General features: G+C 66.8%; 102 protein-coding genes, 1 tRNA gene, 5 pseudogenes and 1 riboswitch (2 of these 109 cut by a window edge). Of the genes and pseudogenes, 50 read left to right on the top strand and 58 right to left on the bottom strand.

The window, feature by feature from the left end; translation table 11 throughout:
* The 3 genes and pseudogenes from HND92_RS06610 to HND92_RS06600 all read left to right on the top strand — a co-directional run.
* A pseudogene (locus tag HND92_RS06610) lies at positions 1-332 on the top strand (sensor histidine kinase); its annotated part reaches 328 nt to the left of the window's first position; the annotation flags it as partial.
* Positions 292-1,122 (top strand): LytTR family DNA-binding domain-containing protein, encoded by an 831-nt coding sequence (locus tag HND92_RS06605; protein ID WP_172206574.1) that lies wholly within the window; start codon positions 292-294, stop codon positions 1,120-1,122. The pseudogene HND92_RS06610 and the gene HND92_RS06605, both read left to right, overlap by 41 nt.
* A gap of 59 nt (positions 1,123-1,181) precedes the next feature.
* Complete coding sequence (locus tag HND92_RS06600) at positions 1,182-2,444, top strand: MFS transporter (protein WP_172206573.1); 1,263 nt, start codon at positions 1,182-1,184, stop codon at positions 2,442-2,444.
* 87 nt (positions 2,445-2,531) lie between these two features.
* Here the strand turns inward: HND92_RS06600 and HND92_RS06595 are convergent, their stop codons facing one another.
* The 3 genes from HND92_RS06595 to HND92_RS06585 all read right to left on the bottom strand — a co-directional run bounded on the left by HND92_RS06595 (position 2,532) and on the right by HND92_RS06585 (position 7,507).
* Positions 2,532-3,776 carry an FAD-dependent monooxygenase gene (locus tag HND92_RS06595; protein ID WP_172206572.1) on the bottom strand — a complete coding sequence of 415 codons (1,245 nt, stop codon included), beginning with the start codon at positions 3,774-3,776 and terminating at the stop codon, positions 2,532-2,534.
* A gap of 126 nt (positions 3,777-3,902) precedes the next feature.
* Positions 3,903-6,821: an aconitate hydratase gene (locus HND92_RS06590; protein WP_172206571.1), complete on the bottom strand. Its 2,919-nt coding sequence runs from the start codon at positions 6,819-6,821 to the stop codon at positions 3,903-3,905.
* A gap of 389 nt (positions 6,822-7,210) precedes the next feature.
* On the bottom strand, positions 7,211-7,507 hold the full coding sequence (locus HND92_RS06585; RefSeq protein ID WP_011804577.1) for an H-NS histone family protein: 297 nt from the start codon (positions 7,505-7,507) through the stop codon (positions 7,211-7,213).
* 339 nt (positions 7,508-7,846) lie between these two features.
* Between HND92_RS06585 and HND92_RS06580 the strand changes: the two genes are divergently transcribed.
* Positions 7,847-8,692 (top strand): symmetrical bis(5'-nucleosyl)-tetraphosphatase, encoded by an 846-nt coding sequence (locus tag HND92_RS06580; RefSeq protein ID WP_172206570.1) that lies wholly within the window; start codon positions 7,847-7,849, stop codon positions 8,690-8,692.
* Positions 8,693-8,798: 106 nt separating this feature from the next.
* On the opposite strand, the gene HND92_RS06575 is transcribed toward HND92_RS06580, so the two are convergent.
* Together HND92_RS06575 and HND92_RS06570 are read right to left on the bottom strand one after the other, a co-directional pair.
* Positions 8,799-9,887 (bottom strand): FAD:protein FMN transferase, encoded by a 1,089-nt coding sequence (locus tag HND92_RS06575; RefSeq protein WP_172206569.1) that lies wholly within the window; start codon positions 9,885-9,887, stop codon positions 8,799-8,801.
* 18 nt (positions 9,888-9,905) lie between these two features.
* Positions 9,906-10,346: a cytochrome c5 family protein gene (locus HND92_RS06570; RefSeq protein ID WP_172206568.1), complete on the bottom strand. Its 441-nt coding sequence runs from the start codon at positions 10,344-10,346 to the stop codon at positions 9,906-9,908.
* 320 nt (positions 10,347-10,666) lie between these two features.
* Here HND92_RS06570 and HND92_RS06565 point away from each other — a divergent pair, with 320 nt between their 5' ends.
* The 8 genes from HND92_RS06565 (at position 10,667) to HND92_RS06530 (ending at position 19,834) form a co-directional block, all read left to right on the top strand.
* Positions 10,667-10,927, top strand: coding sequence for a hypothetical protein (locus tag HND92_RS06565; RefSeq protein ID WP_234305558.1), 261 nt, complete (start codon positions 10,667-10,669; stop codon positions 10,925-10,927).
* 11 nt (positions 10,928-10,938) lie between these two features.
* Positions 10,939-12,876, top strand: coding sequence for a TAT-dependent nitrous-oxide reductase (nosZ, locus tag HND92_RS06560; protein WP_047350834.1), 1,938 nt, complete (start codon positions 10,939-10,941; stop codon positions 12,874-12,876).
* A gap of 101 nt (positions 12,877-12,977) precedes the next feature.
* Complete coding sequence (locus tag HND92_RS06555) at positions 12,978-15,599, top strand: NosR/NirI family protein (RefSeq protein WP_172206567.1); 2,622 nt, start codon at positions 12,978-12,980, stop codon at positions 15,597-15,599.
* Positions 15,596-16,867 (top strand): nitrous oxide reductase family maturation protein NosD, encoded by a 1,272-nt coding sequence (locus tag HND92_RS06550; protein ID WP_172206566.1) that lies wholly within the window; start codon positions 15,596-15,598, stop codon positions 16,865-16,867. The genes HND92_RS06555 and HND92_RS06550 overlap by 4 nt, the downstream gene beginning before the upstream one ends.
* A complete protein-coding gene (locus HND92_RS06545) occupies positions 16,842-17,774 on the top strand; it encodes an ABC transporter ATP-binding protein (RefSeq protein WP_172206565.1) in 933 nt (310 codons plus the stop codon). Before HND92_RS06550 ends, HND92_RS06545 begins: the two co-directional genes overlap by 26 nt.
* A 20-nt stretch (positions 17,775-17,794) precedes the next feature.
* Positions 17,795-18,610: an ABC transporter permease gene (locus HND92_RS06540; protein WP_172206564.1), complete on the top strand. Its 816-nt coding sequence runs from the start codon at positions 17,795-17,797 to the stop codon at positions 18,608-18,610.
* Positions 18,607-19,155, top strand: a complete 549-nt coding sequence (locus HND92_RS06535) for a nitrous oxide reductase accessory protein NosL (protein ID WP_011804567.1) — start codon at positions 18,607-18,609, stop codon at positions 19,153-19,155. The genes HND92_RS06540 and HND92_RS06535 overlap by 4 nt, the downstream gene beginning before the upstream one ends.
* Before the next feature lie 64 nt (positions 19,156-19,219).
* The gene (locus tag HND92_RS06530) at positions 19,220-19,834 is read left to right on the top strand and encodes a nitrous oxide reductase accessory protein NosL (protein WP_047350833.1); all 615 of its coding nucleotides are present in this window, start codon (positions 19,220-19,222) and stop codon (positions 19,832-19,834) included.
* 93 nt (positions 19,835-19,927) lie between these two features.
* On the opposite strand, the gene HND92_RS06525 is transcribed toward HND92_RS06530, so the two are convergent.
* The 7 genes from HND92_RS06525 to HND92_RS06495 form a co-directional block, all read right to left on the bottom strand.
* Positions 19,928-21,382, bottom strand: coding sequence for a DEAD/DEAH box helicase (locus tag HND92_RS06525; RefSeq protein WP_172206563.1), 1,455 nt, complete (start codon positions 21,380-21,382; stop codon positions 19,928-19,930).
* 115 nt (positions 21,383-21,497) lie between these two features.
* The gene (locus HND92_RS06520) at positions 21,498-22,361 is read right to left on the bottom strand and encodes a neutral zinc metallopeptidase (RefSeq protein ID WP_047350812.1); all 864 of its coding nucleotides are present in this window, start codon (positions 22,359-22,361) and stop codon (positions 21,498-21,500) included.
* Between the two features lie 79 nt (positions 22,362-22,440).
* Positions 22,441-22,689, bottom strand: a complete 249-nt coding sequence (locus tag HND92_RS06515) for a hypothetical protein (protein ID WP_172206562.1) — start codon at positions 22,687-22,689, stop codon at positions 22,441-22,443.
* 153 nt (positions 22,690-22,842) lie between these two features.
* Complete coding sequence (dcd, locus tag HND92_RS06510; protein ID WP_011804563.1) at positions 22,843-23,409, bottom strand: dCTP deaminase; 567 nt, start codon at positions 23,407-23,409, stop codon at positions 22,843-22,845.
* 90 nt (positions 23,410-23,499) lie between these two features.
* Positions 23,500-24,783 (bottom strand): guanine deaminase, encoded by a 1,284-nt coding sequence (guaD, locus tag HND92_RS06505; protein ID WP_172206561.1) that lies wholly within the window; start codon positions 24,781-24,783, stop codon positions 23,500-23,502.
* A gap of 33 nt (positions 24,784-24,816) precedes the next feature.
* Positions 24,817-26,022 (bottom strand): urate hydroxylase PuuD, encoded by a 1,206-nt coding sequence (locus HND92_RS06500; protein WP_172206560.1) that lies wholly within the window; start codon positions 26,020-26,022, stop codon positions 24,817-24,819.
* Between the two features lie 188 nt (positions 26,023-26,210).
* Positions 26,211-26,903: a GntR family transcriptional regulator gene (locus tag HND92_RS06495; protein WP_041835929.1), complete on the bottom strand. Its 693-nt coding sequence runs from the start codon at positions 26,901-26,903 to the stop codon at positions 26,211-26,213.
* Positions 26,904-27,020: 117 nt separating this feature from the next.
* Here HND92_RS06495 and HND92_RS06490 point away from each other — a divergent pair, with 117 nt between their 5' ends.
* Positions 27,021-28,478 carry an aldehyde dehydrogenase family protein gene (locus tag HND92_RS06490; RefSeq protein WP_172206559.1) on the top strand — a complete coding sequence of 486 codons (1,458 nt, stop codon included), beginning with the start codon at positions 27,021-27,023 and terminating at the stop codon, positions 28,476-28,478.
* A gap of 61 nt (positions 28,479-28,539) precedes the next feature.
* Here the strand turns inward: HND92_RS06490 and xdhC are convergent, their stop codons facing one another.
* Positions 28,540-29,376: a xanthine dehydrogenase accessory protein XdhC gene (gene xdhC, locus HND92_RS06485; RefSeq protein WP_172206558.1), complete on the bottom strand. Its 837-nt coding sequence runs from the start codon at positions 29,374-29,376 to the stop codon at positions 28,540-28,542.
* 160 nt (positions 29,377-29,536) lie between these two features.
* Between xdhC and HND92_RS06480 the strand changes: the two genes are divergently transcribed.
* Positions 29,537-30,010 (top strand): hypothetical protein, encoded by a 474-nt coding sequence (locus HND92_RS06480; protein WP_015912752.1) that lies wholly within the window; start codon positions 29,537-29,539, stop codon positions 30,008-30,010.
* 185 nt (positions 30,011-30,195) lie between these two features.
* Here HND92_RS06480 and uraH read toward each other — a convergent pair whose 3' ends face one another.
* From uraH to HND92_RS06460, 4 genes are all read right to left on the bottom strand, one after another.
* A complete protein-coding gene (uraH, locus tag HND92_RS06475) occupies positions 30,196-30,546 on the bottom strand; it encodes a hydroxyisourate hydrolase (RefSeq protein ID WP_047350806.1) in 351 nt (116 codons plus the stop codon).
* Positions 30,547-30,869: 323 nt separating this feature from the next.
* Entirely contained in the window at positions 30,870-32,192 is a 1,323-nt protein-coding gene (locus tag HND92_RS06470) for a glycerate kinase (RefSeq protein WP_172206557.1), read from the bottom strand.
* A 53-nt stretch (positions 32,193-32,245) separates the two neighbouring features.
* Positions 32,246-33,223, bottom strand: coding sequence for a tripartite tricarboxylate transporter substrate binding protein (locus HND92_RS06465; protein WP_135148766.1), 978 nt, complete (start codon positions 33,221-33,223; stop codon positions 32,246-32,248).
* A gap of 59 nt (positions 33,224-33,282) precedes the next feature.
* Positions 33,283-34,380, bottom strand: a complete 1,098-nt coding sequence (locus tag HND92_RS06460; RefSeq protein ID WP_011804553.1) for a tartrate dehydrogenase — start codon at positions 34,378-34,380, stop codon at positions 33,283-33,285.
* A 122-nt stretch (positions 34,381-34,502) separates the two neighbouring features.
* Between HND92_RS06460 and HND92_RS06455 the strand changes: the two are divergent.
* Positions 34,503-35,201: pseudogene (locus tag HND92_RS06455) on the top strand (LysR family transcriptional regulator); the annotation flags it as partial.
* 211 nt (positions 35,202-35,412) lie between these two features.
* Here the strand turns inward: HND92_RS06455 and HND92_RS06450 are convergent.
* Positions 35,413-36,531, bottom strand: coding sequence for an IS630 family transposase (locus HND92_RS06450; RefSeq protein ID WP_231403305.1), 1,119 nt, complete (start codon positions 36,529-36,531; stop codon positions 35,413-35,415).
* A gap of 107 nt (positions 36,532-36,638) precedes the next feature.
* Here HND92_RS06450 and HND92_RS06445 point away from each other — a divergent pair.
* The 9 genes and pseudogenes from HND92_RS06445 to HND92_RS06405 form a co-directional block, all read left to right on the top strand.
* Positions 36,639-36,851: pseudogene (locus HND92_RS06445) on the top strand (LysR substrate-binding domain-containing protein); the annotation flags it as partial.
* A gap of 52 nt (positions 36,852-36,903) precedes the next feature.
* On the top strand, positions 36,904-37,581 hold the full coding sequence (locus tag HND92_RS06440; protein ID WP_011804551.1) for a GntR family transcriptional regulator: 678 nt from the start codon (positions 36,904-36,906) through the stop codon (positions 37,579-37,581).
* Positions 37,578-38,537, top strand: coding sequence for an allantoinase PuuE (gene puuE, locus HND92_RS06435; protein WP_172206556.1), 960 nt, complete (start codon positions 37,578-37,580; stop codon positions 38,535-38,537). The genes HND92_RS06440 and puuE overlap by 4 nt, the downstream gene beginning before the upstream one ends.
* A 70-nt stretch (positions 38,538-38,607) precedes the next feature.
* Positions 38,608-40,377: a 2-oxo-4-hydroxy-4-carboxy-5-ureidoimidazoline decarboxylase gene (gene uraD, locus HND92_RS06430; RefSeq protein WP_172206555.1), complete on the top strand. Its 1,770-nt coding sequence runs from the start codon at positions 38,608-38,610 to the stop codon at positions 40,375-40,377.
* Between the two features lie 7 nt (positions 40,378-40,384).
* A complete protein-coding gene (locus tag HND92_RS06425) occupies positions 40,385-41,674 on the top strand; it encodes a M20/M25/M40 family metallo-hydrolase (RefSeq protein ID WP_011804547.1) in 1,290 nt (429 codons plus the stop codon).
* A gap of 304 nt (positions 41,675-41,978) precedes the next feature.
* Positions 41,979-43,466, top strand: coding sequence for a nucleobase:cation symporter-2 family protein (locus tag HND92_RS06420; RefSeq protein ID WP_015912744.1), 1,488 nt, complete (start codon positions 41,979-41,981; stop codon positions 43,464-43,466).
* Between the two features lie 188 nt (positions 43,467-43,654).
* On the top strand, positions 43,655-45,964 hold the full coding sequence (locus tag HND92_RS06415; RefSeq protein ID WP_172206554.1) for an NADP-dependent malic enzyme: 2,310 nt from the start codon (positions 43,655-43,657) through the stop codon (positions 45,962-45,964).
* Between the two features lie 96 nt (positions 45,965-46,060).
* Positions 46,061-46,537, top strand: a complete 477-nt coding sequence (locus HND92_RS06410; protein WP_172206553.1) for a MarR family winged helix-turn-helix transcriptional regulator — start codon at positions 46,061-46,063, stop codon at positions 46,535-46,537.
* A gap of 4 nt (positions 46,538-46,541) precedes the next feature.
* Entirely contained in the window at positions 46,542-47,681 is a 1,140-nt protein-coding gene (locus tag HND92_RS06405; protein ID WP_172206552.1) for an FUSC family protein, read from the top strand.
* 74 nt (positions 47,682-47,755) lie between these two features.
* Here HND92_RS06405 and HND92_RS06400 read toward each other — a convergent pair whose 3' ends face one another.
* Complete coding sequence (locus HND92_RS06400; RefSeq protein ID WP_172206551.1) at positions 47,756-48,991, bottom strand: MFS transporter; 1,236 nt, start codon at positions 48,989-48,991, stop codon at positions 47,756-47,758.
* 143 nt (positions 48,992-49,134) lie between these two features.
* Here HND92_RS06400 and HND92_RS06395 point away from each other — a divergent pair, with 143 nt between their 5' ends.
* Positions 49,135-49,860 (top strand): haloacid dehalogenase type II, encoded by a 726-nt coding sequence (locus HND92_RS06395; RefSeq protein WP_172206550.1) that lies wholly within the window; start codon positions 49,135-49,137, stop codon positions 49,858-49,860.
* 103 nt (positions 49,861-49,963) lie between these two features.
* Here HND92_RS06395 and HND92_RS06390 read toward each other — a convergent pair.
* A pseudogene (locus HND92_RS06390) lies at positions 49,964-50,191 on the bottom strand (YceI family protein); the annotation flags it as partial.
* 75 nt (positions 50,192-50,266) lie between these two features.
* On the opposite strand from HND92_RS06390, the gene HND92_RS06385 reads away from it, so the two are divergent.
* The 3 genes from HND92_RS06385 to HND92_RS06375 all read left to right on the top strand — a co-directional run bounded on the left by HND92_RS06385 (position 50,267) and on the right by HND92_RS06375 (position 51,602).
* A complete protein-coding gene (locus tag HND92_RS06385) occupies positions 50,267-50,953 on the top strand; it encodes a DUF3334 family protein (RefSeq protein ID WP_011804539.1) in 687 nt (228 codons plus the stop codon).
* A gap of 167 nt (positions 50,954-51,120) precedes the next feature.
* On the top strand, positions 51,121-51,447 hold the full coding sequence (locus tag HND92_RS06380) for a hypothetical protein (protein ID WP_047350795.1): 327 nt from the start codon (positions 51,121-51,123) through the stop codon (positions 51,445-51,447).
* 67 nt (positions 51,448-51,514) lie between these two features.
* Positions 51,515-51,602, top strand: a tRNA-Ser gene (locus HND92_RS06375).
* A 284-nt stretch (positions 51,603-51,886) separates the two neighbouring features.
* Here HND92_RS06375 and HND92_RS06370 read toward each other — a convergent pair.
* The 10 genes from HND92_RS06370 to HND92_RS06325 form a co-directional block, all read right to left on the bottom strand.
* Positions 51,887-52,147 carry an MAPEG family protein gene (locus HND92_RS06370; RefSeq protein ID WP_172206549.1) on the bottom strand — a complete coding sequence of 87 codons (261 nt, stop codon included), beginning with the start codon at positions 52,145-52,147 and terminating at the stop codon, positions 51,887-51,889.
* 170 nt (positions 52,148-52,317) lie between these two features.
* On the bottom strand, positions 52,318-52,848 hold the full coding sequence (locus HND92_RS06365; RefSeq protein WP_172206548.1) for a methylated-DNA--[protein]-cysteine S-methyltransferase: 531 nt from the start codon (positions 52,846-52,848) through the stop codon (positions 52,318-52,320).
* A 15-nt stretch (positions 52,849-52,863) separates the two neighbouring features.
* Positions 52,864-53,433, bottom strand: a complete 570-nt coding sequence (cobO, locus tag HND92_RS06360; RefSeq protein WP_011804537.1) for a cob(I)yrinic acid a,c-diamide adenosyltransferase — start codon at positions 53,431-53,433, stop codon at positions 52,864-52,866.
* The gene (locus HND92_RS06355) at positions 53,423-53,722 is read right to left on the bottom strand and encodes a hypothetical protein (protein WP_172206547.1); all 300 of its coding nucleotides are present in this window, start codon (positions 53,720-53,722) and stop codon (positions 53,423-53,425) included. The genes cobO and HND92_RS06355 overlap by 11 nt, the downstream gene beginning before the upstream one ends.
* A gap of 73 nt (positions 53,723-53,795) precedes the next feature.
* Positions 53,796-54,578 carry an ABC transporter ATP-binding protein gene (locus HND92_RS06350; protein ID WP_015912729.1) on the bottom strand — a complete coding sequence of 261 codons (783 nt, stop codon included), beginning with the start codon at positions 54,576-54,578 and terminating at the stop codon, positions 53,796-53,798.
* Positions 54,575-55,609 carry an iron ABC transporter permease gene (locus HND92_RS06345; RefSeq protein ID WP_172209182.1) on the bottom strand — a complete coding sequence of 345 codons (1,035 nt, stop codon included), beginning with the start codon at positions 55,607-55,609 and terminating at the stop codon, positions 54,575-54,577. Before HND92_RS06345 ends, HND92_RS06350 begins: the two co-directional genes overlap by 4 nt.
* A gap of 44 nt (positions 55,610-55,653) precedes the next feature.
* Positions 55,654-56,544: an ABC transporter substrate-binding protein gene (locus HND92_RS06340; protein WP_172206546.1), complete on the bottom strand. Its 891-nt coding sequence runs from the start codon at positions 56,542-56,544 to the stop codon at positions 55,654-55,656.
* A complete protein-coding gene (locus HND92_RS06335; RefSeq protein WP_172206545.1) occupies positions 56,541-57,140 on the bottom strand; it encodes a bifunctional adenosylcobinamide kinase/adenosylcobinamide-phosphate guanylyltransferase in 600 nt (199 codons plus the stop codon). Before HND92_RS06335 ends, HND92_RS06340 begins: the two co-directional genes overlap by 4 nt.
* Positions 57,137-58,495 (bottom strand): cobyrinate a,c-diamide synthase, encoded by a 1,359-nt coding sequence (locus HND92_RS06330; protein WP_172206544.1) that lies wholly within the window; start codon positions 58,493-58,495, stop codon positions 57,137-57,139. The genes HND92_RS06335 and HND92_RS06330 overlap by 4 nt, the downstream gene beginning before the upstream one ends.
* A gap of 22 nt (positions 58,496-58,517) precedes the next feature.
* On the bottom strand, positions 58,518-60,398 hold the full coding sequence (locus tag HND92_RS06325) for a TonB-dependent receptor domain-containing protein (protein WP_172206543.1): 1,881 nt from the start codon (positions 60,396-60,398) through the stop codon (positions 58,518-58,520).
* 79 nt (positions 60,399-60,477) lie between these two features.
* Positions 60,478-60,722, bottom strand: a riboswitch (cobalamin riboswitch).
* 34 nt (positions 60,723-60,756) lie between these two features.
* Between HND92_RS06325 and HND92_RS06320 the strand changes: the two genes are divergently transcribed.
* Both HND92_RS06320 and HND92_RS06315 read left to right on the top strand, forming a co-directional pair.
* Positions 60,757-60,996 (top strand): hypothetical protein, encoded by a 240-nt coding sequence (locus HND92_RS06320; protein WP_015912724.1) that lies wholly within the window; start codon positions 60,757-60,759, stop codon positions 60,994-60,996.
* On the top strand, positions 60,993-61,337 hold the full coding sequence (locus tag HND92_RS06315; protein ID WP_172206542.1) for a cell division protein ZapA: 345 nt from the start codon (positions 60,993-60,995) through the stop codon (positions 61,335-61,337). The genes HND92_RS06320 and HND92_RS06315 overlap by 4 nt, the downstream gene beginning before the upstream one ends.
* Before the next feature lie 640 nt (positions 61,338-61,977).
* Here the strand turns inward: HND92_RS06315 and HND92_RS06310 are convergent.
* Positions 61,978-62,697 (bottom strand): sulfite exporter TauE/SafE family protein, encoded by a 720-nt coding sequence (locus HND92_RS06310; RefSeq protein WP_172206541.1) that lies wholly within the window; start codon positions 62,695-62,697, stop codon positions 61,978-61,980.
* Between the two features lie 3 nt (positions 62,698-62,700).
* Positions 62,701-64,083, bottom strand: a complete 1,383-nt coding sequence (gene hemN, locus HND92_RS06305) for an oxygen-independent coproporphyrinogen III oxidase (RefSeq protein WP_172206540.1) — start codon at positions 64,081-64,083, stop codon at positions 62,701-62,703.
* Positions 64,084-64,254: 171 nt separating this feature from the next.
* Between hemN and fnr the strand changes: the two genes are divergently transcribed.
* Positions 64,255-64,998, top strand: a complete 744-nt coding sequence (gene fnr / locus HND92_RS06300) for a fumarate/nitrate reduction transcriptional regulator Fnr (RefSeq protein WP_011804526.1) — start codon at positions 64,255-64,257, stop codon at positions 64,996-64,998.
* A 41-nt stretch (positions 64,999-65,039) separates the two neighbouring features.
* Here the strand turns inward: fnr and HND92_RS06295 are convergent, their stop codons facing one another.
* The 9 genes from HND92_RS06295 to HND92_RS06255 all read right to left on the bottom strand — a co-directional run bounded on the left by HND92_RS06295 (position 65,040) and on the right by HND92_RS06255 (position 73,068).
* Positions 65,040-65,327 carry a hypothetical protein gene (locus HND92_RS06295; RefSeq protein WP_015912721.1) on the bottom strand — a complete coding sequence of 96 codons (288 nt, stop codon included), beginning with the start codon at positions 65,325-65,327 and terminating at the stop codon, positions 65,040-65,042.
* Between the two features lie 76 nt (positions 65,328-65,403).
* On the bottom strand, positions 65,404-65,682 hold the full coding sequence (locus tag HND92_RS06290; RefSeq protein ID WP_011804524.1) for a FixH family protein: 279 nt from the start codon (positions 65,680-65,682) through the stop codon (positions 65,404-65,406).
* 61 nt (positions 65,683-65,743) lie between these two features.
* The gene (gene ccoG / locus HND92_RS06285; RefSeq protein ID WP_172206539.1) at positions 65,744-67,186 is read right to left on the bottom strand and encodes a cytochrome c oxidase accessory protein CcoG; all 1,443 of its coding nucleotides are present in this window, start codon (positions 67,184-67,186) and stop codon (positions 65,744-65,746) included.
* A gap of 84 nt (positions 67,187-67,270) precedes the next feature.
* Positions 67,271-68,185: a cytochrome-c oxidase, cbb3-type subunit III gene (gene ccoP / locus HND92_RS06280; protein WP_172206538.1), complete on the bottom strand. Its 915-nt coding sequence runs from the start codon at positions 68,183-68,185 to the stop codon at positions 67,271-67,273.
* Positions 68,186-68,214: 29 nt separating this feature from the next.
* Positions 68,215-68,352 carry a cbb3-type cytochrome c oxidase subunit 3 gene (locus HND92_RS06275; RefSeq protein WP_011804521.1) on the bottom strand — a complete coding sequence of 46 codons (138 nt, stop codon included), beginning with the start codon at positions 68,350-68,352 and terminating at the stop codon, positions 68,215-68,217.
* A 14-nt stretch (positions 68,353-68,366) separates the two neighbouring features.
* Positions 68,367-68,999: a cytochrome-c oxidase, cbb3-type subunit II gene (gene ccoO / locus HND92_RS06270; protein ID WP_011804520.1), complete on the bottom strand. Its 633-nt coding sequence runs from the start codon at positions 68,997-68,999 to the stop codon at positions 68,367-68,369.
* 19 nt (positions 69,000-69,018) lie between these two features.
* Positions 69,019-70,458: a cytochrome-c oxidase, cbb3-type subunit I gene (ccoN, locus tag HND92_RS06265; RefSeq protein WP_011804519.1), complete on the bottom strand. Its 1,440-nt coding sequence runs from the start codon at positions 70,456-70,458 to the stop codon at positions 69,019-69,021.
* Between the two features lie 65 nt (positions 70,459-70,523).
* Positions 70,524-70,661 carry a cbb3-type cytochrome oxidase assembly protein CcoS gene (ccoS, locus tag HND92_RS06260; RefSeq protein ID WP_011804518.1) on the bottom strand — a complete coding sequence of 46 codons (138 nt, stop codon included), beginning with the start codon at positions 70,659-70,661 and terminating at the stop codon, positions 70,524-70,526.
* Position 70,662: 1 nt separating this feature from the next.
* On the bottom strand, positions 70,663-73,068 hold the full coding sequence (locus tag HND92_RS06255) for a cation-translocating P-type ATPase (protein ID WP_172206537.1): 2,406 nt from the start codon (positions 73,066-73,068) through the stop codon (positions 70,663-70,665).
* Positions 73,069-73,176: 108 nt separating this feature from the next.
* On the opposite strand from HND92_RS06255, the gene HND92_RS06250 reads away from it, so the two are divergent.
* Positions 73,177-73,620, top strand: a complete 444-nt coding sequence (locus HND92_RS06250) for a universal stress protein (RefSeq protein WP_172206536.1) — start codon at positions 73,177-73,179, stop codon at positions 73,618-73,620.
* A 105-nt stretch (positions 73,621-73,725) separates the two neighbouring features.
* On the opposite strand, the gene HND92_RS06245 is transcribed toward HND92_RS06250, so the two are convergent.
* From HND92_RS06245 to lgt, 6 genes are all read right to left on the bottom strand, one after another.
* Positions 73,726-75,285, bottom strand: coding sequence for a malonyl-CoA synthase (locus tag HND92_RS06245; protein ID WP_172206535.1), 1,560 nt, complete (start codon positions 75,283-75,285; stop codon positions 73,726-73,728).
* A 21-nt stretch (positions 75,286-75,306) separates the two neighbouring features.
* Positions 75,307-76,134 carry an enoyl-CoA hydratase/isomerase family protein gene (locus HND92_RS06240; RefSeq protein WP_172206533.1) on the bottom strand — a complete coding sequence of 276 codons (828 nt, stop codon included), beginning with the start codon at positions 76,132-76,134 and terminating at the stop codon, positions 75,307-75,309.
* Positions 76,135-76,201: 67 nt separating this feature from the next.
* Positions 76,202-77,236, bottom strand: coding sequence for a tripartite tricarboxylate transporter substrate binding protein (locus HND92_RS06235; protein WP_011804513.1), 1,035 nt, complete (start codon positions 77,234-77,236; stop codon positions 76,202-76,204).
* Between the two features lie 146 nt (positions 77,237-77,382).
* Positions 77,383-78,843, bottom strand: coding sequence for a malonyl-CoA decarboxylase (locus HND92_RS06230; protein ID WP_011804512.1), 1,461 nt, complete (start codon positions 78,841-78,843; stop codon positions 77,383-77,385).
* Positions 78,840-79,511 (bottom strand): GntR family transcriptional regulator, encoded by a 672-nt coding sequence (locus HND92_RS06225; RefSeq protein ID WP_011804511.1) that lies wholly within the window; start codon positions 79,509-79,511, stop codon positions 78,840-78,842. The genes HND92_RS06230 and HND92_RS06225 overlap by 4 nt, the downstream gene beginning before the upstream one ends.
* Before the next feature lie 235 nt (positions 79,512-79,746).
* Positions 79,747-80,571 (bottom strand): prolipoprotein diacylglyceryl transferase, encoded by an 825-nt coding sequence (gene lgt, locus HND92_RS06220; protein WP_172206531.1) that lies wholly within the window; start codon positions 80,569-80,571, stop codon positions 79,747-79,749.
* 181 nt (positions 80,572-80,752) lie between these two features.
* Between lgt and bfr the strand changes: the two genes are divergently transcribed.
* Positions 80,753-81,235 carry a bacterioferritin gene (gene bfr, locus HND92_RS06215; protein ID WP_172206529.1) on the top strand — a complete coding sequence of 161 codons (483 nt, stop codon included), beginning with the start codon at positions 80,753-80,755 and terminating at the stop codon, positions 81,233-81,235.
* Between the two features lie 13 nt (positions 81,236-81,248).
* Here the strand turns inward: bfr and HND92_RS06210 are convergent, their stop codons facing one another.
* Positions 81,249-81,677 carry a PaaI family thioesterase gene (locus tag HND92_RS06210; protein ID WP_015912712.1) on the bottom strand — a complete coding sequence of 143 codons (429 nt, stop codon included), beginning with the start codon at positions 81,675-81,677 and terminating at the stop codon, positions 81,249-81,251.
* A 154-nt stretch (positions 81,678-81,831) separates the two neighbouring features.
* Positions 81,832-83,688: a dihydroxy-acid dehydratase gene (gene ilvD, locus HND92_RS06205; RefSeq protein ID WP_172206527.1), complete on the bottom strand. Its 1,857-nt coding sequence runs from the start codon at positions 83,686-83,688 to the stop codon at positions 81,832-81,834.
* Between the two features lie 229 nt (positions 83,689-83,917).
* Here ilvD (HND92_RS06205) and ilvD (HND92_RS06200) point away from each other — a divergent pair, with 229 nt between their 5' ends.
* Positions 83,918-85,612 carry a dihydroxy-acid dehydratase gene (ilvD, locus tag HND92_RS06200; RefSeq protein WP_172206525.1) on the top strand — a complete coding sequence of 565 codons (1,695 nt, stop codon included), beginning with the start codon at positions 83,918-83,920 and terminating at the stop codon, positions 85,610-85,612.
* Positions 85,613-85,744: 132 nt separating this feature from the next.
* Here ilvD (HND92_RS06200) and HND92_RS06195 read toward each other — a convergent pair whose 3' ends face one another.
* Positions 85,745-85,987, bottom strand: a complete 243-nt coding sequence (locus HND92_RS06195) for a TIGR04438 family Trp-rich protein (RefSeq protein ID WP_011804505.1) — start codon at positions 85,985-85,987, stop codon at positions 85,745-85,747.
* A 108-nt stretch (positions 85,988-86,095) separates the two neighbouring features.
* Between HND92_RS06195 and HND92_RS06190 the strand changes: the two genes are divergently transcribed.
* Positions 86,096-86,401, top strand: coding sequence for a c-type cytochrome (locus HND92_RS06190; RefSeq protein ID WP_011804504.1), 306 nt, complete (start codon positions 86,096-86,098; stop codon positions 86,399-86,401).
* An 87-nt stretch (positions 86,402-86,488) separates the two neighbouring features.
* Here HND92_RS06190 and HND92_RS06185 read toward each other — a convergent pair whose 3' ends face one another.
* Both HND92_RS06185 and acs read right to left on the bottom strand, forming a co-directional pair.
* Positions 86,489-86,998 carry a hypothetical protein gene (locus tag HND92_RS06185; RefSeq protein WP_011804503.1) on the bottom strand — a complete coding sequence of 170 codons (510 nt, stop codon included), beginning with the start codon at positions 86,996-86,998 and terminating at the stop codon, positions 86,489-86,491.
* A 350-nt stretch (positions 86,999-87,348) separates the two neighbouring features.
* Entirely contained in the window at positions 87,349-89,346 is a 1,998-nt protein-coding gene (acs, locus tag HND92_RS06180; RefSeq protein ID WP_015912709.1) for an acetate--CoA ligase, read from the bottom strand.
* Positions 89,347-89,551: 205 nt separating this feature from the next.
* On the opposite strand from acs, the gene HND92_RS06175 reads away from it, so the two are divergent.
* The 8 genes and pseudogenes from HND92_RS06175 to HND92_RS06140 all read left to right on the top strand — a co-directional run bounded on the left by HND92_RS06175 (position 89,552) and on the right by HND92_RS06140 (position 98,140).
* Positions 89,552-90,163 (top strand): TIGR00645 family protein, encoded by a 612-nt coding sequence (locus tag HND92_RS06175; RefSeq protein ID WP_172206523.1) that lies wholly within the window; start codon positions 89,552-89,554, stop codon positions 90,161-90,163.
* A 656-nt stretch (positions 90,164-90,819) separates the two neighbouring features.
* Positions 90,820-92,109: a glycine betaine/L-proline ABC transporter ATP-binding protein ProV gene (gene proV / locus HND92_RS06170; protein WP_015912707.1), complete on the top strand. Its 1,290-nt coding sequence runs from the start codon at positions 90,820-90,822 to the stop codon at positions 92,107-92,109.
* A 24-nt stretch (positions 92,110-92,133) separates the two neighbouring features.
* The gene (gene proW, locus HND92_RS06165; protein ID WP_172206521.1) at positions 92,134-93,375 is read left to right on the top strand and encodes a glycine betaine/L-proline ABC transporter permease ProW; all 1,242 of its coding nucleotides are present in this window, start codon (positions 92,134-92,136) and stop codon (positions 93,373-93,375) included.
* Positions 93,372-93,653 (top strand): hypothetical protein, encoded by a 282-nt coding sequence (locus HND92_RS06160; RefSeq protein WP_371814866.1) that lies wholly within the window; start codon positions 93,372-93,374, stop codon positions 93,651-93,653. The genes proW and HND92_RS06160 overlap by 4 nt, the downstream gene beginning before the upstream one ends.
* Before the next feature lie 208 nt (positions 93,654-93,861).
* A pseudogene (proX, locus tag HND92_RS06155) lies at positions 93,862-94,719 on the top strand (glycine betaine/L-proline ABC transporter substrate-binding protein ProX); the annotation flags it as partial.
* A gap of 242 nt (positions 94,720-94,961) precedes the next feature.
* Positions 94,962-96,449 (top strand): ATP-binding protein, encoded by a 1,488-nt coding sequence (locus HND92_RS06150; protein WP_172206519.1) that lies wholly within the window; start codon positions 94,962-94,964, stop codon positions 96,447-96,449.
* Positions 96,446-97,174 carry a response regulator gene (locus HND92_RS06145; RefSeq protein WP_011804495.1) on the top strand — a complete coding sequence of 243 codons (729 nt, stop codon included), beginning with the start codon at positions 96,446-96,448 and terminating at the stop codon, positions 97,172-97,174. Before HND92_RS06150 ends, HND92_RS06145 begins: the two co-directional genes overlap by 4 nt.
* Before the next feature lie 189 nt (positions 97,175-97,363).
* Entirely contained in the window at positions 97,364-98,140 is a 777-nt protein-coding gene (locus tag HND92_RS06140) for a Crp/Fnr family transcriptional regulator (protein WP_011804494.1), read from the top strand.
* 44 nt (positions 98,141-98,184) lie between these two features.
* Here the strand turns inward: HND92_RS06140 and fumC are convergent, their stop codons facing one another.
* A complete protein-coding gene (gene fumC, locus HND92_RS06135) occupies positions 98,185-99,576 on the bottom strand; it encodes a class II fumarate hydratase (RefSeq protein ID WP_172206517.1) in 1,392 nt (463 codons plus the stop codon).
* 214 nt (positions 99,577-99,790) lie between these two features.
* Between fumC and HND92_RS06130 the strand changes: the two genes are divergently transcribed.
* Together HND92_RS06130 and HND92_RS06125 are read left to right on the top strand one after the other, a co-directional pair.
* Positions 99,791-101,350 carry a fumarate hydratase gene (locus tag HND92_RS06130; RefSeq protein WP_015912701.1) on the top strand — a complete coding sequence of 520 codons (1,560 nt, stop codon included), beginning with the start codon at positions 99,791-99,793 and terminating at the stop codon, positions 101,348-101,350.
* Between the two features lie 143 nt (positions 101,351-101,493).
* Positions 101,494-102,522 carry a YcjF family protein gene (locus HND92_RS06125; protein ID WP_172206515.1) on the top strand — a complete coding sequence of 343 codons (1,029 nt, stop codon included), beginning with the start codon at positions 101,494-101,496 and terminating at the stop codon, positions 102,520-102,522.
* 86 nt (positions 102,523-102,608) lie between these two features.
* Here HND92_RS06125 and HND92_RS06120 read toward each other — a convergent pair whose 3' ends face one another.
* Both HND92_RS06120 and pmbA read right to left on the bottom strand, forming a co-directional pair.
* Positions 102,609-103,529 (bottom strand): EamA family transporter, encoded by a 921-nt coding sequence (locus tag HND92_RS06120; RefSeq protein ID WP_172206505.1) that lies wholly within the window; start codon positions 103,527-103,529, stop codon positions 102,609-102,611.
* Positions 103,530-103,554: 25 nt separating this feature from the next.
* The gene (gene pmbA, locus HND92_RS06115) at positions 103,555-104,964 is read right to left on the bottom strand and encodes a metalloprotease PmbA (RefSeq protein ID WP_172206503.1); all 1,410 of its coding nucleotides are present in this window, start codon (positions 104,962-104,964) and stop codon (positions 103,555-103,557) included.
* A 95-nt stretch (positions 104,965-105,059) separates the two neighbouring features.
* Here pmbA and yjgA point away from each other — a divergent pair, with 95 nt between their 5' ends.
* The 4 genes from yjgA to HND92_RS06095 are packed head-to-tail and all read left to right on the top strand — an operon-like array spanning position 105,060 to position 109,156.
* Positions 105,060-105,722, top strand: coding sequence for a ribosome biogenesis factor YjgA (yjgA, locus tag HND92_RS06110; protein ID WP_172206501.1), 663 nt, complete (start codon positions 105,060-105,062; stop codon positions 105,720-105,722).
* Positions 105,715-106,323: a molybdopterin adenylyltransferase gene (mog, locus tag HND92_RS06105; RefSeq protein WP_011804487.1), complete on the top strand. Its 609-nt coding sequence runs from the start codon at positions 105,715-105,717 to the stop codon at positions 106,321-106,323. Before yjgA ends, mog begins: the two co-directional genes overlap by 8 nt.
* A 28-nt stretch (positions 106,324-106,351) precedes the next feature.
* The gene (locus HND92_RS06100; protein WP_172206499.1) at positions 106,352-107,998 is read left to right on the top strand and encodes a SulP family inorganic anion transporter; all 1,647 of its coding nucleotides are present in this window, start codon (positions 106,352-106,354) and stop codon (positions 107,996-107,998) included.
* Between the two features lie 57 nt (positions 107,999-108,055).
* Complete coding sequence (locus HND92_RS06095) at positions 108,056-109,156, top strand: NAD(P)-dependent alcohol dehydrogenase (RefSeq protein WP_011804485.1); 1,101 nt, start codon at positions 108,056-108,058, stop codon at positions 109,154-109,156.
* 64 nt (positions 109,157-109,220) lie between these two features.
* Here the strand turns inward: HND92_RS06095 and HND92_RS06090 are convergent, their stop codons facing one another.
* From HND92_RS06090 to HND92_RS06080, 3 genes are read right to left on the bottom strand one after another with little or no spacing between them, the layout of a single operon-like run.
* Positions 109,221-109,931: a nitroreductase gene (locus tag HND92_RS06090; RefSeq protein WP_172206497.1), complete on the bottom strand. Its 711-nt coding sequence runs from the start codon at positions 109,929-109,931 to the stop codon at positions 109,221-109,223.
* A gap of 8 nt (positions 109,932-109,939) precedes the next feature.
* Positions 109,940-110,731: a serine O-acetyltransferase gene (gene cysE / locus HND92_RS06085; protein WP_047349618.1), complete on the bottom strand. Its 792-nt coding sequence runs from the start codon at positions 110,729-110,731 to the stop codon at positions 109,940-109,942.
* Between the two features lie 33 nt (positions 110,732-110,764).
* Entirely contained in the window at positions 110,765-111,559 is a 795-nt protein-coding gene (locus HND92_RS06080) for an RNA methyltransferase (protein WP_011804482.1), read from the bottom strand.
* A gap of 170 nt (positions 111,560-111,729) precedes the next feature.
* Between HND92_RS06080 and HND92_RS06075 the strand changes: the two genes are divergently transcribed.
* Positions 111,730-111,832 carry the beginning of an inositol monophosphatase family protein gene (locus tag HND92_RS06075; protein WP_015912691.1) on the top strand. It continues 866 nt past the right edge of the window, so the window shows 103 of its 969 coding nt (coding positions 1-103); its start codon is at positions 111,730-111,732; the stop codon falls past the right edge of the window.

Raw genomic sequence — 111,832 nt, 5'->3', positions numbered from 1 at the left:
CCATCCGCCACGGCCTGGAGCCACAGGTGCAGGGTGGCCACATCCACGTACAGGCCGCGCTGCTGCAGGGCGGCACCCCGGCGGCGCGCGTGCAGCTGGCCGTGCGTGACACCGGCGCGGGCCTGCGCGACACACCACCCGCGGGCACCGCGGGCACGACCACCGCGCGCTTTGGCCTGCAGCAGGTGCGCGAGAGCCTCGCCACCCTGTACGGCGACGCTGGCACTCTCGAATTGATAGCTGCTAGCGCCCAGGGCACGGCCTGCATCATCACTTTTCCCTTGAAGCACCATGCACTCGACGTTCCCCCGAGCCCTGATTGCCGAGGATGAGCCGCTGCTGGCCGCTGCCCTGCGCCACGAGCTGCAGCAGGCCTGGCCCGCCCTGGAGATCGCAGCGAGCGTGGGCGACGGCCTGAGCGCCGTGCGTGAGGCGCTGGCACTGCGCCCCGACGTGCTGCTGCTGGACATCCGCATGCCCGGCCAGAGCGGCCTGGAGGCGGCAGCAGAGCTGGCCGATGCCTGGCCCGATTCCGCAGCCTTTCCCGCGCTGGTCTTCGTCACCGCCTACGACCAATACGCCGTACAGGCCTTTGAAGCCCAGGCGGTGGGCTACCTCCTCAAACCCGTGCAGCCCGCGCGGCTGCGCCAGACGGTGCAGCGGCTGCAGCAACTGCTGGCACAGCGCGGCGCCCCTGGCGCGCTGCCGGCGCTGGAGCAAGCGCTGACCCAGTTGCGCGCTTTGGCGCAGGCCCCAGGGCTGGGCGGATCGGTGCGGCCCCCAGCGGGTGGCGGCGCGCCACTGCGCATGATCCAGGCCAGCAGCGGCACGCAGATCCACCTCGTACCTGTGCAGGAGGTCGTGTACTTTGAGGCGGCCGACAAGTACGTGCGTGTGCTCACCGCCGAGCGTGAATACCTGATCCGCACGCCACTCAAGGAACTGGCCGGGCAGCTCGATCCGGCCGACTTCTGGCAGGTGCACCGGGGCACGCTGGTGCGTGCCGCCGCCATCGCCAGTGCCGTGCGCGACGAAGCGGGCCGGATGCATCTGCAGTTGCGGGGCCGGCCTGAGCGGCTGGCGGTGAGCCGACTGTATGCGCCGCTGTTCAAGGCCATGTAAGCGCGGGCCGGTGCGCACGCGCCTGCACGCGCGCCGCGTCCGGTGTAGCCTCGGGCCCCATGCCCAACGCCCCCTCCGCCGCGCCGCTTCCACCCGCCCCCATCGCCATGGCGCCGCGCGCCGCCCTGCTGATGCTGGTGGCGCTGACCTCGGGCTTCGCGTTGAGCTCGGCCTTTCGCACCGTGGCCGCCATCATGGCCGCGCCGCTGCAGGCGGACTTCGGGCTGTCGCCGCAAGCGCTGGGGGTATTCGCGGGCGCCTTCCATTTCGCCTTTGGCGCCATGCAGCTCTTCATGGGCATCGGCATCGACCTGTATGGCGTGCGCCGCACGATCCTGGCGGCGTTTCCGCTGTGTATCGCGGGGGCGCTGCTGTCGGCGCTGGCGCCGGGCTACGGCGCGCTGCTGCTGGGCCAGGCGCTGATCGGCGTGGGCTGCGCGCCGGCCTTCCTGGTGTGCACGGTGTTCATTGCACGGCATTTCGCGCCGCAGCGCTTCGCGGCGATGTCGGGCATGGCGATGGCGCTGGGTACGCTGGGCATGCTGTTCACCGGCACGCCTCTGGCCTGGCTGGTGCAGCAGTGGTCCTGGCGCGCGGGCTTCGTGGTGCTGGCGGCGCTGGCGCTGGCGGCTTGGCTGTGGATCTGGCGCAGCGTGCATGAGCCCGTCGCCGCGCCGGCGCAGCAGGAGGCCCCGCGCGAGTCCGTGCGCGAGGCGGTGCTGCGCTTCGCCGCGCTGTTCGCCGTGCCGCACACCTGGGGCATCGTGGTGCTGGGCGCGGTGACCTATGCGGCGCTCATCTCCCTGCGCGGCCTGTGGCTGGGGCCCATGCTGATCGAGCGCCACGGTTTCTCGCTGGTGCAAAGCGGCAACGTGGCGCTGGCCCTGTCGGTGGTGGCGCTGTGCGGGCCGATGCTGTTCGGCCGCATCGACCCCGGCCCCGCCCGGCGCCGCCGCTGGATCGTGACCTGCACCCTGGCCATGGCGGTCCTGTTCGCGGCCATGGTGCTGCCGCACTCCGCCCTGCTGGACGTCGCCTGCATGCTGGCCGTGGGGCTGCTGTCAGGCTTCATCGTGCTGCAGTACGCGGACGTGCGCGCGGCCTACCCGGCGGCGCTCACCGGGCGGGCCATGGCGGTGTTCACCATGGCCATGTTCCTGGGTGTGGCGGCCATGCAGTGGCTCACGGGGCTGGTGGCGTCCCTTGCCAAGCGCGGGGGGACGGACCCTTACCTGGCAGTGATGGCCAGCATCGCCGTGCTGCTCGCGTTGGCGGCGCTGGCGTTTCGGCTGCTGCCGCATCCGCCGCAGGGTGAAAGATAGCAGTCAAATCTGCCGTTATCGCTTACAGGATAAGCGCAAATAGCTATCAATTAAATAGCGTCACATGCCAACTGCCCCAGCGCACTTTCACAGCGAGCTGGCGCTGGAGCCGTCGCCCCGGTAGAGCCAGGGCACGTCCAGCAGCCGCTCTCCCAGCAGCCGCAACGCCGTGTCGCGCCCCCAGCGCACGAGGCCCGTGGCATGGAAGATGCGCCCGTTGCGCCGCGAGCGCTCCTGCACGCGCGCGTTGCGCTGCCAGCGGTTGAGCGCGTAACGGCGCAGGCGCAGCGGCACTTCCAGGTCGTGCATGGCCAGGGCGCGCTGCAGCTCGGCTGCGTCCTCGATGGCCATGCCGGCGCCTTGCGCCAGGTAGGGCCGCATGGGGTGCGCCGCGTCGCCCAGCAACGCCACCACCCCCTGCGCCATCTCTTGCGGGCCGGCGACGGGCGGGCGGTCCAGCAGCGGCCACAGGCGCCAGCCACTGCCCGCCTGGGGCACGGCGCGAATCAAGTCCTGCAGCGGCGTGCAGGTGCGGGCCAGCGCGGCCTCCAGATCGGCCGCGTTGGCGCCATGGTCCCAGGAATCGAGGTCGGCCGGCGGCTGCCCGTGGCGGATGGCCACCACGTTCAGCAATTCGCCACGGCGCAGCGGGTAGTGCACCACATGCAGACGCGGCCCCAGCCAGGCGGTCACCTGCTGGCTGCGCAGCGCCTGGGGCAGCGCGTCCTGGCGCACCACGGCGCGGTAGGCCAGGTGGCCGGAGACTCGCGTGGGCGTCTCACCCAGTAAACGCATGCGCGTGCCGCTGCGCAGGCCGTCGGCGCCGATGAGCGCATCGCCTTCGATCAGCAGATCTTGCGCACCGCCCTCGCTGGCGCTTGCCGGGCCGTGGCGCGTTACGCGCACGGTGACCACGCCACCGTCTTGCGCATGGTGCACGATGGAATGGCCCAGGTTCAGGTGCACACCAGTGCGCTCGCGCAATGCATCGAGCAGCAGGCCGTGCAGGTCCGCACGGTGGATGGTGGCGTAGGCGGCGCCGTAGCGCTCGATGGCGGTGTTGCCCAGGCGCAGCGCCGCCAACTCAGCGCCGGTGAGCGCACTGCGCACCTGCAGACGCTCGGGGAAGGCGGCCACGGCCTGCAGCGCGCTCTGCAGGCCCCAGGCCTGCAGCCGGCGCACCACGTTCGGGCCGATCTGCACGCCGGCGCCCACCTCGGTGAACTCCGCGGCACGCTCGAAGAGGCGCACTTCCCACCCGGCACGCGAGCTACCCAGGGCGGCAGCCAATCCTCCAATGCCACCGCCTGCGATCAAGACTTGTTTCTGCATGGACCGATTGTCCGCCCACCGGCAGCCACCCTGCTATCAGCGGCGCACCAGGCATGGCGCAAGCCCGCGGCGCGCAGACCAGATCGCACCGCCTGGGGCCGCAGCATCGCCTCCTAAGAGATGGAATCACGCGCTCAGCAACTGCCGCAGTACATACGGCAGGATGCCGCCCGCACGGTAATAGTCCACCTCGATGGGTGTATCGATGCGCAGGGTGACGGCCACTTCCTGGCAGGAACCATCCGCACGGCGGATGACCAGGCGCGCCTCGCTTTGCGGTGTGAGCGCGGGGTCTGGAATCACGTCGATCACCTCGTCGCCTTGCAGGCCCAGGCTCTGCCACGAGTCGTTGTCGCGCAGCTGCAGCGGCAGCACCCCCATGCCCACGAGGTTGGAACGGTGGATGCGCTCGAAGCTGCGCGCCACCACCGCCTTGATGCCCAGCAACTGGGTGCCCTTGGCCGCCCAGTCCCGGCTGGAGCCGGTGCCGTATTCCTCCCCCGCGAAGATCACCGTGGGCGTCTTGTTGGCGATGTAGTGCATCGCGGCGTCGAAGATGAACATCTTCTGGCCCTGCATCGGCCCCTCGCCCTGAAAGAGGGTGACGCCCCCCTCCTCGCGCGAGCCGTCGGCCAGCGGCGGGATCATGAGGTTTTTGATGCGCACGTTGGCAAAGGTGCCACGCATCATCACTTCGTGGTTGCCGCGGCGCGCGCCGTAGCTGTTGAAGTCGGGCTTGGCCACCCCGTGCTGCAGCAGCCACTGGCCGGCGGGAGAGGTTTCCTTGATGGAGCCTGCGGGAGAGATGTGGTCCGTGGTAATGGAGTCACCGAACAGCGCCATGATGCGGGCACCCATCACGGATTCCGAGGTTTTTTGGCCTGCAGCGCCCTGTTTACCATCGCTGGCAGCTACTGAATCGAGAGCAAAATCCGCAAAGAATGGCGGCTCCGCGATGTAGGTGCTGCTGGGCCACACATAGACGTCTCCGTCCACCCCGCGGATCTTGTTCCACAGGGCTCCGGGGTCGGTCTTGACCTTGGCGTAGTTCTCCTTGAAGGCCTTGCCGTTCATGGCGTACTTCATGAGCGCATGGATCTCGTCGCTGCTGGGCCAGATGTCGCCCAAGTACACGTCGCGCCCGCCCTTGCCCTTGCCGACCGGTTCGGTCATGAGGTCCTTGAGCACCGTGCCCGCGATCGCATAGGCCACCACCAGCGGCGGGCTGGCCAGGAAGTTGGCTTTGAGGTTGGGGTGGATGCGCGCCTCGAAATTGCGGTTGCCCGACAACACCGCGGCACACACCAGGTCATTGCTGGTGATGACCTCATTGAGCTCGGGCGCCAAATCGCCCGCATTGCCGATGCAGGTCGTGCAGCCATATCCCACCAGGGCAAAGCCCAGCTTTTCCAGATAGGGCAGCAGCCCGGTCTGCGTGAGGTATTCGGTCACGATGCGCGAGCCCGGCGCCAGCGAGGTCTTGATGTGCGGCGCGACCCGCAACCCTGCCTCCACCGCTTTCTTGGCCAGCAGGCCCGCAGCCAGCAGTACGCTGGGGTTGGAGGTGTTGGTACAGCTGGTGATCGCCGCGATCAGCACGTCGCCGTTGCCGATGGTCGGGTCCGCCCCCTTGGCGGGCAAATGGATCGCCGCGTCTTCGTGCTGCACCTCCAGGCGCGGCTTGTTCTGCTCCATCTCGACCAGGAAACGCGGCGCCCCTTCGGGTGCGGGTTTTTCGCTGGGGGCCCCCTCGGTCACGGGCGCCATGCGCCGGTGGATATGGTGGCGCGTGTGCAGCAGCTCAGCGGGTTGGTTGAAACCCGACTCGGCCACCGGTTTGCTGAACAGCTCGGCAAACTGGCGGCACACGTTGCCCAGTTCGATGCGGTCCTGCGGGCGCTTGGGGCCGGCCAGGCTGGGGGTGACATCCCCCAGATCCAGACGCACCACCTGCGAGTAGTCGATCTCCCCCGCGCGCGGCACACCGAACAGGCCCTGTGCGCGAAAGTACGCTTCGAACGCATCGATCTCCGCCTTGGTGCGCCCCGTGCCGCGGAAGTAGTCGATGGTCTTCTCGTCCACCGGGAAGAAACCCATGGTGGCCCCATATTCCGGTGCCATGTTGCCGATGGTGGCGCGGTCGGGCAGCGCCAGGGTCCGCGTGCCTTCTCCAAAGAACTCCACAAACTTGCCCACCACCTTCTCACGGCGCAGGATCTCGGTCACGGTGAGCACGAGGTCGGTGGCGGTGACACCCTCGCGCAGTTGGCCCGAGAGTTCGAAGCCCACCACGTCGGGCGTGAGGAAGTACACCGGCTGGCCCAGCATGGCGGCCTCGGCCTCGATGCCGCCCACGCCCCAGCCCACGACACCGATGCCGTTGATCATGGTGGTGTGGCTGTCGGTGCCCACCAGCGTGTCGGGGTAGTACACGCCGTCGTTGCCCTTGTGCACGCCGGGTGCGAGGTATTCCAGGTTCACCTGGTGCACGATGCCAAAGCCCGGAGGCACCACACCAAAAGTGCTGAAGGCCTGCATGCCCCACTTCATGAACTCATAGCGCTCGCGGTTGCGCTGGAATTCCAGCTTCATGTTCAGGTCGAGGGCCTTCTTCGTGCCGTAGTAGTCCACCATGATGGAGTGGTCCACAACCAGGTCTACAGGCACCAGCGGTTCGATCTTGCGGGGGTTGTGGCCCAGGCGCTGGGCCACGCTGCGCATCGCGGCCAAATCGACCAGCAGCGGCACGCCCGTGAAATCCTGCAGCACGACGCGCGACACCACGAACGGAATCTCGTCCTTGCGCGGCGCATTGGGCGCCCAGCGCGCCAACTGCTCCACATGCTCTGCAGTGATGCGGCGGCCATCGCAATTGCGCAGTACGGATTCCAGCACGATGCGCAGGGACACGGGCAGCCGGTTCACCCCCGGAAACTGGCGCGCCAGCGCAGGCAGCGAATAGAACTTGCCGCTCTTTCCCGCTGCCGTGGCAAACGTAGCGAGCGTGGAAGCAAAAGCGTGACCGGGGTTGCGGGAGGCTGCCATACAAGAACTCCTGTGGGTAACGACAGCGCCCATTTTGGCAGCGCCGCACTGCAGAGCCAACGCATCGCGAAATACCTTGACCCCACGCTGGGGCAATCGGGTTTAAATGAATACGCGTCCTGCGGTCGCCGCGCGGCCAGAAAGCACCGGTACACCGCTCCTGCACCGTGTCCGTTAATCGGTGCATGGGTCACTTTGCCGAGTGTCCGACATCAGCGGGGTCCTTTGACGCGTCCACCATATTGCCGCGCACCGCGCCACAAATACTGCACCCCTCATAAGCGACAAAACCCGCCAAGGCCACGCCCCAGCGGGTTCTTCAAATCATACGCAAAACAGCGGTTAGGTCGGCCCGGAGAATTGCGCCGAGCCGCGCCGCCACGTGGTGTTCAAATAGCGAACTTCTCGCGGTCTTCGTTTTGAATCCATTTCGGTGCCTTGCCGCGGCCCGTCCAGGTCTGGCCCGTGGCGGGGTCGCGGTATTTGGGCGCGACCTTGGTTCCACTGGTTGCAGAAACGCGGCCCGTGCGGCCTGCAGGGAACACGTCCTGCTGCGTCAGGCCATATTCCGCCACCAGTTCACGCACCTGCGAGATAGCAGCCGTCAATTCACGGCGTCGCGCCTCGGTGATTTGCTGCTCAAGGGCTTCACGCTGTTTCAACAGTTCTTTGTAGCTGACGGTCATGGAGGTATGGAGCGTTAAGGATTAATGGGCACGCGGATTATAAAGTCCCAAACCCAATCCCGTTACAAGTTCATGGCAATTGGCCGCATAAAAAAGCAACGAACAACCCCAGCCCAGATCACTACCTCTCATGGACACCCTCAAGGAACCTTTTCTCGCGCAGGTGCACAAATGCATCCGTATCATTGCTTGCACCAAAATGGTGATTTGATTCAACTAGTTACTAACGCTTCTGGTTTGCGCAGCACTTTGCCAGCGTCGCGTAGCCCTTCAAATAACCACCGATTCCACCCAGTTGGCGCGCACAATCGCCGCTTCTCCTGACTCTGTTCTAAGAATATGGCTCTATATTGTGTGGGCGACATCCAGGGTTGCGACGACGCCTTTGAACGCCTGCTCGCCACCATTGGTTTCTCGCCCAGCCGGGACACGTTGTACGTGCTGGGTGATCTGGTGAACCGCGGCCCGCACTCCTCCGCGGTGCTGCGCCGATGCATCACCCTCGGAGACAGCGTGCGGCCCCTACTGGGCAACCATGATTTGCACCTGCTCGCTGCCGCCTACGGCACGCGCCGACCGTCGCGGCGCGACACGCTGCAGGACATCCTGCTGGCGCCGGATCGGGACGAGATGCTCGAATGGCTGAGGCACCAGCCGCTGGCGCGGCGTGTGCACCATGGCGGCGGCGACCTGCTGATGGTGCATGCCGGCGTGTTGCCACAATGGACGGCAGAGGAGACGTTGGCATATGCCGGCGAAGTCGAAGCCGTCCTGCAAAGCCGGGAGTTCGCCGGTTTTCTGCAGCAGATGTACGGGAATTCTCCCGACCTGTGGAGCCCGGAACTTCAGGGAACGGACCGCCTGCGCGTGATCGTGAATGCGCTCACGCGCATGCGCTTTTGCTCACCCGAGGGCCGTATGGATTTCGAGAGCACCGAAAGCGCCTCCGAGGCGCCTCCAGGGCTGGTGCCGTGGTTTGACGCACCCGGACGTCGCACGCTGAACACACTGATCGCCTTTGGCCACTGGTCCACGTTGGGCTGGCTGGATCGGGCGGACGTCCTCGGGCTGGACACCGGGTGCGTGTGGGGCGGCTGTCTGAGCGCGGTGCGTTTCGGCACGACACTGGCCGACCGCGAGCGCTGCCACGTGGAATGCCCGCAGGCGCAAATGCCCGGCGCCTAGGCATGCTATCAACAATATAGCTTGGAGCGCTTGCTGTTCCGTCAGTTGAGCCGCAAATCGCCAAAAGCTTTCTTCGTGGCGCCGCTGGCCCGCGAAGAAAGCGTTTTCATCCTGCGCGCGCCGGCACTGGCCGCAGCGCGGCGAGCATTCCAGGGGAGCTCCAGCGCGTGCCATCAGCGCTCGCCACGAGGGCTTCGACATGTGCGTGGTCCGCATGCCATGCAGGTGCGGCCGCAGCCCCTTGCACCATCAGCGCCGTGCCCCAGCCGTTGACGTCTTCAACACGCTCGGCCAGGAGCGCCACGCCAGGCACACCTTCCGCGGGCCAACCCGTGCGGGGGTTGAGCACATGGTGCAGGCGGCGTCCTGCACGCAGGAAGCCCCGCTCGTAGTCGCCGGACGATGCCACCACGCCGCGCCCTTGCAGTTCCAGTACGCCCAGCAGCTGCGCCGGAGCGGAGGGATTGCGCACGCCCACACGCCAGGGACGGTCGTGCTGCCGGCCCATGACCAGGACATCGCCACCGCCGTTGACCAGCGCATCCGTGACGCCAGCGCGCTCCAGCACTTGCAAGCCCGCCTGCAAAATAGGTAGCTTCGCCACGCCGCCCAGATCCAACCCCATGCCCGGCCGCGCAAGGTAGGCCGTTCCTGCGCGCTCGTCCAGCACGAGGTGGCGCGCGTTCACCAAACGCAGCGCCTGAGCGATCTCCTCAGGTGCCGGCGCGGCTTCGTGGCCGGGCTCAAAATGCCAGCCCCGCAGTGCACCGACGGTGGGATCAAAGGCGCCAGCACTTTCTTGGTGCAGGCGACGCGCCGTGCGCAGCACCTGCATCACTTCCGGGGCCACGTGCACGGCATGCCGGCCGGCGGCCGCGCCGAGCCGCGCCACGTCGCTGCCCTCCCGGTAACGGCTCATGAGCGCCTCCAGGCGCTCCATTTCCGCGAATGCGTGCAGCATCGCCTGCTGCACAGCGCCGGCATCGCGGCCATTGCCAACGGCAGCCGCGATGTCCACGCGTGTGCCCATGAGGGTACGGCTCGCGCGCACCAGGGGCTGCGCGCCCTCCACCATGCCAGCCAAAGCCTGGCGCGGGTGGAGGTACGCCAGCGCGCCCAGCAACGGCAGCGCAAGGGCGAAGCGCCGCCGCGTCCACCGGTTGCCTACCGCCGGCATGCACCGATCTGAATTCATCGCGAGCCCCTCCGGTCCTTACATCGACTGGTCAGCCATGAAATCCACGGCGGCCTTTACTTCGTCATCGCTCAGCGAAGCCGCGCCGCCGCGCGCGGGCATCATGCCCTTGCTGCCGGTGAAGCCTTCGATGGCGTGCTTGTAGAGCGTGTCCTTGCCCTGGGCAATACGCGGCGCCCAATCGGCCTTATCGCCAGGCTTGGGAGCCCCTGCAACGCCGGCCGCATGGCACATCGCGCAGGTTTTGCCGAACACGCTCTTACCGACGGTGTTCTCAGCCGTTGCGGGGGCGGCGGCAGGTGCTTGAGCGGCTGGCTCGGGAGCGGGGGTAGGCGCGGGAGCCGGTGCTTGCGCAGCGGGTGCAGGAGCAGGTGCGGGCGCCGGAGCTTCGTTTTTGCCACAGGCGGCGAGCAGCAGGGTTGCGGCGGCCAGTGCCATCGTGAGAGATGTTTTTTTCATGAAAGCCTTTCTTGTTGACGTCCAAAACCAAAAGGGCATCTTAGCCTGCGCCCCATGCAACGAGCCTGCCCTTCAATGGGTCGTCAGTTTGGTAGTTTCCAGAATCATTCATTTGATGTAAATCAACATCGAAAGAAACATTCAAAGTGAACATTTAGGCACTGTCACCACAGAGGTGGCTTCCAACACGCGCCGTTAGAGCCCATACTTCCGCCATGGATAAACTCCGCTCCCTGAACCTCCTACGCTGGTGGGCAGTGGCGTGGTTCGTCCTTGGTTTTGGGGCGGCACTCGCCTCCCCCCTCATTCAGCCGCGCACCATGGAACTGGTCTGTTCCAGTGCCAGCGGCGCCACCTTGGTGGTTCACCATGCCGGTAGCAATGCCGTGCTCGACACCCTGGGCATGGACTGCTCGCTGTGCCTGCCCAGCATGGAACCGCCGCAGCCCGCCGTACTGACCGTGCCGGGCTGGCCCATCACCCATTCCGTACCCCTGCCACCGCCTCGTGTGGTGGCCGTTGCCCCCACGGCCGCGCCACCACCTGCGCGCGCGCCCCCATTTTCCGCTTGCACTACCTGAAAGAGGACATCATGAGCGACAAGAGAGAGAGCCTGAACCCTGAAACCGTTGGCATGGGACGCCGCCGGTTCATCAATACCGCTGCTTTGGCGGGACTGACCGTGGGCGTTGCCGCGTGCAACGACAAGCCCGCGGCCGCCCCTGCAGCATCCGGCACCCCTGCGCCGGCACCCGCCCCCGCTGCCGCCCACGCCGGCGCCAACGTGCACCTCAAGCCCGGTGAGCTCGATACCTACTACGGTCTTTGGAGCGGCGGCCACAACGGCGACGTTCGCGTGCTGGGCCTGCCCTCCGGTCGTGAACTTCTGCGCATTCCCTGCTTCGTGCCTGACGCACTCGTGGGCTGGGGCATCACCAATGAATCCAAGGCCGTGATGGGCACCAAGCCCGACGGCAGCCTGCGCTACACCGTGGCGGACACCCACCACTTGCACGGCTCGTACAAGGACGGCAACTACGACGGCCGTTACGCCTGGGTCAACGACAAGATCAACAGCCGCATCGCGCGCATCCGCCTGGACTACTTCATCTGCGACAAGATCACCGAGCTGCCCAACGTGCAGGGCTTCCACGGCATCTTCCCCGACAAGCGCGATCCGGTCGATCCCAACATCAACTACACCACGCGCGTGTTCTGCGGCGCTGAATTCGGCATTCCCCTGCCCAACGACGGCAAGGATGTGAACGCCACCGAGAAGTACCGCTCGATGTTCACCTGCGTGGATGCCGAGACCATGGAAGTGCGCTGGCAGGTCCTGATCGACGGCAACTGCGACCTGACGGCCACGTCGTTCGACGGCAAGCTGGCAGCGACCAACCAGTACAACACCGAGAACGGTGTGCACTACGAAGACATGATGTCGGCCGAGCGCGACGCCTGCCTGTTCTTCAACATTGCCCGCATCGAAGAAGCCGTGAAGGCCGGCAAGTTCAAGACCTACGGCACGTCCAAGGTGCCCGTGGTGGACGGCACCCGCGAAGCCAACAAGGATGCCAAGACCGCCCTCACCGCCTATGTGAGCGTTCCCAAGAACCCGCACGGCGTGAACGCCAGCCCCGACCAGAAGTACTTCATCTGCGCCGGCAAGCTGTCGCCCACGGCCACCGTGATCGAGCTGGCCAAGGTGCTGGACTGGTTTGACGGCAAGAGCGAGAAGCTCGACGACGCCATCGTCGCCGAGGTGGAAATCGGCCTGGGCCCGCTGCACACCGCCTTCGACGGCCGCGGCAACGCCTACACCACGCTGTTCCTGGACAGCCAGATCGTCAAGTGGAACATCGACAAGGCCATCGCCTTCCACAAGGGTGACAAGAACGCCACCTACGTCGTGGACCGCCTGGACGTGCACTACCAGCCTGGGCACATCAATGCCACGCACTCCGAGACCGTGGCCGCTGACGGCAAGTTCCTCGCCGTGGGTTGCAAGTTCTCCAAGGACCGTTTCCTGCCGGTGGGCCCCTTCCACCCCGAGAACGAACAGTTGATCGACATCTCGGGCGACAAGATGGTGCTGCTGGCCGACCACCCGGTGCGCGGCGAGCCCCACGACTTCATCATCTTCAAGCGTGACATCGTGAAGCCCAAGCAGGTCTACGACCTGGACGAGTTCCCGCTGGCCGTCAAGGACGCCAAGGAATCCGGCGTCTTCCGCAACGGCAAGAAGGTCACGGTGAAGCTCACGTCGCAGGCCCCTGCCTTCAGCCTGCGTGAATTCACCGTCAAGAAGGGCGATGAAGTCACGCTGATCCTCACGAACCTCGACAAGATCGAAGATTTGACGCACGGCTTCGCGGTGCCCAAGTACAACATCCAGTTCGTGATCAACCCGTTGGAGACGAAGTCGGTGACCTTCATCGCCGACAAGCCCGGTGTGTTCTGGGCTTACTGCTCCACGTTCTGCCATGCGCTGCACCTGGAAATGCGCACGCGCATGATCGTCGAAGCCTGATGACGCGCAACCCTCCTGGGCCTGGCCTGGGAGGGTTGTAAGTCAAATTGGCTTCTTTCGCAGACGCAGCAAGCGGCGCCTGCTATTAGTTGGATAGTGCAATGTTTTCCCTAGGTTCACGGTTAGCCGCTTTCTGTCTTGCTCTGGTCCTCGCCGCCCCGCTTTGGGTGCCGCGGGCGCACGCAGGAGCCTACGAGGCGGAACTGCCTGCGAACCTGGCCACCACGCCCGACATGTGCGCGCTGCTGCCGTGCACCGAAGTATTTCCGGGCGCTACGCATTTTTCGCCGCGCAAGGGCCAGCCGCCCTATGTCGAGGCGTATGACAACGACTCGGCCCAGAAGAAGCTTCTGGGCTACGTCATGCTGTCGACCGACATCACCGACACGCCCGCCTACTCGGGCAAGCCGGTGGTCACGCTCATCGGTATGGACACGCAGGGCCGCTTCGTCGGCATGAAGGTGCTCAAGCACTCCGAGCCCATCCTGCTGCTGGGCATCCCGGAGTCGGCACTCATCAATTTCAACAACCAGTACATTGGCAAGTCGGTCACCGACACCATCGAAGTCGGCCCTTCCCGCCCCGATGAGAACGTCATCGGCGTCGACGCCATCTCCGGAGCCACCGTCACCGTGGTGGCTCAGAACCAGGTGGTCATGGCCTCGGGCTCGGCCGTGGCACGCCAGACCGGCATCATTGCTCCCACGGTGCGCGAGCAGCCTCGCTTTGTCACCACCGGACAAACCTACGATTGGGCCCAACTCGTCAAGATGGGCGCGGTGCAGCAATTGCTGGTCAAGCCCGAACAGGTGGGCCTGCCGCGCGGCCCCGAGCCCTTCATCGAAATGTGGTTCGGTGACCTGAACCAGCCCGACGTAGGCCGCAGCCTGCTGGGCAAGAACAGCTTCGAAAGCCTGCGTTCGCGCCTCAAGGAAGGCGAGAGCGCCATGTTCGTCATCAAGACCGGCGGGCAGGAGTCCTTCAAGGGATCAGGTTTCGTCCGCGGCGGCATTTTTGACCGTGTGCAGGTCAAGCAAGGTGCCGACTCCTTCACCTTCCGCGACCTGGACTCCCTCAACCTGTACGGCCTGGAGGCCGCCGGCGCACCCCGCTACACCGAGTCGTCCATCTTCATCATCCGCTCGCAGGCCTTTTCTGCGGCCTATCCGTGGAAATTCGCCTTCCTGGGTAACCGGGTCGATCGGGCCACAGGCCATCGCAGCTTTGCCGTCTTCGAGTCCAAGTACTGGTTGCCGGCAGATCTGCTCGAAGGCGGCCGCCCCAAGGTGCAAGAACCCGATGCCCCCTGGGTACGCATCTGGAAATCGCAGGCCCTGCCCATCAGCCTGTTCGCCCTGCTGCTGATCGCAGTCACCGTGGTGTACGCCTTCCGCGAAAGGCTCACCCGCCTGTCCACGCACAAGAACAAGTGGCCGGTCAATGGCTTCAAGTACACCTTCTGGGCCATCAGCATCTTCTGGATCGGCTTTGGCTACATGGCCCAGCCGTCCATCACCCAGGTGCTGACCTGGTTCCACTCCGTCCTGTTCCAGTGGACCTGGTCGCTGTTCCTGTCCGATCCGTTCATCTTCCTGTTCTGGATCTTCATCATCGTGACCGTCTTCCTGTTCGGGCGCGGGCTGTTCTGCGGCTGGATGTGTCCGTTCGGCTCGCTGCAGGAGGCGATCTTCAAGATCGCCAAGGCCCTCGGGCTGAAGCGCTTCCAGACACAGCTGCCGCAAAAGTGGCATGACCGGCTCAAGTGGATCAAGTACGCCGTCTTCTTCGTCCTGCTGGCGGTGTCGATGTTCTCCATGGGTCTGGCCGAGAAGCTGGCCGAGGTCGAACCCTTCAAGACCACGTTCCTGGTCGGCGTGATGAACCGGGCATGGCCCTATGGCCTGTTCGTCGCCGCCATCCTCGGCGTGTCGATCTTCATCGAGCGCCCCTACTGCAAGTACATCTGCCCGCTGGGCGCCTCGCTGGCCATGCCCAGCACCTTCCGCTGGTTCGGGTTGAAGCGCAAGCAGGACTGCAACAGCTGCAAGGCCTGCGCGGTAGGTTGCGGAGCACAGGCCATCGACGCCGACGGGCGCATCGACCACCGGGAATGCCTGCATTGCCTGGATTGCATGATCCTGTACACCGACACCAAGGGCTGCCCGCCTCTGGCCAAGGAGCGCAAGCGCCGCGAGAAGGACGGCTTGGAGATGACGCCTATCGGCAAGAATGGCTACTTCATCCCCATCTACCCCGCCACCGTGCAGGACCAGATATCGGCCAAGGCCGCCCAGGGCCCCGATCCGCGCATGCCCACCGAACCCACGCTGCCCGCGCACAAGCGCAACGTAGGCTTCATGAGCTGGCTACTGCTGGAACTGCGCGACCATCTCTGGCCCTGGAGCGCCGAAGGCTGGCGCAGCCAGCGCGCGCTGCAGATCGCCGGGCTGTCGCTGGCGGTGGCGGCCACCATCGCCTGGATCATGGCGGCGATGGGCCACCTCTCGTCGGGCGCCATCATCGGCTGGTGGTTCGGCTGGAGCGTGTACGAAGTGCTGATTCGCCTGTCGGGCCGCCGTTACGTCAAGGACGGCCCATGGTGGCGCGACAATTACCGCGTTGCAGGTGTAATGGACATGATGAGCTACGTAGGATTCAAGAACCTGATGATCGGTGCTGCGCTGTTCCTGGTGCTGCAGGCGCTGGGACTGTTCACCCCATGAAGGGCGGTGTCACCCACTTAATGCTGGCCTTGGCGATGACCCTCGCCGGGGCCTGCCAGGCGGCCACCCTCCATGTGCGAGCGGGCGACGATCTGACCGCCGTCGTGCGCAAAGCCAAGGCAGGCGATGTGCTGGAGATTGCACGGGGCACGTACCGCGCCAATCTGGTGATCGACAAGCCCCTCACGTTGCGCGGCGTGGACCGCCCCACCATCAGCGGCGGCAACCAGGGCGACACCATCCGCGTCACCGCACCGGACGTGGTGATCGAGGGCCTGATCGTGCGCGACTCGGGTGACGACCTCAAGGATCAGAACGCCGGCATCTACCTCTACCCTGGCGCCCACCGTGCCGTCGTACGCCGCTGCGACCTCACCTACAACCTGTTCGGCCTGTGGATCGAGAAGGCCAATGACGTGCTCATCGAGCACAACGTCATCACCGGCAAACGTGAATACTCCTCGCCGCAGCGTGGCAACGGCGTGCAGCTGTACAACACCAAAGGCGCAAAGATCCTGAACAACAACATCAGCTTCGTGCGCGACGCGCTCTACGTGGACGTCTCGCACCATGCGCTGTTCAAGGGCAATCGGCTGCATCACAGCCGCTACGGCACGCACTACATGAACTCCTACTACAACCTGTGGGAGGACAACGACACCTACTACAACCGTGGCGGCTTGGCCCTGATGGAAGTGCGCGAGCAGACCGTGCGCAACAACCGCGCCTGGGGCAACTCCGACCACGGCATCATGCTGCGCACGCTGCAGGATTCGGTGATCGAAGGCAACGTCGTGGCCGGCAACAGCCGGGGCTTCTTCATCTACGACGTGGAGTACATCAAGCTCAACAACAACCTGGTGGTGGACAACACCGTCGGCGTGCACCTGGCCGCGGGCTCGAAGAACAACGAAGTCGAAGGCAACGACTTCATCTCCAACCGCGAGCAGGTACGCTACGTGGGTGCGCGCGACGAGCGCTGGGGCGCCAAGAGCGGCAACCACTGGAGCAACTACCTGGGCTGGGACCGCGATGGCGACGGTGTCGGCGATGTGCCCTACGAGGCCAACGACATGGTGGACCGCCTGACCTGGCGCCACCCTAGCGTCAAGCTGCTGCTGGCCAGCCCGGCCGTGCAGGCCCTGCGCCTGGTGGGCCGGCAGTTCCCTGTGCTGCGCGTGCCATCGGTCGTGGACCCGAAGCCGCGCATGCAGCCCAGCAATCAACAATGGAGTGAATGGCGTGGCAAGCATTTCCCCGGCCAGTGACAACGTGGCCATCTCGCTGCGCGGCGTCAGCAAGCACTACGGCGCGCTGCACGCCGTGGACGGTGTGGACCTGGACATCCCCAAGGGCGAGATCTTCGGCCTGATCGGGCACAACGGCGCAGGCAAGAGCACGCTGTTCAAGATGATGCTGGGCCTGGTGAAGCCCACGCAGGGCACGCTTTGGATCGCAGGCGCCCAGGTGGGTGGGCGGGGATTCCGCGCCGCCCGCCGCCAACTGGGCTACCTGCCCGAGAACGTGGTGCTCTACGACAACCTGGACGGGTTGGAGACGCTGCGCTTTTTCGCGCGGCTGAAATCCGCCCCGCTGGCGCAGTGCGCGGACATTCTGGAGCGCGTGGGTCTGGCACACGCCGGCAAGCGCCCGGTGCGCGAGTATTCCAAGGGCATGCGCCAGCGCCTGGGCTTCGCGCAGGCATTGCTGGGCAGCCCGCGCGTGTTGTTCCTGGACGAACCCACCAACGGCCTGGACCCGCAGGCGATCCGCGACTTCTACGCCACGCTGCGGGGCCTGCAGGCCGAGGGCGTGACCATGGTCATCACCTCGCACATCCTCGCCGAACTGCAAGAACGCGTGGACCGGCTCGCCATTCTCTCGGCCGGCCGCATCCAGGCGCTGGGCAGCGTGCAGCAGCTGCGCGAGCAAACCCGCATGCCGCTGTCGTTCGAACTGGACATCGCACCCGCCGACCGGCCCGCCGCCGCACAGGCGCTGGAACAAGCGACGGGCATCGTCCCCGAGCACATGCCCGAAGGCTTGCGCCTGCACTGCCCGCGCGAGCAGAAGATGGCCGTGCTGGCAGCCCTCGCGCCACTGGGTGCGCGCGTGCGCGACCTCAAGCTGCTGGAGCCCTCGCTCGAAGACGTGTTCTTCGGCTTCGCCGACTGACACCCTGCCCACGACGCCCCATGGAACTGACCCAGATCTTCACCATCGCCGCCAAGGAATTCCGCGATCGCATGCGCAATCGCTGGGTGCTTGCGGTGGCCCTCGTCTTCACCGTGTTCTCACTCGTCATCGCCTACTTCGGCGGCGCGCAGCAGGGCACGGTGGGCTTTCGCTCCATCGAGTTCACCATCGCCAGCCTCGTCAGCCTGGTCATCTACCTCATCCCGCTGATTGCGCTGTTGCTGGGGTTCGATGCCATCGTGGGCGAGCGCGAGCGCGGCTCGCTTGATCTGCTGCTGGCCCTGCCCATTACCCGGCTGGATTTGCTGCTGGGCAAATACCTGGGCTTGGCGGCTGCGCTGGCGCTCTCCACCCTGGCGGGCTTCGGGCTGGTGGCGGTGCTGCTGTGGCGCCACATGAGCGCCAATGCCCTGTTCCACTACGGCGGCTTCATGATCAGCTCGGTATTGCTGGGCCTCGCATTCCTGAGCCTGGCAGTGATGCTATCGGTGCTGGCTCGCGACCGCACGCGCGCCTCGGGCCTGGCCATCGCTACCTGGTTCTTCTTCGTGCTGGTGTTCGATTTGCTGCTGCTGGGCCTGCTGGTGGCCACGGGCGGGCAGTTCGCGGGCGATGCGTTCGCCTGGCTGCTGCTGCTGAACCCGGCCGACGTGTTCCGTATCCTCAACGTGTTCTCGCTCGAAGACGTGCGCACGCTCTACGGGCTCGCCAGCGTCGTTCCCTCGTCGCTGGGTAGCCCCGCAATCATGGGTGGCGTGATGCTGGCGTGGATCGCCCTGCCGCTCGCCATCGCCAACTGGAGATTCAAGCCATGACCTGTTCCTGCATCACCCGTCGCCGTGCACTGGGCATGGCCGCCTTCACGGCGCTGGCCACCAGCAGCCTGCTGGCTGGCTGCGGCGACAAGGCAGCCGAACAGCAGTCCCTTGCGCCCGTGGAGATCGACCGTTCCACAAGTTGCGAGCTCGACGGCATGCTGCTTGCAGACTACCCCGGCCCCAAGGCGCAGATCCACTACGCGGGCCAGGAAAAGCCCTCCTTCTTCTGCGACACCATCGAACTGTTCAACACCCTGCTCGCCGGCGAACAAGTGCGTGCAGTGCGCGCCGTGTACGTGCAGGACATGGGCAAGGCCGACTGGAACGAACCCAAGGGCCACTGGATCGACGCCAAGACCGCCGTCTACGTGCTGGGCAGCAAGCGGCATGGCTCCATGGGCCCCACCATCGCCAGCTTCGCGCAGGAGGCCGATGCAGCCAAGTTCGCCGGTGAACATGGCGGCAAGGTGCTGCGCTTTGCGGACATCAAGCTCGACATGGTGGACCTGAGCGGCGGTGCGCTGCACGACACCCGCATGTAACAGCCCTTGCACCATGTCTGCATCCACGCTGAGTCCTCCGCCGCACCAGCCACGCCGCAGGCGCATGCTGGTTGCGGGCACGCTGGCGTTTGCAGCCGCGGCGGGCGGGCTCTGGGGCGTTCCGGGCCTGCGCAGCGCGCTGCGGCCCCAGCCGGCTCCCGCTCTGGAGCCGGACGTGTGCATCGTCGCACCCCCAACGCCGTACGACCCCGCGTCGGGCCTGCCGCCCACAGCAGCGCGCCCCATTCCGGTGGATGCGCGCTGTCCCGTGTGTGGCATGTTCCCCGCCCGTTCGCCCGACTGGGCGGCGCAGGTCATCTTTCGCAATGGCGACGCACAGTTTTTCGACTCGCCCCTGTCGCTGTTCATGTACCTGCAGGACGTGGCCCGCTACAGCCCCGGCCGCAGTGCACGGGACATCATGGCGCACTACGTCACCGACACCACGCGGCCAGCGGCCGCGGGCGGCGCCCGCTGGACGGACGCGCTGTCTGCCTATTACGTGCACGGCTCGTCGGCGCGGGGGCCGATGCGCGCCGGCAATCTGCCCGCGTTCTCGACACGGGAGGCCGCACAGGCCTTTGCCGCACAGCGCGGCGGCACAGTGCTCGCCTTTGGCGCCGTGGATGCCCCCCTGATCGCGCAGTTGGCGGGCCCTGGCGGGCACAATCACCCCTAGCATTAGCTATTAAAAACATAGCTACCAGCGCTTATTCCGAAAGCGCCAGGGGCATTTTTTATCGAAAAGGCCGCTGAACGGCGGCCTGTGTTTTCAGTGGGTTGATGGCTCGGCCGTAGAGGCCTGCGGCGCCTTGAACAAGGCGGGTAATTTGCGCTTGGGCTTGATGTTGGCGGAGATGCCGCCACGCGCGGGCGATGCCTTGGGGGCCACCTCCCAACTCGCCGACGCACCGGCCGAGGTGCCGGCCTCGTAGGGCTTGTCGAAGAACGGATCGCGAGACGCTGCAGGCGCAGAGCGGTACGCGCTGCGCTCGCGGCTGCGGGGGGCGGCTGGAGCGCCCTCGCCCGAATCGTCACCGCCCCAGGCGCGGCGGCCGTCGTTGTAGCGGCCCCGCGGACGATCTTCCTGCAATTCCAGCGGTTCCAGCTCGATCTTCTTCTTGATGAGCTTCTCGATATCCGCCACCAGGCGGGTATCGCTGCTGGCCACCAGCGTGACGGCCAGACCCGATGCGCCGGCGCGGCCCGTACGGCCGATACGGTGCACATAGTCCTCTGCATTGAAGGGCACGTCGTAGTTGAACACCGCGGGCACGTCCTTGATGTCCAGGCCCCGCGCCGCCACGTCGGTGCAGACCAGCAGGTCCACCTCGCCGCTCTTGAAGGCTTCCAGCGCCTTCAGTCGCTCGTCCTGGCTCTTGTCGCCATGCAACGCGGCGGTCTTGAGACCGTCGCGCTCCAGGCTGCGGGCCAGGCGCGCGCAGCCCAGCTTGCTGTTCACGAAGATGAAGGCCTGCTTGAGGCCGCGCTCGTTCAGCACATGGCGGATGGCGCGGCGCTTGTCGTCGCCGTCTACCGCGAAGAAGCGCTGCTCCACGGTGGAGGCGGTCTCGTTGGGGCGCGCGACCTCGATGGTGATCGGGTCCTGCAGATAGCTGCCGGCCAGGCGCTTGATCTCGGGCGAGAAGGTGGCGGAGAACAGCAGCGTGGTGCGCTGCTTGGGCAGGTAGGAGAGGATGCGCTGCAGGTCGGGCAGGAAGCCAATGTCCAGCATGCGGTCGGCCTCGTCCAGCACCACGTACTCGACCTGATTGAGCACTGCGTTCTTGGCCTCGATATGGTCCAGCAGACGGCCGGGCGTGGCCACCAGCACCTCGACGCCCTTTTTCAGCTCGATGGTCTGCGGCTTCATGTCCATGCCGCCAAACACCACCGTGCTGCGCAGCTTGGTGTACTTGGCGTACAGCGCGATCTGCTGCGCCACCTGGTCCGCCAGCTCGCGCGTGGGCAGCAGCACGAGCGCGCGCACAGGGTGGCGCGCAGGGGAGGCTGAACTGTTCTCGTGCTTGAGCAGGCGCTGCAGCAACGGCAGCGAAAAGGCCGCCGTCTTGCCGGTGCCGGTTTGCGCCGCACCCATCACGTCCTTGCCGGTCAGCACGACAGGGATCGCCTGTGCCTGGATCGGCGTCATGTTCTCGTAGCCCATCTCGGCTACGGCGCGCTTGAGCGGCTCGGCCAGCGCAAGAGTGGAATAGGGTTGTGTCATGAAGCCGCTATTGTCGCATTGCAGCAGCGGCGAAGGCCAACAAGGCCGTTAACGGCCTGTACCGGGGCGTCTCCGGCTTGGCGCGAAAACGACGGCTTAGCGTGCGTTCACGGTGTCAAAGCGACTGTGCATTGAAAGTGTTGCAGCCTTGCACACTGCCGGTCTTGAACCCCTGCGTGAACCACCGCACGCGCTGCGCGCTGGAGCCGTGGGTGAAGGCATCGGGCCGCACGGTGCCGGTCTGCTGGCGCTGCAGCGCGTCGTCACCGATCTGCTCGGCGGCGTTCACCGCGGATTCGATGTCGCCCTGCTCCAGCCAGTTCTTGGCCTGTTGCGAATGGTGGGCCCAAATGCCGGCGTAACAGTCGGCCTGGAGTTCCAGCCGAACCGACAGCGCGTTCTGCTCGCGCTGGCTCACGCGCCCGCGCATGCCGTCCACCTTGCCGGTGGTGCCCAGCAGGGTCTGCACATGGTGGCCGACCTCGTGCGCGATCACGTAGGCGCGGGCAAATTCGCCTGGCGCACCCAGCTGGCGACTCATGGTGTCGAAGAAATCCATGTCCAGGTACACCTTCTGGTCCCCAGGGCAGTAAAACGGCCCCATCGCGCTCTGCCCCGTGCCACAGGCCGTGGGCGTGGCGCCGCGGTAGAGCACCAACTTGGGCTGGCGGTACTGCGCCCCACCTTGCTGGAACACCTGCGTCCACACATCCTCCGTGGACGCCAGGACGGTGGAGACGAAGGCGGCCTCACGGTCGCCCTGCGGCGGACGCTGGGCCGGCCCCTGTTGGACCTGCGGCGCGCCCCCGCCCGACAGTACGCCGATGGTGGTCAGCGGGTTGATGCCAAACACACCCCAGCCGATGAGCGCCACAACGATGGTGCCAATGCCGATCGAGCGTCCGCCGATGAAGCCGCCCCCGCCGCCGCTGCGCCGGTCTTCCACGTTGTCCGATTCGCGATTGCCTTCCCATCTCATGGGTGATCTCCTGCGTGCACGACGCACCAGCCGCCGATGTTACGCCCGCGGCGGCACCCTCGGGATTTCGCGCCGCGCACTACTGCGCGGCCAGCAACATGTCTTGCGACGGGCGCGGCTGCAGCGTGTGGTTGACGTACTTCGCCATCCGTTCGTGGGCTTGGTGCGTGTGGCGTTCCACCACCGCCTGCAGCACCCACAACTGCGCAAGGATGACGATGGCGGCACCCAGCCACATCCAGAGGCTGGGCGTGGGCGCAGATTTCACGGGCGGATCCCATGGCCGGGGCGCAGCGGGGGAGGCGGGATCATGGATGGTGTGGGACATGCAGTACTCCTGAAACACTGCAGCCATCCTAGGCAGCGCCACGCAGCCGCACCACCAGCGCAGGGCCAGCCGGCGTGTAGGACGGCGGCAAGCGCCGACGCAGGAGTCGGCGCGCACCCCACGGTCCAGGCCGAGGTCCTTCAGGCAGGTCCTTCAGGCCTTGGGCAGCGTCACCCCGTGCTGGCCCTGGTATTTGCCGTTGCGGTCCTTGTAGCTCACGGCACATTCCTCGTCACCCTGGAAGAAAAGCACCTGCGCGCAGCCCTCGCCCGCGTAGATCTTGGCGGGCAGCGGCGTGGTGTTGGAGAACTCCAGCGTCACGTAGCCTTCCCACTCGGGCTCGAACGGCGTGACGTTGACGATGATGCCGCAGCGCGCATAGGTGCTCTTGCCCAGGCAGACGGTGAGCACATCGCGCGGGATGCGGAAGTACTCCACGGTGCGCGCGAGCGCGAAGCTGTTGGGCGGGATGATGCAGTAGTCGCCCTCGAAGTCCACGAAGCTCTTTTCGTCGAAGTTCTTCGGGTCCACCACGGTGCTGTGAATGTTGGTAAAGACCTTGAATTCACGCGCGCAGCGGATGTCGTAGCCGTAGCTGCTGGTGCCGTAGCTGATGATCTTGCGCCCGTCCTGCTGCCGGATCTGGCCGGGCTCGAACGGCTCGATCATGCCGTGCTGCTCGGCCATGCGGCGGATCCATTTGTCGCTCTTGATGCTCATGGGGTACTCCTGGCGCGTATTCTAGGCGAATGAAAGCTACTTAAATGATAGCTGCTGACGCTTGATACATAAGCGTCAGAGGCAAATATTTCATGCAATGACAGTGCGCTCGATCAAACGGTCGTCGCCGAGCACGATCATCGCGAACAGCAGTTCGTCCAGGTGGGCGGCGCCCGCCGTGCGCCGCGCCAGCAGCGGGGTCGCTGCAGGATTCAGCACCACGAAGTCGGCTTCGCAACCCGGCTGCAGGTTGCCCACCACGCCATCCAACCCCAACGCCCGAGCGGCGCCGGCGGTATGCAGCCACCACAGCCGTTGCGGCGCCAGGCTCAGGCCCGTCTTGGTCTGCCCCTCCCGGCCCACGTAGTACGCGGCCAGCATCGTGTGGAAAGGGCTGAAGCTGGTGCCGCCGCCCACGTCGCTGGCCAAGCCGTAGCCGAAGCCCATGCGGTCCGCGCCCGCAAAGTCAAACTGGCCACTGCCCAGGAACAGGTTGCTCGTGGGGCACACGGCAGCCACCGCGCCGCTCTCGCGCATGGCGGCGCGGTCCTCGTCGTCGAAATGGATGCAATGCGCGTACACCGCGCGCTCACGCAGCAGGCCGACACGGGCATACACATCCAGGTAGCTCCGCGCGCCGGGGAACAGCTCCCGCGCCCAGCAGATCTCCTGCTGGTTCTCCGCCACATGGGACTGCACCCATACGTCGGGGTAGCGCGCGGCCAGCGCACCCGCGCCGCTCAGCTGCTGCGGCGTGCTGGTGGGGGCAAAACGCGGCGTGATGGCGTAGCCCAGGCGGCCCTGGCCGTGCCAGCGCTGGATCAGCGCCTCGGTGTCGATCAGCGACTGCTCGGTCGCGTCGCGCACGCCGTCGGGCGAGTGGCGGTCTTGCAGCACCTTGCCGGCAATCAGGCGCAGCCGCCGCGCCTGGGCCTCGGCCATCAGCGCATCCACCGAGCCCGGATGCGAGGTGGCGAAGGTGAGCGCCGTGGTCACGCCGTTGCGCTGCAACTCATCCAGGAAAAAGCCCGCCACCCCGACGGCGTAGCCGCCATCGGCGAATCGCGACTCGTGCGGGAAGGTGTAGTTCTCCAGCCAGGGCAGCAGGCCTTCGGCGGGCGAGCCGATCACGTCCAGCTGCGGGTAGTGCACATGCATGTCCACGAAGCCCGGTGCAATGATGCGGCCGGGCCAGTGGGTCACCGGCTGCGAGGCCTGAGGAAGATAGAGGGGCGCCAGCGCGCGCCACGCGCCGGCGGCGTGCACGCGCTGCACGCCCCGGTCATCGGACGCGGTGGCCAACAGGCCGTCTTCTTCGTACAGGGCCGTGCCGTCGTCGGCAAAGCGCAGGAGCGCAGATCGGTAAAGGTGCATGGCCCCGGATGATGCCCGCAATACCGGGGGGCGTCAGGGCGCGATGCTGGCGCCGTTCTCGTACCAGCGTTTGAAGGTTTCGCGCTCTTCGTCGGACAGTGCGCCCGGGTTGCCAAATGGCATCTTGCGCAGCTGCACCACCTGTTGGTAGATCTGCTGCGCGTGGCTCTTCACGTCCTGCGGGGTGTCGAACTTCACGTTCTTCTGCGCAATGGTGTTGGCGCTGTGGCACACCACGCAGTGTTTTTGCATGACGGCGTGCAGTTGTTCGTAGCCTGCGGCGGCCGGCGCGGCGGCGGACACGGCCGGCGCAGCCGGCTTGAGCCATACCACCACGCCCACCAGCACCACCACGCCCACGGCCGCATAGGGCCAGGGATGGCCGTTGCGGCCCAGCTTGTAGCCGTGGCGCATCACGAAGAACTGGCGAATGGCCGCGCCCGCGAACATCATGAGGATCAGTACCAGCCAGTTCTGCCCATGGTTGTAGAGCCAGCCGTAGTGGTTGGAGAGCATGGCGAACAGCACAGGCAGCGTGAAGTACGTGTTGTGCACGCTGCGCTGCTTGCCGCGCTTGCCATGCACCGGGTCCACCGGCTGGCCGGCCTTCAGTGCCGCCACCACCTTGCGCTGGCCGGGAATGATCCAGAAGAACACGTTGGCGCTCATCGAGGTGGCGAGCATCGCGCCCATCAGCAGGAAGGCCGCCTGGCCGGGGAAGATGCGGCAGGCCAGCCACGCGGCGATGCACACCAGGACCAGCACCAGCGCCCCCACGATGGCATCGCCGTTGGCCTTCTGGCCGAACACGCGGCAGATGCCGTCGTACAGCAGCCAGAACACCACCAGAAAGGCCAGAGCCGCCGCGATGGCCATGGCGGGCGACATGAGCGGGCCGGCCGGATGCACCAGGTAGATGCCCGCGTTCCACAGATACGAAACCGTAAGCAGCGCAAAGCCGCTGAGCCAGGTGGTGTAGCTCTCCCAGAAGAACCAGTGCAGATGGTCCGGCAGCTTCGGGGGCGCCACGTTGAACTTGACCGGGTGGTAGAAGCCCCCGCCGTGCACAGCCCAAAGCTCGCCGTTCACGCCCTGGCGCTTCAGGTCCTCGTCTACCGGCGGCGTGAGGCTGCTGTCCAGAAAGACGAAGTAGAACGAGGAGCCCACCCAGGCGATGGCAGTGATGACGTGCAGCCAGCGCAGCAGCAGATTGGCCCAGTCGAGGAAGTAGCTTTCCATCGTGTTTCAACCTTGGCGGCCCGGCGGGCCGCCTGCAAGCTGCTCACCACTGCGGGCGCTCTGAGCAGAAAAAGAGGGGCCGCGCACCGTGGCAGGAAGCTGCCGGGGCACCGCTGCGACCCGTTTTGTGAACAGGAAGTGTATGCACTTTTCTGGCAACGGCCGCTGGAATGGCCCAGGGATTGTCCCTAACCCTGCAGGATGTAATCCGGATGCTGGGCGCATACGTCGTCCACCGCGCTGAGCGTGCCCGACAGGTGCTCGCGCAACGCCTCCTGGGCCGCGGGAGCGTTCTGCCGGTCAATGGCGTCGAGGATGGCCCGGTGCTGGCGCATGATGACGCCCGTCTTGCCTGCGGTGGGCAGGTGCAGGCGGCGCAGGCGATCCACATGGCCGGAGTAGCGGCGCACCAACGCCCACAGGCCCATGACGCCGGCCGCCTCATACATCAGGCGGTGAAAGCCATGGTCCGCCCCCAGAAAGTCGTCATAGCGCTGCGCGGCCGCCAGCGATTCCTGCAGTGCGCACTGCGCCTGCAATTGCACCACCAGGCCGGGGGGCGGCTGCAGCGCCAGCGTGCGCACGATCTCCAGCTCGATGGAGCGGCGCAGGAAGTGCGCTTCGCGCGCAGCCGCCACGTCGATGCGGCTGACCAGCGTGGCGTGCTGGGGAAAGACTTCCACCAGGCCCTCCTCTTCCAGGCGCAGCAGCGCCTCGCGGATGGGCGTCTGGCTCACGCCGAATTGCCCGGCCAGGTCGCTGCGCACCAGCATCGCGCCGGGCACCAGCTCCAGCGTCAGAATGGCCTCGCGCAGGCTTTCGAAGACCTGCGGGGCGGCCAGGCGCGAACGGTCAAGGCGGAACTTGGTCAGTATGGGCATACGTGGATTCTCGCATTCGTGCACTAATATATTAGTGTTCCAATATTTCAAATGACACGCCTTCAGGGCCGTGCCCGCCTCTCCTTTTCTCCGTCCACACACTTCCCAAGGATTCCCATGTCTGCTTCCTCCCCCCACGGCCTGCTCATCAACGGCGAATGGGTTTCCACGTCCCAGGCCGCACCCAACACCAACCCCAGTAACCTGGCCGATGTGGTGGGCGAATACGCCCAGGGCAACGCCTCGCACGTGGACGCCGCCGTGGCGGCCGCCACCGCTGCCTTCCCCGCATGGAGCACGTCGGGCATCCAGGCGCGCCACGATGCGCTGGACAAGATCGGCAATGAAACCCTCGCGCGGCGCGAGGAGCTGGGCGCGCTGCTGGCGCGCGAGGAAGGCAAGACCCGCGCAGAAGGCATCGGCGAAGTCGCCCGCGCCGGGCAGATCTTCAAGTTCTTCGCCGGCGAATGCCTGCGCCTGGCGGGCGAGACCGTGCCCTCGGTGCGCCCCGGCATCGGCGTGGAGGTCACGCGCGAGCCCATCGGCGTCGTGGGTCTGATCACGCCGTGGAACTTCCCCATGGCCATCCCCGCCTGGAAGATCGCGCCGGCCCTGGCGTTCGGCAACTGCGTGGTGTTGAAGCCCGCCGACCTGGTGCCCGGCAGTGCGTGGGCGCTGGCCGAGATCATCCACCGCTCGGGCATCCCCGCCGGCGTGTTCAACCTGGTGATGGGCCGCGGGCGCGTGATCGGCGAGGCGCTGGTGCAGCACCCCGGCGTGGCCGCCATCAGCTTCACCGGATCGGTCGGCGTGGGCCGCGGCATCGCCCAGGCGTGCGTGCAGAACGGCAAGAAGGTGCAGCTGGAGATGGGCGGCAAGAATCCGCAGGTGGTGCTGGACGATGCCGACCTCGCGCAGGCAGTGGAGCTGTCCGCACAGAGCGCGTTCTATTCCACGGGCCAGCGCTGCACGGCGTCCAGCCGCCTGATCGTCACCCAGGGCATCTACCCGAAGTTCATCGAGGCGCTGCAGGCACGCATGGCGAAAATCAAAGTGGGCGATGCGCTGGCCACGGGCACCGACGTGGGCCCTGTGGTGAGCCAGGCGCAGCTGGAGCAAGACCTGTCGTACGTGGAGATCGCCAAGGCCGAGGGCGGCGTGCTGGCGGCCGGCGGCCTGCGCGCGGCCTGCCACACGGGCAGCGGCAACGAAGGCTTCTTCATGGCGCCCGCGCTGTTCGTGGACACGGCGCCGGCGATGCGCATCAACCGCGAAGAGGTGTTCGGCCCCGTGGCCAGCGTGATCCGCGTGCGCGACTACGACGAAGCCCTGGCCGTGGCGAATGACACGGAATTCGGCCTGTCCGCCGGCATTGCCACCACCAGCCTGAAATACGCCACGCACTTCAAACGCCATGCACAGGCGGGCATGGTGATGGTGAACCTGCCCACCGCCGGGGTGGACTACCACGTGCCCTTCGGCGGGCGCAAGGGCTCCAGCTACGGCCCGCGGGAACAAGGCCGTTATGCGCAGGAGTTCTTCACGACGGTGAAGACGGCCTATACGCTGGCGTGACCCACGCAACTCCTGTATTAATAGCTGCTGGCGCTTGCTCCACAAGCGCCAGCGGCCATTTTTATACGCATTCCCCAGCCAGCCGCTGCAGCAACTGCGCGGCCACGGCCACGGCGATCACCTCGGGCTGCTTGCCGGCGATTCCGGGCACGCCGATCGGGCAGGTCACCTGCGCCAGCTCGGTATCCGAGAACCCCCGCGCCGCCAGCCGGTGCCGGAAGGTGGCCCACTTGGTGCGGCTGCCGATCAGGCCGATGAACGGCAGATCGCCCCGCGCGCGCTGGCGCATGAGGCACGCCGCCACGATGTCCAGGTCCTCGGCATGGCTGAAGCTCATGATGAGCACGAAGGACTGCGGCGCCAGGCCCGGCACGGCCGCCTGTACCGGGTCGGACTGTTCACAGACCACGGACGCGTCGCCCCCCTGCGGCGGGAACACGCCATCGCGGCTGTCGATCCAGTGCAGCGCAAACGGCAGCGGCGCCAGCACCCGCGCCAGTGCATGCCCCACATGGCCGCCGCCGAACAGCGCCACCGGCCGCAGCCGCGGCGCCAGGCGCTCGCGCAAGGCCGGCGCGTCAGCAGCCCCCACGCATTCAAACCGCAACTGCACCACGCCGCCGCAGCACTGCCCCAGGCTGGGGCCCAGCGCATGTCGCACGAGCGGCATGCGCGAAGGGTTGCCAGCCAGGTGCTCCGCCAGGCGTTCACGCGCTTCGCGCAGCGCCTGCAGTTCCAGATGGCCGCCACCGATGGTGCCCACGAAGTCGTCGCCCACCGCGAACACCGCCAGCCATGCCCCGGCTTCCCGCGGCGCCGAGCCTTGGGTAGACTCCACCGTCACCAGGCAGGCGGGTGCGGTCTTGATACGCTCCAGCAGGCAGTCCAATGCCTTCACTCGCTGATTCCTCCAGCTTGATTCATGCGCGCCACCGCCTTGGTCGTGGCCGCGGTACAGCATAGCGACAAACACCATGCCACAGCTGCCTTCCGCCCCGTCCTCTTCGGCCCAGCGTGCATCCCGTGCGCGCCGAACGTGGTGGCTGCCCGCCGGGGTGATGGCATTGGTCGCGGCGATCGTCTCGGCCTGCAAGTCGGGGCCCGAGGCGCCCTCCGCCCAGGACTCGCGCCTACCGGGCAGCGACGCGCGCGTCACCGGTCCGGTGCCGGCCGCGCAGGGCTCGGCACGCGCGTCCTCCGCGGCCACCCCGCGCGCCTACCGGCAGGATGCCGCGAGCCACATTTATGGCCTGAATGCAGCGCGCATCTACAAGGGCAAGCTGCCGCCGCTGCTGCACGCCATTGGCGTGCTGGAGGTGGACATCGACCGTGCGGGCCGCGTGACTTCGCTGCGCTGGATGCGTGCGCCCCGCCATGCGCCCGACGTGGTGGCCGAGATCGAACGCACGGTGCGCGCGGCAGCACCCTTCCCCGTGCCCACGCGCATGGCGCGCGTGACCTACACCGACACCTGGCTGTGGGACAAGTCCGGGAATTTTCAGCTCGACACGCTGACCGAGGGCCAGCTCTAAGACGCCGCCGCACAGGCCCCCGCGATGGCGCGCGCCCTGGTTTGCAAGGCGCGAATCACAGCAATAGCCGTAGCGACTGCGGGCACCTGCACCGCCGCAGCCCGCCCAAAGCAGGCATGCGCGACTCGCAAGAATTGGCTCCGCGTTGCCCTGCGCCGCGCGGCACGCGGCGCGGGCCTGCAGCATCAGGACCCGCGGTAGGTGGAATAGCTCCAGGGGCTGACCAGCAACGGCACGTGGTAATGCTGGTCGGCGTGGGCAATGCCGAAGTCCAGGCTCACGCGGTCCAGGAATGAGGGCTCGGGCAGCATCACGCCCTTCGCCTTGAAATACGCCCCCACATCAAACGTCAGCCGGTAGGTGCCGGTGCGCAGGCTGGCGTTGTCGAACAGCGGCGCATCGGTGCGCCCATCGGCGTTGAGTACCAGGCGCTTGACCAGCGTGGCCTGGTCACCCTGCGTGGCATACAGCGCCACCACCATGCCCGCCGCGGGGCAACCGTGCATGGTGTCAAGAACGTGGGTGCTGAGGCCCATGGTGAAGTCTCCTGCAATGGCAAGCCGCGGCCCGCCGATGGTGATGAGGAATGCGCTGGCGAATGGGCAGGCAAGTGATACGCTCCCCGTCCCTACGAACAAAGTGTATACAACTTTTGTACGCGATAAACGCCACGTCCTGTGGTACGCCATCCAGGACAGTTCCCGCGCGGATCGCCTGATGGGGAACAGCCGGCAGGCCGCGCGTACTCAGGCAGGGCGCGTCCGCGCCAGCAGATCAAAAAAGTGAGCTGCCAGCGCTGGCTAGAAGCCACGTTCAGATGAATTCGTATCTGAAGTCCAGCAACAGCAGGCGCGGCAAGCTACAAAACAAGTAGCGCGCGGAAGTCGTTCACATTGGTGTGCGTGGGCCCGGTGACGACCAGATCGCCCAGCCGCTCGAAGTAGCCGTAGGCGTCGTTGCGGTCCAGATGGTCGCCGATGCGTGCGCCCTGCGCCGCCGCGCGCGCCAGCGTGTCGGGTGCCACGCGTGCGCCGGCGTTGTCTTCCACGCCGTCGATGCCGTCGGTATCGGCCGCCAGCGCCCACACCCCTTCCTGGCCCTGCAGTGCCTGCGCCAGGCCCATGCAGAACTCGCCCGCGCGGCCGCCGCGCCCCTTCGGCGCGCCCGGGGCGCGCGGGCGCACGGTGACAGTGGTCTCGCCGCCCGAAAGGATCACGCACGGCCGCGCAAACGGCTGGCCGTGGCGCGCCACCGCACGCGCCAGCGCGGCGTGCACCTTGCCCACCTCGCGGGACTCGCCCTCCATCTCGTCGGACAGGATGTACGCCGCCACCCCCGCCGCGCGCGCCGCATCCGCCACTGCCTGCAGCGACTGCTGGGGTGTCGCGATCATGTGCACCGCATGGCCGGCAAAGCGGACATCGCCGGGCTTGGGGGTTTCCAGCGCACCGGCCTGCAGCGCTGTGTGCACGGCGGCGGGAATGTCGATGCGGTAGCGCGCCAGGATGTCCAGCGCGTCAGCGCAGGTGCTGGCGTCGGGGACCGTGGGGCCGCTGGCGATCACGGAGGGGTCGTCCCCCGGCACATCACTGATGGTCAGCGTGACGACGCGCGCCGGCGCGCAGGCTGCCGCCAGGCGACCGCCCTTGATGCGCGAGAGGTGCTTGCGCACGCAGTTCATCTCGCCGATGGCCGCGCCGCTTTCCAGCAGTGCGCGGTTGATGCGTTGCTTCTCCTCCAGCGTGATGCCTTCGGCCGGCAGCGTGAGCAGCGCCGAGCCACCGCCCGAGATGAGACACAGCACCAGGTCGTCTTCGGTCAGCCCGCGGGTCAGCGCCAGGATGCGCTCGGCCGCAGCCAGGCCCGCCGCGTCGGGCACGGGGTGCGCGGCCTCGACGACTTCCAGGCGCTGCGCCAGCCCCTCGGGCCGCGGCGGTATGTGGCCGTAGCGCGTGACCACCAGCCCCGACAGCGGCGCATCCTGCGGCCACAGCGCCTCCAGCGCCTGCGCCATGGAGGCACCCGCCTTGCCCGCGCCCAGCACCACGGTGCGCCCCTTGGGTGGCGGCGGCAGATGCTGCGCCATGCTGTGCAAGGGCTGGGCGCGCTGCACCGCCACGCGGTAGAGGTGCAGCAGGAAGGCCTGAGGGTCGCGCAAGGGGTCTGGGGCTGTCAGGGTCATGGGTCGTTGTCTCCGCCGCGCATTATCCAAAGCACGCGGCACAAGCCCTACCGTCAATCCAGCGAAACCTTGGCTTCCTTGACCAGTCGCGCAAAGCGCGCCGTATCGTCCTTGATCTGACGCGCCATCTGCTCGGGCGTGTTGGCGATGGGATCTGCGCCGATGTCGTCCATCTTCTTACGGAACTCGGGCGACTGGATGATCTTCACCATGTCGGCGTTCAGCCGCGCCACGATGTCCTTGGGCGTGCCCGCTGGCGCCAGCATGCCGAACCACGTCCCCATGTCGAAGCCCGGGAGGCCCGCCTCCTCCAGCGTGGGCACGTCGGGCAGTGCCACCGAGCGCTTGGCCGTGGTCACGGCCAGCGCGCGCAGCTTGCCGGCCTTGATGTGCGGCAGCACCGGCGTGACGGTGTCGAACGACATGCTGATCTGCCCGCCCAGCAGGTCGGTGGTCAGCGGGCCGCTGCCCTTGTAGGGCACGTGCAGCAGCTGCACGCCGCCCATGCCTTCGAATTGCGCGCCGATCAGGTGTTGTCCCGTGCCTGTGCCGTTAGAGCCGTAGGTGAGCTTGCCGGGCTGCGCCTTGGCCTGTGCCAGCAGTTCCTGCACCGTCTTGGCAGGTACCTGCGGATTCACCACCAGCACATTGGGCACCAGGGCCACGGTAGTGATGGGAGCGAAGTCCTTTTCAAAGTCGTAGCCCAGCTTGCGGTACACGCTGGTGGCGATGGTGTGGTGCACAGCACCCATGAGCAGCGTGTAGCCGTCCGCCTTGGACTTGGCCACATAGTCAGCGCCCAGCGTGGCGCCGGCGCCGGGCTTGTTCTCCACCACCACGGGCTGGCCTAGGGTTTTGGAGAGCTCCTGCCCCAGCGCCCGTGCCAGCACGTCGGTCGTTCCGCCCGCGGGGAACGGCACGATGATGCTCACGCTGCGGCTGGGCCAGGTCTGGGCCCAGGCGCCGGGCAACGCGAGCGCCGCGGCGGCGGCCAAAGCACCCAGCAGGGCGCGTTTGCGAAGGTTCCTCATCTCTTGTCTCCTGTGTTGTCGTGATGAAAACGCATGGGCAGTGCGTGCCGCCCACCGGCTCAGGCCAGCGCTGCCTGCTGTCCCACCGGCTGCGCCAGTTGGGCGCACACCGCATCGGTGACCTGCTGCGTGGTGGCCTGGCCGCCCAGGTCGCCCGTGTGCAGCGCAGGGTTGGCGGTGACATGCTCCACGGCACGCATCAGGCGCTGCGCGGCGGCGTGTTCGCCCAGGTGCTCCAGCAGCATCACGCAGCTCCAGAACGTGCCCACCGGGTTGGCCAGGCCCTTGCCCATGATGTCGAAGGCCGAGCCGTGGATGGGCTCAAACATACTGGGGTAGCGGCGCTCGGGATCGATGTTGCCGGTGGGCGCTATCCCCAGGCTGCCCGCCAGCGCGGCGGCCAGGTCGCTCAGGATGTCGGCATGCAGGTTGGTGGCGACGATGGTGTCCAGCGATGCGGGGCGGTTCACCATGCGCGCGGTGGCCGCGTCCACCAGTTCCTTGTCCCACCGCACATCGGGAAATTCGCGGCTGATCTGCACCGCGATTTCGTCCCACATCACCATGGCGTGGCGCTGGGCGTTGCTCTTGGTGACCACCGTGAGCAGCTTACGCGGACGCGACTGCGCCAGTTTGAACGCAAAGCGCATGATGCGCTCCACACCGGCGCGGGTCATCATGCTCACGTCGGTCGCGGCCTCCAGCGGATGGCCCTGGTGCACACGGCCGCCCACGCCGGCGTATTCGCCTTCGGAGTTTTCACGCACGATGACCCAGTCCAGGTCCTGGGGCGCGCAACGCTTGAGCGGCGCATCGATGCCCGGCAGGATGCGGGTGGGGCGCACGTTGGCGTACTGGTCGAACCCCTGGCAGATCTTCAGGCGCAAGCCCCACAGCGTGATGTGATCGGGGATATGCGGGTCGCCGGCCGAGCCGAACAGGATGGCGTCCTTGTCCCTGAGCGCCTGCAGGCCGTCGGCCGGCATCATCTCGCCGTGCGCGCGATACCAGTCTCCGCCCCACCCATAGCTGGTGAACGCAAAGCCCAGGCCCGGCTGGGATGCCGCTAATGCCTCCAGCACGGCCTGGCCGGCGGGGATCACCTCCTTGCCGATGCCGTCGCCGGGGATGCAGGCAATGCGATAGGTCTTGCTCATGGAAATGCTCGCTCCTCAAATCAGAAGGCCGCGCAACATGCGTGGCATGGCCCTGAATCTAGCGATGCCATGCCCACATATCACCGCGTTAAAGTGATGCCATTGTTTACTTTCATTCAACAATGAGCACCCCCTCCACCGCCCCGTCAGAGATGGCTTTCTTCAGCCTGCTGGCGCGCTGGGCCAGCCTGTCGGCCACCGCGCGAGAGCTGGGCATCAGCACGGCGGCGGCCAGCAAGCGCCTGGCGCAGATGGAATCGCGCCTGGGCGTGCAGCTGGTCAGCCGCACCACGCGGCGACTGCACCTGACGGCCGAGGGCAATACCTACCTGCAGCACGCGCGCCGCATCCTGGCGGAGATCGACGCCATGGAGCAACTGGTGAGCGACATGCAGGCCGAGCCCCAGGGCCTGCTGCGTGTGAACGCCACCCTGGGCTTCGGGCGCAGCCACATCGCGCCACTGGTGCCTGCCTTCGTGCGCCGCCATCCGCAGATCCAACTGCAGCTGCAGTTGTCGGTGCAGCCACCGCCGCTGGCGGACGATGGGTTCGACGTGTGCATCCGCTTCGGCGAGCCGCCCGATGCGCGCGTGATTGCGCGGCGCCTCGCCCCAAATCGGCGGCTGCTGTGCGCCGCACCCGCCTACCTGGCGCGCCGCGGAACGCCCACGCGGCCGGCCGAGCTGCCGCAACACGACTGCATCGACATCCGCCAGGGCGACGACGCCCACGGCGTGTGGCGCTTCAACGGCCACCGCAAGCAGGAGACGGTGCGGCTGCGCAACCACCTGAGCACCAACGACGGCGAGATTGCTGTGAACTAGGGCCTGTTCACACTATTTTTGCCAGATGCGTTGCGATCAAAAAGGGCCAGGCGCAAGGCGCCAAACGAAGCTGGGGTGCTACCCCAGCGAGGCTTGGCAACGCTGCGAATGGCCCTTTTTGATCGCAACCCGGAGGGAACGGAGTGAAAACCGCGCCATTCGTCGTTGCCCTCCTAGCCAAGGCCCCGGCCTTGGCGTCGTCACGCGCCTAGTGTAGTGTTGCATTCTGTTTGGAACTTAATCGGCTATTGGCGCGGATGACCTTTTGCAGGATGTCGCGAGCGTTCTTGGTCCAGATGAACGGCTTGGGGTTGGTGTTGTGATGCGCGATGTACTCATCGATGGCCGAGACGAGTTCGGGCACGCTGGTGAACACCCCGCGGCGTAGCCGGTTCTCGGAGATGTCGCGAAAGAAGCGCTCGACCATGTTCAGCCACGATGCCGAGGTCGGCGTGAAGTGCATGTTGAATCTGGGGTGCTTGGCCAGCCACTCCTGCACAGCTGGATGCTTGTGCGTGGCGTAGTTGTCGGCGATCAGATGCAGCGTCTTGTCCTTGGGCGTCTCCCGATTGATTTGACGCAGGAACTTCAGCCACTCGATGTGGGTGTGGCGCTGCTGGCACTGGCCGATGACCTGACCGTTGAGCACGTTGAGCGCAGCGAACAAGGTGGTTGTGCCGTTGCGCTTGTAGTCGTGCGTCATGGTGGCCGCGCGCCCCTTCTTGAGCGGCAGCCCGGGCTGCGTTCGGTCCAGCGCCTGCACCTGGCTCTTTTCGTCGCAGCACAGCACCAGCGCATGCTCGGGCGGCGACATGTAAAGCCCCACGATGTCTTCGAGCTTTTGCACGAACTGCGGATCGCGCGAGACCTTGAAGCCGCGCACGATGTGAGGCTTGAGACCGTGGGCCTGCCAATGGCGCATCACGGTGCTGGCGCTGACGCCCAACTCAGCGGCCATCGTGCGCGTGCTCCAGTGCGTGGCCGCCTCGGGCTTGGTCTGTGTGGTTAGCTTCACAAGCTTGGCCACATCCACCTTCACCGGCGGTGCGCCGCGCGGCAAGTCGCGCTCGATACCTTGCAGCCCCAATTGCAGGTAGCGTTCACGCCAGCGCGCCACCTGCACGCGCCCAATGCCAAGCTGCTCGGCAATATCCTTGTTTTGCAGCCCCTGCGCGGCCAGCAGCACGATCTGGGCGCGCTGGGCCAATCTGACGCTGGTGCGCTTGGAGCGCGCCAGCCGGCTCAGCTCGCTTTCCTCTTCATCCGTCAACACAATCGTCGGGGCAACTCGCAATTTTTCACTCCAATGCAAACCGTAGTAGAGCATTGGAGCGTGGTTGCTCAATTAAGTTTCATTAAGAATCAAACACTACACTAGATTGGCGCAGTTTTCACGCCATTCGCACTGGCAAAAATAGTGTGAACAGGCCCTAGGCACTGGCGGGCATGGGCATCGTCATGCGCGCGGAATGGGACATCGCTCGCTACCTGCGCAGCGGGAGGCTGGTGCAGGTGCTGCGGGACTACGACACGCCGCCGGCGGACATCCACGCCGTGTACCCGCAGCGGCATGCAGCCACCGCGCGGGTCAAGGCCTTCGTTGATTTCGTGGCACAGCACTTCAACGGCAGCGCACCAGGCATTTAACAGTCCACAGAAACTGTATACAAAAATTGTCTTTCACGACTATGATGGCCGCATGGAAACCTCCACCACCGGCTTCATCGTCGAAAGCCTCACGCGCGCCATCGTCGAGCACCGCCTGTTGCCCGGCACCAAGCTGGCCGAGCAGAAGCTCGCCGACCATTTCGGCGTGTCGCGCACGCTGGTGCGCCAGGCGCTGTTCCAGCTGTCGCAGAACCGCCTGATCCGTCTGGAGCCCGCGCGCGGCGCCTTCGTGGCCGCGCCCTCGGTCCAGGAAGCGCGCCAGGTGTTCGCCGTGCGCCGCATGCTGGAGGCCGAGATGGTGCGTGCCTTCCTGGCGCAGAGCACGCCCGCGAAAATCCGCGCGCTGAAGGCCCATGTCGCGGCCGAGAAGAAGGCCATGGAGGGCAACGACGTGGGCCAGCGCACCGAACTGCTGGGCGACTTCCACGTGCGCATGGCCGAGCTCATGGGCAACGACGTGCTGGCCCAGTTGCTGGGCGAGTTGATCTCGCGCTGCGCCCTCATCACGCTGATGTACCAGTCCACCACCGCCGCCGAGCATTCGCACGAGGAGCACGCCGCCATCGTCGCGGCACTGGCCGCGGGCGACGCGGCGCAGGCCGTGCAGCTGATGCAGCAGCACCTGGACAACGTGGAGGCGGGCCTGACCTTCGACCGCGACCTGCCGACCAACGACCTTTCGATGGCCCTTTCCTCCGTATCGCCATGACCTACGACACGACGGCGCCCTACCCCCGCGACCTGATCGGCTACGGCCGCACGCCCCCGCACCCGCACTGGCCGGGCAACGCCCGCGTGGCCGTGCAGTTCGTGCTGAACTACGAGGAGGGCGGCGAGAACTGCGTGCTCCACGGCGACCCCGCCAGCGAGCAGTTCCTGTCCGAGATGTTCAACCCGGCCGCCTACCCCGAGCGCCACATGAGCATGGAGGGCATCTACGAATACGGCGCGCGCGCCGGCGTGTGGCGCATCCTGCGCGAATTCGAAAGGCGCGGCCTGCCGCTCACGGTGTTCGGCGTGGCCACCGCGCTGCAGCGCCACCGCGAGGTGGCCCAGGCCTTTGCCGAACTGGGCCACGAGGTGGCCTGCCACGGCCTGAAGTGGATCCACTACCAGAACGTGCCCGAGGAGGTGGAGCGCGCCCACATGGCGCAGTGCCTGGAGATCTTCGACACGCTCTACGGCCGGGACGGCGACCACGGCCAGGGCTGGTACACCGGCCGCGACAGCCCCCGCACCCACCGCCTGGTGGCCGACGACGGGCGCTTTGCCTATGACAGCGACTACTACGGCGACGATCTGCCGTTCTGGATGAAGATGGCCAAGAGCGACGGCAGCGCGCACCACCAGCTCGTCGTGCCCTATACCCTCGATTGCAACGACATGCGCTTTGCGCTGCCGCAGGGCTACTCGCACGCCGACCCATTCTTTCAGTACATGAAGGACACGTTCGATGCGCTCTACGCCGAGGGCGATCCGGCCGGCGACAACGCGCCGAAGATGATGAGCATCGGCATGCACTGCCGCCTGCTCGGCCGTCCCGGCCGCATCACGGCGCTGCAGCGCTTCCTGGACCACATCCAGCACCACGACCAGGTCTGGGTGTGTCGCCGCATCGACCTGGCGCGCCACTGGGCGCAGCGCTTTCCCGTACCCGCCATTTAAGCCAAATCGGGCTGCAACGCTTATCCAATAAGCGCGAGCAGCTCTTTTTTTGATAGCTATAGGAACCGCCATGGCCTGGACCCTGGAACAACTCAACGCCGCCTCCCCCGCCGAGGCCCTGCAGATGCTCGACGGCCTGTTCGAGCATTCGCCCTGGATCGCCGAGGCGGCGCTGCAGCTGCGCCCCTTCCGCTCGCTGGCCCAGCTCAAGTACGCCATGGTGCAGGTGCTGAACGGCGCCGGCGTGGAACGGCAGTTGGAGCTGATCCGCGCCCACCCCGAGCTGGCGGGCAAGGCCATGGTGGCGCAGGCGCTCACGGCCGAGTCCACGAACGAGCAAAGCCAGGCGGGCCTGACCCACTGCACGCCCGAGGAGTTCGCGCGCATCCAGCAACTGAATGCCGACTACAACGCCCGCTTCGGCTTTCCCTTCATCCTGGCGGTGCGCGGGCCGCGCGGCACGGGACTGTCGAGGCAGGAGATCATCGCCACCTTCGCACGTCGCCTGTCCAACCACCCCGACTTCGAGCGCGCCGAGGCACTGCGCAACATCCACCGCATTGCCGAGATCCGCCTGAACGACAAGTTCGGCGCCGAGCCGGTGCTGGGCAACGACGTCTGGGACTGGCACGAGCGCCTGGCCCAGCACAGCGACCCGGGCTATGCCGAGAAAGGCCAGCTCACCGTCACCTACCTCACCGATGCGCACCGCGCCTGCGCCCAGCGCATCAGCCATTGGATGCGCGACTGCGGCTTTGACGAGGTCGAGATCGACGCCGTGGGCAACGTGGTCGGCCGCTACAAGCCGGCCACACCCGACGGCAAGTATTTGATGACCGGCAGCCACTACGACACCGTGCGCAACGGCGGCAAGTACGACGGGCGTCTGGGCATCTTCGTGCCCATGGCCTGCGTGCGCGAGCTGCACCGCCAGGCCAGGCGCCTGCCGTTCGGCATCGAGGTGGTGGCGTTTGCCGAGGAGGAAGGCCAGCGCTACAAGGCCACCTTCCTGGGCTCGGGCGCGCTCATCGGCGACTTCCGCAACGAATGGCTGGACCAGAAGGACGCCGACGGCATCCCCATGCGCGAGGCCATGCAGCACGCCGGTCTGTGCATTGGCGACATCCCGAAGCTGCGGCGCGATGCTGCCCGCTACCTGGGCTTCATCGAGGTGCACATCGAGCAGGGCCCGGTGCTCAACGAACTGGATATCCCGCTGGGCGTGGTCACGTCCATCAACGGCGGCGTGCGCTACGTCTGCGAGATGCTGGGCATGGCCAGCCACGCGGGCACCACGCCCATGGACCGCCGCCGCGACGCCGCCCTGGGCGTGGCCGAGCTGGCGCTGTACATGGAGCAGCGCGCCGCGCGCGATGGCGACAGCGTGGCCACCATCGGCATGCTGCAGGTGCCAGGCGGCTCCATCAACGTGGTGCCGGGCAAGTGCAGTTTCAGCATGGACATGCGCGCGCCCACCGATGCGCAGCGCGATGCCATGGTGGCCGACGTGCTGGCCCAGCTGGAGGAAATCGCCCAACGCCGCGGCCTGCAGTACAAGGCCGAGCTGGCCATGAAGGTCGCCGCAGCCCCCAGCGCCCCGGCCTGGCAGCACCGCTGGGAGAAGGCCGTCGACGCCCTGGGCGTCCCCGTCTACCGCATGCCCAGCGGCGCCGGCCATGACGCCATGAAACTGCACGAAATCATGCCGCAGGCCATGCTGTTCGTGCGCGGCCTGCACGGCGGCATCAGCCACAACCCGCTGGAATCCAGCACCGCCGACGACATCCAGTTGGCGGTGGATGCCTTCAGCCATGTGCTGCAGCAGTTGGCCGCCGAATAACCCATCCATGGAACGCTCCGCCATGAACCAAGACCGCCAAGCCACCTACGCCGCACTGGATGCGTGGATCGACCAGCACTTCGACGAGCAGGTGCGCTTTCTGCAAGCACTGGTGCAGGTGCCCACCGACACGCCGCCCGGCAACAATGCACCGCATGCCGAGCGCACCGCTGAACTGATCCAGGCCTTCGGCTTCGAGGCCGAGAAGCACGCCGTTCCCGCGCAGGAGGTCAAGGATTACGGCATGGAGTCCATCACCAACCTGATCGTGCGCCGGCCCTATGGGCCCGCGGGTTCGGGCCGCACCATCGCCCTCAACGCCCACGGCGACGTGGTGCCGCCGGGCGAAGGCTGGACCAGGGACCCGTACGGCGCCCAGATCGAGGGCGGCGCCATGTATGGCCGCGCCACCGCGGTGAGCAAGAGCGACTTCTCCACCTTCACCTTCGCCGTGCGCGCGCTGGAGGCGGTGGCCAAGCCCACGCAGGGCGCGATCGAGCTGCACTTCACCTACGACGAGGAGTTCGGCGGCCTGCTCGGCCCCGGCTGGCTGCTGGCGCAGGGACTGACCCGGCCCGACCTGATGATCGCCGCGGGCTTCAGCTACGAGGTGGTCACCGCGCACAACGGCTGCCTGCAGATGGAGGTCACCGTGCAGGGCAAGATGGCCCATGCCGCGGTGCCGCACACGGGCGTGGACGCACTGCAGGGCGCGGTGGCCATCATGAATGCGCTGTATGCCGAGAATGTGCAGTACCGGCAGGTGACGTCGAAGGTGCCGGGCATCCGGCACCCGTACCTGAACATCGGCCGCATCGAGGGTGGCACCAACACCAACGTGGTGCCCGGCAAGGTGGTGCTGAAGCTCGACCGCCGCATGATCCCGGAGGAGAACCCCGCCGAGGTCGAGGCGCGCATCCGCGCCGTGATCACCCAGGCGGTGGAAGGCTTCAATACCGAGCGCGGCTACGGGAGCGCAGACGCCCTACGCGTGGACATCAAACGCCTGCTGCTGGCCAACGCCATGACGCCGCTGCCCGGCAATCAGCCGCTGGTGGAGGCCATCCAGCAACACGGCGAGGCAGTCTTTGGCGAGAAGCCTCCCGCCGTGGGCACGCCGCTGTACACCGATGTGCGCCTCTATGTGGAGCGCGGCATCCCCGGCGTGATTTACGGCGCGGGCCCGCGTACGGTGCTTGAATCGCACGCCAAACGCGCCGACGAGCGCGTGGTGCTGCAAGACCTGCGCCGCGCCACCAAGGTCATAGCACGCAGCCTGGCAGACCTGATGGCCTGACGCACAGCCGCACCAATGCTCCAGCCCGGCCCATGCCGGGCTTTTTTACGCCCTGCGCCGATCCCATCGCGCCGACTGTGGCGAGCACCCGCCAGGCGTAGCCGCGCCGTTGGCTGCCGACACCCCCGCTTGGCAAGCAGCAAGGGCAAACCCCTAGCAATTCGACCTTGATCGGGGTCGCCTTACGACAGGCAATTCCGCATACTTTGTATACAGTTTTTGTATGGATTGCTGTGCGCAATGGCAGCCCTGTCCGGCACGGCAGAAGCCCCTTGAACAGCAAGCCAGTTTCCAAGGAACACCCATGTCCACGAACGTTCATCCGGTTGACGAAAAGCTGCCCTGGGGCCGCGCGGCCACGCTGGGTCTGCAACATGTGCTGGTGATGTACGCCGGCGCGGTGGCCGTGCCGCTCATCGTGGGGCGCGCGCTCAACCTGCCGCCCGAGCAGGTAGCGCACCTGATCTCGGCCGACCTCTTCGTCTGCGGGCTGGTCACGCTCATCCAGGCCTGGGGTGCCACGCAGTGGTTTGGCATCAAGCTGCCGGTGATGATGGGCGTAACCTTCGCGGCCGTGGCGCCCATGGTGTCCATGGCGCAAGCCACGGGCGGTCAGGCGGGCGCGGGGCTGATCTTTGGCGCGGTGATCGGGGCGGGCGTGGTCTCGATGCTCATCGCGCCGGTCATCAGCGGCCTGCTGCGGTTCTTTCCGCCGGTGGTCACGGGCACCATCATCGCGGTGATCGGCATCAGCCTGATGCGCGTGGGCATCAACTGGATCTTCGGCAACCCCGTGGGGCCCACGGCCCCGGCCGTTCCCAACCCGGAGCACCTCAAGTGGCTGGCCGAGGCCCAGGCCGCCGCCGGCGCGCCCGGCTCCTCGCTGCCGCCAGTGCCCAAGGGCTTCGCCGTGGTGCCCACGCTGCCCAACCCGCGCTATGCCGACCTGACAGGCGTGGGCATCTCGGGCGTCGTGCTGCTCACCATCTTGCTGGTGGCGCGCTTTGGCAAGGGCTTCTGGGCCAACATCTCGGTGCTGCTGGGCATCATCGTGGGCGGGGTGGTCACTGCGTCCATGGGGCTGATGGACTTTCACAAGGTGGCCCAGGCCCAGTGGTTCGACATGGTGCTGCCATTCGAGATCGCGCTGCCGGTGTTCGACCCCATCCTGATCCTGACCATGACGCTGGTGATGATCGTCGTGATGATCGAGTCCACCGGCATGTTCCTGGCCCTGGGCGAGATGACGGGGCGCGAGATCTCGCGCGACGACCTCACGCGCGGCCTGCGCACCGACGGCCTGGGCACGCTGATCGGCGGCCTCTTCAACACCTTCCCCTACACCAGCTTCTCGCAGAACGTGGGGCTGGTGGCCGTCACCGGCGTCAAGAGCCGCTGGGTGTGCGTGGCCGGCGGCATGATCCTGATCGTGCTGGGCGTGCTGCCCAAGATGGCGGCGCTGATCGAGTCGTTGCCCACCGTGGTGCTGGGCGGCGCGGGGCTGGTGATGTTCGGCATGGTGGCGGCCACGGGCATCCGCATCCTGTCGAACGTGGACTTTCAGAAGAACCGCAACAACGCGATGATCGTGGCGGTGTCCATCGGGGTGGGCATGATCCCGCTGATCGCACCCAACTTCCGCCAGTGGATGCCCCATGCCATCCATCCGCTGATCGAATCCGGTATTCTGCTGGCCTCGATCACTGCCGTGGTCCTGAACATCTTCTTCAATGGAGCCAGCCGCGACACCTCTGCGGCCGTGCTCGCCGCCCGGCAGGCCGACGCCCACTGAACGTCGCCCTGCCCCGCGCCTTCCACCCGAAGGATCGCGCCCCGCGTGCCGTATGCGCACGGGGCGCGGAAGGTTTGTTGTCGTCCACGCAGGCTGCCGTGCAGGCCCTCTGTTTGCGTCAGCATGCAGTAAGCTTGTCTGGCCCGTGTTGGCCTGTTTTTTCGTGCACCGCACCATTCGTATTTCGTATGACCCAGCCCCTGTCTGCCGCTGAAGCGGCACTGCGCGAAGCCGCGCTCGAATACCACCGCAACATGACGCGCGGCAAGATCGCCGTCACGCCCACCAAGCCCCTGTCCAACCAGCGCGACCTGTCGCTGGCCTACTCGCCTGGCGTGGCCTATCCCTGCCTGGACATCCAGGCCGACCCGACCAAGGCGTTCGACTACACCTCGCGCGGCAACCTGGTCGGTGTGATCACCAACGGCACGGCCGTGCTGGGCCTGGGTGACATCGGCCCGCTGGCCGGCAAGCCGGTGATGGAGGGCAAGGGGTGCCTGTTCAAGAAGTTCGCCGGCGTGGACGTGTTCGACATCGAACTGGACGCACGCGACCCCGACAAGATCATCGAGATCGTGGCAGCACTCGAGCCCACCTTGGGCGGCATCAACCTCGAAGACATCAAGGCGCCCGAGTGCTTCTACATCGAGCGCGAGCTGTCCAAGCGCATGAACATTCCGGTGTTCCACGACGACCAGCACGGCACGGCCATCATCTCCAGCGCCGCGCTGCTCAATGGCCTGGAACTGGTGGGCAAGCAGATCGACCAGGTCAAGGTCGCCGTCTCGGGCGCGGGTGCCGCCGCCATTGCCTGCGTGGGCGTGATGGTGGGCCTGGGCGTGAAGGTGGAAAACATCTTCATGTGCGACTCCAAGGGCGTGATCTACGAAGGTCGCCCCGGCGGCTTCGATGAATCCAAGGCCCGCTACGCACAGAAGACCGATGCACGCACGCTGGCCGATGCGGTCGACGGCGCCGACGTATTCCTGGGCTGCTCGGCCCCCGGCGTGCTCACGGCCGAGATGGTCAAGACCATGGCGGACAAGCCCATCATCCTGGCGCTGGCCAACCCCGAGCCCGAGATCCGCCCCGAACTGGCCAAGGCCGTGCGCCCGGACTGCATCATCGCCACCGGCCGCTCGGACTACCCGAACCAGGTCAACAACGTCCTGTGCTTCCCCTACATCTTCCGCGGCGCGCTGGACTGCGGCGCCACCAAGATCACCGAGGCCATGAAGCTCGCCTGCGTGCGCCAGATCGCCGCGCTGGCCAAGGAAAACATCAGCGAGGAAGTGGCTGCCGCCTATGCCGGCCAGGAGCTGACCTTCGGCCCCGATTACCTGATCCCCACGCCGTTCGATTCGCGCCTGATCCTCAAGATCGCCCCCGCCGTGGCGCAGGCCGCGCTGGAGTCGGGTGTGGCCAGCCGTCCCATCGAGGACATGGAGGCGTACAAGGAGAGCCTGTCGCGCTTCGTGTACCAGACCGGCATCCTGATGCGCCCGGTGATCAACGCCGCCAAGACGCTGCCCAACGCGCAAAAACGCGTGGCCTATGCCGACGGCGAGGACGAGCGTGCGCTGCGCGCCGCGCAGTTTGCGATCGACGACCGTATCGCCCACCCGATCCTCATCGGACGCCCGGCGGTGATCGCCGCACGCATCGCCAAGGCCGGCCTGCGCATGCAGCCGGGCAAGGACGTGGAGATCTGCGACCCCTCGGACGACCCGCGGTTCCGCCAGTACTGGGAGGCCTACCACCAGCTCATGAAGCGTGACGGCGCCACGCCCGAGGTGGCCAAGGCAGCCGTGCGCCGCTCCAACACCATCATCGCCGCGCTGATGGTGAAGCTGGGCGATGCCGACGCAATGATCTGCGGCCTGGTGGGCACCTACGAGACGCACCTGGAACGCATCCACAGCATCCTGGGCCATGCACCCGGCGTGCAGCAATACGCCGCGCTGAACGCGCTGATGACGACCAACAACGGCACGCTGTTCATCGCCGACACCTACGTCAACGAAGACCCCACGGCAGAGCAGCTGGCCGACATCGCCTGGTCCTCGGTGCAGGAAGTGCAGCGCTTTGGCATTCCGCCGAAGGTGGCGTTCCTGTCGCACTCCAGCTTCGGCTCGTCCAAGCGCGCCTCGGCACGCAAGATGCGCGCAGCACGCGACCTGTTCGTGGCCCGCCATCCCGAGATCGAATGCGATGGGGAGCTGCATGGCGACGCCGCGCTGGAGCCCAAGATCCGCAACAACTACCTGCCGGACTCCACGCTCACCGGCTCGGCCAACCTGCTGATCTGCCCGAACATCGACTCGGCCAACATCCTCTACAACGTGCTCAAGACCACGACCAGCGGCGGTGTCACCGTGGGCCCGATCCTCATGGGTACCTCGGCCACGGCGTACATCCTCACGCCCGCAGCCACCGTACGCCGGGTGTTGAACATGACCGCACTGGCCGTCGCCAGCAGCGCCGCGCGCCGCAAGTAAGCGCAGCGCACAGCAGGGCCGCCCGCCAGGCCATGGTGCGCGGCCCTTGTTTTTTGACAAATCATTTGAATTCAAATGATTTGTTAGAACAACAAAATGACTGCTGCCTCACCGTCCGATGCCACCCGCTCCGCCAACCCCAAGCGCCTGCTGGGCGTGCGGCTCGTGGGCCTGGGCCGGCGTTGGCGCAAGACGCTGGACGCTCAACTGGCCGCCGAAGGCCTGAGCGACGCCGTCTGGACGCCGCTGGTGCACCTGCACCGCCTGGGCGACGGCATCTCGCAGACCGAGCTGGCAGCCGCCGTGGGGCTGGACGGCTCCAGCCTGGTACGGCTGCTGGACGCATTGGCTGCCCAGGGACTGGTCGAGCGCCAGGCGCACGCGAGCGACCGCCGCATCAAGCTCGTGCGCCTCACTGCCGCTGGCAAGCGCACGGCCAACGGCATCCGCAAGCGCCTTGCAGCCATCGAGGACGAACTGCTGGCCGACCTGGACGAGGCCACCGCCCGCACCCTGCTGCAGGCCTTCGAGCAGATCGAAGCGCGCATTGCCAGCGCCCAGCACGAGGACTGATGCCATGGCGTTGCCAACCGGCTCTCTTCTTCCCAGCTCCCACGGCCACGCTCTGCGCCAGGCGTTGGCATCCGCGCGGCTGCGGGAGAGCCTGTCGCTGCAGCGCCCTGCCTCGGTGCGCAACGCCACGATTGCCGGTGTGCAGGTGGCGTTGGCGGTGATCCTGGTTGCCGGGCTGCTGCATGCCTCGCCCTGGGCACAGGTGGCGGGTTTCGGCGGCCTGGGCGCTCTGGCGGCACTGTTCGGGCGCTTCGCGCCGCTGGCCCGCCGCCGCGGCGTCGTCCTCAAGGCCGGGGCGCTGCTGGTCATGCCCGTGGCGCTGCTGTCGCTGCTGGCCTGGTCGGGGCTGGGACCGGTAGCCATGCTGCTGGCCCTGTCGGGCATGGCAGGGCTGCTGGCATCGCTGGCCCACCGCATGCAGATGGGCGCGCCGGGAGCGGTGATTTTCATCTTCGCGGCCAGCGCCGCGATCAGTCCGGTTGACAGCGCGCTGGCACTGGCCGGGCGCACCGGCGCCACCGCCCTGGGCGTGGCCGCTGCCTGGCTGTTGTGCCTGCTGACCGACCGCCTGCGCGACCTGGAAGTAGCACCGCCGGCCGCAACACCCGTCCAGGCAACGGCGGGGGCACGTGCCCCGAAGCCCCTCACGCCGGGTTACGCACCCGTGCAGTCGGCACGTGTGGCGCTGTGCGCCGCGCTGGCCGCCCTGCTGGCACACGCCGCGGGCTGGGCGCACCCGGCCTGGGCGTCGATTGGCGCGGTGGCCGTGCTGCAAGGTGCGCACCTGCCGGGCACGGTGCACCGCGGCTGGCAGCGCACGCTGGGCACTGTGGTGGGCGCCGGCATCGCCTGGGCGATCCTCTCGTCCGAGCCATCGTTCTGGACGCTGCTGCTGGCCGTGGCCGTGCTGCAGGTGCTGACCGAGGCGGTGATCGGGTTCAACTACGCACTGGGCCAGATTTTCGTGACGCCGATGGCTCTGCTGATGACGAACATGGCGCACCATGGCGAAGCGGCGGAAATGGCACTGTCACGCATCTTCGATACCACCCTGGGCGCGGCGGTAGGGATTGTGTTGGCGCTGGTGCTGTCGTCGCTGGACGAGAGGGTGTACCTTGCGCGCCACCATGGCCGCGCGCAGTGACTTAAGGTAAAAAAGGCCCCTAGCACCCGTCCAACAAGCGCCAGCAGCTTCTTTTTTGATAGCAAAACAACAGATCAACGAGCCCGTGTCCGCCGCTCGCTGGCCAGCGCCGCTGTGAACACAGCCAGGCCGCCCAGGCCCAGCAGCGCCCCCACCCAGCCGGTGGAAGTCCAGCCGCCGCCCGCTGCGATGGCCACACCGCCCAGCCAGGCCCCCAGCGCATTCGCAGCGTTGAAGGCGGAATGGTTGAGCGCGGCCGCCAGGGTCTGCGCATCGCCAGCCACGTCCATCAGACGGATCTGCAGCGCGGGACCGATGGCCACCACCGTACCCAGCAGGAAGACGGACAGCGCCGCCGTCAGCGGGTGGTGCGCCGCCGCGACGAACACCACCATCACCGCCACCGACCACCACAGCAGCTTGCCCACGGTCGGCATCAGTGCGCGGTCCGCCATGCGCGAGCCCACCAGGTTGCCCGCCACCATGCCCAGGCCAAACAGCGACAGCGTGAACGGCACCAGCGCCGCCGGCATGCCGGCCACTTCCAGTAGCGTGGGCTTGATGTAGCTGAACACCGCGAACATGCCGCCGAAGCCGATGGCGCCGATGCCCAGCGTGAACCACACCTGGCCCCGCGCCAGCGCGCCCAGTTCGCGCCAGGGGCTGGCGCCCTGCGGCGCGGGCATGTCGGGCACCCAGCGCCGCACCATGAACACCGCCGCCAGCGCGATGGCCCCCACAAACACGAAGGCCGCGCGCCAGCCCAGCAGACTGCCCAGCGCCGCCGCGATGGGCACACCCACCAGCGTCGCGCTGGTCAGCCCCAGCATCACCCAGCCCACGGCCCGGGCGCGCTGGCCCGGCCGTGACAGTGCAGCGGCCACCAGCGCCGCGACGCCGAAGTAGGTGCCGTGCGGCAGGCCGCTGACCAGCCGCAGCAGCCCCAGCGACGCATAACCTGGCGCCAGCGCCGACGCAAAGTTGCCCAGGGCGTAGACCGCCATCAGCGCCATGAGCAGCGCCCGCCGGCCCCAGTGCGCCGCCAGCACGGCCAGCACCGGCGCGCCCACCACCACGCCCAGCGCGTAGGCGCTGATCACGTGCCCGGCCTGCGGAATGCTCACCCCCAGGTCGAGCGCCACCTCGGGCAGCAGGCCCATGATGACGAACTCGCCGGTGCCGATGGCAAAGCCTCCCACGCCCATGGCCAGCACGGCGCGCACCAGCGTGCGCCCGTCCGCGGGGCTGGCGGCCGCGGCATCGGCGGGGCGTGTGACAGTGGTGGAAGTGGGCGTGGCAGAAACAGTCATGGAAGGCTCGGAAACCAGGGTTAACCCCAGGGCGAGCGACCATAGCACGCATGGCCCTTCCCCGCCGGCGCACGGGCTTGGGGCGGCTGCACGTACGCGATACAGGTGCTACGCTGCGGCGCAATGCCATCACAGGGCCGACCATGAACGCTGATTCCGCTCTTCAGGAGATCGCCCGCACCGTGCAGGTGCTGGCCTTTGACACCTTTGGCACGGTGGTGGACTGGCACGGCAGCATCGTGCGCGAAATGCAGCAGCACCACCCCCGCGTGGACGCCGACGCCTTCGCCCGCGCCTGGCGCGCGGGCTACCAGCCAGCGATGGCGCGGGTGATGAGCGGCGCGCAGGGCTGGACGCTGATCGACGCCCTGCAACGCCAGATCCTCGACGAAATCCTGCCGCGCTTTGGCCTGGCGCACCTGGGCGAGGAAGAGCGCGTGCACCTGAACCGCGTGTGGCACCGGCTCTCCCCGTGGCCCGACTGCGTGGCGGGGCTGACGCGGCTCAAACGCCGCTACACCATCACCACCCTGTCCAACGGCAACATCGGGTTGCTCACCCACATGGCCAAGCGCGCCGGCCTGCCCTGGGACTACATCCTGAGCGCCGAGGTCTTTCGCGCCTACAAGCCCGATCCCGCCACCTACCTGGGCGTGGCCCGCGTGTTCGACCTGCCGCCGCAGCAGGTGATGCTGGTGGCCGCCCACCACGACGATCTGGCGGGCGCGCGCGCCTGCGGCCTGCGCACGGCTTATATCGAGCGGCCGCTGGAGTTCGGTGCGGGCCACGCCAAGGATGTCTCGCCACGCCCAGGCAACGACCTGCACGCCCGCGACCTGCTGGACTTGGCGGACCAGTTGGGGGCGTAAAGGCTGTTTTGCGTGCGCAATGAAAAAAGGGCCGGCACCTGACGGCACCAGCCCTTGAGGCAGGAGGACGGACCTGGACAGCCGGGCCCGTGTTTTTGCCGGCTTACTGCTTGACGGCTTCGATCTGCGCCACGATGCGCACGTTCTTGGGGAAGCCGTACTGCACGCCGTAATCCACGCCGAAGGCCGTGCGATCGATCGTGGTCTCGAAGTCGCCGCCGCACACTTCACGCTTGAGCATCGGGCTGTCGTAGCAGGCGAACTGGTTGGCCTTCAGGGTGACGGGCTGCGTCTTGCCCTTGATGGTCAGGTTGCCCGACACGGCCGTGAGCAGGGCATGTCATGATTCGCGCATTGGCCTTCGCCACCTTTGCGTTCGCCGTCGCCGCACTTTCACCGCATCCCCATGACTCCTCCCTCCACTTCCGTCGTCTACGGCACCGAAGACGTGCTGGTCTCGCTGTGCAACTCCGTGACCCGTGTGCTGTCGGTCGCCACCCAGGGCCCCGTGCACTACTCAGGCATGGTGCAGCGCATCACCAAGACCTGCCTGAAGCCCGACATTGGCTGCTTCGTGCTGTTCGACGGCGGCTTCTCGGGGCTGGTGATCATCAACTTCTCGGCCGCCGCGGCCATGGAGATCTACGAGCGCTACATGCTCAGCATGGGCATGTCGGCGCAGGAGCTGGCCAGCTCTTTCACCTCTGACGAAGTCAGCAACGTCATGGGCGAACTGATGAACCAGGTGGTGGGTGACTTCACTGGCAAGGTGCGCCGCGAACTGCAGACCCACATCACGCAGAACCAGCCCAAGATGCTGGTGCTGAACCAACAGGTGGTGCTGAGCGTGGACGCCAACCTCGACCAGCCCGAGGCCCGCCGCGTGACCTTCTACACGGGCAGCAACAACATCTTCTATCTGGAACTGGCGATCGACCGCACACAGTTCATCAAGCTCTACGACTTCGAACCCCAGGACGCGCCCGACCCCGACGCACTCATGGCGCAGGCGGCAGCACCCGCGCCAGCGGCAGCCCCTGCCAGCGCAACGGATGCCGACACCGAGGCGCTGCTCCGGTCACTCGGCATGTAGCATCATTTTGCTATTGAAAATATAGCTTTTAGCGCTTATCCGTAAAGCGCCAAAAGCCATTTTCATTCATAGTCCGCCTGCGTCCTACGACAAAGGAGGCCTGGTGCCGACGGCGCGCCCGCACACGCCTTCTAGGCTGGAAGCCATTTCCACAGCGGAGTGCCACCATGCCCCAACGCACCTGGAGCGCCAAACGCGAGCGCCAATACGAGCACATCAAGGACAGCCTGCTGGAGCGCGGCGAAAAGCGGGACACCGCCGAAGAAATCGCCGCACGCACCGTGAACAAGGAACGTGCCCAGCACGGCGAGGCCAAGCAGGCCGATCCCCACACACTGCAGGACACGCCTGCCCCGGTACGCGGAGGCCAGCGGTCGCACCAGGGCCCGCAAGGCCGCACGCGCGAGCAACTCTACGAGGACGCCCGCCGACGCGGCATCCCCGGGCGTTCCAAGATGAACAAAGCCCAGTTGGAGGCTGCGCTAAAGCGCTGACGACGAGCCCCCACAGCGCCAAACCACAAGCACCGCGCCGCCACCCGCTTACAATAGACAGCTTCGCGGAGACTTGGGTGAGTGGTTTAAACCAGCAGTCTTGAAAACTGCCGACGGGCAACCGTCCGTGAGTTCGAATCTCACAGTCTCCGCCACCGCCAGAAAAATCAGCGCCTCGCGAGGGCGCTTTTTTTATGTCCATTCGGGGGCGGATGAAGCGGGTTTTCAGGTTCACATGCCAATCCGTGACGGGCCAATCGCCTCTGGCATTGCGTTCACAGCATGGTGCGCAATGACTCGCCGGTAGCGCCTCCAGCAGCTTCAGGCGCGTGTGTGCCGAGTGACATGGTTCGCGTGCGCCTGGCACCACTTCTTTCATGGCTGGTGCGTGGTGCCCCCTCCCGAAACACAACGGCCCCAAGACCGTTGCGCACCACATCTATGCCGCTGCAAAAAGCAACGCCAATGCGAGTACGGTACCGCCAACATAGGTGCCCAGCGCCCCCACGGCACGGAAAGGGTTGGGACGCGCCAGCGTGGCAGAAGCCAACACGCCCATCACCAACAGATAGCGCGACGCGGTCACGCCCACCATCACCCAGCTGGCCCATTCCGCCGAACTCCGCTGACCCAGCAGGTAGCTCAGAAGCGCCAGCATGGCTGCATATTCGGCAGTGTTGCCGTGGGCACGCATCGCCATCAACGCCACCGGTCGCCGGGCACCCCCCATTCGCCGTCATGGACCAACCGGTGCCAGCGGCACGCGGCCGCGCTCGCGCTGCAGACAAAGGTTCTGGACGGCGCTGGCGGTGCGCGCCAATGGCGCGATAAAAGGCCGCGCGTTCGGCTGCGGTGTGGGCGTGGGGGCCGTTATGGCGTCTCGTTCAACCAGTCGCGCTGCGCGGAAGTATCTTCCAACGCCAGCAGCACACGCTTGCGCGGCAGGCCGCCGCCAAAGCCGGTCAGGCTGCCGTTGCTGCCGATCACCCGGTGGCAGGGCACGACGATGGAGACCTTGTTCTGCCCGTTGGCCCCAGCGACGGCGCGCGTGGCCGTGGGCTGGCCGATGGTCCGCGCCTGCTGTGCATAGCTGCGCGTCTCGCCGTAAGGGATGGCCAGCAGCGCCTGCCACGCGGCGATCTGGAATGGCGTGCCCACCAGGTCCAGCGGCACACCGAACACGCGGCGGCGGCGCCCGAAGTATTCCGCCAACTCACTGGCCAGCAGCACGGTGACCGCATTGCCCTTCTCCTGCAGGGCCTCACCGCGAGCGGCCTGCACCTGGGCCAATTCACGCTCCACACCCGGCTGACCCACGAACTCCAGCAGACACAGCCCCCGGTCCGAAGCCACGGCCAGCATCTCGCCCAGCGGGGTAGGCACGGTCTGCGCATACAGCATGGCGCGGCGCCCCCTTTAGTCCTCGATGCCGCGCTGCGCGGGAATGCCCGCCTGGAACGCATGCTTGATGAGCTTCATCTCCGTCACTGTGTCGGCGATGGCGATGATTTCCTCGGGGCAGCGGCGGCCCGTCAGGCACACGTGCACGTCCTTGGGCCGCGCCGCCAGGGTGTCCAGCACCTCTTGCAGTGGCAGCCAGCCATAGATCAGGGGATAGGTGATTTCGTCGAGCACAACGAGGAAGTTCTCGCCCGACAGGATGGCCGCACGGGCCTTGGCCCAGCCGTCGCGCGCCAGTTGGGCGGAGTGGTCCAGGTCCTTGCTCTTCCAGCTGAAGCCGTCCCCCAGGCCTTCGATGGACAAGCCGATCTGCTCGAACATGCGGTGCTCGCCAAAGCGGGCGCTGGGCACCTTCATGAACTGGAAGACCTTCACGGCCTTGCCCCGGCCATGCGCGCGCAGCGCCAGGCCGAAGGCCGCCGTGCTCTTGCCCTTACCGTCGCCGGTGTTGACGATGACCAGGCCCCGGCGCTCGCCTTCGGCCTTGTCGTAGCGTTTCTCGGTGGGGGGAGTTTCAATCTGCATGCAATGCCTCAAGAAGAAGTTTTGGGAAATCAAGCCGTCGCGGGAAACGATGGAGCACGCCGCGCCTGGAAGGCCGCATGTGGCGCACCAACTGCAGCGCCAGCTCCTCCATCGGCAGCCCCGGCGCCACGCGCAGCGAACGGTGATGCGGCAGGCGCCAGCGCTGCCAGGCTTGCATGCGCATGGCGCCGCGCATCCACAGGGCACGGAGAAAGGCCAGTGCCACCCGCACGGGCACGGGCCACAGCAGCACCTGCGCGACCTGGGCAAAACCGGCGTCCAAATTCATGCGTTCACACTCCATGCCCTCTGCGGTTGGCCGCCCGTCGCAAGGGGTTCAAGGGAAAAGGGGCGCAGCGCGTTCACCGCTCCATGCGGGGCAGCGCCATCCACAGGCCGTCGATCTCGCGCACCTGGATGCGCCGCTCGAACACCTGCTCCAGCGCGGCGTGCGTAGCCGTGCTCTGGCATGGCCCGTGGTGCACCACGCCGCCGGCGGCCATGATGAGCATGTCGTCGGCCTGCAGCGCGATGGATACCTCGTGCAGCACGCTGACCACGGTACCGCCCTGCCCCACCAGGTCGCGCACGGTGTGCAGCCAATCGGTCTGGTGCGGCGGGTCCAGGTTGGCCAGGGGTTCGTCCATGAGCAGCACGGGCGCCTGCACGGCCAGCGCGCGCGCCAGCAGCACGCGCTGGCGCTCGCCTCCCGACAGTTCCGACAGCGGACGGTCGCGCCAGTCCCACGCCTGAGTGGTGTGCAGCGCCTGCTGCACGGCGGCATGGTCGGCATCGCTGGCCGGCGCCATCCAGGCACGGTGCGGCAGGCGGCCGAGCATGGCCACGTCGTAGGCGGGCAGGTCTTCGGCGGCGGACTCGTTCTGGCCCAGCCAGGCCAGTTGGCGGGCGCGCTCGCGCGGGGGAATGTCGGCCAGCGCGCGGCCCAGCAACTGCACCCGCCCTTGCACACGCGCATGGCGCAGCAGGCCTGCCAGCACCTTGAGCAGCGTGGACTTGCCCGCACCATTGGGGCCGACCACGCTGGTCCAGCGGCCAGCGGGCAGGTCCAGGTCAATGCCGCGCAATATAGAGGCATTTGCGATGCTGGCGCTTATCTGGCGTGCGCTAACAGCTATGTTCTTCATAGCGAGCTTCCCAGCACCCGGCGGTGCATGAGCCACAGCAGGTAGCTGCCGCCCAGCGCGGCGGTGAGCACGCCCACGGGCAGTTCCTGCGGCGCCACCACCCAACGCGCCAGGATGTCGGCGGCCAGCAGCAGCACCGCGCCCATCAGGCTGGACAGCCATACGTGCCACTGGTGGGTGACGCGCGCGATCGAGCGCACGAGGTGCGGCGCCGCCAGCCCGACGAAGGCAATCAGCCCGGTGTGCGCCACGGCCGTGCCGGTGGCCAGGGCCAGCGCCAGCACCAGCCCAGCGCGCATGGGCACGATGGGCAGGCCCAGGCTGGCGGCCGTGGCTTCGCCCAGCATCAGCCCGTCCAGCAGCCGCGACAACCCCCAGGCCGTGGCGGCGCACAGCAGCCAGCCGCCAGCCATGATGGCGCAGGCCTGCCAGCCCACGAAGGCCGAACTGCCCATGGTGAAGACCTGCATCGGCTCCAGAATGGCGGGCTGCGCCACCTGGATCAGGTCGCGCGCAGCGCCAAGCACCACGCCCACGATCACGCCCGCCAGCAACAGGCGCAGCGTGTGCTGCACACCACGCGCCAACACCAGCGTCAGCAGCACGGCGCCCGCAGCACCCGCGAAGGCCAAGCCCGTCACGCCCAGTCGCGCCAGCCAGCTCGCCGTGCTGGGCGACACACCCAGAACGGCCATGGCCACGGCGCCGCCCAGCGCCGCGCCCGACGCGCTGCCCAGCAGGTACGGGTCGGCCAGCGGGTTGCGAAAGAGCCCCTGGGCAATGGCGCCCGCCAGCCCCAGCAGCGCTCCGGCCAGCCATGCGCCCAGTGTGCGCGGCAGGCGGATGTCCCACACGATCTGCTGCGCCAGCGGGTCGCCGCGCAGGTTCAGCAAGCTGCCAAAGCCCGTGCTGCCGACGCTGGCGCCGAGCAGCAGCAGCGCCACGCTGGCGGCCAGCAGCCACAGGCCCAGCCAGCGCGCGCGGCGGCCGCTGGCGTCGGGGTGCAAGGAGGTGGCATAGGTTGCTGGCATGGCGGTGGTCGCCACCATGGTAGAGGGCTGCGGGAGGCGCGCGCTCATTCGTACTTCTCCGCCAGGCAGCGGGCCATGATGCGCGCGGCCTCGGCCATGCGCGGGCCGGGGCGCACCACCACGTCTGACAGCTCAGGGCCGAAGTCGCACACGCGGCCCGCCTTGACCGCGGCCAGGTGGTTCCACCCCGGGTATTGGGTCATGGGCTGCATGCTGCGGTTCGCCACCATCAGCACGTCGGGCTGTGCGCGCAGGACGAACTCGGGATTGAGGCGCGGAAAGGGCCCCAGCTCGGGCGGGACCACGTTGCGCGCGCCCAGGCGCACCAGCGTCTCGCCGATGAACGAACTGGCCCCCGCCGCATAGGGGCCGCGGCTGACCTCGAAGAACACCCGCGCCCCGCGCGCGCGCTGCGGCAGCGACTGCGCGGCGGCCTGCACGGCGGCATCGATCACGCGCCACACGCGCTCCGCGCCGTGCTCCGGCGGAACGGCCAGCAGTTCACCCAGCACCCCCAGCACGCGGCGCACGTCCGCATGGGTCTTGTGGTCCAGCGCCAGCACCTTCACGCCCAGCGCCTCCAGCCGCTCGCTGACGCGGCTGCTGACGGACAGCAGTACCACGTCCGGGCGCAGCGCGACGATGGCCTCGATGTTCGGGTCCAGCCCGCCGCCCACCTGGGGCAGGCGCCGCACGGACACGGGCCAGTTGGAGTAGCGGTCCACCCCCACCAGGCGCTCACAGCGCTGCAGCTCGCACACGCTCTCGGTCAGCGACGGCAGCAGGCTCACGATGCGCTGGGGCGGCTGGTCGAATCGCAGCGCGCGGCCCCGGTCGTCGGTGATGGTTACTGCGTGGACGCTGGGCAAGGCCAGCAGCAGGCCCAGCAGCCAGCCGGCGGCAGCAAGCTGGCGGCGCCAGCGAAGAGGCATCATGGTGTGTCCTTCAGGGCAAGCGGCAGGCCCGCCGCCATCAGCGTGACGCGCTGGCAGGCTGCCGCCGCGCGCTGGTTCAGGGCGCCCAGCGCGTCCACGAAGGCGCGCACTTCGCGCCCCAGGGGGATCACGCCCAGGCCGATCTCGTTGCCCACCAGCACCACGGGGCCGGGCGCGTGCGTCAACGCTTCAAAAAAGTGAGCTGCCTGCGCTTGCCAATCGGGCGCTAGAGGCTGTTTTTGCTCTACATCTTGGGGGTCGGCCGGCATGAGCCAGTTGGTGAGCCACAGGGTGAGGCAGTCCACGACGATCAGGGTCTGTGGGGTGCTGTGGCACGCCAGGGCGTGGGCCAGATCGCGCGGCTCTTCCACGGTCTGCAGGCCGGGCACACGCTCGGCACGCTCGCGCTGGTGGCGGGCAATGCGCGCACGCATCTCGTCGTCCCACGGCTGGCCGGTGGCCAGCAGCAACGCGCGGTGTGCCGGCGCGGCCTGCAGCCACTGGCGCGCCAGCAGTTCGGCGCGGCGCGACTTGCCGCTCTTTTGTCCACCCAGGATGAGTTCACTGCGGGCGATGGTCTGCGGCGCCGCGTTCATGGCCCCGCCTCCGCGCCCAGCAAGGTTGCGGTCGCCTGCGGGCTGGATGCAAACCATGCGTGAAAGTAGCTCGCGTGGATGCTGCCGTGGCGGTACACGGCTTCACCGTCGTCCGGTGCCCCTGCATGGTCCGGACGCTGGGCGCGTGCGCACACGGCGGCCGGGCTGTCGGTGACCGAGTAGTGAAAGGTGTGGCCGCGCAACTCATGCGTGCCCATGCGCAGCGCGCGCGGCCCCAGCGCGGCCAGGCGCCGCTGCATGGTGACATGACCCGGCAGCAGCCCCCACAGGGGCACGCGGCGCCCGTCGGCCAGGGTGATGGACTCCAGCAGCGCCATCATGCCGCCGCACTCCGCCCACACGGGCCGACCCGCCGCCACGTGCGCCTGCAGGCTGTCGCGCATGGCCGTATTGGCGGCCAGCGCATCGGCGTGCAGCTCGGGGTAGCCGCCGGGCAGCCACAGCGCGTCGCAGGCCGGCAGCGCAGCGTCGCGCAGCGGCGAAAAGCGCACCACGCGCGCGCCCAGCTGCTGCAGGGTGTCGATATTGGCTTCGTAGATGAAGCAGAAAGCCTCATCCGCCGCCACGGCCACGGTGCGGCCGGCCAGCAGCGGCGTGATGGCGGCACGGCCCACGGGCGTGCCGCCGAAGTCCACCGCCCAGCGCTGCAGGTCCGCGGGGGACATGCGGCCCAGGGGCGTGCCGGCCAGCGCATCGGCCACGGCGTCCAGCCGCTGCAGGGCATCGGGCAGTTCGTGCGCTGCCACCAGTCCCAGGTGCCGCTCGGGCAGAAGGCCACCAGGCTCCCTCCCGCCCGCAGCGTCACCCACGACCCGTGGCAGCGCACCCAGCCAGTCCGCAGCGTCGGCCAAGCCGTCCCGCAGCATCTGCGCATGGCGGTCGCCCGCCACGCGGTTGGCCAAGACACCGGCCCATGGCAGGCCCGCACGGTAGTGCCGCAGCCCATGCACGATGGCGCCCAGCGTGCCCCCCATGGCAGAGGCATCCACCACCGCAAGCACCGGTATGCCGAAGCGCTGCGCCAGGTCGCCCACGCTGTGCTCGCCGTCGAACAACCCCATCACCCCTTCGATGAGCAGCAGGTCTGCTTCGGCCGCCGCGGCGCGCAGGCGCTGCGCGCAATCTGCCGCACCGGTCATCCACAGATCGAGCTGGTGTACGGGGGCGCCGCTGGCCAATTGGTGCCAGTGCGGGTCCAGGAAGTCGGGCCCACACTTGAACACCCGCACGCGCCGGCCTTGGCGTGTATGCAGGCGCGCCAAAGCGGCGGTGACGGTGGTCTTGCCCTGCCCAGAGGCGGGCGCGGCGATGACCAGGGCGGGACAGCGGCTCATGGTGTGGCAGTCGGTGATGGCGTTACTGCGGCGCCCACTTCAGGCCCACGTAGAACGTGCGGCCGCCGGTGGCGTAGGTGCGCGCCAACTGGTAGTCCTTGTCGGCCAGGTTGTCGACGCGGGCCAGCAGCGTCACGTCGCGGGCCACGCGCTTGCTGGTGTAGAGGTTGAGCGTGGTGTAGCCGCCCAGTACGTTGGTGTTGGCCGCGTTGTCGTACCGGCGCGCGGATGCGTAGAGCTCTGCCCCCAGCGTCCAGCCTGCCACCAGGGTGTCGGCACCCAGCGTGGCGTAGCGCTTGGCACGGCGCGCCAGCAGTTTGCCGCTGTCCAGGTCACGCGGGTTCTGCCAGTCGATGGAGCCATGCAGCGACACGCCCGCGATGCGGTGCGCGGCCGACAGCGTCACGCCCTTGTACTCGGCGCGGCCCACGTTCTCGTAGCAGCCGAAGCTGGAATCACAGCGGCCCGCGGCGCCGAAATTGATGAGGTTGCTGACGCGGTTGCGGTACGCCACGACACCCACGCTGCTCTCTCCTTGCGTCCACCGCGCGCCCAGCTCCACGTTGCGCCCCTTCTCGGGCTGCAGGTCGGGCGCGCCGTATTCGCTGAAGCGGTGGTAGAGCGTGGGTGCACGGAAGGACGTGCCGGCCGCTGCGGTGACGCGCCACTGCGGCGTAATGGCGTAGCCATAGGACAGGCTGCCCGTGCTTTTGCCGCCGAACTCGCTGTCGTCGTCATAGCGCAGGTTGGCCTGCAGCGTATGGGCGCCCTGGTTCAGGCCATAGCCCAGAGCGAGCGCGTTCTGTGAGCGGTCACGCTGGAGGTCGCCCACGAACTCGGTGGCGGGGTTGTGCAGTTCGTCCTCGCGGCGCTCCAGCGCGGCTGTGAACAGATGCGCGCCCAGGCGCCACTCGTTTTGCAGCAGGTAATTGTGCAGCGTGGTCTCGGTCATGTAGAAGTTGGGCCGGGTGCTGTATTCACTCTGCCCCTGCGTGACCTGCAAGCGCGTGCTGTACACGTCGCTCCACTTGGCCAGCCATGCCAGGCTGGCCGTGCGCAATTGGTGGTGATTGCGGTCGTCGGCCGTTTTGCTGCCGTCGTACTGCGAGTTGAGGTTGCTGGCGAGCAGCGTGCCCTCCAGGCGATGGGTCGTGTCGAACTGCACGCCCAGTCGGGCATTGGCAGAGGTGCGGCGGTAGCCGTCTTTGTCCGGGTTGTAGGCGGAGCCTACGCGGGCACTGAAGCCATCGGCGCGCTCATGCGACAGCCCCAGCGCATAGTCCACCTGCTCGGTGCCGCCACTCACGCCGGCCTGCACCGTCCGCGTGCCCTGGTTGCCCAGGCCCACGCCCACGTAGGGCGCCGGCGCACCCTCGCCCTTTTTGGTGAAGAGCTGGATCACGCCTCCCATGGCATCCGAGCCGTACACAGCAGCCGCTGGCCCGCGCACGACCTCGATGCGGTCGATCTGCGACAACGGGATTTGCTCCCACACCACGCCGCCGGTGGATTGCGAGTCCAGGCGCACGCCGTCCAGGTACACGGCGGTAAAGCGCGACTCCGCGCCGCGCAGGTAGACGCTGCCACTGCTGCCCTGGCCGCCATTGCGCGTGATCTGCACGCCTGGCAGGCGCGAGATCACGTCAATGACGCCTACCGCGCCGCTGGCTTCGATGGTTTCACGGTCGATGACGGACACATCGGACACGATGTCGGCCAGCGGCCGGGCCACGCGGGTTGCCGTGATGACGGTTTCACGCAGTTGGGGTTCGGTGGCTGCCTGGGCCAGCAGGGTCTGGGACACGGCGGGGAAAGCGGCGGCCAGCGCCAGCGGCAGCACGGCGACGCGCGCGTGCACGGAAAGCGCACTCAAGCGCACATTGAACGGACGGGTGTTTGTCATGTGGGGCAAACAGAGAGATCGCCACGGCCGACCTCCCCGTCGGCACCTGGGCATAACGGCCCAGGTTTCACAAAAGGAAACGCGGAGCCACCTCGTTGGCCGGTATCCGGGCTGGCGGAACGCTCTGCATCGCCTTCCCAAACGCTTGTTCAAGGCGCTCAGTGGCTTGTCAATGAAGAGGGAGCCGAGGTACGGCTCATCCGCTGACCGTTGCGGGGGCAGCGCAGGCACAGGACGCACTCCATGGCGGAGGGCCCCTCCCTGCTTCCCGTTGAACTGCGGCATGTGAACCACGCCGCTAGCACCAACTGCGCAATTTTACGATGGTTCGCACGCCGATCCCTACAATCGGCAGCGTATGGCCTCCCCCTCTTCCATCGACCAGATCGCCGAGCGCGTTGAGCGGCTGCTGCTGCGCCATGCCGAGTTGCAGCGCACCAATGCCCTGTTGGCGCAACAGGTCGCGGCGCTCACCCAGGAGCGCGATTCCCTCCAATCCCGCCTGCAGGCGGCCCGTGCCCGCGTGAACGCATTGCTGGACCGCCTGCCTGCCGAGCCCGAACTCCCCGGCACTGCCGAGACGAAAGACGCGCCATGAAGCAGATCGAGGTACAGATCCTCCAGCAAAGCTATCTCCTGGCCTGCCCGGACGGCCAGGAGTCGCGCCTGCTGGAGGCGGTCGAGCGCGTGGATACCGCCATGACGCGCATCCGTGACGCGGGCAAGGTACGCGCGCGCGAGCGCATCGCCGTGCTGGCGGCCCTCAATCTGGCTTTCGAGATCGCCGACCGCGAAGCCGCCGATTTGGCAGCCGCCTCAGCCCCTGCGCGCATCGCCCCCACCCCGATCGCGCCGCATGTGCACGACAGCGATGAGCGCGTGCAGCAGTTGCTCCTGCGCCTGGACGAGGCGCTGGGCGAGGATGGGCGCCTCCTATAACCATTACGGCAAAAGCCTGGCCCCTGGCTGCACACGGGCAGCCCACTACAATGAACATGTCTGCGGTGCTGCCGGGCTTTATATTTCCTTGAACCAATGCTCATTGAGCACGGGCTTGGTACATCGCCCGGTGAGCGTGATCATCTCGCGTCAGATGAACCCAACGCCTGGCTGCCCTCGCCCACCTGAACCCCCGGTTCAGGATGCCGGTCCGGTGGCATTCGCAGACACCTTTTCTCCGGTAATCGCTTGCGCCCTCGCTCCGGGTGAGTGCCAGTGACCTCAATACCTGCTCAGAAAATCCGGCGCTCCGCGGCCAGCGCGCGCAACCCACCCATCTGCAAGGCACAGAGCAGACCTTGGTAGTCGTCGCACCGATGGCAAATATCCTGGCGTGGTTCGGGCGTTTCCCAGTCCTTCGGCAATCACGCCGACACGCAGCGCGCCCTCATACGCACGATGGCGCATCCAGTAAGGCAGCGATGCGTAGCTGGATTTCTCCACGTCGATGAGAACAGACTCGTCACTTCCGCTGGTAGAGATCTGACAGCGATACGTCACACCTGAGCGTCTCAGTGTGCACCACTGGCTTGCCACGGCATGCTTCGCAGAGCCGCTGTGGCTCCACAAAACGCTGTTTTCAGGGCACGCACCACGGCGCCGGCTGCCCATGGACAACCTTCATCCATAGCGCCCATGCACCCAGGGAAAAAAGCACACCACCTGCCAGCCGAGACCCCCACGCCCCACCCTTCACGCCGATCCAAGCGCGAATGCGGCCAAATGTCCACGGCCCCAACACCAGCCATACACCACTTCCCACGCCAAACAGGACCATGCACAAGGCTCCGCGGAGCACGCTTCCGCTGAGTGCGGCAGTCAACAGTGCGGTATACAGCAGGCCGCATGGCAGGAGCGCCCAGGCCACACCCGCGGTCAGGAGCCCGCCAGGCCGAGAGACCAAGGGCTTGACCTTCGCCCAGGCAGCACGCCCCGCCCGCTCAACCCACAAGGGCTGCTGCGCTTGCACCATCATCATCCCGCCCCACGCGAGGATGAGCACGTGCATCAGCGTCCAAAGGGGGCGCAATGCCGAGGTGCTTTGCCCCAGCCATGCGAGTTGCTCCATAGCCAGCGCAACCACCGCCCCTGCGGCGCCGTAGCCAATCAGGCGCCCCACGTGAAACTGCGCTACCCGTTGGAGGATTCCGCGGCGGGACGCCCATTGAATGGTGTGGGTGGCGTCCGGCGTGCCACCCAGCCCCGTAAGCGCCGCGCAGGGAACAGAACACATCGCCAAACAGTGAGCCCCTCCCATCAGCCCCATCAGGAAGGCCGTCGTGGCCAGCGCCCACAGCATGGATCAAATAATCCGGGAAAAGCGAGCGCGGTTACGGTCAGCCTGTAGATACTTGTCGAACACCATGGCCACGCCGCGCACGAAATACCATCCCATGGGCGTGACTTCAACGCCCTCATCACTGATTTTCACCAAGCCCTGAGCCGCCATTTCTTGCAGTTGCTGTAATTCCGCATCGAAATAACTGCGGAAATCAATCAGCCAGGACTGTTCCAACGGCTCAAACAGCAATTCACCTTGGCACATCAACGCCATGATGACTGCGCGGCGCACCAAGTCGTCCTTGGTCAACGCCAGCCCGCGCACCACAGGCAAATGCCCCTGGTTAATGCAGTCGTAATACTCGTCCAGCGTTTTCACATTTTGGCTGTAAGTAGCGCCCACGCGCCCGATGGCAGAAACGCCCAGACCAATCAGGTCGCAATCGGGCTGCGTGCTATAGCCTTGGAAATTGCGGTGCAGCCTGCCTTGCCGCTTGGCCACCGCCAGCGCATCGTCAGGCAGCGCAAAATGGTCCATGCCCACGTAGACGTAGCCGGCTTCCTGGAACACATCAAGTGACCGGGCCAGCATGGACACCTTGGCCGAAGCCATGGGCAACTCGGCCGTGATGATGCGTCGCTGCGACTTGAAGCGTTCTGGCAAGTGAGCGTACGCATACAGCGCGATCCGGTCTGGCCGCAGCTCGGCTACCTGCGCCAAGGTGCAATCAAACGACTCCGGTGTCTGTCGCGGCAGCCCGTAGATCAAATCCACGTTCACCGATTCAAACCCGAGCTTGCGAGCCGCATCGACCAACGCGAACACCTTTTCGGCAGGCTGAATGCGGTGCACGGCCTTTTGTACTTCAGGGTCGAAATCCTGCACGCCAAAGCTCAGGCGATTGAAACCCAGCTCCGCCAACAATCCCAGCCGCGCTTCATCCACGGTCCGGGGGTCCACTTCTATGGAGTACTCCCCCCCCGGAACGAGGACGAAACTGCGCCTCAGCATGCCCATCAGTTCGCGCAAACCGTCATCCGTCAGAAAAGTAGGCGTGCCTCCGCCGAAATGCAGCTGGCTCACATGCTGACCCACACCGCAGTGCGCCGTATGCAGGTCGATCTCACGGCTGAGGTAACGCAAGTAGACCTCTGCCCGCTCTGGATGCCGGGTAATGATCTTGTTACACGCGCAGTAATAGCACAGCGATTCACAAAACGGGATGTGGACATAAAGCGACAAAGGCATCGCCTTGGCTACCGACCCCACGCGACGCTGCTGCAGCGCAAGGATGTATTCCCGCTCGCCAAAAGCCTCGACAAAACGATCAGCAGTCGGATAAGAGGTGTAGCGCGGCCCTGGGACGTCAAAGCGACGCAGGAGCTCTGTTGTAACAACGGTCATGACGGGATTCCTTGCACTTTCATATCACTGTGCCGTAGAGTCCCCCATGAGTCCTTGACGTTGATCAAGCGCCCATAAGGTCCTTGTGGCGACAATTTGACTTCGGCTCAAAGTCGTCCAACGGCCTACGGCATTCCATGTCTCCCAGCCGTTCAGAGGTAAGCTCAAGCCATGAACAGGGTTCCCATGCATACGAATCTCCAGACCATCAAAGTTGCCTGCTCAAACTGCAATCTGCGTGAGCTGTGCATGCCCGTGGGTCTGGACGACCAGCAACTCAAGCGCATCGATGACATTGTTGCTGTACGACGCAAGATCAAGCGTGGCGGCACGCTTTTCCGGAACGGTGAACCCTTCACATCCCTTTTTGCCATCCGCACCGGATTCTTCAAGACCTGTGTCGCCACCGAAGACGGTCGCGACCAAGTGACAGGTTTTCAAATGGCGGGCGAGATCATCGGCCTGGATGGCATCGTGAGCGACCGTCACACTTGCGATGCGGTAGCGCTTGAAGACGCCGAAGTATGCGTCATGCCTTTCGATCGTATTGAAGAGTTGTCGCGCGAAGTAACGGCACTACAGCACCATGTGCACAAGATCATGAGCCGCGAGATTGTTCGCGAGCATGGGGTCATGCTGTTGCTGGGGAGTATGCGTGCCGAGGAACGCCTTGCCGCATTCCTGTTGAATCTCGTACAACGCTTGCATGCCCGGGGTTTCTCACAATCCGAATTGGTGCTGCGCATGACACGCGAAGAGATCGGCAGCTACCTGGGATTGAAACTGGAAACCGTCAGCCGCACGTTTTCGAAGTTCGTGGAAGAAGGTATTGTGGAAGTAAAACAGCGCCATGTGCGCATCGTCGATACCGATGCGCTGAAGCGAATTGTCAACAGCCAGCAAGCCTGCCATTAAGCCTCGGTTTTTTGCTCATTCATAACTGATCGGCGGAAAGATCAGGAAACGTATTTGGCGCAATCAGCCGGCCGCGCCCCTTTGGGCACGGGGCAGCGATTCAACTCAAAGGGCGAGAGTGACAACAGCGTCGTCAATGCGCTGGAAGCCATGAGTACGAACCAGAACGTGAAGAAGGCGATGGTATACACACCTTCGCGCGAGAGATGCAGGGGTTGATCAAACCACTGCAGCGCTTCTGGATCCACGAAGGCGAACACCACCATTTCCATGACGCCCGCCATCAAAAAGGCCGGCCACGCGATCCACATCAATCGTTGCATCCACATTCGCCCATCTCCTAGCAGGTGTAGTTGACAGCCTAGCATCTGTTCTCCGGCATGCAAAGAGGACTCGCCCTGCCGGTCAGCGCGGTTGATCCTCCAGCGGAGTAGCTGCATGGTTGCGCCCCTTCATGGCAGGCGTCATGTCGCCCCCAGACTCCTTCAGGGTCTCGTTGATGTTCAATCCCCGTTGGTAATAGTCTTCCGCGATGACGGGGTCAGGTTGGCTCACGGCCAGCCAGAGGGTCACGAAGCCCGCAATGATGACAATCACCGGCCCCGCGATGACAAGCCAGACATGGCCAAACGTCCACCAAGGCTTTCCTGCGTCTTCCAGATTCATGGGGGAATTACTCGGCATTTATACCAACTCCTCGCTCATTTATGAGCACAGCTTGTTCATTTGCATTCCACGACCGCCTTCAGCGGGGTACAAGGAACACGGATTTCTCTGCCACTTGGGCTTTATCACCCTGCGCTTGAATATCGAAATACACCGTATGCGATCCAGGAGATGCTGAGCCATACGGAATTTGAAGACGGACAACCACCCATCGGGATTCCGCCGGTCCGATGTCAATTGCGGTCTCGGACGCCACTTCCAGCCCTTCCATGCCGTGGGCGCTGATGGTGTAGCGCTGCGCCCCCTCCGTGGCGTTCATGATCTGCAGCCGGTAGATATTTTCCAGCTTGCCTCCCGCCACGATGCGCGAGAGCGCAGCGCGGTCGCGCACGATGTCCACCTTCAACGGGGTGCGTACCACCAAGCTGGCCAGCATGCCGATGCACAACACCACCAGCACCGCTGAATAGAACAACACACGGGGTCGCAGCACGCGTTTGAGCATTTGCGATTGGGTCCAGTGGTTCTTGACGCCGTTCTGCGTCGAGAAACGAATCAGCCCGCGCGGATACTTCATCTTATCCATCACGGTATTGCAAGCGTCCACGCAGAGACCGCAACCAATGCATTCGTATTGCAGTCCGTTGCGAATATCGATACCCGTTGGGCAGACCTGGACACACAGCGTGCAATCGATGCAGTCACCCAGTCCCGCAGCTTTGTGGTCTACCATCTTGTTACGGGGCCCGCGAGGCTCGCCGCGCTCGGGATCGTAAGAGACGACCAGCGTGTCCCTGTCGAACATTGCGCTTTGGAAACGCGCATAAGGGCACATGTATTTGCACACCTGCTCGCGCAGGAATCCTGCGTTGCCGTACGTGGCCAACCCATAGAAGATCACCCAGAATATCTGCCACCCTCCTTGCAGGGCCAGCAACTCTTCCCCCAGCTCGCGAATCGGAACGAAATAGCCCACGAAGGTGAAGCCGGTCCAGAACGCGACCGCAATCCAAATGGCTTGCTTGACAGATTTTTTCCAGATCTTCTCAAATGTCCACGGACCATTGTCCAGGCGCATACGGGCACTGCGGTCGCCTTCGACTTTGTGCTCGATCCACATGAACATTTCCGTGTATACGGTCTGGGGACAGGAGAAGCCGCACCACAGGCGTCCCGCCACTGCGGTAAACAGAAAAAGCGACAGCGCGGAAATAATCAGCAAACCCGTCAGATAAATGAAGTCCTGCGGGTAAAGCACCAAACCAAAAATATAGAAACGGCGTGCTCCGAGGTCAAAGAGCACCATTTGGCGCTGGCCCCACTCCAGCCATGGCAGGCCATAGAAAACCAGCTGTGTCAGAAACACCATCGCCCAACGCCAACGGGCGAACACTCCACTTATCGAGCGTGGATAGATTTTCTTTTGCGCCTCATAGAGCGAAATGACCTCGGTCTGCGAACTTTCGGCCCCCACTGGCGTGATAGGAATCACCTTACGGGGCTGACCTTCGGCTGGCTTCATGGTGGAATCTCAAAAAGGAAGTGCAACTTCCAAAACGCAAAACGGCCGGCGCCCCTCGACGGGGAGCCGGCCGCACAGGGAGCATCAGCGCGGGGCGCCGGCCTTATTGGACAAACCCCAGACGTATGCCGTCAACACCTTGATCTGTGCATCGGTCAACTTGCCCGCTTGGGCAGGCATCTCGTTGGTCTTGCCATTGTTGATCATAGCGGTGATGGCAGCTTCGCCCCAGCCATGCAGCCAGATGTCATCCGTCAGATTAGGGGCACCCAGGGCCACATTGCCCTTGCCGTCCATCCCGTGGCATGCAGCGCACGCAGTGAACTTCGACTTGCCCATAGACGCCTTCAGGGAGTCATGCGGGCTTCCCGACAGGCTCAGGACATAGTGGGCGAGGTTGCGCACATCTTCCGGCGAGCCCACGGCGGCCGCCATGGGAGGCATGACGCCAATGCGCCCATCGTGGATGGTCTTCTGGATCTGATCAGGCGCACCGCCGTGCAGCCAGTCACCGTCGGCCAGGTTGGGGAAGCCCTTGCTGCCGCGGGCATCGGAACCATGACACTGCGCGCAGTTGTTCATGAACAGACGCTCACCAATTGCCATGGCCGCTGTGTCGGCCGCCATCTCTTGGGGCTGCATGGCCTCGAACCGCGCATACAGGGGCTGCAACTCTGCGTTAGCCTTGTCCACTTCGGCTTGGTACTCGCCCAGCTGCGTCCAGCCCAACTTACCCTTAAAGGTCCCCAATCCGGGATAGGCAGCCAGATAGCCAGCACCGAATACCAGCGTGATGATGAACAGCCACATCCACCAACGGGGCATGGGGTTGTTCATTTCCGTCAGGTCTTCGTCCCAGACGTGACCGGTGGTGTTGTCGGCCGTAGCCTCGACCTTCTTGCGGGACGTGATCCACAGCAGCAAGCCGCAGGCCACGATACCGATAATGGTGATTCCGGCCACGTAGAAGGACCAGAAGTTACTCGTGAAATCGCTCATGGGTTATCTCTTTTCTTGTGGAGACTTCTTCAGTCCTCGGCGAAGGGCAACTGTGCTGCCTCCTCGAACCGGGCCCGGTTGCGGCGCATGAAGGCCCAGAACCAGATGCCCACGAAACACGCCAGCGACGCCAGCGTGGCCACGATACGCATGGTGGTGATGTCCATGACCAGTTCCTCAATTACTTGAGCGCACGGCCCAAAACCTGGAGATAGGCCACCACGGCATCCATCTCTGTCTTGCCCTTGACCTGCTCGGCGGCGCTGGCGATCTCCTCATCCGTATACGGGACGCCGACCGTGCGCAATGCCTTCATGCGAGGAGCGACGACGGAAGGATCGATCTGGTTCTTTTCCAGCCAGGGATAGGCGGGCATATTGGATTCGGGCACCACGTCGCGCGGATTGTTCAGGTGAATGCGATGCCATTCATCGCTGTACTTTCCACCCACGCGATGCAGGTCGGGCCCAGTGCGCTTGCTACCCCATTGGAAGGGATGGTCGTAGACGAACTCGCCAGCCACCGAGTAGTGGCCATAACGCAGGGTTTCCGCACGGAACGGACGGATCATCTGCGAGTGGCAGTTGTAGCAACCCTCGCGCAGGTAGATATCGCGTCCGATCAGTTGCACTGCCGTGTAAGGCTTCACGCCTTGAACGGCCTCAGTCGTCGATTTTTGAAAGAACAGAGGAACGATTTCCACCAGGCCGCCGACGGCCACAACCAGCAAGATCAGCACGATCATCAGGAAGTTGCTGGTTTCGACCTTCTCGTGCGTGAAGCCGGTGGATGCTTTGTTATGCGTATTGGACATGTAGTTGACCCTCCGAACTTCAGGCGTGAGCGGGTTTCACGGCGGGAATGGCCACCTTGACGGAGCGTCCGGAGATCGCCGTCACCCAGACGTTCCATGCCATCACCAACATACCGCCGAGGTACAGCAGACCGCCAAAGAAGCGGATCGCGTAGAACGGATAGGTCGCCTTGACGCCTTCCACGAAGGTATAGGTCAGCGTGCCGTCGGGGTTCACGGCGCGCCACATCAGACCTTGCATCACGCCAGCAATCCACATGGCGGCGATGTACAGCACGATGCCGATGGTGGCCATCCAGAAGTGCAGTTCAATTGCTTTGATGGAGTGCATCTTCTCCTTGCCGAACAGGCGAGGCACCAGGTAATACAGCGAACCCATGGTGATCAGACCCACCCAGCCCAGCGCGCCTGCGTGCACGTGGCCCACAGTCCAGTCGGTGTAGTGCGAGAGCGCGTTGACGGTCTTGATGGACATCATCGGGCCTTCGAACGTGGACATGCCGTAGAACGACAGCGACACGATCAGAAAGCGCAGGATGGGGTCGTCACGCAGCTTGTGCCAGGCACCGGACAGCGTCATGATCCCGTTGATCATGCCGCCCCAGCTGGGCGCCAGCAAGATCAGCGAGAACACCATGCCCACAGATTGCGTCCAGTCAGGCAGCGCGGTGTAGTGCAGGTGGTGCGGACCCGCCCACATGTACGTGAAGATCAGCGCCCAGAAGTGGACGATGGAGAGGCGGTAGCTGTACACCGGACGGCCAGCCTGCTTCGGGATGAAGTAATACATCATGCCCAGGAAGCCGGTCGTGAGGTAGAAGCCCACGGCGTTGTGGCCGTACCACCACTGCACCATGGCGTCCTGCACGCCTGCGTAGGCGGAGTAGCTCTTCATGAAGCCCGCCGGAATGGCCGCACTGTTGACGATGTGCAGCAGCGCCACGGCGATGATGAACGCACCGAAGAACCAGTTGGCCACGTAAATGTGCTTCACCTTGCGCTGGCCGATCGTTCCGAAGAACACCACCGCATAAGAGACCCACACGGCAGCGATCAGGATGTCGATCGGCCATTCCAGCTCGGCATATTCCTTGCCGGAGGTATAGCCCAGCGGCAGGCTGATGGCCGCCGCTACGATGACCAGTTGCCAGCCCCAAAAAGTGAACGCCGCCAACTTGGGCAGAAACAGCCCCGCCTGGCAAGTGCGCTGCACCACGTAATAGCTGGTGGCGAACAGGCCACAGCCGCCGAATGCGAAGATCACGGCATTGGTGTGCAGCGGACGCAGCCGGCCATAGCTCAGCCATGGAATGCCGAAGTTGAGTTCAGGCCAGGTCAGCTGGGCGGCGATGAACACGCCCACCAGCATGCCGACCACCCCCCATACGACAGCCATGATAGAAAACTGGCGTACTACGGTGTCGTCGTAGTGCGCAACTCTTGTTTGTGAAGAATCCATCGGGCACCTCTAGTATTTGCAGTAAAAAGTTTTAACCAGGCTCGCAGTGGGCCTATTGACGAACATCAACCGTCCCTCAGAATGCGCTCCCCCTCCTGATCGACGTTCTCAAATTGGCCACGGTAGACGGCCCACCACAGTCCCGCCAGTACAAACAGCACCAGTACGACGGAGAGCGGAATCAACAAATACAGGATGTCCATATCAGACGACCTCCAAGGGCGTGCTCACGGCACGTGCGGCACCAGCGCAGTCGCCGGAACTCTCGTGGCTGAGCGGGTCCGGCAGGCGCGCCAGGCGGGCGGCGTTGAGCACGACGAGCAGTGAACTCAGCGCCATGCCCAGGCCTGCGAGCCAAGCCGGCATGTAGCCCGCAATCGCCAGGGGCACGCACAGCGCGTTGTATGCAGCCGCCCACCACAGGTTCTGGCGGACGATGCGCAAGGTGCGCCGCGCCAGCCAGAGCGCCTGCGCAACAAGGGCGAGATTTTCGCCCATAACCACGAAGTCGGACCGTGACTGGGCCAGGGGCACGGCGCGGCCGAACGCAAACGAGACATGCGCACCGGCCAGCACGGGGCCGTCGTTGAGCCCGTCGCCCACCATCGCCACATGGTGTCCTTGCGCCTGCAACGTCTGCAGATGCGCGAGCTTGTCCTGCGGGGTGCAGTCTCCCCGGGCCTGGCCGATGCCGGCCTGGGCAGCCACCCGCTGCACGGACTCGGCCCGGTCACCGGACAGCAGCTCGACCGCCACGCCTTCGGCGCGCAGCCCGCGCACGACCGCCGCGACCTCGGGGCGCAGTTGTTCGCTCAGCACGAACCGCGCGATTTCCACTGCCGCACCTTCGCATTCCATGGACAGCACGACCTGCGGCCCCGCATCGCCGCCTACGGCAGGCACGCGTGCATGGGCCGCAGAGCCCAGGCGCAAAATCGTTTCCTGTGCGTGTGACGGTGACGATGCACGGGCCACCAGGCCTGCACCCGGCAGCTCCTGCACGGCATGGACCGTCCAGCCCGCGGGCGCCGCGGCAGACTGCGCGGCCGATGCCAGCGCGCGCGACGCGGGATGCAGTGAATGCGCCGCCAGCGCCGAAGCCAGGGCCAGCGCCTCGCCTTCGCCCCAGCCGGCCCCTGGCGCCACATGTACGCTATGCAGCGCAAGTCCATCGCGGGTCAGCGTGCCCGTCTTGTCGAAGACCACCGTATCCACCGCGGCCAGCGCCTCCAGCCCCTGCAGGTTGCGCACCAGCACGCCCCGCCGCGCCAAGGTGCCCGCAGCCGTCAGCATGGCGACCGGCGTGGCCAGAGACAGCGCGCAGGGGCACGTAACGATGAGCACCGCCACCGCCACCATCAGGGCGTGGCTGGGGTCGCTCGGCCACCACCACACTGCCGCCAGACCCGCGGCCAACAATACCGCCACCAGGAAAGGCCGGGCCACCCGGTCCGCCAGCTGCGCCAGGCGGGGCTTTTGCAAAGACGCGCTCTCCATCAATGCCACGATCTGCCCAAAGCGCGTCTCACTGCCCAGCGCCAAAACCTCCACCGTGACCGGTGCCCGCAGGTTGTAGCTGCCCGCCGTCACGCGGCTGCCTTCGGGTCGGTCCACAGGCGTGGATTCACCGGTGAGCAGCGCCTCGTCGGCCTGGGTACCGCCTGAAAGGATGCGGCCATCCGCGGGAAAGGCCTCCCCCGGCAACACGCGCACCACGTCTCCGGCCTGCAGACGGCGCGTGGCCACGCGCGTGAAGCTGCCGTCTTCCGCCCGCCGCTCCACGCTGTCGGGCAACCGGTTCATCACGGCTTCCAGCGCCCCTGCCGTGCGATCGCGCAGGCGCAGCTCCAGCCAGCGGCCCGTGAGCAGGAAAAAGACGAACATGGTCAGCGAGTCGTAGTAGACCTCGCGGCCAAAGGGGCCGGTCGGATCGAACGTGCCCGCCATGCTGACCACGAAGGTGATGAGCATGCCCAGCGCCACGGGCAGATCCATGCTGACCCGCCGCTGCCGGATATCGCGCAGCGCGCTGGAGAAGAATGGCCCGCAGGCGAACAGCACCACCGGCAGGCTGATGACCCAGGAGGCCCAGCGCAGCAGTTGTTCCATTTCCATGGTCAGGTCGCCGGGCATGGCTTGGTAGGCAGGCCATGCGTACATCATGACCTGCATCATGCAAAAACCCGCCACCAGCCAGCGCCACAGCGCCTTGCGGTTCTCGCGCTGGCGCTGCTCCCGCGCCAGCGCATCCAGGGCAGGCAGCGCGCGGTAACCGGCCTTCTGGACCGCGCCCATCCACTGCGACGGCCGCACCCGTCGCGGGTCCCATACCACGCGTGCGCGACGGGTGGCGGCGCTCACGTCCGCTTCCGCCACGCCGGGCACACGCCGCAGGGCTTCCTCGATGGTCAGGGCGCAGGCGGCGCAGTGCATTCCGTCGAGCACCACATGCGACTCCCACGGACCCGCCTGGGCATCCGCACCTGCGGGGGTGGATGCGCAGGGCTTGCCAAAGGCCGACCATTCCTGGGGGTCATCAAGCAGCGCGACCTCATCCGGTGCAGCCGTGGAGAGGGGCGACGCCCACGGGTCGGCATCAGGATTTGACATAGCCTCAAGACTATTCGGATTGCACGAAGGACTCATTGACTTGAATCAAGACATGGACCACGAACTATCCTATGCTTTTACCGTTCTTAACGAAATGAGGCGCTGCACATGTACAAACGCATCCTGATCGCCACCGACGGTTCCCCCCTGTCGCAAAAGGCCGTGGAAAGCGGGCTCTCGCTGGCGGGGCTCACAGGTGCGTCGGTGGTCGCCCTGAAGGTCGTTCCCCGGTATCCGCGCAGCTATTTCGAAGGTGGCCTGCCCGTGGACGCCGCGGACATCAAGCGCATCGAGAAGCAGTGGGCGGATGCGGCCCAGGAACTGGTGGACAAGGTCAAGGTGCAGGGCACCGAAGAAGGCGTGACCGTGAAGACCGTGATCGCCAAGTCCGACCTGATCGCCGAAGCCGTGATCGCCGCCGCCAAGAAGCACAAGTGCGACCTGATCGTGATGGCCTCGCACGGCCGCAAGGGCATCAAGCGCCTGCTGCTGGGCAGCGAGACGCAGCACGTGCTGACGCACTCGCACATTCCGGTGCTGGTGCTGCGCTAAGCATCAAATCAGGCTCTAGCGCCCTACCATCAAGCGCTAGCAGCTATCATAAAAATAGCAAAAGGCGGCCCAGGCCGCCTTTTTGTATTGCAATGCCGCGCCGGCTCAGGCGAACAGCCCCTTGTACTGGTCGCGCAGCAGGTTCTTTTGCACCTTGCCCATGGTGTTGCGCGGCAGTTCGGTGGTGACGAAGCAGCGCTTGGGAATCTTGAAGTTGGCCAGTTGGCTCTTAAGCGATGCGATGACCGCGTCGCCATCCACCTTTGCACCGGGCTTGGGGATGACCACCACCACACCCACTTCGCCGAAGTCCGGGTGCGGCACGCCGACCACGGCGCTCTCGGCCACGCCGGGCATCTCGTTGATGTAGCCCTCGATCTCGGCCGGGTAGACGTTGTAGCCACCGCTGATGATCAGGTCCTTGCTGCGGCCCACGATGCTCACGTAGCCGCGCTCATCCACCTTGCCGACGTCGCCGGTCTTGAACCAGCCGTCGGCGCTGAACTCTTCCCTGGTCTTCTCGGGCATGCGCCAGTAGCCCTTGAACACGTTGGGGCCCTTGACCTGGATGTTGCCGATCTCGCCCACGGGCACCGGCTTGCCGGCATCGTCCACCACGCGCAGGCCCACGCCGGGCAACGGAAAGCCCACGGTGGAGCCGCGGCGCTCGTCCTGCCCCCCATGGCGCGCGTCGGCCGCGTAGGGATTGCTGGTGAGCATGATGGTCTCGCTCATGCCGTAGCGCTCCAGGATGGTGTGGCCCGTGCGGTCCTGCCATTCCTTGAAAGTCTCGATGAGCAGCGGCGCCGAGCCCGCGATGAACAGCCGCATGTGGCTGGCCGCGGCCTGGGTCAGCGCCGGCTCGGCCAGCATGCGCACGTAGAGCGTGGGCACGCCCATGAACACCGTGGCGCGCGGCATGGCAGCAATCACCGCCTTGGGGTCGAACTTGGCCATCCAGATCATCTTGCTGCCATTGATCAGCGCACCATGGATGGCCACGAACAGGCCGTGCACGTGGAAGATGGGCAGCGCGTGGATCAGCACGTCGCCGGGCTTCCAGCCCCAGTAGTCCTTGAGCACCTGGGCATTGGACAGCAGGTTGCCATGCGTGAGCATCGCGCCCTTGCTGCGTCCCGTGGTGCCGCTGGTGTAGAGGATGGCAGCCAGGTCGTCAGCCTTGCGCGGGACGGCGCGGTGCTCGTCGCCGAAGTGCGCGGCGCGCTCCAGCAGGCTGCCGGTGCGGTCGTCGCCCAGCGTGAACACATGTTGCGTGCCGGCAGTAAAGGCGATCTTCGACACCCAGCCGAAGTTGCCCGGCGTGCAGACCACCACGGCCGGCTCGGCATTGCCGATGAAGTACTCGATCTCTGCGCTCTGGTAGGCGGTGTTCAGCGGCAGGAACACGTAGCCGGCGCGCAGCGTGGCCAGGTACAGCAGCATGGCTTCGACCGACTTTTCCACCTGCACGGCGATGCGGCTGCCCTCGGGCAGCTTCAGCGATGCCAGCAGGTTGGCGATGCGGGCGCTGGCGCGGTCCAGGTCGCGCCAGGTGTAGAGCAGCGGCGCGCCCGCGGCCGAGGCGGCCTCGACGGCGGTCTGGTCCAGGTCAGCAGGAAAGGCGGCGCGCAGCGCGGAAAACAGGTTCTGGGAGGAGGAGCTCATGGTGGTGCACACACAAAGGATTCAGAAAACGGGAGCGCGCTTGGCCAGGAAGGCGTTGATGCCCTCGCGGTGTTCGGCGCTGTCGGCATAGGCGTAGGGGTCGGCCAGCGCGTTATGCGCTATCAAATCAGAAGCTGCTTGCGCTTGCTGGTCGGGCACTAGCGGCACATTCTTCCGTATAGCGCGCAAGGTCTGCTTGTTGAGCCGGGCCGCACCGGGCGCGAGGGCCGCGATGCGCAGCGCCGTGCCCAGGGCTTGCGCGTCCAGCTGCTCGGCGTCGACCACGCGGCTCAGAAAGCCCCGCTGCGCCATCTCGGCGGCGCTGAAGGTGGCCGCCTCCAGCAGCATCTGGCGCGCCGTCACGTCGCCCACGGCACCCGCCACCAAGGCGGCCTCGCGCGGCGCCATCGGAAAGCCCAGCTTGGCGATGGGCGCGCCGAAACGCGCGCCGGCAGCGGCAATGCGGATGTCGCAGCAGCTGGCGATCTCCACGCCCGCGCCCATGCAGGCGCCTGCGATACGCGCGACGATGGGCACGTCGCAGTCCAGCATGGCCGCCAACCCGCCCCAGACATCGCTCTCGTGGAAGTCACGCAGCTGCGCGGGGTCGAAGCGAAAGGCGGGGTACTCGGAAATATCCCCCCCCGCGCAGAACGCCTCCCCTGCCCCCTCGATGAGCACGCAGCGCACGCCATCGCTGCGCTGGATGTCCTGGAACACCGTGCGCAACTGGCGCCACATGGCGCGCGACATGGCGTTGAGCCGGCCCTCGTGGCGCAGCGTCACGCGCACCACGCCGCGGCCGGCGGCCTCTCCTGCGGCCATGGCCGCGACAACTTCACCTGGCATGCGATCGGACTCTCTTCGTGGGGGTGGAGGCGGCGCCACTGGAGGGGCGCCGCAGTGGGGGACTACATCACTCCAGCTTGGCGCCCGAGGCCTTCACCACCTGCGCCCAGCGCTTGATCTCGCTGCTGACCATCTTGGCGAAGTCCGCCTGCGACAGCGTGCCGAACTCCGCGCCGTTGCCGGCCCAGATGGCCTTGAGCTCCTCGGCCTGGCCGAGCTTGCGGATCTCCTCGACGATGCGCGCCTGCAGGTCGGCCGGCGTGCCCTTGGGCGCCCACAGGCCATACCAGGTGGACACGGTGTAGTCCGGCAGGCCCACCTCTGCCGCGCAGGGCACGTCGGGGAAGGCCGGGTTGCGCTTGGAGCCCGACACCATCAGCGCCTTGATGCGCCCGCCCTTGATGTGCGAGGCCGACGAGCCCAGGCCGTCGAACAGCATGTCCACGTTGCCGCCGATCAGGTCCTGCAGCGCAGGTCCCGCGCCGCGATAGGGGATGTGGGTGATGAAAGTCCCCGTCTGCAGCTTGAACAGCTCGCCCGCCAGGTGGTGCGAGGTGCCCGAGCCGGCCGACGCATAGTTCAGCTTGGCGGGGTTGGCCTTCACGAAGTCCATGAACTGCTTCATGTTGGTGGCCGTCACGTTGCGCGGGTTCACCACCAGCACCTGCGGCACGTTGGCCACCAGGGCCAGCGGCACGAAGTCCTTTTCCAGGTCGTAGTCCAGCTTGGGGTACATGGACGGTGCAATCACATGGTGCACGCCACCCATGAACAGGTTGTAGCCATCGGCTGGCGCCTTGGCCGCTACGCTGGCACCCACGGTGCCGCCCGCGCCGCCGCGGTTGTCGATCACCAGCGTCTTGCCCGTGGATTTGGCGAACTGCGCAGCCAATGGGCGCGCAAAGGCATCCGTGCCGCCGCCCGCGGGGAACGGCACCACCATGTTGACCGGTTTGGTCGGCCAGCCGCTGGCGCCTTGCGCCCAGGCACCGCCCGTGGCCAGCGCCAGGCCCGCAGCGCCGGCTGCGCCGGCTGCGCGCAGCATGTCACGGCGTTGCAGCGCGGCGGTGGCGATCTGGCTCAAGTTCTCTCTCTCTCGCATGGCGTTGTCTCCTGTCTTTCTGTTGTGAAAAGGGTGGGTTGGCAGGTGCTCAGGGGCGGCGCGCCCGCTCGGCCAAGGCCGCCGAGGGCAGCTGGGCGCGAGCATACAAGGCCAGCCGCGCCCGCTGGCGCCGAGGCAGCGCGCCGTCAGTCACGGCACAGGCTGTCGATATCGCCCGACACGGGCACGCGCCCCTGCGCAAGCAGGCCGTGGTGCTTGTCGATGCGCTTGAGGTCATACAGGTAGTTGACCATCAGCCCGAAGGACTGCTTGAGCCCCTTGGCCGACGGGTCGCCCGCCCAGTTCAACCGCTCCACGCGCGCGCCATTGCCCAGGTGAAAGCGCGCCACCGGGTCCACCGGCTTGCCGTCGTGCAGCTCGCGTCCCAGGTAGCGCGCCGCGCACTGCATGAGCAGCTGGCGCACGGGTGACTTGGGCGGCAGCTCCAGCGCCTTGTCGGCCGCGGCCAGCACATGCGCGGCCTGCGGCGGCTCGAAGCCCACGGCGCGGCCCAGTTCGGCCAGGCGCTTCTCGTCGAGCTGCTCCAGCTGCGCGGCGCAGTTCTTGGACAGCCAGGAACGAAAGCCCGGGATCGGCGAGAGCGTGGCGAAGGTGCGCAGGCGCGGGAATTCCTGCGTGAGCGTCTCGGCCACGTGCTTGATGAGCGAATCGCCGAAGCTCACGCCGCGCAGCCCCGTCTGCGTGCTGCTGATCGAGTAGAAGATCGCCGTGGTGGCACGCTGGATGTCGGCGGCCTCGGCGGCCTCGTCCAGCAGCGGGGTGATGCTGGACGAAATCTCGTTGACCAGCGCCACCTCCACGAAGATCAGCGGCTCATTGGGCAGGCGGGGGTGAAAGAACCCGTAGCAGCGGCGGTCGCTGTCCAGTCGGTTCTTCAGGTCCGCCCAGCTGCGGATGTCGTGCACCGCTTCGTACTTGATGAGCTTTTCGATCAGCGAGGCGGGCGAATCCCACGACAGGCGCCTCAGTTCGAGGAACGCCACATCGAACCAGGTGGAGAACAATTGCTCCAGCTCCGCGTCCAGCGGCAGCAGGCGCTTGTCGCTCTTGAGCAGGGGCAGCAGCTCGGCGCGCAAGTCCACGAGGAAGCGCATGCCTTCCGGAAACACCGCAAAGCGCTGCAGCAGCCGTGTACGCGGCGACACCATGGCGCGGCGCAGGTGGGCTTCGGCCTGGGGCGCATCGTCGGTGCCGGCGGCGGCCTCGTAGCGCTGCTGGGCCGATTTGAACCGCGTGGCATCGGGCGCGAACTGCTCGCACATCAGCAACCACAGGTCGCGCCGCTCTTCGGGCGTGGCCTCGGCGTACCACGCGGCAATGGCCTGCGCGCGGCGCCCGCCTTCGATCTCGCTCACGCGCGGGGCCACCACTTCCTGCAGGTCGGTCAGCAACCGGCGCAGCACGCGGGGCGACAGCGCCTCGCCGCTCCTGCGCAGCGTGGCCTGCAGGCGCTCGTGCGTGGAGCGTTCGGCCGCAGGCTTGGGCGGCGCGGCGCTTGCGCCGTCCTTGTTCTTGCTGGCGGCTTTGCTGTCTGCGGACCGCAGGCGGTCCACGTTGCGCGAGATCCAGGTGGAGGCGGCGTTCATGGTGTGATCCGTGAGGGGTGGTTGCGTGCAAGCTCGCGCAGCGCGTCGCGCTGCGCCAGAAGGTGGTTGCGCATGGCCTGCTCAGCCGCGGCGGCGTCGCCCTTTTGGAGTGCGGCGAACACCTGCCGATGCTCCGACAGGCTCTGCTGCAGCCGGCCGGGCACCTGCAACGTCTGGTGCCGCGCCAGGCGCAGGATCTTGCGCAGGTCGCCGATCACCTGGGCCAGCCAGCGGTTGTCCGCCAGGGTGATGAAGGCCTCGTGGATGGCGTAGTTGGCTTCGTAGTATTCGGTGATGCGCCCCGCCTCGGCATGGTCCTGCAGGCGCTGGTGCAGCACCTGCAGCGCGTCGATGTCGGCGGGGCCTGCGTGCTCGGTGGCCTCATAGGCCGCACGGCCCTCCAGCAGCGCGATCACGGGGAAGATCTCCTGCAGATCGCGCTCCGTGATCTCGGCCACGAAGCAGCCGCGGCGCGGCTCATGGCGCAGCAGCCCTTCCGCCACCAGCACCTTGAGCGCCTCGCGCAGCGGCGTACGCGACACGGCCAGCCGCTCGCACAGCGCGGCCTCGTCCACGAAGCTGCCCGGCGCCAGTTCGCCCGCAAAGATCTGCTGACGCAGCATCTCGGCGGCCTGGTGGTGCAGGGAATTGGCGGGCGGACGGCGCATGGTGAATGGGCGGCAGGCGTTATGACGTCACGAATGGCACACAAGTGGTCGCGAAACTGCATCATTTCGCGTAATTTTCAATAATTATGAAAGCATGCCAAGCCGCCGGGATGGGGACTATCCCTAGCGGGGCATATTGACGCAACGCGGCAACACTCCGCCACCGCGCCGCCCGCAAGGAACAATCAAAAATGAGAGCTGCCGGCGCTTGCTGGACAAGCGCTGGCGCCTTCTTTTATGCAAATCCCTCCGGAGCATCCTGCCGCTGCGCCCAGACCCACATCGCCACCCCGGCCGCCACCATCGGGATGCACAGCCACTGCCCCATGCTCATGCCCAGCGACAGCAGGCCCAGGAAGCTGTCGGGCTCGCGGAAATACTCGGCCGTGAAGCGCAGCACGCCATAGCCCACGAGGAACGCCGCCGCTACCTCGCCACGCTTGCGCGGCTGGCGCGCATACAGCCACAGCAGCACGAACAGCAGCAGACCTTCGAGCAGAAACTGGTAGATCTGCGACGGATGGCGCGGCAGCATGGAGCCGCTTTGCGGGAACACCATGCCCCAGGGCAGATCCTGCGGCGCGAAGCGCCCCCACAGTTCGCCGTTGATGAAGTTGCCGATGCGCCCGGCCGCCAACCCCGTGGGCACGCAGGGCGCTACGAAATCGGCCACCTGCAGCCAGGGCCTGCGGCGCGAATGCGCAAACCACAGCATGGAACCGATCACGCCCAGCAACCCGCCGTGAAAGCTCATGCCGCCCTGCCACACGTAGAAGATCTCCAGCGGGTGGCTCAGGTAGTAGCCCGGCTTGTAGAACAGGCAGTACCCCAGCCGCCCGCCCACCACCACGCCCAGCACGCCCAGGAACAGGATGTCCTCCACGTCCTTGCGCGACCACGCCTGATCGCCACGCAGGGATGCGTAGGGCTGGTGGCTCAGGCGGCGCATGCCCAGGAACATGAACAGCGCAAAACCGGCCAGATAGGTCAGGCCGTACCAGTGGATGGACAAAGGCCCGACCTGCAGGGCCACGGGGTCGATTTGGGGGTACATCAGCATGGCGGGCATTGTGCCGCAGGGCCGTGACACGCCCGCGCCCGTCCAACGCTGCCAGGATGAGAATGCGCCTGCGTACGGCCCGCATCCAGGGCGCCCGCGCCCGGGAATTGACGGCCGCCATTGAACCGGCGCGCAAGGCGCCGGATACTCACGCCATCACCACCCCCACGAGAACAACAACATGCAAGGCCACCCGCAAGTCATCGACTGCCTCAAGGATCTGCTGCGCGGCGAGCTGGCCGCGCGTGACCAGTACTTCATCCACTCCCGCCAGTACGAGGACCAGGGCCTCACCCGCCTGTACGAGCGCATGGGTCACGAGATGGAGGAGGAAACCCAGCATGCCGACGCCATCCTGCGCCGCATCCTGATGCTGGGCGGGCGCCCCGACATGCGCCCGCACGACTTCACGCCCGGCGAATCCGCGCAGGAGATGCTGCGCAAGGACCTGGACACCGAATACACCGTGCAGGCCCGCTTGAAGGCCGCGATGGCCCTGTGCGAATCCCACCGCGACTACGTGAGCCGCGACATGCTGCTGGCCCAGTTGCGCGACACCGAGGAAGACCACGCCTACTGGCTGGAAAAGCAGCTCGGCCTGATCGAGAAGATCGGCCTGCCCAACTACCTGCAAACCCAGGCGGGCGGCCCTTCGGGCTCGTGAGGCTGCGGCGCTCTCAGGCGCCGGCCGGCACGTTGACCATGGTGGCCTGCATCAACGCCACCACCTTGTAGTCGGGCCCATCGCCCGTGTACGCGCGCACTTCGCCGGTGCACACGGTGAGCATGCGCCCGGCGTTTTGCACCTTGCCCACGGCCAGGAAGCGCGTCCCCATGGCGGGCCGCATGAAGTTGGTCTTGAATTCCGCCGTGACGATCTCGCAGCCGGGGGGCGAGCGGGTCAGCGCCGCGTAGCCGCAGGCGCTGTCCACGATGCTGGTGATGGCCCCCGCGTGCACGAAGCCCTGCTGCTGCGACAGGTGGGTGGAAAACGGCATCTCGATATGCACCTCACCCTCCACCACCAGCGCCAGGCGGGCGCCGAGGGTGGCCATCAAACCTTGTGCCGCGAAGCTGGCTGCGATGCGTTGCTGGAACTCGTTCATGGGCGATGGCATTCCGTTGCTACAACAAAAAGAGCTGTTGGCGCTGGCAGCGTGGCCATTTGAAGCTCAAACGCACCTGTAAATCGCGTCCGTCCAGCGCGAGCAGCTCATAAATCAGGAGCGCACACCCGGCATGGGCGTGCACCGCACCACGTCAGTCCAGCAGCGACACGTCGCGCACGGCGCCCTTGTCGGCCGACGTCACGAGCTTGGCATAGGCCTTGAGCGCGGCCGAGACCTTGCGCGGACGTGGCTGGGTGGGCTTCCAGCCCCTGGCGTCCTGCTCGGCGCGGCGCTGGGCCAACTCCTCGTCGCTCACCAGTACGTTGATGGTGCGGTTGGGAATGTCGATGCGGATGCGGTCGCCGTCGCGCACCAGGCCGATCGCGCCGCCGGCTGCCGCCTCGGGCGAGCAGTGGCCGATGGACAGGCCCGAGGTGCCGCCCGAGAAGCGCCCGTCGGTCAGCAGCGCGCAGGCCTTGCCCAGGCCCTTGGATTTGATGTAGCTCGTGGGGTAGAGCATTTCCTGCATGCCGGGGCCGCCCTTGGGGCCCTCGTAGCGCACCACCACCACGTCGCCGGCCTTCACTTTGTCGGCCAGGATGTTCTCCACCGCCTCGTCCTGGCTTTCGACCACATGCGCCGGGCCTTCGAAGACCAGGATGGATTCATGAACGCCCGCGGTCTTGACCACGCAGCCGTCCTTGGCGATGTTGCCGGTGAGCACCGCCAGGCCGCCTTCCTTGCTGAAGGCGTGCTCTGCGGAGCGGATACAGCCCGCGGCGCGGTCCAGGTCCAGGCTGGGCCAGCGCACGCTCTGGCTGAAGGCGACCTGCGTGGGCACGCCGCCGGGGCCGGCCTTGTAGAACGTCTGGACGGCCTCGTCCTGCGTGCGCGTCACGTCCCACTGCTCCAGCGCCTCGCCCAGTGTGGGTGCGTGGATGGTGGGCACGTCGGTGTGCAGCTTGCCCGCACGCTCCAGCTCGCCCAGGATGGCGAAGATGCCGCCGGCGCGGTGCACGTCCTCGATGTGGTACTTGTCGGTGTTGGGTGCCACCTTGCACAGCTGCGGCACGCTGCGCGACAGGCGGTCGATGTCGGCCATGCTGAAGTCGATGCCGGCCTCCTGCGCAATGGCCAGCAGGTGCAGGATGGTGTTGGTGGAGCCGCCCATGGCGATGTCCAGCGTCATCGCGTTCTCGAAGGCCTTGAAGCCGACCGAGCGCGGCAGGATGCGCTCGTCGCCCTGCTCATAGTGCTGGCGCGCCAGCTCCACGATGCGCCGGCCCGCGCGCTTGAAGAGCTGCTCGCGGTCGGCGTGCGTGGCCACCACGGTGCCGTTGCCGGGCAGGGACAGGCCCAGCGCCTCGGTCAGGCAGTTCATGGAGTTGGCGGTGAACATGCCCGAGCAGGAGCCGCAGGTGGGGCAGGCATTGCGCTCGGCCTCGGCCAGGTCGGCGTCGCTCACCTTGTCGTCGGCGGCCATCACCATGGCGTCGATCAGGTCCAGCTTCTTGATCTGGATGGTGCTGGTGCCGGGCACGGCCTGCTGCACCTTGCCGGCCTCCATGGGGCCGCCGGAGACGAAGATCACCGGGATGTTCAGCCGCATGGCGGCCATGAGCATGCCGGGGGTGATCTTGTCGCAGTTGCTGATGCAGACCATGGCGTCGGCACAGTGCGCGTTCACCATGTATTCCACGCTGTCGGCAATGATGTCGCGGCTGGGCAGCGAATACAGCATGCCGTCGTGGCCCATGGCGATGCCGTCATCCACGGCGATGGTGTTGAATTCCTTGGCCACGCCGCCGGCGGCCTCGATCTCGCGCGCCACGAGCTGGCCCAGGTCCTTCAGGTGCACATGGCCGGGCACGAACTGGGTGAACGAGTTGACCACCGCGATGATGGGCTTGGAGAAATCGGCGTCTTTCATGCCGGTGGCGCGCCACAGGGAGCGGGCCCCTGCCATGTTGCGGCCGGCGGTGGAGGTCTTGGAACGGTATGCGGGCATCGTGGTTGCGGGAGATGAGTGGCTCAGGAAAGTCGATGGGCCCGTGCGCTTGGGGGCCTGCGCGCGCCGCAGCGGAAACCTCTTGAGCCCCGCCCTAGGCAAAACCGTTTGATTATGTCGTAGCCCCGGTACCCACGTTGGCGCCCTGGCCCCGCATTCACCCGCATGGACAGCCGCTGCGGCGGCGTCCACACTCGGCCGTCTCGCCACCGCAGAAGCAGGACCCGCCATGACCGACCCGCTGCCGCTGAACCGCCGCTCCGCCCACATCACGCAGGGCAAGGCGCGCGCGCCCAACCGCTCCATGTTCTACGGCATGGGCTACCAGGAGGGCGACTTCGCCAAGCCCATGGTGGGCGTGGCCAACGGGCACAGCACCATCACGCCCTGCAACAGCGGCCTGCAACGCCTGGCCGACGCGGCCATCGCAGGCATCGAGGAAGCGGGCGGCAACGCCCAGATTTTCGGCACGCCCACCATCAGCGACGGCATGGCCATGGGTACCGAGGGCATGAAGTACAGCCTGGTGAGCCGCGAGGTGATTGCCGACTGCGTCGAGACCTGCGTGCAGGGCCAGTGGATGGACGGCGTGGTCGTGATCGGCGGCTGCGACAAGAACATGCCCGGCGGCCTGATGGGCATGCTGCGCGCCAACGTGCCGGCGATCTACGTGTATGGCGGTACCATCCTGCCGGGCCGCTGGCAGGGGCAGGACCTGAACATCGTGAGCGTGTTCGAAGCCGTGGGCCAGAACGCGGCAGGCAGGATGACCGACCAGGAACTCAAGGACATCGAGCAGCACGCCATCCCGGGCACGGGTTCGTGCGGCGGCATGTACACGGCCAACACCATGTCCTCGGCCTTCGAGGCGCTGGGCATGAGCCTGCCCTACTCCTCCACCATGGCCAATCCGCACGACGAGAAAATGAACTCGGCCCGCGAATCCGCCCGGGTGCTGATCGAGGCCATCCGCAAGGATTTGAAGCCACGCGACATCGTCACGCGCAAAGCCATCGAGAACGCCGTGGCCGTGATCATGGCCACGGGCGGCTCCACCAACGCGGTGCTGCACTTCCTGGCGATCGCGCACGCGGCGGGTGTGGAGTGGTCCATCGACGACTTCGAGCGCATGCGCAAGAAGGTCCCAGTGATCTGCGACCTCAAGCCCAGCGGCCGGTACCTGGCCGTCGACCTGCACCGCGCGGGCGGCATTCCCCAGGTGATGAAGGTGCTGCTGAATGCCGGCCTGTTGCACGGCGACTGCATGACCATCACCGGCAAAACCATCGCCGAAACCCTGGCCGACGTACCCGACGCGCCACGGCCGGACCAGGACGTGATTCGCCCGATCGACAAAGCGCTGTACCGCGAGGGGCACCTCGCCATCCTCAAGGGCAACCTGAGTCCCGAGGGCGCCGTGGCCAAGATCACCGGGCTGAAGAACCCCGTCATCACCGGGCCCGCGCGTGTGTTCGACGATGAGCAGTCGGCGCTGCAGGCCATCCTGGACGGCAGGATCGTCGCGGGCGACGTGATGGTGTTGCGCTACCTCGGCCCCAAGGGTGGCCCGGGCATGCCGGAGATGCTGGCCCCCACGGGCGCGCTGATCGGTGCGGGCCTGGGCGAGAGCGTGGGCTTGATCACCGACGGGCGCTTCTCGGGCGGCACCTGGGGCATGGTGGTGGGCCACGTCGCGCCCGAGGCTGCTGCGGGGGGCACTATTGCGCTGGTGCATGAGGGCGACACGATCACCATCGACGCCCACCAACTGCTGCTGCAGCTGCACGTGGACGACGCCACGCTGGCACAGCGCCGCGCCGCCTGGCAGCCACCCACGCCGCGCTACATGCGGGGCGTGCAGGCCAAGTTTGCCTTCAACGCCTCCAGCGCCAGCAAGGGTGCGGTGCTGGATGACTTTTCATGAAAAATGCCGCCAACGCTTATCCAATAAGCGCCAGCAGCTATCAAAACAGGATCATTGCTGCGCCATCACCGCCCAAGAAAAACCCGCAGGGCGCGTGCACCGCTGCGGGTTGTCTGGACAGGGAAGAAGCCCTCAGCGCGGTCGGCGCGGACCCATGCCCATGGATTCCTTCTGTTTGTTGATGCGGTCCTTGCGACGCTGGTCCATCTTTTCCATGGCCTTGCGCTTGGTGTAGCCGGTGGCATCCGCCCAGGCCCACCAGGCCGCAGCTACCGCAAAAGGAGACAACACCCACCACCATGACCAATTCGCCACAGGGCCGATCTCCAGATATTTGAGAAGTATCAACAAGATGCCTAAAAGCAGCGCATACATGGTCACATCCTTTGGTGCCGCGCGAGCTTTGGCCTGGAGCCCGTCAACGGCGAACACTACAATCCCATTGAAGGCTAAATGTACCCCAACCCTAGAGGAAACCCCGCGATGAAGCGCACACTGATCACCCTCGCCATGACGCTGTCGGTTGCAGCCCCTGCATTCGCCGACCAGGCCCTGGCAACCTCCAAGAACTGCATGGCTTGCCACGCCGTGGACAAGAAGCTGGTGGGCCCGTCCTACAAGGACGTTGCCGCCAAATACGCGGGCCAAGCAGGCGCCGCAGACAAGCTGGCCGAGAAGATCATGAAGGGAAGTTCCGGTGTGTGGGGCCCCGTGCCCATGCCCGCCAACGCCCAGGTGAACGCCGCCGACGCCAAGAAGCTGGCGACCTGGGTCCTGTCGCTCAAGTAATCCAGAGGGGAAAGCGCCTTCGCGGCGCGCCCTGCAAAAAGGCCGCAGCGCTCACGCCCTGCGGCCTTTGTTATGGCGCAAGGGCCGTCAGAGCCTGAGTTCCGGCTCCGTGCGCACCGGCGGCACGGGCTGCACGGCTTTCGGCTCGCCCCGGCGGTGCAATTGGTCTTCCAACTGTCCCACGTAGGCGGCAGTGATGTTGTCCGATTCCTGCGCCCGCGCGCTCAGGCGCGCCTCCAGAGCGTCCAGGCGCGCCATCAGGGCGTCGTAGCCCGTGCGGTGCTGGGTTTCCAGGAACTGGCGCAGCTCCGTGAAACGCGATGCCTCCGCCCGGTCGGCCAGTTCGCGCTGCGCCGCCATCTCCTTGGCATGGCGGCGCGTTTCCATGAGCACAGAGCCCTGCAGCGTCAGCACATAGGCCAAGAAAAAGGCCCCCAGCAGGACGGTCAGCCCCAGCATGATGAGCCCCAGGGGCGCCTGCACCGTGGCCACGCCCAATGAAACGACGGTAGGCACCGAGAGCGTCGCCCAATTGAGTGCTGCCAACGCACCGATGGCCACGACGATCAATAAAAGGATGAGGGTTTTGAGCTTCATGCAAGGGACTCCTGATGGCCAGCTGGACCGCTATCTGTGTTCAACCCACGGGATGTGCGGCCAATGCGCGGGTTGTACCCCATGGCGGCACGCCCGTCATGGCCCAACCCGGTATTTGCGCCCTGCTCCTACAACGCCAGGGTTCAAAGCTGCTTCGCCCGAAACGAAAAAGCCGCCTGGCAAGAAGCGGCTTGGGTCTGCAAAACCTGGACGCTGACGCCTCGCGGCTTCACCCGCTGGGCTGGGCCCACCGATGCAGGTTTTGCCGACACGCCACATCTGCTGCGCAGATCGGAGTGCCGACCAACCCCGCAAGCGCTGCGCGCCGGCGCCTTGCGGCGCCTCCTGCATCAGTTGGACTGCGCCAACTGATCCAGGATTGCGGGGTTTTCCAGGGTGCTGGTGTCCTGGGTGATGGGTTCGCCCTTGGCGATCGAGCGCAGCAGGCGGCGCATGATCTTGCCGCTGCGGGTCTTGGGCAGGTTGTCACCGAAGCGGATGTCCTTGGGCTTGGCGATGGGGCCGATCTCCTTGGCGACCCAGTTGCGCAGTTCGGTGGCGATCTGCTTGGCCTCCTCGCCCGTGGGGCGCGAGCGCTTGAGCACCACGAAGGCGCAAATCGCCTCGCCCGTCAGGTCGTCGGGACGGCCCACCACGGCGGCCTCGGCCACGAGGTCCGTCTTGGCGACCAGGGCGGACTCGATCTCCATCGTGCCCATGCGGTGGCCCGACACGTTCAGCACGTCGTCGATGCGGCCCGTGATGCGGAAGTAGCCACGGTCGGCACTGCGCACGGCGCCGTCGCCGGCCAGGTAGGTGGTGCCCCCCAACTCTTCGGGGAAGTAGCTTTTCTTGAAGCGCTCGGGGTCGCCCCAGATGGTGCGGATCATCGAGGGCCAGGGCCGCTTGATCACGAGCATGCCGCCCGCGCCGTTGGGCAGGTCTTTGCCGGTTTCATCGACGATGGCGGCCTGGATGCCCGGCAGCGGCAAGGTGCACGAACCCGGCACGAGCGGCGTGGCACCCGGCAGCGGGGTGATGACGTGGCCGCCGTTTTCGGTCTGCCAGAACGTGTCCACGATGGGACAGCGCTCGCCGCCCACATGGCGGTAGTACCACATCCAGGCCTCGGGGTTGATGGGCTCGCCCACGCTGCCCAGGATGCGCAGGCTCGACAGATCCCAGTTCTTGGGGTGCACGCTCTCGTCGGAGTCGGCCGCCTTGATGAGCGAGCGGATGGCAGTGGGCGCCGTGTAGAACACCGTGACCTTGTGGCGCTCGATCATCTGCCAGAAGCGCCCGGCGTTGGGGTACGTGGGTACGCCCTCGAACACCACCTGTGTGGCACCCGCAGCCAGCGGACCGTAGGCCACGTAGGTGTGGCCCGTGATCCAGCCGATATCGGCCGTGCACCAGAACACGTCGTCGGGGCGAATGTCGAAGGTCCACTCCATCGTCACCTTGGCCCACAGCAGGTAGCCGCCGGTGCTGTGCTGCACGCCCTTGGGCTTGCCCGTGGAGCCGCTGGTGTAGAGGATGAACAGCGGATGCTCCGCGCCCACAGGCGTGGGTGGGCATTCGGTGCTCTGCCCGGCCAGGATCTCGGAGAAGGTCTTGTCACGCCCCGCCACCATGTCGCAGGCCGTGGCCGTGCGCTGGTACACGAAGACATTCTTGATGCTGTCGCAGCCGCCCATGGACAGGCCCTCGTCCACGATGGCCTTCAGGGGCAGTTCCTTGCCGCCGCGCAATTGGTAGTTGGCCGTGATCACCGCCACGGCACCCGCATCAATGATGCGCTCGTTCAGCGCCTTGGCAGAGAAACCGCCGAACACCACGCTGTGCGTGGCGCCGATGCGCGCGCAGGCCTGCATGGCCACCACGCCTTCCACGCCCATCGGCATGTAGATGAGCACGCGGTCGCCCTGCTGCACGCCATGCGCCTTCAGGGCATTGGCGAACTGGCTCACGCGCTCCAGCAGTTGCCGGTAAGTGACCTGGGTGACGGTGCCGTCGTCGGCCTCGAAGAGGATGGCGGCCTTGTTCTCGACCGGCGTGCCCATGTGCTTGTCCAGGCAGTTGGCACTGGCGTTGAGCTCGCCGTCGGCAAACCACTGGTAGAACGGCGCCTTGGACTCGTCCAGCGTCTGTGTGAACGGCTTGGTCCATTGCAGGTGCTCGCGCGCCAGGCGCGCCCAGAAGCCCTCGGGATCCTTGTTGGCTTCGGCGCACAGGGCCTCGTAGCCGGCCATGCCCGACACGCGGGCCGCCTTCACCACGCTATCGGCAGGCGGGAAGACGCGGTTCTCCACCAATACGGATTCGATGGCATTGGACGATGCACTCATGGGTTTGTCTCCTGAAGCTAAGAATTTTGAGTGGTACTTTCAGCCCTGGTACTTACAGGCCACTGACGGAGCGCCACAGCATACGGCAGCGCTCCAGCGCCATGCCCTGGCATGCGTGAAATGCCTGACGGTGGCATGTCTTCGGGGCGAAACGGGCTGCCCCTAAAATGGCGCGCCTCACCTTCCCGACGCATTTCCCGTCACCATGACTTCCCCTTCCCCCCATTCCGCCCACATGGCAAACGCCCCGCTGCGCCCCCTGCCCGCCCTGATCTTTGCCAGCCGCTGGCTGCAACTGCCCCTGTACCTGGGCCTGATCGCCGCCCAGGGCGTCTATGTCTGGCACTTCCTGCTGGAACTGTGGCACCTGGTGGAAGCGGCTTTCGGCCACGAGGCCGCGCTGCAGGCGCTCATCACCAGCATCGGCTACAAGCCGGACGCGCCCGTCACCTCGCTCAACGAGACGGTGATCATGCTGGTGGTGCTGGCGCTGATCGATGTGGTGATGATCTCCAACCTGCTCATCATGGTGATCGTCGGGGGCTACGAGACCTTCGTGAGCCGCCTTGGCCTGGACCGCCACCCCGACCAGCCCGAGTGGCTGGGCCATGTGAACGCCTCGGTGCTCAAGGTGAAGCTGGGCCTGTCGATCATCGGCATCAGTTCGATCCACCTGCTCAAGACCTTTATCAACGCCGCCAACTACAGCGAGAAGGTGCTCATGTGGCAGACCATCATCCACGTCACTTTCCTGTTCAGCGCGCTGGCCATCGCACTCACCGACCGGCTGCTGCACACCTCTGAGGAGAAGCACTGAGGCATGCGGCCGGTCACCCGGCCAATCGCCCGCAAACCCATGGAGCGCCCGCGCTCCATGGGTTTTTTGCTTCAAAAGCCCTCCAGCGCCCATGCAGCAAGCGCGAGCAGCTATTAATTTTGCAGCGATCGGCGAGCCTGCCATCCGTCCACGCGCGAAATAGCACAAATCAAAAAACCCGTTTTTTGACTAAAAAATACCGAATAACTATACTTTCACGGTGTTTTACAACCTGCCACGCAGGTAATTCGCTCTTTGTGGCTGCGTTGCCCGAGAGCGCCCCGTGCCAACGCGCCTCCCACTGCTGGCGGCCCTGGCACACAGGCCGAAGTATTCGCCCCTGATGCCCCAGGGTGCCCTGCCGCCAATGCGCGGCGCACGGTACCCGCGTGACTGCGCAAGTCCTCAGCCAGACCTCTTGCGCCGCGCACCCAGGCCCTTGCGCACCGTTCGCGTGCCATTCGGGCCGATCTGGTCACTTTTCGTGTCCGCCCTCTTCCCGGCCCTGCAGGCCGCGCCCGTCGATTGGCGACGCGCGTGCCCTCGCAGGGACGCCGCATCGGGGTCGTGTGTGCCGCTTTGGCCTTTGCGTTCCTGCCGCCATTGGTGCGGCAGGGGCCCGTTCAACCCGTCACAACCGAGGAAGGACCCACACGGTGGCCAAGCAAATCATCATCGACCATGTCTTCAAGGTCTTCGGCGACACGCCGCAGGAAGCGCTGCGCCTGGTGCAGCAGGGCCTGAGCAAGCAGCAGATCCTGGAGCGCACGGGCCATTCCATCGGCGTGTTCGATGCCAGCTTCACCATCGAGGCCGGCGAAATCTTCGTCGTCATGGGCCTGTCGGGCTCGGGCAAGTCCACGCTGGTGCGCATGCTCAACCGCCTGATCGAGCCCACCAGCGGCCGCATCCTGGTGGACGGCCAAGACATCAACCGCCTGGGCGACCGCGAGTTGCGCGCGCTGCGGCGCAAGGACATCAGCATGGTGTTCCAGTCGTTCGCCCTGATGCCGCACATGACGGTGCTGGACAACGCCGCCTTCGGGCTGGAACTCGCCGGAGTGGACCGTGCCGAGCGCCAGCAGGCAGCGCAGGAGGCCCTGCAGCAGGTGGGCCTGGGCGCCTGGGGCGCCAGCTACCCCGACGAACTCTCGGGCGGCATGCAGCAGCGGGTGGGGCTGGCGCGCGCGCTGGCGGCGGACCCGTCCATCCTGCTCATGGACGAGGCGTTCTCCGCGCTGGACCCCATCATCCGCACCGAGATGCAAAGCGAGCTGCTGCGCCTGCAGCAGATCAAGCGCCGCACCATCGTCTTCATCTCGCACGACCTGGACGAGGCCATGCGCATCGGCGACCGCATCGCGATCATGAAGGACGGCCACGTGGTGCAGGTGGGCACGCCCGACGAGATCCTGCGCGCGCCTGCCAACGACTACGTACGCAGCTTCGTGCGCGGCGTGGACGCTGCGGCGGTGTTCAAGGCGGCCGACATCGCGCGCCAGGCGCTCACCGTGGTGTCCGAGCACGACGACCGCGGCTGCCGCGCGGCACTGCGCCTGCTGGAGGACTCGGACCGCGACCACGCCTACGTGCTCAACAGCCGCAAGCGCCTGCTGGGCGTGGTGTCGTCGCAGTCGCTGCGCGAAGCGCTGCACGGCCGCCAGGGCGCGCTGGGCCTGCACCACGCCTTCTTACCCAATGCCCAGCCGCTGGATGCCTCCACGCCGGTGGCGGACCTGTTCGGCCCCATGAGCAGTGCGCCCTGCCCGCTGCCGGTGGTGGACGAGGACGGCATCTACCAGGGCGTGATCAGCCGCACCACGCTGATGAAGTTCCTGGACCGCGACACGCCGCCCGTGCCGCCGCCGCAGGCGGAGGTGCCACCCATCCAGCTCAACCCCCACTTCCCGGCGCAAGCCAGCACGCCGGTGGCAGCGCCCCGCTAAGAACAACACAAGGAGAGGACACGCATGAACGACACAACGCAAGAGACCGCCGCCATCGACGATCCCTGGGCACCCGCCGACGCCGCGCCCGCTCAGGCGCAAGCACAAGCCAGCGACCCCTGGGCCGCCGACACGGCGCTGCAACCCGCGGATGCCGATCCGTGGGGCGCTGGCGGCACCGCCGGCACCGATGCCACGGCCGGCGTGGACTGGCTTGACGCCGCGGCGGCGCCGATGCCCGAGCCCGACGCCGGCCTGGCCGGCCTGTGGCAGCAGATCGCCACGGACGGCCTGCCCGTGCAGGGCTGGATCAACGAGGGCCTGCATTGGGTGGTGGAGAACTTCCGCCCGTTCTTCCAGGCGGTGCGCGCGCCCATCGACGCCACGCTCACCGGCGTGACCGACCTGCTGCTGGCCGTGCCCGCGCCCGCGCTCATCGCGCTGGTCACGCTGCTGGCCTGGCAGTTCGCCGGCCGCGGCCTGGCCGTGGGTGCGGCGCTGTCGCTGGGGCTGGTGGCGCTCTTGGGCATCTGGCCCGACGCCATGGTGACGCTGGCGCTGGTGCTCACATCGCTGTTGTTCTGCGTCGTCATCGGCCTGCCCATGGGCATCGTGCTGGCGGCCAGCGAACGCGCACAGCGCTGGACGCGCCCGCTGCTGGACGCCATGCAGACCACGCCCGCCTTCGTGTACCTGGTGCCGGTGGTGATGCTGTTCGGCATCGGCAACGTGCCGGGCGTGATCGTGACCATCGTGTTCGCGCTGCCGCCGTTGGTCCGCCTGACCAACCTGGGCCTGCGCCAGGTGCGCCCTGATCTGATCGAGGCCAGCCGCGCCTATGGCGCTTCGCCCCTGCAATTGCTGTGGAAGGTGCAGCTGCCGCTGGCCATGCCCTCGATCATGGCCGGCATCAACCAGGCGCTGATGCTGTCGCTGTCGATGGTGGTCATCGCCTCGATGATCGCCGTGGGCGGCCTGGGCCAGATGGTGCTGCGCGGCATCGGCCGGCTGGACATGGGCCTGGCCACCGTGGGCGGCCTGGGGATCGTGCTGCTGGCCATCGTGCTGGACCGCCTCACCCAGGCCATGGGCCAGCCGCGGCGCGCCAGTGCGCGCTGGTGGCACACCGGCCCCGCGGGCCTGGTGCTGCGCGCCGTGCGCGGCAAGCCCGCAGCGCCCGCATCGCAAGCCGCCCCGCTTGCCACCCCCGCAACTCCGCGGCCTGACACCACTCCCGTTCACCACCAGAAAGGAAACCCCGGATGACTCTTCTGTCGCTGACCTCTCCCACACACACTGCACGTTCCGGCGCATGCGCCGCCCTCGCCCGCCGCCTGCGCGCGCCGCTGGCCGCGGTTGCCGCGGGTCTGGGCCTGGCGCTGGGCGCCACCGCTGCGCTGGCCCAGCCCACCGCCCTGCCCGGCAAGGGCGTGAAGGTGCTGCCTCTCAAGAGCTCGATCGCCGAGGAGACCTTCCAGACACTGCTAGGGCCTGTTCACACTATTTTTGCCAGTGCGAATGGCGTGAAAACCGCGCCAATCTAGGCGCGTGACGACGCCAAGGCCGGGGCCTTGGCTAGGAGGGCAACGACGAATGGCGCGGTTTTCACTCCGTTCCCTCCGGGTTGCGATCAAAAAGGGCCATTCGCGGCGTTGCCAAGCCTCGCTGGGGTAGCACCCCAGCTTCGTTTGGCGCCTTGCGCCTGGCCCTTTTTGATCGCAACGCATCTGGCAAAAATAGTGTGAACAGGCCCTAGTCATGAAGGGCCTGGAAAAACTCGGCTACGACGTGCAGCCCATCCAGGAGGTGGAGTACCCCACGGCCCACATCGCCATCGGCAATGGCGACGCCACGTTCATGGCCGACCACTGGAACCCGCTGCATGCCGACTATTACAAGAACGCCGGCGGCGACGCGAAGCTCTACCGGCGCGGGACCTACTCGGGCAACGCGGCGCAGGGTTACCTGATCGACAAGAAGACCGCCGACGCGCATGGCATCACCAACGTCGAGCAGCTCAAGGACCCGAAAATTGCCCAGCTGTTCGACACCAACGGCGACGGCAAGGCCGACCTGACGGGCTGCACGCCCGGCTGGGGCTGCGAGGCCATGATCGAGCACCACCTGGACGCCTACGGCCTGCGCAACACCGTCACGCACCAGCAGGGCACCTACTCCGCGCTGATCGCCGACACCATCACGCGCTACCGCGCAGGCAAGCCCGTCCTGTACTACACCTGGACGCCGTATTGGGTGAGCAACGAGCTCAAGCCCGGCAAGGACGTGGTCTGGCTGGAAGTGCCCTTTTCCTCCCTGCCCGGTGAGCAAAAAGGCCTGGACACGCGCCTGCCCAACGGCAAGAACTACGGCTTCGTGGTGAACCAGCAGCAGATCGTGGCCAACAAGGCCTGGGCCGAGGCCAACCCCGCCGCCGCCAAGCTGTTCGAAGTGATGCAGCTGCCCGTGGCCGACATCAACGCCCAGAACCACCTGATGAGCCGGGGCCAGAACAAGGCCGCCGACATCGAACGCCATGTGAACGGCTGGATCAAGGCACACCAGAAGACCTTTGACGGCTGGGTGCAGCAGGCGCTGGCCGCGGCCCGCTGACGGGTGCCTTTGCAACAATTTGCATAAAAACAGGAGATAACGCCCGTCCCTCATGCGCGAGCAGCTATCTTTTAAGTAGCACCAGAATCGGACGGGGCGGGCTTTCGCCCCGCCCATGCCTGCGGGCGAGGCGTTGCCATTGGTTGCATTTGGCGCGCTTCGTGCCACCGCGGCCAGGCCCCGGGGGTGGCCCGGCCGTGCCATCCTCGGCGTTTCACCACGGCCAAGCGGCTCCCCACTTCATGCAACTTCCGCGTCTCACCCTCCAAGGCAAGGCCTTTGCAGCCCTGTCGGCGCTGCTGGTCGTGATGCTGGTGCTGTTCGTGGGCTTCTCGCTGCTGGGGCTGCAGCGGGGGCTGGGCCCCTACGTGGCCGAGGTGGAGTTGGCGCGCATGGACTGGCTGGTGTTCCGCCTGCAGGCCGCGTATGAACAGCAGGGCGGCTGGCAGACACTGCGCGAGCAGCCCGGCCTGTGGCGCGAGCTGCGCCGCCCGCGCAACGTCCAGATGCCGACCTTCGGACCCGCTCCCGTGCCTGCGCCCGAGCCCCTGTTGCTACCCCAGGTCACGCCCGGCACGGCCCCGCCACCGGTGGATGCGCTGTCGCGCCGCCTGGGCGTGGTGGATGGGCAGGGCCGCGTGGTGGCCGGCGCCGCACCCGTGCCCGGCGGTGCGCGGACCGCGCTGCGCGACGGCGAGGGGCGCCTGATCGGCCACCTGGTGCTGGCGCCGCTTGACGGGCTGGAACGCGATGCGGACCGCGCCTTCCTGTCCAAGCAGCTCGGTTTCGTGGTGTGGAGCGGCGTGACGGGCCTGGCGCTGGCGTTGCTGCTGTCCTGGTGGCTGGCGCGGCGCTGGCTGCGCCCCATCGACACGCTGGTGACCGGCGCGCAGGCCATTGCGGCAGGCGAGCTGCACACCCGCGTGCCCGAACAGGCCGACAGCGAGGAATTCGCCCGCCTGATCCACACCTTCAACGCCATGGCCGAGCAGCTTGCGAGCGTCGAGGCCTCGCGCCGCCAGTGGATCGGGGACACCGCGCATGAACTGCGCACGCCGCTGGCCGCGATGCGCGCCGAGATCGAGGCCGTGCAGGACGGCGTGCGCCCGTTCGACGAAAAGACCGCGCGCCGCCTGCACCGCCAGGTGATGCGGTTGATCCAGCTCGTGGGCGATCTGCGCGCCAGCGTGGACATGGCCGGCGACCAGCCCCCGCCCGTCATGAGCGCCGTGCAGCCGCTCGCGCTGCTGCGCGAGGCCATGGCCGGCATGCAGTCGCGCTTCGACCAGACGGGTGTCGCCCTGCAGGCCGCGCCAGACCTGGCCACGCTCGCCAAGCAGCCGCTGCAGGTGCACGGCAACGCACAGCAGTTGCACCGCGTGTTCCTGAACCTGCTGGAAAACAGCCTGCGCTACACCGACCCCGGCGGGCAGCTGCAGGTGTCGGCCAGTGTGCAGCGCAATGGCGGCCCGCCGCGCCTCACGCTGCGCCTGGACGACACGGCGCCCGGCGTGGCGCCGCACGAGCTGCCGCACCTGTTTGAGCGCCTGTACCGTGCCGAGGCCTCGCGCCGCCGCGCCTCGGGCGACCTGGGCGGCTCGGGCCTGGGCCTGGCCATCTGCCGCACCATCGTGCAGGCGCACGGCGGCCAGATCGAAGCCAGCGCCTCGCCGCTGGGCGGTCTGCGCATCACCCTCACGCTGCCTCTACTGGAGAACCCCTCGCCATGACCACGCCCGCACGCATCCTCGTCGTGGAGGACGAGCAGGACATCGCCGACGTGCTGCTGGACTACCTGCGCCACGCGGGCTACGCCCCGGAGCACGCGGCCGACGGCCGCACGGCCCTGCAGGCCCTCACCGCCCCCCAGCCGCCCGACCTGACGCTGCTGGACGTCATGCTGCCCGGCATCGACGGGCTGGAGGTGCTGCGCCAGGCGCGCCGCCACACCGACAACCCCATCGTGGTGATCACCGCCCGCGTGGAAGAAGTGGACCGCCTCATCGGCCTGGAACTGGGCGCGGACGACTACATCTGCAAGCCCTTCTCGCCGCGCGAGGTGGTGGCGCGCGTGAAGGCCGTGCTGCGCCGGCGCGCACCGCCGGCCCAGGCCGCCGCGCAGGCGGAGCTGGCCTACGGCGCGCTGGTGCTGGACGAGGCCCAGCTGCAAGCCACGCTGCACGGCACTCTCGTGGCGCTGACACCGCGCGAATGGCATCTGCTGCGCACCCTGCTGGCACACCCGCGCAGCGTGCTGTCGCGCGCCCAGTTGCTGCAGCACGCCTACCCGGACTCGCCGCAGGAGCCCAACGAGCGCGCCGTGGACAGCCACATCAAGAATCTGCGCCGCAAGCTGCGCAGCGCCGACCCCGCCGGGCACGACTGGATACGCTCGGTCTATGGCGTGGGCTTTGCCTTCGACCCACCCGCGGCGCCGCAGGACGCGCAGGACTGAGCTAGCTCCTTTTTCAATAGCTGCTTGCGCTTACCACAAGCGCCTTTAGGGCACTTTTTGCTTTAAACGCATCCCGGCAGCCACAGCGGCCTACGCCGGGTGGGGACAAGGGTTTGTTACCGAGCGTGACGGCGCCTAGAATGCCGCAGCCGCTGTTCCCGCGCCCGGCGCCCTCACCGACGAACCACCATGCCCGCTCCCCTGCGCTTTTGTGCCGACGTGTCGCTGCAACGTCCCCTGTTGTCGGCGCGCGAGCGCGAGGCCCTGGACCGCAGCCCCTGGTTCTCCACCCTCTCGCCCTCGCTGCGGCACGACATCTTCCGCCTGGGGCACGTGACGCGCCATGCACACGGCGACCTGATCGTCGAGCAGGGCCGCCCCATCCGCGAATGGTTCACCTGCGCCAGTGGCGCGCTGCGCTTTCAACGCACCACGCCCTCCGGCAAGCTGGTCACGCTGGCCTATGTGGAGCCCGGAATCTGGGTGGGTGAGGCCGAGGTGCTCTACGGCCGTCCCTGCACCTACGACGCGCATGCCCATGGCCCCACCACGCTGTTGAGCGTGCCCGAACCCACCTTCCGCACGCTGCTGCAGGAGCATCCCTCGTTCGGCGAGGCGCTGCTCACGCTGCAGGCGTGGAGCATGCGGTCGCTGTATTGCATGATGGAAGACATGGCCACGCTGCCGCTGCGCGCGCGCCTGGCCAAGCAACTGCTACAGCTGCTGCAGCGCTTCGGCCCGCAGCGCACCGAGCCGGGCGAGAGCGTGCCGCTGGGCCTGTCGCTGGCGCAAGACGAGCTGGCCTGCCTGCTGGGCGGCTCGCGCCAGCGCGTGAACGTGGAGCTGAAGTGGCTGGAGCGCGAGGGCCTGATCAGCGTGCGCCCCCGCGGCATCGAGATCCTGGACGCCACCGGCCTGCAGACGCTGGTGGACCAGGCCGCCGCGGACGGCCGAGGCGACGAGTAAGGCGCTCCCCTCTCGCGGCGCACGCCCCCGCGCTCGCCGAATCTCTAGCGCCCCACCATCCGGGCGGGCACCACCCACTCATCGAACTGCGCGGGCGTCACGTAGCCCAGCGCCAGCGCGGCCTCGCGCAGCGTGCTGCCTTCCTTGTGCGCCTTCTTGGCAATCGCCGCGGCCTTGTCGTAGCCGATGTGCGGGTTGAGCGCCGTCACCAGCATCAGCGAGCGCTCCACCAGCTCCGCGATGCGCGCGCGGTTGGGCTCTATCCCCACGGCGCAGTGCTCGTTGAAGCTCACCATGCCATCGGCCAGCAACCGCACGCTCTGCAGGAAGTTGTGCGCCACCAGCGGGCGGAACACGTTCAGCTCGAAGTTGCCACTGGCCCCGCCGATGTTGATGGCCACATCGTTGCCCAGCACCTGGGCGCACAGCATGGTCAGCGCCTCGCACTGCGTGGGGTTCACTTTGCCGGGCATGATGGACGAGCCGGGCTCGTTCTCAGGGATGGTGATCTCGCCGATGCCGCTGCGCGGGCCGCTGGCCAGCCACCGCACGTCGTTGGCGATCTTCGTGAGGCTGGCCGCCAGCGTCTTCAGCGCGCCGTGGGCATGCACCAGCGCGTCCTGCGATGCGAGCGATTCGAACTTGTTGGGCGAGGTCACGAAGGGCTGACCGGTGAACTGGGCCAGCTCCTGCGCCACACGTTCGGCGTAGCCCTCGGGCGCATTCAGGCCCGTGCCCACGGCCGTCCCGCCCAGGGCCAGTTCATGCAGGTGCGGCAGCGCCGCGCGCACGTGGCGCTCCCCATGGGCAAGCTGCGCCACCCAGCCCGAGATCTCCTGCCCCAGCGTGAGCGGCGTCGCATCCTGCAGATGGGTGCGGCCGATCTTCACGATGTCGTCGAACGCCTCGGCCTTGGTCTGCAGGGTGGCGCGCAGCTCCTCCATGGCGGGCAACAGCCGGTGCACCAGCGCCTGCACCGCGGCCACATGCGTGGCGGTGGGGAACACGTCGTTGCTGGACTGGCTCTTGTTCACGTCATCGTTGGGATGTACGAGCCGTGCCTCGCCACGCTCGCCGCCCAACAGCTCGCTGGCGCGGTTGGCCAGCACCTCGTTGACGTTCATGTTGGTCTGGGTGCCCGAGCCGGTCTGCCAGACCACCAGCGGGAACTCGTCGTCGTGCTCGCCCAGCAGCACCTCGTCGGCCGCGGCGACGATGGCGCGCGTCTTGTCCGCACCCAGCAGCCCCAGCGCGTGGTTGACCCGGGCCGACGCGCGCTTGACCTGCGCCAGCGCGCGGATGAGTTCCTGCGGCTGTCGTTCGCCCGAGATGGCGAAGTTCTGCAGCGAGCGCTGCGTCTGCGCGCCCCAGAGCCTGTCGGCCGGCACCTCGATGGGGCCGAAGGTGTCGCGTTCGATACGGGTGCTGGAAGTCATGCAAAGGCCTTTCTGATCCGGGAAGGAGCAACGGAGCGATTTCACCGCAAATGGCCGCACGGCCAGTGAAAGCCCCTGCCGCCACGCCGGGCGGACGGGCGGACGGGCGGACGGGCGGGCGGGACTTTTCCCCTTGCTTTTGCCCTTGCATCAGGCGCGTGCAAGGTGCAGGGCGATAATCGCGGGCGTCCGTTTCACAAGAATCCTCCCCCACATGACCACGACCATCCGGTACAACGACCTTGTGGAGTCCGTAGCTGCCGCGCTGCAGTACATCTCCTACTACCACCCCGCCGACTACATCCAGCACCTGGCCCGCGCCTACGAGCGCGAGCAGAGCCCCGCGGCCAAGGACGCGATGGCGCAGATCCTCACCAACAGCAAGATGAGCGCCACGGGCCACCGCCCGATCTGCCAGGACACGGGCATCGTGAACGTGTTCCTGAAGGTGGGCATGGGCGTGCGCTTCGAGGGCTTCGCCGCCGACCAGAGCCTGGAGGACGCCATCAACGAAGGCGTGCGCCGCGGCTACAACCACCCCGACAACACGCTGCGCGCGTCGGTCGTCGCCGACCCGCAGTTCGCTCGCAAGAACACCAAGGACAACACACCCGCCGTCATCAGCGTGCAGATCGTGCCCGGCGACACGCTGGACGTGACGGTGGCCGCCAAGGGCGGCGGCAGCGAGAACAAGTCCAAGATGGTCATGATGAACCCCAGCGACAACCTGGTGGACTGGGTGCTCAAGACCGTGCCCACCATGGGCGCCGGCTGGTGCCCGCCGGGCATGCTGGGCATCGGCATCGGTGGCACGGCGGAAAAGGCCGTGCTGCTGGCCAAGGAAAGCCTGATGGAAGACCTGGACATGTACGAGCTGCTGGCCAAGAGCCAGCGCGGCGAGAAGCTGGACCAGGTCGAGGAGCTGCGCCTGGAGCTGTACGAGAAGGTCAACGCCCTCGGCATCGGCGCCCAGGGCCTGGGCGGCCTGGCCACCGTGCTGGACGTGAAGATCAAGATGTACCCCACGCACGCGGCCAGCAAGCCCGTGGCCATGATTCCCAACTGCGCGGCCACGCGCCACGCACACTTCGTGATGGACGGCTCTGGCCCCGTCTACATGGACCCGCCGAGCCTGGACCTGTGGCCCAAGGTGGACTGGGCGCCCAACACCGAGACCAGCAAGCGCGTGGACCTCAACACCCTGACCAAGGAAGAGGTCGCGAGCTGGAAGCCCGGCCAGACGCTGCTGCTGAACGGCAAGATGCTCACCGGCCGCGACGCCGCGCACAAGCGCATCCAGGACATGCTGGCCAAGGGTGAGAAGCTGCCCGTGGACTTCACCAACCGCGTGATCTACTACGTGGGCCCCGTGGACCCGGTGAAGGACGAGGCCGTGGGCCCCGCCGGCCCCACCACCGCCACGCGCATGGACAAGTTCACCGACATGATGCTGGAGCAGACCGGCCTGATCGCCATGATCGGCAAGGCCGAGCGCGGCCCGGTCGCCATCGAGTCCATCAAGAACCACAAGAGCGCCTACCTGATGGCCGTGGGCGGCGCCGCCTACCTGGTCAGCAAGGCCATCAAGAACGCCAAGGTGGTGGGCTTTGCGGACCTGGGCATGGAAGCCATCTATGAGTTCGACGTGGTGGACATGCCCGTCACCGTGGCCGTGGACGCGGGCGGCACCAGCGCCCACATCACCGGCCCGGCCGAGTGGCAAAAGAAAATCGCCGCGGGCGAATACAAGGTCGTGCCCATGGTGGCCGCCTGACGGCCTCGCGATGTGAACCGTCCGTGACAAAAACCGCCCTCGGGCGGTTTTTGTTTTTCCAACGGGTAAAGGGCCAGCGCGGCAGGGAACCCCGCTGCCGCCTTGCACTCCCATCTGCATCTCTTCACCGCCTCAGGAGCACCATGACCGCAGAAGAAATCCGCGCCACCCTCACCTTGTGCCTGATGGCCTCGTACGCAGACGGCGAGAAGCACGACCGCGAACGCGAGCAGATCCGCGAGGTCGCGCAAGGCCTTGCGGGCGACGCGCAGGTCAACCTGCCCGGCCTGTACCAGGACGTGCTGCTGCGCCGTGTGCAGCTGCCAGAAGTGCTGGGCCGCCTGGCCTCTCCCGAGTCGCGCCAGCTGGCCTATGAGATGGCCGTGTGCGTGTGCGAAGCCGACGGCCACACCAGCGCCAAGGAAGACGCCTTCCTGGCCCAGGTGCGCCAGGCCTGGGGCCTGGGGGGCGCGCATACCACAGGGGGATTCGATGCCGAGGCCCAGGCCGTGGCCGACGCCCCTTTGCAAGCGCCTCTGCAAGCGCCTCTGCAAACGCCATTGGACGCATCCACTGCGCCTGCGACACCGGCGCCCCACCCCGCCGCTGCGGACGCGTTGCCCTCCACCGCCGCACAGCGCCGCCCCGGCAGCCTGCCGCCCGCCGAGATGGACCGCAAGATCCTGCAGGCGTCGATCATGAACGGCGCCATCGAACTGCTGCCCGAGAATCTGTCCACCCTGGCCATCATTCCGCTGCAAATGCGGCTGGTCTACCAGATCGGCCAGAGCTACGGCTATGAGCTGGACCGCGGGCACATCAAGGACTTCCTCGCGACGCTGGGCGTGGGGCTCACCTCGCAGTACCTGGAGCAGGCAGGCCGCAAGCTGCTCAGCGGCCTGCTGGGCAAGGCCGGCAAGGGCCTGATGGGCGGCCTGGGGCGCCAGGCGGTGAGCAGCAGCATGAGCTTTGCCGCCACCTATGCGCTGGGGCATGTGGCCAACCAGTACTACGCGGGCGGGCGCACCCTGTCCACCGATATGCTCAAGGACGCCTACCAGCACGTGATGCAGGACGGCCAGCAACTGCAGGCGCGCTACCTGCCGCAGATGCAGGCCACCGCGCGCCAGCTCGACACGGCCAAGATCCTCTCCATGGTGCGCGGCGGCTGAGACGCAGGTTGCCGCACCGAGCGCGGGTGACTTGCTACTCTTTCAGGAGCTTCTAGCGCTTGACTGGTAAGCGCTAGAGCCATTTTTTATATAGATCCCGCCCCGCGGCGGCGCTTGGCCCACAGCCCGCCGAACTGGTTGATCACCATGCCCGCCAGCACGCCCAGCGTGCCCATCCATTGCCAGGCCGTGGGACGCTCGCCCAGCAGCAGCATGGCCGACAGCAGCCCCACCACCGGCACCAGCAACGACAGCGGCGCCACGGTGCTGGCGGCGTAGCGCTGCAGCAGACGCGTCCACAGGCCATAGCCCAGCAGGGTGGACAACAGCGCCAGATAGGCCACCACGCCCAGCTCGCGCCCGCCCAGGCCGCGCAACTGTTGCGCCACCGCCTCCGTGCCGTCCACCACGCAGGCCAACAGCAACAGCGGCACGATGGGGAACACGCTGCTCCAGACGATGAAGGACACGGGCTCGTACGGCCCCTGGCGCGCCGCCATGCGCGTGAGCAGGTTGGAGCCCGCCCACATCGCCGCGGCCCCCACGGTGAGCAGGAAGCCCGCCAGGGTCATGCCGGAGGCGCCATCGCCATGCGCCGCGCCGATGAACACCAGCCCGCCGATGGCGATGCACAGGCCCAGCCACTGCCAGCGGTGCGGCGTCTCGCCCAACAAGGCTGCCGCCATGAGCATGGTGATGAAGGCCTGCGTCTGCAGCACCACCGAGGACATTCCCGCCGGCATGCCCAGCTGCATGCCGGTGAACAGCAGGCCGAACTGTCCCACGCCTTGCACCAGGCCATAGGCCGCCATCACGCCCCAGGACAGATGCCGCGGCGGGCGCACGAACAGCAGGAACGGCAGCGACGCCGTCAGGAAGCGCAGCGCGCACAGCACCAGCGGCGACAGCGTGGCCAGGCCCCACTTCATGACGACGAAGTTCAGCCCCCAGACCACAACCACCACCAGCGCCTTGGCCCAGTCGGCCCGCGACAGCGACGTGCTCATGCGCGGACTGCCGGCGCGGCGCGGCTCAACTGCCCGCCACCTTCATGCGGTTGATGAGGATGGAGCCCACCGTCTTGGCACCATAGGTGTAGGCGTCGGCACCCACGGCCTCGATGCCGCGCAGCATGTCCTTGAGGTTGCCGGCGATGGTGATCTCGTGCACCGGATAAGCGATGCGGCCGTTCTCCACCCAGAAGCCGCTGGCGCCGCGCGAGTAGTCGCCCGTCACGTAGTTCACGCCCTGGCCCATGAGCTCGATCACGAACAGGCCCGTGCCCAGCTTTTGCAGCATGGCGTCCAGGTCGTCGCCGGGCTTCGTAAGGCGCGACGACAGCACCAGGTTGTGCGAGCCGCCGGCGTTACCGGTGGTCGGCATGCCGAGCTTGCGCGCCGAATAGGTGCTGAGGAAATAGCCCTGCACGCGGCCCGCCTCCACCACCTGGCGCGGTGCCACGCGCACGCCCTCGTCGTCGAACGGCGAGCTGCCCTTGCCGCCCAGGATGAACGGGTCCTCGGCCACGTCGATGTGCTTGGCGAACACCTGCTTGCCCAGCGAACCGACGAGGAAGCTGCTCTTGCGGTACAGCGCGCCGCCGCTCACGGCCTGCACGAAGCCGCCCAGCAGGCCGGCGGCCAGGGGCGACTCGAACAGCACCGGGCATTCGGTGGTGGGGATCTTGCGGCTGCCCAGGCGGCTCAACGCGCGCTGGGCGGCGTAGCGGCCCACGGCCTCGGGCGCGGCCAATTCGCGCGCGTCGCGCATGGAGCTGTACCAGGCGTCGCGCTGCATCTCGGCATTGCGCCCCGGCAGCGAGGCGATGGGCGCCACCGAGATGCTGTGGCGCGAACTGGCGTAGCCGCCGCGAAAGCCGCGTGTGTGGGCGCTGAAGAAATGGCTCTGCTGCGCCGACACGCCCGCGCCTTCGCTGTTGGTGATGCGTTTGTGGGTCTTGAAGGCGGCGGCCTCGCACTCCAGCGCGAGAAGCGCGGCCTCTTCGCTGGTGATGGCCCAGGGGTGGAACAGCTGCAGGTCGCGGTGCGTTTCCTGTGGCGCGATGTCGGCCGCGTCGGGCAGGCCGGCCACCGGGTCCTCGGCGGTGAAGCGGGCGATGTCGTAGGCCGCCTGCACCGTGCGCTCCACGGCGGCCAGCGAGAAGTCGGACGTGCTCGCATTGCCACGGCGGTGGCCCACGTACACCGTCACGCCCAGCGACTTGTCGCGGTTGCGCTCCACCGTCTCCAGCTCGCCCTTGCGTACGTTCACCGACAGGCCGCAGCCTTCCGAGGCGTCCGCCCCCGCGTCGGTAGCACCCAACTTCTTGGCATGGGCCAGAGCATGGTCCACCAGGCCTTCAAAGAACTCTCGGGTATAGCTGAAGCCGCTGTCGGGCTGGGAAGAAGTGCCGCTGGCGGCGCGGTTGCTGGATGTATTCATAGCGGCGGCTATGATACTTGCCGACCCGCGCCGCCGCGCGGCAGGCGCCATTGCCGCTGCGCCGCGCAGGGCCTGTTTCCGCCCCCAGCACACCCATGTCACGCAAACCCAAAAAAGGCTATTTTGTGAAGGGCCATTTCGTTGCCGAAGGCAGCGAGATGGACCTACAGCTCAAGGCCGAACTCAAAGGCACCGACGGTGCCACCAAGACCGACCTCAAGCGCGAGATGGAGGCGCTGCAGGACCTGGGCTCCGAGCTGCTCACGCTGCGCAGCGACCTGTTCGCGCGCCTGGACCTGCCTGAAAAGCTCCAGGATGCATTGGCCGAGGCCCGCCGCATCACCAACTTCGAGGGCAAGCGCCGGCAGATGCAGTTCGTGGGCAAGCTCATGCGCAAGCTGGAAGAAGACACCGTAGCGGCCATCCACGCCGCGCTGGACGAACAGCGCAACGGCTCCGCCGCCGAGAAGCTGGCACTGCACCAGGCCGAGCACTGGCGCGACCGCCTCATTGCGGACGACAATGCGCTGGCGGCATGGCTGGAGCAGTTTCCGCGCACGGACACGCAGCAGATCCGCGCGCTGATTCGCCAGGCGCGCAAGGATGCGCCGTCCGACCATGAGGCCCGGTTGGCCCAGTCGCAGGGCGAGGCTCCGCGCAAGGGGCGCGCCTACCGCGAACTGTTCCAGCTGGTGCGCCACCAGATGACCGAAGCGGCCGCCCTGGCCGTGCATGAGGAGCGCGAAGACGATGCCTGACACCCACAAAGCCCCGTCCTACGAGCCGGTCAAGATCGGCATCGTCTCCATCAGCGACCGCGCCAGCAGCGGCACGTACGAAGACAAGGGCCTGCCCGCCCTGCACGACTGGCTCAAGCGCGCGCTGCACAACCCGATTGCTTTCGAGCCGCGCCTGATTCCCGACGAGAAAGAGCGCATCAGCGCCACGCTGGTCGAACTGGTGGATGCCGGCTGCAGCCTGGTGCTGACCACCGGCGGCACTGGCCCCGCGCTGCGCGACGTGACGCCCGAGGCCACGTTGGCCGTGGCCGACAAGGAGATGCCGGGCTTTGGCGAGCAGATGCGCCAGATCTCGCTGACGTTCGTGCCCACGGCCATCCTGTCGCGCCAGGTGGCGGTGATTCGCGGCCAGAGCCTCATCATCAACCTGCCGGGCCAGCCCAAGGCGATTGCCGAGACGCTGGAGGGCCTCAAGGACGACAGCGGCGCACAGCGCGTGCCGGGCATCTTCGCCGCCGTGCCCTACTGCATCGACCTGATCGGCGGGCCCTACCTGGAGACACGCCCCGAGGTCTGCAAGGCCTTCCGCCCCAAGACCGCCGTGCGCCCCCAGCGCTGAGCGCGCCGCCCCGCCACGGGGCCGTGCCATGCTGCCCACCGATCGTCCTGCCGCGTCTTCGCGCCCCCGCGCAGGCCACACGTTCCTGGCCGGCCTGGCCATCGCCGGCCTGCTGGTTCCCGAGGCGGTGGCGTACGCCGCCATCGCCGGCGTACCGCCGGCCCATGCGCTGGTGGCCGCGCTCGTCGGGCTGCTCGTCTATCCGTTCATCGGCACCAGCCGCTTCGCCACGCTCTCGGTCACGTCGTCGGCCGCGGCGATCTTCGCGTCCGTCGTGGCGGCGGAAGGCACGGGCGGCGCGTTTGCGCTGGTCGGTGTCACCGGCGGACTGTTCATCGTGGCGGCGCTCGCGCGCGCCGACTTCCTGGCGGCGTTCGTCTCGCGCCCCGTGCTGCGCGGCTTTGCGTGGGCGCTCGCGGTCACCATCGTCGTCAAGCAACTGCCCGGCCTCACGGGCGTTCCGGCCCAGGGCACGCACACGCCCGGCCTGCTGTGGGACTGGCTGGGCGGGCTCGGCAACGCACAGGGTCTGACGGCAGCGCTGGGCTGCGGCGCGCTGGCTCTGTGGCTGGCGCTACAGCGCGCCCAGGCGCGGCATGCCTGGGTGCAGCCCTCGGTGCTGGTGCTGGCGCTGGGCATCGCGCTGTCCGCGGCGCTGCCTTTGGCGGCGCACGGCGTGGTGCTGGTGGGGCCGGTCACGCTGCAGGGGCTGCAGTGGGGCTGGCCGCGGCTGGACTGGGACCACTGGGTGCGCGCCGCCCAGGTGGCGCCGGCGCTGATGATGATCCTGTTCGCCGAGTCGTGGGGATCGGCCCGCTCCCTGGCCCTGCAAGCGGGCGACCGCGTGCACGCGCGGCGCGAGATGCTGGCCCTGGGCGCCGCCAACATCGGCAGCAGCCTGCTGCAGGGCCTGCCCGTGGGCGCAGGCTTCTCGGCTTCGTCGGCCAACTACGAGGCTGGGGGGCACAGCCGATGGACGGGCCTCGTCGCCGCAGCGGCGATTGCGTTGGCGCTGGGATTGGCGCAAGGCGCACTGGCGCTTGTGCCGCTGCCGGTGCTGTCTGCGGTGGTGATCGGCATCCTGTCGCACAAGCTGGGCCCGCGCCCCTTGTGGGCCACGCTGCGCTGGAATGGCGACGCCTGGATGGCATTGGCCGCCGCGGCCGGCGTGTTGGTGCTGGGCGTGCTGTTCGGCATGCTGCTCGCGGTGGGGCTTTCGCTGCTGCTGGCGCTGCGCCGCTTTGCGCAGCCGGCCGCCAGTGAGCTGGGCCGCCTGCCGGGCACGCATGATTTCGTCGCGCTCAAGCTGCACCCGCAGGCGCAGCGCACGCCGGGCGTGCTGGTGCTGCGGCCGGACGAACCGCTGTTCTTTGCCAATGCCGAGGCCATGGCGCATATCGTGGCCACGCACGCAGGAGCCCAGGGCGTGCGCGCCGTGGTGCTGAGCGTGGAGTCCAGCGACGATATGGACGTGACCACGCTGGAGGCCCTGCAGGAGTTGCAGGCCCATCTGGCGCGCCGGGGACTGGCCCTGCTGCTCGCGCGCATCAAGGACCACCCGCGTGCCGCGCTTCAGCGCGCCGGGCTCACGCATATTCCGCTGTTCTGGAGCGTGGACGACGCCGTGGGCGCGGCACAGGGCATGGCCATACCCGAGCAGTCCACTCAACCGTAGCCCCGCCGCCGCATCCCCGGCGTAATGTAGCGGCTTCACCCCGCAAAGGAGCCCCGCATGACCGCCATGATGAAAGCCGCTGTCTTCGTCGAAAAAGGCCGCATCGAACTGGCCGACAAGCCCATTCCCGACGTGGGACCCAACGACGCGCTGGTGCGCATCACCACCACCACCATCTGCGGCACCGACGTGCACATCCTCAAGGGTGAATACCCGGTGGCCAAGGGCCTGACCGTGGGCCATGAGCCCGTGGGTGTGATCGAGAAACTGGGCAGCGCCGTGCAGGGCTACCAGGAAGGCCAGCGCGTGATCGCCGGCGCCATCTGCCCCAACTTCAACAGCTACGCGGCGCAGGACGGCTATCCCAGCCAGGACGGCAGCTACCTGGTGCCGCGTGGCCTGTGCGGCTGCCACGGCTACAAGGCCACGGCCGGCTGGCGCTTTGGCAACCTGATCGACGGCACCCAGGCCGAGTACGTGCTGGTGCCCGATGCCCAGGCCAACCTGGCGCCCATTCCCGACGGGCTGACCGACGAGCAGGTGCTGATGTGCCCGGACATCATGTCCACCGGCTTCAAGGGCGCGGAGAACGCCAACATCAAGATCGGCGACACCGTGGTGGTGTTCGCACAAGGTCCCATCGGCCTGTGCGCCACCGCCGGCGCGCGCCTGCTGGGTGCCACCACCATCATCGCCGTGGACGGCAACGACGACCGCCTGGCGGTTGCGAAGAAGATGGGCGCCGACGTGACGCTGAACTTCCGCAACGTGGATGTGGTGGAGGAGGTGATGAAGCTCACCGGCGGCAAGGGTGCTGACGGCTCCATCGAGGCACTGGGCACGCAGGCCACGTTCGCCCAGGCCATGAAGGTGCTCAAGCCCGGCGGCACGCTGTCCAGCCTGGGGGTGTACTCGGAAGATCTGTCGATCCCGCTCGCGCAGTTCGCTGCGGGCCTGGGCGACCACACCATCCGCACCGCGCTGTGCCCCGGCGGCAAGGAGCGCATGCGCCGCCTGATGAACGTGATCGCCGCCAACCGCCTGGACCTGGGGCTGCTGGTGACGCACCAGCGCAAGCTGGACGACATCGTGGAGGCCTACGACCTGTTTGCGCACCAGCGCGACGGGGTGCTCAAGATCGCCATCAAGCCTCACTGAGGCGAGCCAACGCCCATCAGGGGAAATAGGCCGCTAGCGCTTATACATCAAGCGCTGGCAGCTACTAAATTAGGAGCACCCACCCAACAAAAGGCCCCGGCGGCCCTTCCTCGGGCTCAGAACCCGCGCATCTGCCCCACTCGCCCCAGGGAGCCCGCGAGGAGCGCAGGGTATTGATGGGCGCCGCCGCATCCTCATAGCCCAGCGCCACGCCAAAGGCCACGCGGTACGGCTCGGGCAGTCCCAGCTGCTGCTGCAGCGTGCCGGCATAGCGGCGCCAGAAGCCCTGGGCGCAGGTGGCCAGCCCATGCTGCACCGCCAGCAGCATCAGCGACTGCAGGTAGATCCCCAGATCAGCCCATTGCGGCTGACCCATGCGCTCGTCCACGCACACGAAGATGCCCACGGGCGCGCCAAACAGCTCGGCATTCTTGGCCAGCTGCTGCAGGCGCCCGGCCTTGTCCTCGCGCGGAATGCCGATGCTGCGGTACAGGTCTTCGCCGTTGGCGAAGCGGCGTGTGCGGTAGGGCTCCCACAGGCCCGGCGGGTAGGACTGGTTGTCCGGTCCTTCCTCGGGTTGCGCCTGGGCGACGACCGCCAGCAACTCCTGCAGCAGCGCGCCCGTGAGGGCCACCACGCGCCAGGGCTGCAGATTGCCGCCGGAGGCCGCCTGTGCGGCTTCTTGAAGAATCGTCTGCACAGTCGCTGCGGGGGGCGCGTCGGGCAGGAAGGCGCGCACCGAGCGGCGCGCACGCAGGGCCTGGGTAACTTCCATGGGGTTGTTTACTTGCCAATGATGTCGTTGAGCTTGGCCGCCTGGAATTGCTCGCAGCGCACGGCCTCGTCGGGTACGCAGCCGCCGCTTTGCGGGGTGGACCTGGAGAGCTTTTCAATGGCCTGCCACAGCAGTGCGATCTGGTGCTCCTGCGTGGCGGCGGAATCGATCAGGCCGCGCATGGCCTGGGTCAGCGGGTCGTCCTGCAGGGAGGTCACGCCGTAGGCGCTGAACTTGGCCTCCTCGGGCTTGTGCGGCTCGGTCACATCGGCGCTCTGGCCTTCCTTGGACGGAATGATGCGCGCGGGGATGCCCACGGCCGTGGCACCCGCCGGCACCGGCTTGATGACCACGGCGTTGCTGCCGATCTTGGCCCCATCGCCCACCTCGAAGCCGCCCAGCACCTTGGCGCCCGCGCTCACCACCACGTTCTTGCCCAGCGTGGGATGGCGCTTGGTGCCCTTGTAGAGCGAGGTTCCGCCCAGCGTCACGCCCTGGTAGATGGTGCAGCCGTCGCCGATCTCGGCGGTCTCGCCCACCACCACCCCCATGGCGTGGTCGAAGAAAACCCGCTCGCCGATCTTGGCGCCCGGGTGGATCTCGATGCCCGTGAACCAGCGCGCAAAGTGCGAGATGAAGCGCCCCAGCCACTTGAAACCGTTCGTCCAGCACCAGTGCGCCGGCCGGTGCAGCCAGATGGCGTGCAGGCCGGGATAGCAGGTAATGACCTCCCAGGTGCTGCGCGCAGCCGGGTCGCGTTCGAGGATGCACTGGACGTCGGATCGCAGGCGGGCAAGCATGAAGGGCAATGGTGTAACGAGAAGCTTGGCAGTCTAGCGGTTTGCCTGCGCGGCCTGCAGCATGGATTTGGCGACACCGCGCAGGATGTGGATTTCCTCCTGCGTGAGTTGCGCGCGGTTGAAAAGCTGGTTCAAGCGCGGCATGAGCTTCTTGGGCGCGGCCGGGTCCAGAAAGCCGATGCCCGTGAGCGCCTGCTCCCAGTGCGCCAGCATGCCGGCCACCTGCGCGGCGTCCGCGCGCTCGCCCTGAGGGGCGGATTCCTGCACCGCAAAGCCCTCCCCACGGGTGGCGAGGGCCTGCCGCCATTCATAGGCGATGACCTGTACCGCCGCGCCCAGGTTGAGCGAGCCGAACTGCGGATTGGTGGGAATGCTCAGCGCCACATGGCAGCGGTACACATCCTCGTTGGCCATGCCAAAACGCTCGGAGCCGAACAGGAAGGCCACGCCAGTTTCCGGCGACGGGTTTCTAGCCAAATCAGCCCCTGGCGCTTTGCCATCAAGCGCTGACAGCTCATTATTCAATAGCATCTCGAAATGCTGGCGCGGCGTGCGCGTGGGCGGGCCGAAGTCGCGCGGCGTCATCGCCGTGGCACACAGGTGGCTCACGCCCTCCAGCGCCTCGTCCAGCGTGGCGACGATGCGGGCATGGGCCAGCACGTCCAGCGCGCCGCTGGCCCGCTGGATGGTCTCCTCCTTGCGCAGCACGTTGGGCCAGCGCGGTGCGACCAGCACCAGGTCATCGAAACCCATGGTCTTCATGGCGCGGGCCGTGGCGCCCACGTTGCCGGCGTGGCTGGTCTGGATCAGGATGAAGCGGGTTCTCATGGCGCGAAGTGACTCGGGAGCAAGCCTGCCATTGTCGCCGCTGCTGCAAAGCGCCCGAAGGCCCGCGCGTGCAAGCCCGGAGGGTGATGGGTAAAATGCCCGTTTTGCGCCCGCATCGCCGGCTGCGCGCCCCGCGGCCACCAGCCGCCCCGCTCCTTCGTCACAATCCAATGTCGTCCAATCTGCACCCCATGCTCAACGTGGCCATCAAGGCCGCTCGCGCCGCCGGCGCCATCATCAACCGCGCGGCCCTTGACGTGGAGGCCGTGCGTA

This window comes from Diaphorobacter sp. JS3050 (assembly GCF_013154915.1).
Lineage (GTDB): Bacteria > Pseudomonadota > Gammaproteobacteria > Burkholderiales > Burkholderiaceae_C > Diaphorobacter > Diaphorobacter nitroreducens.
Note: the sequence above shows the minus strand (reverse complement) of the source record. Positions and strands in the feature narration are given on the sequence as shown.

What these genes read in the sequence shown, in the direction of transcription:
- HND92_RS06140 (WP_011804494.1), top strand. Translation starts at nt 97,364, where the DNA reads ATGCCCGCTCCCCTGCGCTTTTGTGCCGACGTGTCGCTGCAACGTCCC.
- dcd (WP_011804563.1), bottom strand. Translation starts at nt 23,409, where the DNA reads ATGAGCATCAAGAGCGACAAATGGATCCGCCGCATGGCCGAGCAGCAC.
- HND92_RS06585 (WP_011804577.1), bottom strand. Translation starts at nt 7,507, where the DNA reads ATGACCGTCAGCTACAAAGAACTGTTGAAACAGCGTGAAGCCCTTGAG.
- HND92_RS06380 (WP_047350795.1), top strand. Translation starts at nt 51,121, where the DNA reads ATGCCCCAACGCACCTGGAGCGCCAAACGCGAGCGCCAATACGAGCAC.
- HND92_RS06600 (WP_172206573.1), top strand. Translation starts at nt 1,182, where the DNA reads ATGCCCAACGCCCCCTCCGCCGCGCCGCTTCCACCCGCCCCCATCGCC.
- fnr (WP_011804526.1), top strand. Translation starts at nt 64,255, where the DNA reads ATGAACAGGGTTCCCATGCATACGAATCTCCAGACCATCAAAGTTGCC.
- HND92_RS06520 (WP_047350812.1), bottom strand. Translation starts at nt 22,361, where the DNA reads ATGAGATGGGAAGGCAATCGCGAATCGGACAACGTGGAAGACCGGCGC.
- HND92_RS06080 (WP_011804482.1), bottom strand. Translation starts at nt 111,559, where the DNA reads ATGAGAACCCGCTTCATCCTGATCCAGACCAGCCACGCCGGCAACGTG.
- HND92_RS06535 (WP_011804567.1), top strand. Translation starts at nt 18,607, where the DNA reads ATGACCTGTTCCTGCATCACCCGTCGCCGTGCACTGGGCATGGCCGCC.
- HND92_RS06590 (WP_172206571.1), bottom strand. Translation starts at nt 6,821, where the DNA reads ATGGCAGCCTCCCGCAACCCCGGTCACGCTTTTGCTTCCACGCTCGCT.
- HND92_RS06415 (WP_172206554.1), top strand. Translation starts at nt 43,655, where the DNA reads ATGACCCAGCCCCTGTCTGCCGCTGAAGCGGCACTGCGCGAAGCCGCG.
- ccoG (WP_172206539.1), bottom strand. Translation starts at nt 67,186, where the DNA reads ATGAAGCCAGCCGAAGGTCAGCCCCGTAAGGTGATTCCTATCACGCCA.
- HND92_RS06310 (WP_172206541.1), bottom strand. Translation starts at nt 62,697, where the DNA reads ATGCTGTGGGCGCTGGCCACGACGGCCTTCCTGATGGGGCTGATGGGA.
- ccoS (WP_011804518.1), bottom strand. Translation starts at nt 70,661, where the DNA reads ATGGACATCCTGTATTTGTTGATTCCGCTCTCCGTCGTACTGGTGCTG.
- HND92_RS06540 (WP_172206564.1), top strand. Translation starts at nt 17,795, where the DNA reads ATGGAACTGACCCAGATCTTCACCATCGCCGCCAAGGAATTCCGCGAT.
- HND92_RS06160 (WP_371814866.1), top strand. Translation starts at nt 93,372, where the DNA reads ATGACTCTTCTGTCGCTGACCTCTCCCACACACACTGCACGTTCCGGC.
- ccoN (WP_011804519.1), bottom strand. Translation starts at nt 70,458, where the DNA reads ATGGATTCTTCACAAACAAGAGTTGCGCACTACGACGACACCGTAGTA.
- HND92_RS06365 (WP_172206548.1), bottom strand. Translation starts at nt 52,848, where the DNA reads ATGCTGTATGCGCAGACCGTGCCTACCCCGCTGGGCGAGATGCTGGCC.
- pmbA (WP_172206503.1), bottom strand. Translation starts at nt 104,964, where the DNA reads ATGAATACATCCAGCAACCGCGCCGCCAGCGGCACTTCTTCCCAGCCC.
- HND92_RS06145 (WP_011804495.1), top strand. Translation starts at nt 96,446, where the DNA reads ATGACCACGCCCGCACGCATCCTCGTCGTGGAGGACGAGCAGGACATC.
- HND92_RS06325 (WP_172206543.1), bottom strand. Translation starts at nt 60,398, where the DNA reads ATGACAAACACCCGTCCGTTCAATGTGCGCTTGAGTGCGCTTTCCGTG.
- HND92_RS06340 (WP_172206546.1), bottom strand. Translation starts at nt 56,544, where the DNA reads ATGATGCCTCTTCGCTGGCGCCGCCAGCTTGCTGCCGCCGGCTGGCTG.
- HND92_RS06185 (WP_011804503.1), bottom strand. Translation starts at nt 86,998, where the DNA reads ATGAAGCTCAAAACCCTCATCCTTTTATTGATCGTCGTGGCCATCGGT.
- HND92_RS06125 (WP_172206515.1), top strand. Translation starts at nt 101,494, where the DNA reads ATGACCGCAGAAGAAATCCGCGCCACCCTCACCTTGTGCCTGATGGCC.
- HND92_RS06275 (WP_011804521.1), bottom strand. Translation starts at nt 68,352, where the DNA reads ATGGACATCACCACCATGCGTATCGTGGCCACGCTGGCGTCGCTGGCG.
- HND92_RS06100 (WP_172206499.1), top strand. Translation starts at nt 106,352, where the DNA reads ATGCTGCCCACCGATCGTCCTGCCGCGTCTTCGCGCCCCCGCGCAGGC.
- HND92_RS06410 (WP_172206553.1), top strand. Translation starts at nt 46,061, where the DNA reads ATGACTGCTGCCTCACCGTCCGATGCCACCCGCTCCGCCAACCCCAAG.
- HND92_RS06575 (WP_172206569.1), bottom strand. Translation starts at nt 9,887, where the DNA reads ATGAATTCAGATCGGTGCATGCCGGCGGTAGGCAACCGGTGGACGCGG.
- HND92_RS06195 (WP_011804505.1), bottom strand. Translation starts at nt 85,987, where the DNA reads ATGTATGCGCTGCTTTTAGGCATCTTGTTGATACTTCTCAAATATCTG.
- HND92_RS06250 (WP_172206536.1), top strand. Translation starts at nt 73,177, where the DNA reads ATGTACAAACGCATCCTGATCGCCACCGACGGTTCCCCCCTGTCGCAA.
- uraD (WP_172206555.1), top strand. Translation starts at nt 38,608, where the DNA reads ATGGCCTGGACCCTGGAACAACTCAACGCCGCCTCCCCCGCCGAGGCC.
- HND92_RS06320 (WP_015912724.1), top strand. Translation starts at nt 60,757, where the DNA reads ATGGCCTCCCCCTCTTCCATCGACCAGATCGCCGAGCGCGTTGAGCGG.
- HND92_RS06210 (WP_015912712.1), bottom strand. Translation starts at nt 81,677, where the DNA reads ATGAACGAGTTCCAGCAACGCATCGCAGCCAGCTTCGCGGCACAAGGT.
- HND92_RS06230 (WP_011804512.1), bottom strand. Translation starts at nt 78,843, where the DNA reads ATGAACGCCGCCTCCACCTGGATCTCGCGCAACGTGGACCGCCTGCGG.
- HND92_RS06175 (WP_172206523.1), top strand. Translation starts at nt 89,552, where the DNA reads ATGACTTCCCCTTCCCCCCATTCCGCCCACATGGCAAACGCCCCGCTG.
- HND92_RS06605 (WP_172206574.1), top strand. Translation starts at nt 292, where the DNA reads ATGCACTCGACGTTCCCCCGAGCCCTGATTGCCGAGGATGAGCCGCTG.
- HND92_RS06290 (WP_011804524.1), bottom strand. Translation starts at nt 65,682, where the DNA reads ATGCCGAGTAATTCCCCCATGAATCTGGAAGACGCAGGAAAGCCTTGG.
- ilvD (WP_172206525.1), top strand. Translation starts at nt 83,918, where the DNA reads ATGACCGACCCGCTGCCGCTGAACCGCCGCTCCGCCCACATCACGCAG.
- HND92_RS06225 (WP_011804511.1), bottom strand. Translation starts at nt 79,511, where the DNA reads ATGCGCCGTCCGCCCGCCAATTCCCTGCACCACCAGGCCGCCGAGATG.
- HND92_RS06370 (WP_172206549.1), bottom strand. Translation starts at nt 52,147, where the DNA reads ATGGCGATGCGTGCCCACGGCAACACTGCCGAATATGCAGCCATGCTG.
- HND92_RS06490 (WP_172206559.1), top strand. Translation starts at nt 27,021, where the DNA reads ATGTCTGCTTCCTCCCCCCACGGCCTGCTCATCAACGGCGAATGGGTT.
- HND92_RS06130 (WP_015912701.1), top strand. Translation starts at nt 99,791, where the DNA reads ATGACCACGACCATCCGGTACAACGACCTTGTGGAGTCCGTAGCTGCC.
- HND92_RS06120 (WP_172206505.1), bottom strand. Translation starts at nt 103,529, where the DNA reads ATGAGCACGTCGCTGTCGCGGGCCGACTGGGCCAAGGCGCTGGTGGTG.
- HND92_RS06420 (WP_015912744.1), top strand. Translation starts at nt 41,979, where the DNA reads ATGTCCACGAACGTTCATCCGGTTGACGAAAAGCTGCCCTGGGGCCGC.
- hemN (WP_172206540.1), bottom strand. Translation starts at nt 64,083, where the DNA reads ATGACCGTTGTTACAACAGAGCTCCTGCGTCGCTTTGACGTCCCAGGG.
- HND92_RS06190 (WP_011804504.1), top strand. Translation starts at nt 86,096, where the DNA reads ATGAAGCGCACACTGATCACCCTCGCCATGACGCTGTCGGTTGCAGCC.
- HND92_RS06525 (WP_172206563.1), bottom strand. Translation starts at nt 21,382, where the DNA reads ATGACACAACCCTATTCCACTCTTGCGCTGGCCGAGCCGCTCAAGCGC.
- HND92_RS06350 (WP_015912729.1), bottom strand. Translation starts at nt 54,578, where the DNA reads ATGAAGAACATAGCTGTTAGCGCACGCCAGATAAGCGCCAGCATCGCA.
- HND92_RS06385 (WP_011804539.1), top strand. Translation starts at nt 50,267, where the DNA reads ATGACTCCTCCCTCCACTTCCGTCGTCTACGGCACCGAAGACGTGCTG.
- ilvD (WP_172206527.1), bottom strand. Translation starts at nt 83,688, where the DNA reads ATGCCCGCATACCGTTCCAAGACCTCCACCGCCGGCCGCAACATGGCA.
- puuE (WP_172206556.1), top strand. Translation starts at nt 37,578, where the DNA reads ATGACCTACGACACGACGGCGCCCTACCCCCGCGACCTGATCGGCTAC.
- HND92_RS06440 (WP_011804551.1), top strand. Translation starts at nt 36,904, where the DNA reads ATGGAAACCTCCACCACCGGCTTCATCGTCGAAAGCCTCACGCGCGCC.
- HND92_RS06530 (WP_047350833.1), top strand. Translation starts at nt 19,220, where the DNA reads ATGCTGGTTGCGGGCACGCTGGCGTTTGCAGCCGCGGCGGGCGGGCTC.
- HND92_RS06395 (WP_172206550.1), top strand. Translation starts at nt 49,135, where the DNA reads ATGAACGCTGATTCCGCTCTTCAGGAGATCGCCCGCACCGTGCAGGTG.
- HND92_RS06580 (WP_172206570.1), top strand. Translation starts at nt 7,847, where the DNA reads ATGGCTCTATATTGTGTGGGCGACATCCAGGGTTGCGACGACGCCTTT.
- HND92_RS06405 (WP_172206552.1), top strand. Translation starts at nt 46,542, where the DNA reads ATGGCGTTGCCAACCGGCTCTCTTCTTCCCAGCTCCCACGGCCACGCT.
- HND92_RS06335 (WP_172206545.1), bottom strand. Translation starts at nt 57,140, where the DNA reads ATGAACGCGGCGCCGCAGACCATCGCCCGCAGTGAACTCATCCTGGGT.
- HND92_RS06095 (WP_011804485.1), top strand. Translation starts at nt 108,056, where the DNA reads ATGACCGCCATGATGAAAGCCGCTGTCTTCGTCGAAAAAGGCCGCATC.
- cobO (WP_011804537.1), bottom strand. Translation starts at nt 53,433, where the DNA reads ATGCAGATTGAAACTCCCCCCACCGAGAAACGCTACGACAAGGCCGAA.
- HND92_RS06400 (WP_172206551.1), bottom strand. Translation starts at nt 48,991, where the DNA reads ATGACTGTTTCTGCCACGCCCACTTCCACCACTGTCACACGCCCCGCC.
- fumC (WP_172206517.1), bottom strand. Translation starts at nt 99,576, where the DNA reads ATGACTTCCAGCACCCGTATCGAACGCGACACCTTCGGCCCCATCGAG.
- guaD (WP_172206561.1), bottom strand. Translation starts at nt 24,783, where the DNA reads ATGCACCTTTACCGATCTGCGCTCCTGCGCTTTGCCGACGACGGCACG.
- HND92_RS06570 (WP_172206568.1), bottom strand. Translation starts at nt 10,346, where the DNA reads ATGAAAAAAACATCTCTCACGATGGCACTGGCCGCCGCAACCCTGCTG.
- HND92_RS06295 (WP_015912721.1), bottom strand. Translation starts at nt 65,327, where the DNA reads ATGTGGATGCAACGATTGATGTGGATCGCGTGGCCGGCCTTTTTGATG.
- HND92_RS06245 (WP_172206535.1), bottom strand. Translation starts at nt 75,285, where the DNA reads ATGAGCTCCTCCTCCCAGAACCTGTTTTCCGCGCTGCGCGCCGCCTTT.
- ccoP (WP_172206538.1), bottom strand. Translation starts at nt 68,185, where the DNA reads ATGAGCGATTTCACGAGTAACTTCTGGTCCTTCTACGTGGCCGGAATC.
- HND92_RS06345 (WP_172209182.1), bottom strand. Translation starts at nt 55,609, where the DNA reads ATGCCAGCAACCTATGCCACCTCCTTGCACCCCGACGCCAGCGGCCGC.
- HND92_RS06515 (WP_172206562.1), bottom strand. Translation starts at nt 22,689, where the DNA reads ATGTCCCACACCATCCATGATCCCGCCTCCCCCGCTGCGCCCCGGCCA.
- HND92_RS06465 (WP_135148766.1), bottom strand. Translation starts at nt 33,223, where the DNA reads ATGAGGAACCTTCGCAAACGCGCCCTGCTGGGTGCTTTGGCCGCCGCC.
- HND92_RS06355 (WP_172206547.1), bottom strand. Translation starts at nt 53,722, where the DNA reads ATGAATTTGGACGCCGGTTTTGCCCAGGTCGCGCAGGTGCTGCTGTGG.
- bfr (WP_172206529.1), top strand. Translation starts at nt 80,753, where the DNA reads ATGCAAGGCCACCCGCAAGTCATCGACTGCCTCAAGGATCTGCTGCGC.
- proW (WP_172206521.1), top strand. Translation starts at nt 92,134, where the DNA reads ATGAACGACACAACGCAAGAGACCGCCGCCATCGACGATCCCTGGGCA.
- HND92_RS06255 (WP_172206537.1), bottom strand. Translation starts at nt 73,068, where the DNA reads ATGTCAAATCCTGATGCCGACCCGTGGGCGTCGCCCCTCTCCACGGCT.
- acs (WP_015912709.1), bottom strand. Translation starts at nt 89,346, where the DNA reads ATGAGTGCATCGTCCAATGCCATCGAATCCGTATTGGTGGAGAACCGC.
- HND92_RS06460 (WP_011804553.1), bottom strand. Translation starts at nt 34,380, where the DNA reads ATGAGCAAGACCTATCGCATTGCCTGCATCCCCGGCGACGGCATCGGC.
- lgt (WP_172206531.1), bottom strand. Translation starts at nt 80,571, where the DNA reads ATGCTGATGTACCCCCAAATCGACCCCGTGGCCCTGCAGGTCGGGCCT.
- ccoO (WP_011804520.1), bottom strand. Translation starts at nt 68,999, where the DNA reads ATGTCCAATACGCATAACAAAGCATCCACCGGCTTCACGCACGAGAAG.
- HND92_RS06495 (WP_041835929.1), bottom strand. Translation starts at nt 26,903, where the DNA reads ATGCCCATACTGACCAAGTTCCGCCTTGACCGTTCGCGCCTGGCCGCC.
- cysE (WP_047349618.1), bottom strand. Translation starts at nt 110,731, where the DNA reads ATGCTTGCCCGCCTGCGATCCGACGTCCAGTGCATCCTCGAACGCGAC.
- HND92_RS06555 (WP_172206567.1), top strand. Translation starts at nt 12,978, where the DNA reads ATGTTTTCCCTAGGTTCACGGTTAGCCGCTTTCTGTCTTGCTCTGGTC.
- HND92_RS06315 (WP_172206542.1), top strand. Translation starts at nt 60,993, where the DNA reads ATGAAGCAGATCGAGGTACAGATCCTCCAGCAAAGCTATCTCCTGGCC.
- HND92_RS06500 (WP_172206560.1), bottom strand. Translation starts at nt 26,022, where the DNA reads ATGGAAAGCTACTTCCTCGACTGGGCCAATCTGCTGCTGCGCTGGCTG.
- uraH (WP_047350806.1), bottom strand. Translation starts at nt 30,546, where the DNA reads ATGGGCCTCAGCACCCACGTTCTTGACACCATGCACGGTTGCCCCGCG.
- HND92_RS06450 (WP_231403305.1), bottom strand. Translation starts at nt 36,531, where the DNA reads ATGCTCTACTACGGTTTGCATTGGAGTGAAAAATTGCGAGTTGCCCCG.
- HND92_RS06240 (WP_172206533.1), bottom strand. Translation starts at nt 76,134, where the DNA reads ATGCCAGGTGAAGTTGTCGCGGCCATGGCCGCAGGAGAGGCCGCCGGC.
- HND92_RS06480 (WP_015912752.1), top strand. Translation starts at nt 29,537, where the DNA reads ATGGCATTGGTCGCGGCGATCGTCTCGGCCTGCAAGTCGGGGCCCGAG.
- HND92_RS06090 (WP_172206497.1), bottom strand. Translation starts at nt 109,931, where the DNA reads ATGGAAGTTACCCAGGCCCTGCGTGCGCGCCGCTCGGTGCGCGCCTTC.
- nosZ (WP_047350834.1), top strand. Translation starts at nt 10,939, where the DNA reads ATGAGCGACAAGAGAGAGAGCCTGAACCCTGAAACCGTTGGCATGGGA.
- HND92_RS06235 (WP_011804513.1), bottom strand. Translation starts at nt 77,236, where the DNA reads ATGCGAGAGAGAGAGAACTTGAGCCAGATCGCCACCGCCGCGCTGCAA.
- HND92_RS06470 (WP_172206557.1), bottom strand. Translation starts at nt 32,192, where the DNA reads ATGACCCTGACAGCCCCAGACCCCTTGCGCGACCCTCAGGCCTTCCTG.
- mog (WP_011804487.1), top strand. Translation starts at nt 105,715, where the DNA reads ATGCCTGACACCCACAAAGCCCCGTCCTACGAGCCGGTCAAGATCGGC.
- HND92_RS06565 (WP_234305558.1), top strand. Translation starts at nt 10,667, where the DNA reads ATGGAACTGGTCTGTTCCAGTGCCAGCGGCGCCACCTTGGTGGTTCAC.
- HND92_RS06150 (WP_172206519.1), top strand. Translation starts at nt 94,962, where the DNA reads ATGCAACTTCCGCGTCTCACCCTCCAAGGCAAGGCCTTTGCAGCCCTG.
- HND92_RS06425 (WP_011804547.1), top strand. Translation starts at nt 40,385, where the DNA reads ATGGAACGCTCCGCCATGAACCAAGACCGCCAAGCCACCTACGCCGCA.
- HND92_RS06595 (WP_172206572.1), bottom strand. Translation starts at nt 3,776, where the DNA reads ATGCAGAAACAAGTCTTGATCGCAGGCGGTGGCATTGGAGGATTGGCT.
- HND92_RS06330 (WP_172206544.1), bottom strand. Translation starts at nt 58,495, where the DNA reads ATGAGCCGCTGTCCCGCCCTGGTCATCGCCGCGCCCGCCTCTGGGCAG.
- yjgA (WP_172206501.1), top strand. Translation starts at nt 105,060, where the DNA reads ATGTCACGCAAACCCAAAAAAGGCTATTTTGTGAAGGGCCATTTCGTT.
- HND92_RS06550 (WP_172206566.1), top strand. Translation starts at nt 15,596, where the DNA reads ATGAAGGGCGGTGTCACCCACTTAATGCTGGCCTTGGCGATGACCCTC.